102 protein-coding genes, 1 pseudogene and 1 riboswitch (1 of these 104 running past the window's edge) are annotated in these 115343 nt (G+C 67.9%); of the genes and pseudogenes, 53 read left to right on the plus strand and 50 right to left on the minus strand.

Annotated elements, in window-relative coordinates; all coding sequences use genetic code 11:
* Positions 1-186 precede the first annotated feature (186 nt).
* Positions 187-585, minus strand: a complete 399-nt coding sequence (locus WT24_RS04860) for a RidA family protein (protein WP_059505294.1) — start codon at positions 583-585, stop codon at positions 187-189.
* A 110-nt stretch (positions 586-695) separates the two neighbouring features.
* Here WT24_RS04860 and WT24_RS04865 point away from each other — a divergent pair, with 110 nt between their 5' ends.
* The 5 genes from WT24_RS04865 (at position 696) to WT24_RS34805 (ending at position 5124) form a co-directional block, all read left to right on the plus strand.
* Positions 696-1655 (plus strand): LysR substrate-binding domain-containing protein, encoded by a 960-nt coding sequence (locus WT24_RS04865; protein WP_059789501.1) that lies wholly within the window; start codon positions 696-698, stop codon positions 1653-1655.
* A 287-nt stretch (positions 1656-1942) separates the two neighbouring features.
* The gene (locus WT24_RS04870) at positions 1943-2389 is read left to right on the plus strand and encodes a VOC family protein (RefSeq protein WP_059789502.1); all 447 of its coding nucleotides are present in this window, start codon (positions 1943-1945) and stop codon (positions 2387-2389) included.
* A gap of 316 nt (positions 2390-2705) precedes the next feature.
* Positions 2706-3917: a porin gene (locus tag WT24_RS04875; RefSeq protein ID WP_060031552.1), complete on the plus strand. Its 1212-nt coding sequence runs from the start codon at positions 2706-2708 to the stop codon at positions 3915-3917.
* Positions 3918-4337: 420 nt separating this feature from the next.
* Positions 4338-4829, plus strand: coding sequence for a peptidoglycan-associated lipoprotein Pal (gene pal, locus WT24_RS04880; protein ID WP_034206187.1), 492 nt, complete (start codon positions 4338-4340; stop codon positions 4827-4829).
* Positions 4830-4962: 133 nt separating this feature from the next.
* Positions 4963-5124, plus strand: a complete 162-nt coding sequence (locus WT24_RS34805) for a hypothetical protein (protein ID WP_179949308.1) — start codon at positions 4963-4965, stop codon at positions 5122-5124.
* Between the two features lie 91 nt (positions 5125-5215).
* Here the strand turns inward: WT24_RS34805 and WT24_RS04885 are convergent, their stop codons facing one another.
* The 3 genes from WT24_RS04885 to WT24_RS04895 are packed head-to-tail and all read right to left on the minus strand — an operon-like array spanning position 5216 to position 10043.
* Positions 5216-6475, minus strand: a complete 1260-nt coding sequence (locus WT24_RS04885; RefSeq protein ID WP_060031555.1) for a cytochrome c — start codon at positions 6473-6475, stop codon at positions 5216-5218.
* Entirely contained in the window at positions 6472-7167 is a 696-nt protein-coding gene (locus WT24_RS04890) for a (2Fe-2S)-binding protein (RefSeq protein WP_060031560.1), read from the minus strand. Before WT24_RS04890 ends, WT24_RS04885 begins: the two co-directional genes overlap by 4 nt.
* The gene (locus WT24_RS04895; RefSeq protein WP_059789506.1) at positions 7164-10043 is read right to left on the minus strand and encodes a xanthine dehydrogenase family protein molybdopterin-binding subunit; all 2880 of its coding nucleotides are present in this window, start codon (positions 10041-10043) and stop codon (positions 7164-7166) included. Before WT24_RS04895 ends, WT24_RS04890 begins: the two co-directional genes overlap by 4 nt.
* A 453-nt stretch (positions 10044-10496) precedes the next feature.
* Here WT24_RS04895 and WT24_RS04900 point away from each other — a divergent pair, with 453 nt between their 5' ends.
* The 10 genes from WT24_RS04900 (at position 10497) to WT24_RS04950 (ending at position 22202) form a co-directional block, all read left to right on the plus strand.
* Entirely contained in the window at positions 10497-12047 is a 1551-nt protein-coding gene (locus tag WT24_RS04900) for a sensor domain-containing diguanylate cyclase (RefSeq protein WP_059505306.1), read from the plus strand.
* A 249-nt stretch (positions 12048-12296) separates the two neighbouring features.
* Positions 12297-12572, plus strand: a complete 276-nt coding sequence (locus WT24_RS04905; protein WP_059505308.1) for a hypothetical protein — start codon at positions 12297-12299, stop codon at positions 12570-12572.
* Positions 12573-12825: 253 nt separating this feature from the next.
* Positions 12826-13860: a succinylglutamate desuccinylase/aspartoacylase family protein gene (locus tag WT24_RS04910; protein WP_059505310.1), complete on the plus strand. Its 1035-nt coding sequence runs from the start codon at positions 12826-12828 to the stop codon at positions 13858-13860.
* Between the two features lie 57 nt (positions 13861-13917).
* A complete protein-coding gene (locus WT24_RS04915) occupies positions 13918-14838 on the plus strand; it encodes a recombination-associated protein RdgC (RefSeq protein ID WP_060031561.1) in 921 nt (306 codons plus the stop codon).
* Between the two features lie 490 nt (positions 14839-15328).
* Positions 15329-15889, plus strand: coding sequence for a GNAT family N-acetyltransferase (locus WT24_RS04920; protein WP_059505503.1), 561 nt, complete (start codon positions 15329-15331; stop codon positions 15887-15889).
* A 66-nt stretch (positions 15890-15955) separates the two neighbouring features.
* Positions 15956-16909 carry an ABC transporter substrate-binding protein gene (locus tag WT24_RS04925; RefSeq protein ID WP_059789509.1) on the plus strand — a complete coding sequence of 318 codons (954 nt, stop codon included), beginning with the start codon at positions 15956-15958 and terminating at the stop codon, positions 16907-16909.
* Positions 16910-16962: 53 nt separating this feature from the next.
* Positions 16963-18012 (plus strand): LLM class flavin-dependent oxidoreductase, encoded by a 1050-nt coding sequence (locus tag WT24_RS04930; RefSeq protein WP_060031564.1) that lies wholly within the window; start codon positions 16963-16965, stop codon positions 18010-18012.
* Positions 18013-18022: 10 nt separating this feature from the next.
* Positions 18023-19375: an LLM class flavin-dependent oxidoreductase gene (locus WT24_RS04935; protein WP_060031567.1), complete on the plus strand. Its 1353-nt coding sequence runs from the start codon at positions 18023-18025 to the stop codon at positions 19373-19375.
* Positions 19376-19435: 60 nt separating this feature from the next.
* Positions 19436-21235 (plus strand): amino acid ABC transporter permease/ATP-binding protein, encoded by a 1800-nt coding sequence (locus WT24_RS32160; protein WP_082742097.1) that lies wholly within the window; start codon positions 19436-19438, stop codon positions 21233-21235.
* Positions 21236-21269: 34 nt separating this feature from the next.
* Positions 21270-22202, plus strand: a complete 933-nt coding sequence (locus WT24_RS04950; protein ID WP_060031572.1) for an ABC transporter substrate-binding protein — start codon at positions 21270-21272, stop codon at positions 22200-22202.
* A 70-nt stretch (positions 22203-22272) separates the two neighbouring features.
* Here WT24_RS04950 and WT24_RS04955 read toward each other — a convergent pair whose 3' ends face one another.
* Entirely contained in the window at positions 22273-23367 is a 1095-nt protein-coding gene (locus WT24_RS04955; RefSeq protein ID WP_059789513.1) for an LLM class flavin-dependent oxidoreductase, read from the minus strand.
* 52 nt (positions 23368-23419) lie between these two features.
* A complete protein-coding gene (locus WT24_RS04960; protein WP_059505324.1) occupies positions 23420-24388 on the minus strand; it encodes an ABC transporter substrate-binding protein in 969 nt (322 codons plus the stop codon).
* 294 nt (positions 24389-24682) lie between these two features.
* Between WT24_RS04960 and WT24_RS04965 the strand changes: the two genes are divergently transcribed.
* From WT24_RS04965 to WT24_RS04975, 3 genes are all read left to right on the plus strand, one after another.
* Positions 24683-25600 (plus strand): serine aminopeptidase domain-containing protein, encoded by a 918-nt coding sequence (locus WT24_RS04965; RefSeq protein ID WP_060031574.1) that lies wholly within the window; start codon positions 24683-24685, stop codon positions 25598-25600.
* Entirely contained in the window at positions 25597-26028 is a 432-nt protein-coding gene (locus WT24_RS04970) for a MarR family winged helix-turn-helix transcriptional regulator (RefSeq protein ID WP_059505328.1), read from the plus strand. Before WT24_RS04965 ends, WT24_RS04970 begins: the two co-directional genes overlap by 4 nt.
* A gap of 456 nt (positions 26029-26484) precedes the next feature.
* Entirely contained in the window at positions 26485-27930 is a 1446-nt protein-coding gene (locus tag WT24_RS04975; protein ID WP_059789516.1) for a sialidase family protein, read from the plus strand.
* Positions 27931-28020: 90 nt separating this feature from the next.
* Here WT24_RS04975 and WT24_RS35215 read toward each other — a convergent pair.
* Positions 28021-28260, minus strand: a pseudogene (locus WT24_RS35215) (zinc-dependent alcohol dehydrogenase); the annotation flags it as partial.
* A gap of 309 nt (positions 28261-28569) precedes the next feature.
* On the opposite strand from WT24_RS35215, the gene WT24_RS04985 reads away from it, so the two are divergent.
* From WT24_RS04985 to otsA, 3 genes are all read left to right on the plus strand, one after another.
* Positions 28570-30654 carry a TonB-dependent receptor gene (locus WT24_RS04985; protein WP_082742098.1) on the plus strand — a complete coding sequence of 695 codons (2085 nt, stop codon included), beginning with the start codon at positions 28570-28572 and terminating at the stop codon, positions 30652-30654.
* Positions 30655-31100: 446 nt separating this feature from the next.
* Complete coding sequence (locus WT24_RS04990) at positions 31101-32735, plus strand: methyl-accepting chemotaxis protein (RefSeq protein WP_060031580.1); 1635 nt, start codon at positions 31101-31103, stop codon at positions 32733-32735.
* 351 nt (positions 32736-33086) lie between these two features.
* On the plus strand, positions 33087-34493 hold the full coding sequence (otsA, locus tag WT24_RS04995; protein ID WP_034204779.1) for an alpha,alpha-trehalose-phosphate synthase (UDP-forming): 1407 nt from the start codon (positions 33087-33089) through the stop codon (positions 34491-34493).
* 142 nt (positions 34494-34635) lie between these two features.
* Here otsA and ftsH read toward each other — a convergent pair whose 3' ends face one another.
* Positions 34636-36612, minus strand: coding sequence for an ATP-dependent zinc metalloprotease FtsH (gene ftsH / locus WT24_RS05000; RefSeq protein WP_060031583.1), 1977 nt, complete (start codon positions 36610-36612; stop codon positions 34636-34638).
* A 461-nt stretch (positions 36613-37073) separates the two neighbouring features.
* On the opposite strand from ftsH, the gene WT24_RS05005 reads away from it, so the two are divergent.
* Positions 37074-38738: an acid phosphatase gene (locus WT24_RS05005; RefSeq protein WP_060031586.1), complete on the plus strand. Its 1665-nt coding sequence runs from the start codon at positions 37074-37076 to the stop codon at positions 38736-38738.
* A 140-nt stretch (positions 38739-38878) separates the two neighbouring features.
* Here the strand turns inward: WT24_RS05005 and WT24_RS05010 are convergent, their stop codons facing one another.
* Complete coding sequence (locus tag WT24_RS05010; RefSeq protein WP_059505338.1) at positions 38879-40744, minus strand: phosphoenolpyruvate carboxykinase (GTP); 1866 nt, start codon at positions 40742-40744, stop codon at positions 38879-38881.
* Between the two features lie 624 nt (positions 40745-41368).
* Between WT24_RS05010 and WT24_RS34190 the strand changes: the two genes are divergently transcribed.
* Complete coding sequence (locus WT24_RS34190; protein ID WP_156441752.1) at positions 41369-41509, plus strand: hypothetical protein; 141 nt, start codon at positions 41369-41371, stop codon at positions 41507-41509.
* Positions 41510-41582: 73 nt separating this feature from the next.
* Here WT24_RS34190 and WT24_RS05015 read toward each other — a convergent pair whose 3' ends face one another.
* Positions 41583-43166, minus strand: coding sequence for an isocitrate lyase (locus WT24_RS05015; protein WP_059505343.1), 1584 nt, complete (start codon positions 43164-43166; stop codon positions 41583-41585).
* A gap of 404 nt (positions 43167-43570) precedes the next feature.
* On the opposite strand from WT24_RS05015, the gene WT24_RS05020 reads away from it, so the two are divergent.
* From WT24_RS05020 to WT24_RS05050, 7 genes are all read left to right on the plus strand, one after another.
* Positions 43571-44092 (plus strand): YbaK/prolyl-tRNA synthetase associated domain-containing protein, encoded by a 522-nt coding sequence (locus WT24_RS05020; RefSeq protein ID WP_060031589.1) that lies wholly within the window; start codon positions 43571-43573, stop codon positions 44090-44092.
* Positions 44089-44727, plus strand: coding sequence for a transcriptional regulator (locus tag WT24_RS05025; protein ID WP_060031592.1), 639 nt, complete (start codon positions 44089-44091; stop codon positions 44725-44727). Before WT24_RS05020 ends, WT24_RS05025 begins: the two co-directional genes overlap by 4 nt.
* A 69-nt stretch (positions 44728-44796) precedes the next feature.
* Positions 44797-45771: a threo-3-hydroxy-L-aspartate ammonia-lyase gene (locus WT24_RS05030; protein ID WP_060031595.1), complete on the plus strand. Its 975-nt coding sequence runs from the start codon at positions 44797-44799 to the stop codon at positions 45769-45771.
* Between the two features lie 117 nt (positions 45772-45888).
* On the plus strand, positions 45889-46137 hold the full coding sequence (locus WT24_RS05035) for a hypothetical protein (RefSeq protein WP_060031598.1): 249 nt from the start codon (positions 45889-45891) through the stop codon (positions 46135-46137).
* Positions 46138-46338: 201 nt separating this feature from the next.
* Positions 46339-46532, plus strand: a riboswitch (cobalamin riboswitch).
* Positions 46533-46746: 214 nt separating this feature from the next.
* Positions 46747-48675 carry a TonB-dependent receptor domain-containing protein gene (locus WT24_RS05040; protein WP_060031601.1) on the plus strand — a complete coding sequence of 643 codons (1929 nt, stop codon included), beginning with the start codon at positions 46747-46749 and terminating at the stop codon, positions 48673-48675.
* Positions 48676-48770: 95 nt separating this feature from the next.
* The gene (locus tag WT24_RS05045; RefSeq protein WP_257127429.1) at positions 48771-49355 is read left to right on the plus strand and encodes a TetR/AcrR family transcriptional regulator; all 585 of its coding nucleotides are present in this window, start codon (positions 48771-48773) and stop codon (positions 49353-49355) included.
* A 22-nt stretch (positions 49356-49377) separates the two neighbouring features.
* Positions 49378-50379 (plus strand): alpha/beta hydrolase, encoded by a 1002-nt coding sequence (locus WT24_RS05050; protein ID WP_059505353.1) that lies wholly within the window; start codon positions 49378-49380, stop codon positions 50377-50379.
* Positions 50380-50513: 134 nt separating this feature from the next.
* Here the strand turns inward: WT24_RS05050 and WT24_RS05055 are convergent, their stop codons facing one another.
* Complete coding sequence (locus WT24_RS05055) at positions 50514-51146, minus strand: LysE family translocator (RefSeq protein ID WP_060031603.1); 633 nt, start codon at positions 51144-51146, stop codon at positions 50514-50516.
* 116 nt (positions 51147-51262) lie between these two features.
* Here WT24_RS05055 and WT24_RS05060 point away from each other — a divergent pair, with 116 nt between their 5' ends.
* Positions 51263-51724, plus strand: a complete 462-nt coding sequence (locus WT24_RS05060; RefSeq protein ID WP_060031606.1) for an Lrp/AsnC family transcriptional regulator — start codon at positions 51263-51265, stop codon at positions 51722-51724.
* Positions 51725-51836: 112 nt separating this feature from the next.
* Here WT24_RS05060 and WT24_RS34815 read toward each other — a convergent pair whose 3' ends face one another.
* The 6 genes from WT24_RS34815 to WT24_RS35220 form a co-directional block, all read right to left on the minus strand.
* Positions 51837-53165, minus strand: a complete 1329-nt coding sequence (locus tag WT24_RS34815) for a collagen-like triple helix repeat-containing protein (RefSeq protein ID WP_179949309.1) — start codon at positions 53163-53165, stop codon at positions 51837-51839.
* Between the two features lie 260 nt (positions 53166-53425).
* Positions 53426-53773: a copper-binding protein gene (locus WT24_RS05075; RefSeq protein WP_060031612.1), complete on the minus strand. Its 348-nt coding sequence runs from the start codon at positions 53771-53773 to the stop codon at positions 53426-53428.
* Between the two features lie 53 nt (positions 53774-53826).
* Positions 53827-54618, minus strand: coding sequence for a DUF2182 domain-containing protein (locus WT24_RS05080; RefSeq protein WP_059789531.1), 792 nt, complete (start codon positions 54616-54618; stop codon positions 53827-53829).
* Positions 54615-55259, minus strand: coding sequence for a DUF1326 domain-containing protein (locus WT24_RS05085; RefSeq protein WP_059505365.1), 645 nt, complete (start codon positions 55257-55259; stop codon positions 54615-54617). The genes WT24_RS05080 and WT24_RS05085 overlap by 4 nt, the downstream gene beginning before the upstream one ends.
* Before the next feature lie 166 nt (positions 55260-55425).
* Positions 55426-55725 (minus strand): hypothetical protein, encoded by a 300-nt coding sequence (locus WT24_RS05090; protein WP_059505367.1) that lies wholly within the window; start codon positions 55723-55725, stop codon positions 55426-55428.
* Positions 55726-55944: 219 nt separating this feature from the next.
* Positions 55945-56193 carry a hypothetical protein gene (locus WT24_RS35220; protein WP_034204763.1) on the minus strand — a complete coding sequence of 83 codons (249 nt, stop codon included), beginning with the start codon at positions 56191-56193 and terminating at the stop codon, positions 55945-55947.
* A gap of 100 nt (positions 56194-56293) precedes the next feature.
* On the opposite strand from WT24_RS35220, the gene WT24_RS05100 reads away from it, so the two are divergent.
* Positions 56294-56737, plus strand: a complete 444-nt coding sequence (locus tag WT24_RS05100; RefSeq protein WP_060031616.1) for a hypothetical protein — start codon at positions 56294-56296, stop codon at positions 56735-56737.
* Between the two features lie 12 nt (positions 56738-56749).
* Here WT24_RS05100 and WT24_RS05105 read toward each other — a convergent pair whose 3' ends face one another.
* Positions 56750-57079, minus strand: a complete 330-nt coding sequence (locus WT24_RS05105) for a hypothetical protein (protein ID WP_257127430.1) — start codon at positions 57077-57079, stop codon at positions 56750-56752.
* A 40-nt stretch (positions 57080-57119) separates the two neighbouring features.
* On the opposite strand from WT24_RS05105, the gene WT24_RS05110 reads away from it, so the two are divergent.
* A complete protein-coding gene (locus tag WT24_RS05110) occupies positions 57120-58508 on the plus strand; it encodes an MFS transporter (RefSeq protein ID WP_060031621.1) in 1389 nt (462 codons plus the stop codon).
* The gene (locus WT24_RS35225) at positions 58505-58786 is read left to right on the plus strand and encodes a hypothetical protein (RefSeq protein WP_257127431.1); all 282 of its coding nucleotides are present in this window, start codon (positions 58505-58507) and stop codon (positions 58784-58786) included. The genes WT24_RS05110 and WT24_RS35225 overlap by 4 nt, the downstream gene beginning before the upstream one ends.
* Before the next feature lie 209 nt (positions 58787-58995).
* Here the strand turns inward: WT24_RS35225 and infA are convergent, their stop codons facing one another.
* The 4 genes from infA to WT24_RS05135 all read right to left on the minus strand — a co-directional run bounded on the left by infA (position 58996) and on the right by WT24_RS05135 (position 60992).
* Complete coding sequence (gene infA / locus WT24_RS05120) at positions 58996-59259, minus strand: translation initiation factor IF-1 (RefSeq protein WP_027780754.1); 264 nt, start codon at positions 59257-59259, stop codon at positions 58996-58998.
* Positions 59260-59727: 468 nt separating this feature from the next.
* A complete protein-coding gene (locus WT24_RS05125; RefSeq protein ID WP_006483056.1) occupies positions 59728-59931 on the minus strand; it encodes a cold-shock protein in 204 nt (67 codons plus the stop codon).
* 421 nt (positions 59932-60352) lie between these two features.
* Positions 60353-60769, minus strand: a complete 417-nt coding sequence (locus tag WT24_RS05130) for a type II toxin-antitoxin system VapC family toxin (RefSeq protein WP_179949311.1) — start codon at positions 60767-60769, stop codon at positions 60353-60355.
* Positions 60756-60992, minus strand: a complete 237-nt coding sequence (locus WT24_RS05135) for a hypothetical protein (protein WP_059789726.1) — start codon at positions 60990-60992, stop codon at positions 60756-60758. The genes WT24_RS05130 and WT24_RS05135 overlap by 14 nt, the downstream gene beginning before the upstream one ends.
* A 492-nt stretch (positions 60993-61484) precedes the next feature.
* Between WT24_RS05135 and WT24_RS05140 the strand changes: the two genes are divergently transcribed.
* Positions 61485-62711: an acyltransferase gene (locus tag WT24_RS05140; RefSeq protein WP_060031624.1), complete on the plus strand. Its 1227-nt coding sequence runs from the start codon at positions 61485-61487 to the stop codon at positions 62709-62711.
* Positions 62712-62722: 11 nt separating this feature from the next.
* Here WT24_RS05140 and WT24_RS05145 read toward each other — a convergent pair whose 3' ends face one another.
* Positions 62723-63400 (minus strand): hypothetical protein, encoded by a 678-nt coding sequence (locus WT24_RS05145; RefSeq protein ID WP_082741793.1) that lies wholly within the window; start codon positions 63398-63400, stop codon positions 62723-62725.
* Between the two features lie 830 nt (positions 63401-64230).
* On the opposite strand from WT24_RS05145, the gene WT24_RS05150 reads away from it, so the two are divergent.
* Positions 64231-65616 carry a DHA2 family efflux MFS transporter permease subunit gene (locus tag WT24_RS05150; protein WP_059789537.1) on the plus strand — a complete coding sequence of 462 codons (1386 nt, stop codon included), beginning with the start codon at positions 64231-64233 and terminating at the stop codon, positions 65614-65616.
* Positions 65617-65625: 9 nt separating this feature from the next.
* Here WT24_RS05150 and WT24_RS05155 read toward each other — a convergent pair whose 3' ends face one another.
* Positions 65626-66006, minus strand: a complete 381-nt coding sequence (locus WT24_RS05155) for a DUF4377 domain-containing protein (protein WP_059505384.1) — start codon at positions 66004-66006, stop codon at positions 65626-65628.
* A 296-nt stretch (positions 66007-66302) separates the two neighbouring features.
* Between WT24_RS05155 and WT24_RS05160 the strand changes: the two genes are divergently transcribed.
* A complete protein-coding gene (locus WT24_RS05160; protein WP_060031627.1) occupies positions 66303-67499 on the plus strand; it encodes a tyrosine-type recombinase/integrase in 1197 nt (398 codons plus the stop codon).
* Positions 67500-67625: 126 nt separating this feature from the next.
* On the opposite strand, the gene WT24_RS05165 is transcribed toward WT24_RS05160, so the two are convergent.
* The 7 genes from WT24_RS05165 to WT24_RS05195 form a co-directional block, all read right to left on the minus strand.
* Positions 67626-67844: a YXWGXW repeat-containing protein gene (locus WT24_RS05165; RefSeq protein ID WP_059505388.1), complete on the minus strand. Its 219-nt coding sequence runs from the start codon at positions 67842-67844 to the stop codon at positions 67626-67628.
* Between the two features lie 58 nt (positions 67845-67902).
* Positions 67903-69060, minus strand: coding sequence for a DUF1501 domain-containing protein (locus WT24_RS05170; protein WP_060031630.1), 1158 nt, complete (start codon positions 69058-69060; stop codon positions 67903-67905).
* 2 nt (positions 69061-69062) lie between these two features.
* Complete coding sequence (locus tag WT24_RS05175) at positions 69063-70457, minus strand: DUF1800 family protein (protein ID WP_060031634.1); 1395 nt, start codon at positions 70455-70457, stop codon at positions 69063-69065.
* A 229-nt stretch (positions 70458-70686) separates the two neighbouring features.
* Entirely contained in the window at positions 70687-71190 is a 504-nt protein-coding gene (locus WT24_RS05180; RefSeq protein WP_059505394.1) for a periplasmic heavy metal sensor, read from the minus strand.
* Positions 71187-71606 carry a hypothetical protein gene (locus WT24_RS05185; protein WP_059789542.1) on the minus strand — a complete coding sequence of 140 codons (420 nt, stop codon included), beginning with the start codon at positions 71604-71606 and terminating at the stop codon, positions 71187-71189. Before WT24_RS05185 ends, WT24_RS05180 begins: the two co-directional genes overlap by 4 nt.
* The gene (locus WT24_RS05190) at positions 71603-72388 is read right to left on the minus strand and encodes an RNA polymerase sigma factor (protein WP_082742101.1); all 786 of its coding nucleotides are present in this window, start codon (positions 72386-72388) and stop codon (positions 71603-71605) included. Before WT24_RS05190 ends, WT24_RS05185 begins: the two co-directional genes overlap by 4 nt.
* A 226-nt stretch (positions 72389-72614) precedes the next feature.
* Positions 72615-72914: a YXWGXW repeat-containing protein gene (locus WT24_RS05195; protein ID WP_059505398.1), complete on the minus strand. Its 300-nt coding sequence runs from the start codon at positions 72912-72914 to the stop codon at positions 72615-72617.
* A 321-nt stretch (positions 72915-73235) separates the two neighbouring features.
* Between WT24_RS05195 and WT24_RS05200 the strand changes: the two genes are divergently transcribed.
* Together WT24_RS05200 and yddG are read left to right on the plus strand one after the other, a co-directional pair.
* Positions 73236-74921 carry a metallophosphoesterase family protein gene (locus tag WT24_RS05200; protein ID WP_060031637.1) on the plus strand — a complete coding sequence of 562 codons (1686 nt, stop codon included), beginning with the start codon at positions 73236-73238 and terminating at the stop codon, positions 74919-74921.
* Between the two features lie 579 nt (positions 74922-75500).
* Entirely contained in the window at positions 75501-76442 is a 942-nt protein-coding gene (yddG, locus tag WT24_RS05205; RefSeq protein WP_156441753.1) for an aromatic amino acid DMT transporter YddG, read from the plus strand.
* 70 nt (positions 76443-76512) lie between these two features.
* Here yddG and WT24_RS05210 read toward each other — a convergent pair whose 3' ends face one another.
* On the minus strand, positions 76513-77145 hold the full coding sequence (locus WT24_RS05210) for a LysE family translocator (RefSeq protein WP_179949313.1): 633 nt from the start codon (positions 77143-77145) through the stop codon (positions 76513-76515).
* A gap of 118 nt (positions 77146-77263) precedes the next feature.
* Positions 77264-78160, minus strand: a complete 897-nt coding sequence (locus WT24_RS05215) for a LysR family transcriptional regulator (RefSeq protein ID WP_059789545.1) — start codon at positions 78158-78160, stop codon at positions 77264-77266.
* A gap of 610 nt (positions 78161-78770) precedes the next feature.
* On the opposite strand from WT24_RS05215, the gene WT24_RS05220 reads away from it, so the two are divergent.
* Positions 78771-79028, plus strand: coding sequence for a hypothetical protein (locus WT24_RS05220; RefSeq protein WP_006478949.1), 258 nt, complete (start codon positions 78771-78773; stop codon positions 79026-79028).
* Positions 79029-79314: 286 nt separating this feature from the next.
* Positions 79315-79614 (plus strand): DUF4148 domain-containing protein, encoded by a 300-nt coding sequence (locus WT24_RS05225; RefSeq protein ID WP_059505405.1) that lies wholly within the window; start codon positions 79315-79317, stop codon positions 79612-79614.
* An 84-nt stretch (positions 79615-79698) separates the two neighbouring features.
* Here the strand turns inward: WT24_RS05225 and WT24_RS05230 are convergent, their stop codons facing one another.
* From WT24_RS05230 to WT24_RS05240, 3 genes are all read right to left on the minus strand, one after another.
* Positions 79699-81471 (minus strand): diguanylate cyclase domain-containing protein, encoded by a 1773-nt coding sequence (locus tag WT24_RS05230; RefSeq protein WP_060031643.1) that lies wholly within the window; start codon positions 81469-81471, stop codon positions 79699-79701.
* Positions 81468-82598 (minus strand): extracellular solute-binding protein, encoded by a 1131-nt coding sequence (locus tag WT24_RS05235; RefSeq protein WP_059789547.1) that lies wholly within the window; start codon positions 82596-82598, stop codon positions 81468-81470. Before WT24_RS05235 ends, WT24_RS05230 begins: the two co-directional genes overlap by 4 nt.
* Positions 82599-82773: 175 nt before the next feature.
* The gene (locus WT24_RS05240; RefSeq protein ID WP_060032047.1) at positions 82774-83496 is read right to left on the minus strand and encodes a FadR/GntR family transcriptional regulator; all 723 of its coding nucleotides are present in this window, start codon (positions 83494-83496) and stop codon (positions 82774-82776) included.
* 267 nt (positions 83497-83763) lie between these two features.
* On the opposite strand from WT24_RS05240, the gene uxuA reads away from it, so the two are divergent.
* The 4 genes from uxuA to WT24_RS32195 all read left to right on the plus strand — a co-directional run bounded on the left by uxuA (position 83764) and on the right by WT24_RS32195 (position 87066).
* Positions 83764-84825 carry a mannonate dehydratase gene (uxuA, locus tag WT24_RS05245; protein WP_179949314.1) on the plus strand — a complete coding sequence of 354 codons (1062 nt, stop codon included), beginning with the start codon at positions 83764-83766 and terminating at the stop codon, positions 84823-84825.
* Between the two features lie 72 nt (positions 84826-84897).
* Positions 84898-86208 carry an MFS transporter gene (locus WT24_RS05250; protein ID WP_060031646.1) on the plus strand — a complete coding sequence of 437 codons (1311 nt, stop codon included), beginning with the start codon at positions 84898-84900 and terminating at the stop codon, positions 86206-86208.
* 307 nt (positions 86209-86515) lie between these two features.
* Positions 86516-86905, plus strand: coding sequence for a hypothetical protein (locus WT24_RS05255; protein ID WP_034204738.1), 390 nt, complete (start codon positions 86516-86518; stop codon positions 86903-86905).
* Between the two features lie 35 nt (positions 86906-86940).
* Positions 86941-87066, plus strand: coding sequence for a hypothetical protein (locus tag WT24_RS32195; RefSeq protein ID WP_373557138.1), 126 nt, complete (start codon positions 86941-86943; stop codon positions 87064-87066).
* An 82-nt stretch (positions 87067-87148) separates the two neighbouring features.
* Here WT24_RS32195 and WT24_RS05260 read toward each other — a convergent pair whose 3' ends face one another.
* From WT24_RS05260 to WT24_RS05275, 4 genes are all read right to left on the minus strand, one after another.
* Positions 87149-88429 carry a virulence factor family protein gene (locus WT24_RS05260; RefSeq protein WP_060031651.1) on the minus strand — a complete coding sequence of 427 codons (1281 nt, stop codon included), beginning with the start codon at positions 88427-88429 and terminating at the stop codon, positions 87149-87151.
* Complete coding sequence (gene mprF / locus WT24_RS05265) at positions 88426-91020, minus strand: bifunctional lysylphosphatidylglycerol flippase/synthetase MprF (RefSeq protein WP_060031654.1); 2595 nt, start codon at positions 91018-91020, stop codon at positions 88426-88428. Before mprF ends, WT24_RS05260 begins: the two co-directional genes overlap by 4 nt.
* A 438-nt stretch (positions 91021-91458) precedes the next feature.
* Positions 91459-91893 carry a hypothetical protein gene (locus tag WT24_RS05270; protein ID WP_059505521.1) on the minus strand — a complete coding sequence of 145 codons (435 nt, stop codon included), beginning with the start codon at positions 91891-91893 and terminating at the stop codon, positions 91459-91461.
* A 79-nt stretch (positions 91894-91972) separates the two neighbouring features.
* Positions 91973-92887, minus strand: coding sequence for a LysR family transcriptional regulator (locus WT24_RS05275; RefSeq protein ID WP_059505416.1), 915 nt, complete (start codon positions 92885-92887; stop codon positions 91973-91975).
* 107 nt (positions 92888-92994) lie between these two features.
* Between WT24_RS05275 and WT24_RS05280 the strand changes: the two genes are divergently transcribed.
* Positions 92995-93435 carry a heme-binding protein gene (locus tag WT24_RS05280; RefSeq protein ID WP_059505418.1) on the plus strand — a complete coding sequence of 147 codons (441 nt, stop codon included), beginning with the start codon at positions 92995-92997 and terminating at the stop codon, positions 93433-93435.
* A gap of 4 nt (positions 93436-93439) precedes the next feature.
* Positions 93440-94216 carry an SDR family oxidoreductase gene (locus tag WT24_RS05285; RefSeq protein ID WP_060031658.1) on the plus strand — a complete coding sequence of 259 codons (777 nt, stop codon included), beginning with the start codon at positions 93440-93442 and terminating at the stop codon, positions 94214-94216.
* A 182-nt stretch (positions 94217-94398) separates the two neighbouring features.
* On the opposite strand, the gene WT24_RS05290 is transcribed toward WT24_RS05285, so the two are convergent.
* From WT24_RS05290 to WT24_RS05305, 4 genes are read right to left on the minus strand one after another with little or no spacing between them, the layout of a single operon-like run.
* The gene (locus WT24_RS05290) at positions 94399-98586 is read right to left on the minus strand and encodes a bifunctional nitrate reductase/sulfite reductase flavoprotein subunit alpha (protein ID WP_060031661.1); all 4188 of its coding nucleotides are present in this window, start codon (positions 98584-98586) and stop codon (positions 94399-94401) included.
* Between the two features lie 16 nt (positions 98587-98602).
* Entirely contained in the window at positions 98603-98947 is a 345-nt protein-coding gene (nirD, locus tag WT24_RS05295; RefSeq protein ID WP_059505423.1) for a nitrite reductase small subunit NirD, read from the minus strand.
* A gap of 38 nt (positions 98948-98985) precedes the next feature.
* Positions 98986-101556: a nitrite reductase large subunit NirB gene (gene nirB, locus WT24_RS05300; RefSeq protein WP_060031664.1), complete on the minus strand. Its 2571-nt coding sequence runs from the start codon at positions 101554-101556 to the stop codon at positions 98986-98988.
* Positions 101557-101577: 21 nt separating this feature from the next.
* A complete protein-coding gene (locus tag WT24_RS05305; RefSeq protein ID WP_060031667.1) occupies positions 101578-102903 on the minus strand; it encodes an MFS transporter in 1326 nt (441 codons plus the stop codon).
* Positions 102904-103564: 661 nt separating this feature from the next.
* Between WT24_RS05305 and cobA the strand changes: the two genes are divergently transcribed.
* From cobA to WT24_RS05335, 6 genes are all read left to right on the plus strand, one after another.
* Complete coding sequence (cobA, locus tag WT24_RS05310) at positions 103565-104326, plus strand: uroporphyrinogen-III C-methyltransferase (RefSeq protein WP_060031670.1); 762 nt, start codon at positions 103565-103567, stop codon at positions 104324-104326.
* A 120-nt stretch (positions 104327-104446) separates the two neighbouring features.
* Positions 104447-105043, plus strand: a complete 597-nt coding sequence (locus tag WT24_RS05315) for an ANTAR domain-containing response regulator (RefSeq protein WP_059789558.1) — start codon at positions 104447-104449, stop codon at positions 105041-105043.
* A 5-nt stretch (positions 105044-105048) separates the two neighbouring features.
* Positions 105049-106101 (plus strand): CmpA/NrtA family ABC transporter substrate-binding protein, encoded by a 1053-nt coding sequence (locus WT24_RS05320; protein WP_060031673.1) that lies wholly within the window; start codon positions 105049-105051, stop codon positions 106099-106101.
* A gap of 123 nt (positions 106102-106224) precedes the next feature.
* Positions 106225-106824, plus strand: a complete 600-nt coding sequence (locus WT24_RS05325; RefSeq protein WP_059789560.1) for a uracil-DNA glycosylase family protein — start codon at positions 106225-106227, stop codon at positions 106822-106824.
* 80 nt (positions 106825-106904) lie between these two features.
* The gene (locus WT24_RS05330; RefSeq protein WP_059789561.1) at positions 106905-107846 is read left to right on the plus strand and encodes a helix-turn-helix transcriptional regulator; all 942 of its coding nucleotides are present in this window, start codon (positions 106905-106907) and stop codon (positions 107844-107846) included.
* 118 nt (positions 107847-107964) lie between these two features.
* The gene (locus WT24_RS05335; protein ID WP_034204722.1) at positions 107965-108663 is read left to right on the plus strand and encodes a fumarylacetoacetate hydrolase family protein; all 699 of its coding nucleotides are present in this window, start codon (positions 107965-107967) and stop codon (positions 108661-108663) included.
* 54 nt (positions 108664-108717) lie between these two features.
* Here the strand turns inward: WT24_RS05335 and WT24_RS05340 are convergent, their stop codons facing one another.
* The 6 genes from WT24_RS05340 to WT24_RS05365 form a co-directional block, all read right to left on the minus strand.
* Complete coding sequence (locus WT24_RS05340) at positions 108718-109257, minus strand: DUF4303 domain-containing protein (protein ID WP_060032052.1); 540 nt, start codon at positions 109255-109257, stop codon at positions 108718-108720.
* Between the two features lie 126 nt (positions 109258-109383).
* A complete protein-coding gene (locus tag WT24_RS05345) occupies positions 109384-110595 on the minus strand; it encodes an MFS transporter (protein ID WP_060032054.1) in 1212 nt (403 codons plus the stop codon).
* Positions 110596-110823: 228 nt separating this feature from the next.
* Positions 110824-112410, minus strand: a complete 1587-nt coding sequence (locus WT24_RS05350; protein ID WP_179949315.1) for a trypsin-like peptidase domain-containing protein — start codon at positions 112408-112410, stop codon at positions 110824-110826.
* Positions 112411-112765: 355 nt separating this feature from the next.
* On the minus strand, positions 112766-113671 hold the full coding sequence (locus WT24_RS05355; RefSeq protein ID WP_060031679.1) for a hypothetical protein: 906 nt from the start codon (positions 113669-113671) through the stop codon (positions 112766-112768).
* Positions 113672-113721: 50 nt separating this feature from the next.
* On the minus strand, positions 113722-114561 hold the full coding sequence (locus tag WT24_RS05360; RefSeq protein WP_059505444.1) for a CPBP family intramembrane glutamic endopeptidase: 840 nt from the start codon (positions 114559-114561) through the stop codon (positions 113722-113724).
* A 490-nt stretch (positions 114562-115051) separates the two neighbouring features.
* Positions 115052-115343: the end of a PLP-dependent aminotransferase family protein gene (locus WT24_RS05365; protein ID WP_060031682.1), read on the minus strand. 1187 nt of this gene lie beyond the right edge of the window; the window shows 292 of its 1479 coding nt (coding positions 1188-1479); its start codon lies off the right edge, out of view; its stop codon occupies positions 115052-115054.

Raw genomic sequence — 115343 nt, forward strand, 5'->3', positions numbered from 1 at the left:
AAACGCTGCAAAACCAACCTTGAAACCGGACATTTTTAAATGGCTCGAAGGTGGACATCTGAATCCGGGTATGACATTGGTTGTGGCAGCTAAGTTCAAATGTCCGCTTTGGGGTTGCGCAAGCTGTCCGGCCGGCGGATACGCAGCGCCCGACGCGACAATAGCCGCAGCGCACGGCCAACGTTTCTACGACGCCGCATCCGGGACGACCGCGATCGCTTCCACCTCGATCAGCGCGTCCGGCGAATACAGGGCGGAGACTTCGACGAGACTTTCCGCCGGATACGGCGCGGAAAACCATTCGCGACGGACGTCGACCATTCTGTCGAGGTACGACATCGACTTCAGGAAGATCGTCGTCTTGACGACCTGGTTCATGCCCGAACCGGCCGCTTTCAATGCACGCTCCAGATTGCCGAATGCGCGTCTGGCCTGGCGATCGAAGTCTCCGGGCCCTTCGATTTCGCCGTCGTCGCCAATGGCAGGCTGCCCCGAAACGAAGACGAAACCGCCTACCCGAATTGCTTGAGATAATGCAAACGGCGCATAGGGATCGGGATTCGTGTGCACCTGTTCGATTTTCATGGAAGGCTCTCCGTCGAGTTCCGGGTGATTGTCAGGGATCGGAGTATCGATGGAGCTTTCGAGCGCAACAAATGGTCAATTCTCACCTTACAGATGAGCTTTTCTAACCCATGCGCAAACTGCCTCCGTTGAGCGCGCTACGTGCATTCGAAGCCGCGGCCCGGCGCGCCGGCTTTAAAGCGGCGGCTGAAGAACTCAACGTCACCCCTACCGCCATCAGCCACCAGATACGTCAACTCGAAGAATGGCTCGACGTCAAACTGTTCGAGCGCCAGACGCGCGGCGTCCGGCTGACGGAAAACGGCAAGGCGCTGTTCCCGGTTCTTCGTGACGGCTTCGACAGCTTCGAGCGCGCAATCGAGGCAGCGCGAAACATCGACGAAACCAAGGTTGCAACGCTCACGTCCACGGTGGCATTCACCGCGAAATGCCTCGCGGCTCGAGCAGGCGGATTTCGTGCCGCGTATCCCGATTGGACCCTTCGGCTCGACGCCACCAATGCCATCGTGGACCTCGACCAGTCCGCGCATGCGTCGATCCGTTACGGTTCGGGCTACTATCCCGGGCTCATGTCGGAACCGCTTTTCAGGGACCGGTTTACCCCGGTGTGTCGTCCGCATTTGTCGATTGCACACGAAAAAGACCTGCAGCGCGCGACGCTGATTCACTTCGATTGGGGTCCCTCCGTCCGCGACGATCCCCGCGCAATTACATGGGCACGCTGGCTGGAGGCAGCCAAAATACGCGGCACCGATCCGAACGATGGCCTCCGATTCAACGACGAAGTCCATGCAATGCAGGCGACCCTTGCCGGACAGGGAATCGGCCTGATAAGCCTGACCCTGGTGTCCGACGAATTGGCCAACGGCACCTTGGTGCGGCCGTTCGACCTGGCGCTGGATAGCTTCCAGTACGATCTCGTTTACAGCCCTCGCTCCGCGACGAGACAGGCAACCGAAATATTGCGAGACTGGGTGCTTCGGGAATTTGCCGGGCATCGGTGTGCGGAAGCCGCCGAAACAAACGCAGGCGTGCTGCCCACTCCGGCGCCAGCCTTCGATACGACGTAATCGTTATCGAGAAATAGCCCTCCGTTGAGCGCCCTGCTTCAACACGGAACCCGACCGCCCACACCGTTGCCCATCATCGTGCACCAGCGCCGCGTGTCTTGTTGCTGCGACGGATACGGCAACCTGGTCCTCGGATCGATCGAGTTCAGCGGATTCGGCCTCGGGAGGTGGTTTGCCGCGTGCATCGCGGCGTTCTCCGCCATCTGGCGGCGATCAATTTCGTTCAAGACCGGGCACCGAATGCGCGATAGGATCGAGCCACACCCACACCCCCACCGGAGGGCACCATGGCGATTCACGAAGTCTTTCCGTATCTGCGCGCCAAACGCGCGGAGGACGCCATCGCGTTCTATGCGAAGGCATTCGGCGCGCAAGAGAAATTTCGGCTCGTCGAGCCGTCGGGGCGCATCGGTCACGCGGAATTGCAACTCGGGCCGTGCACGCTGATGATCTCGGACGAGTTCCCGGAATACGATCTCTTCGCCCTCGATCCGGACGGCAACGCGCCGATGGCGCTCCATCTTCATGTCGACGATGCCGATGCGACGATCGCCGCCGCCGTCGCTGCCGGCGCGCGCGTGACGCGTGCGCTCCAGGACCAGTTCTACGGCGAGCGTTCGGGCAGGATCCGCGATCCGTTCGGTTACGATTGGCTGATCGGGCATACGATCGAAGCGGTCGAACCCGACGAAATGCAGCGGCGTTACACGGCGCTGATGTCCGGCGATCAGTAAGCAATCCGGACGGCATACCCGGAGCGATCCCCCCGACCTGACACGCGGCATGCAGTATGGCTGGCGCGGCGCACACCGGGCCGCGCTGCCAATCGCCCGCCGCGAGCGCTCGGCACACCCTCGCGCGATGGCGCGCCGACTCGCACGCACCGCCACGCCCCCTCCCCGACCGCCTCCCCGCAGCCGACGCATCGCGATTCCGAGCGATTCCGCAGAGGACCTTTCCTGTGCGACGCCTTAATCGGCCGCCGAAAGATTCCAATAATGGCCGCCCGATCCATCGGCCGCCAGGCCGGTCCAACAACAACAAACGCCTATGCCCTTTTCCCAAACGAACCAGCACGCCGGCGCACGCGTCGCGGGGACCGTCATTGCCGCCTGCCTGACCGGCTTCGTGCCGGATCTCGCGCTTGCCCAGAGCAGCGTGACGCTGTACGGCCTGATCGACACGTCGATCATCTACTCGACCAACCAGCGCACGCGCGGTGCCGGTTCGCCCGGCGGCGGCGGCGTCGCGATGACGAGCGGCGCACTGAACGCGTCGCGCTGGGGGCTGCGCGGCCGCGAGGATCTCGGCGGCGGAATAGCGGCGGTCTTCGCGCTCGAAAACGGCTTCTCGGGCACCACCGGCAAGCTGTCGCAGAAAGGCGTCGCCCTGTTCGGCCGCCAGGCATGGATCGGGCTGAGTTCGCAGACGGCCGGCACGCTGTCGTTCGGCCGCCAGTACGACCTGATCCTCGATTTCGTGACGCCGCTCGGTGCGTCCGGCCCCGGCTGGGGCGGCAACCTCGCGGTCCACCCGTACGACAACGACGATTCGAACCGCAACCTGCGCATCAACCACGCGGTGAAGTACACGAGCCCGACGGTTCGCGGGCTGAGGTTCGGCGCGATGGTCGGGTTCTCGAACATGGCCGGCCAGTTCTCCAACAACGCGGTGTGGAGCACGGGGGTGTCGTATGCGAACGGGCCGCTGAAGCTCGGCGCCGGCTACCTGAAGATCAGCCGGGACCGCAATGCGCCGAACCCGGACGGCGCGCTCAGCACGGTCGACGGCTCGGCGACGATCGCGGGCGGCAATCAGCAGATCTGGGCGATGGCCGGGCGTTATGCGTTCGGGCCGCACTCGGTCGGCGCCGCGTGGTCGCATTCGACCACCGACGGCGTGACGGGCGTGCTCCAGGGCGGCAACATCGTGCCGCTGAAGGGCGAATCGCTGGTGTTCGACAACGTCACGATCGACGGACGCTACTTCGTCACGCATGCGCTGAGCGTCGCCGCCGCGTACACATATACGATGGGCCGCTTCGACACCCGCACGGGCCAGACGCGCCCGAAATGGAACCAGGTCGTCGCGCAGGCCGACTATGCGCTGTCGAAGCGCACGGATGCGTATCTCGAAGGCACGTACCAGAGCGTGAGCGGCGGCAACGGCCATCCGGCGTTCAACGCGACCGTCTGGACCTTGACCCCTTCCGCGAACGGCAATCAGGCCGTCGTCGCGCTGGGGCTGCGGCACAAGTTCTGACGAGGCCGCGTGCGCTGCGGCGTCACGCGGACGACCGACGGCATCCGGCAAGTGCTCCCCGCATCACCCGCTCCCCGTCGCCGCCACCGACAAGGCCGCGCCCCCGTGCGCGGCTTTTTTCGCTGTGGCATGCGACGCATGCCGCACACCGCTCGCGGCAGCAAGAATGCCGCCCGGCTGTCGCATTTGCGCAAAAAATGCGGAGAAACTGGGCACGTTGTGACATTTTTCCTAATCTATTTGCAGCGACGCCGCGATCCGGCGTTCCGGTCGCAACATTCTTTCATCTGGCGCACCATCGGCTTACGAGCCCGCATCACGGCAACGGAGCCGGACCTTTCGCGCCACGGCGGCCGGACGGCTGCGTGCGGATGACACGCGCCCCGCTTTCAACGCAGTCAACCGCTGGAGAAACGAACGATGAGCAAAATGAACCGAATTGCGGTCCTGGCAACTTTCGTACTGCTGGCCGGTTGTCACAACGCGGCGAAAACGCCCGAGAATGCCGGCGCGGCGCCGACGCCATCGAGCGAAGCCGTCGCGACGGTGACGGCCGACGATCTGAACAATCCGAACAGCCCGCTCGCCAAACGCAGCATCTACTTCGATTTCGACCAGTACTCGGTGAAGCCCGAATTCCAGTCGTTGCTGCAGGCGCACGCCGACTACCTGCGCAGCCACCCGGCGCGGCGCGTGCTGATCCAGGGCAACACCGACGAGCGCGGCACGTCCGAATACAACCTGGCGCTCGGCCAGCGCCGCTCGCAGGCCGTGATGAGCGCGCTCGAAACGCTCGGCGTGCCGGCCACGCAACTCGAGGCGGTCAGCCTCGGCAAGGAAAAGCCGGTCGCGCTCGGCCACGACGAGGAAGCGTGGGCGCAGAACCGCCGCGCCGATCTCGTCTATCGTTGATCCGCGCGTCGCCGCCGCGGCGATACGCAAAAAGCATGGAATAACGGCTCCGCCGAAACGTCTTCTCATCGCGCAGACGCGCGGTTCACGCGAGCCGCCTTTCCTGGCGCCTGCGCGCTGCAAGGGGATTGCAATGAAATCGGCAACGTTGGTTGTGGCGCTGATCGCGGCGCTGGTGCTCGTGCTGTCGGCGGGCTGTACGTCGTCGGGCAGCGGCATGTCGCAAGGACCGGGCATGAGCCGGTATGGCGGCTCGGGCGGAAGCGGAGGCGGAGGCGGAGGCGGCGGTTACTGACGCGCCGCGGCAAGGAAAACGGGGCGGCGCATCGCGCGCGATCGCCGGAAACCGGCTGCCTCGCTCGCGACGCCCCACCCCGGGGCACGGCTCAACGCATCGCCTTTACGTCGGCCGGCGTGACGCTCGCGGGCTGGCCGCCCCACGTCGCGCGCAGGTAGTTCGCGAGCTGCGCGAGTTCGTCGTCGCTCAGCGTGTGCGCGAAGCCCGGCATCGGCTGCAGGTTTTCGACGCCGGCGAACTTCTGCTCGTCGATGCCGTCGAGCATCGCGACCAGCAGGTTGCGCGGATCGCCCTGCCGCACCGTCGAGTTGCCGTTCATCGCCACCGCTACGTGCGGCTTGCCTTCGCCGTTGAAGCCGTGACAGCCGGCACAGACCGCGAGATACACCGAGCGGCCGGCGGCCAGTTGCGCGGCATCGGTCGACACCGGCTTCGCCGGTTGCGGCGCGGGCGGCGTATCGCCGAGCAGGTACGTCGACAGCGCGCGCAGGTCGTCCTTCGTCAGGTACTGCGTGCTCAGGTGCACGACCGGATACATCTCGCCGAACGCCGAGCCTTGCGGCGCGATACCGACGCCGAAGAACGTCTGCAGGTCGGTGCCCGTCCAGCCGCGCGCGGCGAGGCCGGCCGGCGTGATGTCGGGTGCGGCCACGCGGCCGAGCGCGGCCCCCGCGAACGGCTTCGCACCGTCGAGTTGCCCCGTGAACGCGCGCGGCGTGTGACATTCCGCGCAGTGGCCGAGCGCACCCGCGAGATAGCGGCCGCGCTGCCAGTCGGCGGATTGCCCGGCCGACGCATCCGGCAGGCTGTCCTTCAGGAACACCATGTCCCAGAACACCATGCCGAAGCGCAGGTTGTACGGGAACTTGAGTTCATGCGCGCGGTTTTCCTGCGCGACCGGCTTGACCGTCTTCAGGTACGCGTACATCGCGTCGGCGTCGGCGCGCGTGAGCTGCCGGTAGGACGTGTACGGCATCGACGGATACAGGCGCTTGCCCGGCGCCTTGCCGTCGTGCAGCGCGGCGTAGAAGTCGTCCGCGCTCCAGTTGCCGATCCCGTGATCCTTGTCGGGCGTGATGTTCGAGCCGTAGAACGTGCCGAACGGCGATTCGAGCGCCGCGCCGCCGGCGAACGGCGCACCGTCCTTCGCGGTATGGCACGCCGCGCAGTCGGCGGCCCTGACGAGATAGCGGCCGCGCGCGATCTGGTCGGCGCCGGGGGCGCCGGACGCCGCGCTCGACGCCGGCGCGTCGCGACCGCCGCAGGCGGCGAGCAGCAGCGCGCAGGCCGCTGCGAGCGCGGGCAGGCCCGCGGCCCGCGCGGCACGATGAGCGAATGTGCGTTTCATGCGCTGTCCTTCACGAGTCCCGGCGTCGTCAGCACCACGTCCTTGACGGCTTCGTAGTAGCGGACATAGCCCGTGCAGCGACAAAGATGCGCGTCGAGCGCGTCGGTGATCGTGCGCTCCACGTCCGTCTTCGCGATCGGCTCGCGCTTCAGGCGTTCGATCAGCACGGTCGCCGCGTTGACGAAGCCCGGCGTGCAGTAGCCGCACTGGAAGCTGAAGTGCTCGAGGAATTTCTGCTGGATCGGCGACAGCTCGACCACTTCGCCGGCTTCGTTGCGCTTCGCGTGGCCTTCGATCGTGCGGATCGAACGGCCGTGGAAGAAGTGCGCGCCGGTAATGCAGGTACGCATCTCCTCGCTCGTGCCGTCCGGCTTGTCGACGATCACGACGCACGCGTGGCAGATCCCCTGCCCGCAGCCGAGCCGCGAGCCGGTAAGGCCCACGTACTCGTGCAGGAACTCGATCATCATCAGCCCTTCCGGCACCTGCATCGGGCCGACTGACTTGCCGTTGATGTTCACCGACAGCGGTTTCTGCTGAAACCGGACGAGCGGACGCTCGACGGCTGCCGGCGCCGATGCCGGCGCGGCAGACGCAAACGCCGGTGCGACGGAAGCCGCATTCGGCGCGGCAGCGCCGGTCGCAGCCGCGCCGGCGCTCGCGGCCGAAGCCGCGGTTTGGGCGGTCGTCATGCGAGCACCTCCTGAATCTTTTGCGGGGTCACCGGCAGGTCGGTGAAACGATGGCCGATCGCGTGCGCGATGCCGTTCACGATCGCGCCGACGACGGGGATCATCACCACTTCGGCGACACCCTTGGGCGGATCGGTTTCCGACAGCGGCGGCAGCACGTCGCCCGTCTGCGTCCAGACGGCGACGTCGGACGCGCGCGGCAACCGATAACGGTTGAAGTTCCACGTGCCGTTGCCGGGGCCGTCCTCGTAGAGCGGCAGGTACTCGTGCAGCGCATGGCCGATGCCCATCGCGAGACCGCCCTGCAACTGCCCCGACACGAGCTGCGGCGAAATCTGGTTGCCGCACTCCATGATCGAGTGGTGCGTGAGCAGTTCGACCTTGCCGGTCGCTTCGTGCACGGCCAGCTCGACGAGCGTGCCGACCGCCGTGTAGTACGTGACGGCCGCGTTGTTGCGGCTCGTCGGCGGGATGAACACGCGCTTGCGATCGAGCACGCGATAGCCGTTCGCGGTCGGCGGCAGCGTGCCGTGCAGCGCGGTCGCGCCGGCCGGTGCGGCGGTGCCGGGCAACGGGCCGTCGTCGGCGCCCGTCTTCGGCGCGCCGATACGCAGCGACAGCCCGTCGATCGGCAGACGCTCGAGCGCGCCGCCGATCTCGAATTCGGCATCGGTCCACTGCCAGCGGTTGAACACGTGCACGACGGCGCCGGTCGGCAACCCGAGCGCATGCGCCTGCTTCGCGAGCTGCTCGAACGTCAGCGGCTCGAGGCCGTCGGCGGTCAGCTTGCCGTCGACCCAGCGCGCATCTTCGATACGAATCGTGTACGGCGCGGCCTGGCCGCCGCCCAGGCCGCGCGTCCAGATCGACATCGCGGCCGGCCACAGCCCGTAGCGGAATACGGCGCGCGCAGCCTCGCGCGTGCTGTGCGTGAAGTAGTACGCGGAGTTCGTCGCGCTCGACGGCGACGCATAGCCGGGCGACCAGCGCGGGTTCGTGCTCAGGCGGTCCTGGTCGGCCTGCGACATCAGGTACGGATCGCCGCTCGTCTCGACCGGCAGGTCCGGCCATTCGGTCACGGCCACGCGGACGTCGGTCGCCGGGCGGCCGAGCCATTTCGCGACCGCGACGGCCTGCGACGTCGACATCCCGGTGCCGATCTCCGCGGCCGTGTGTTGCAGCGACACCTTGCCGTGCGCGTCGAATTCGACCTTGGCGAACGACGCTTCCGCGCCCGTGCCGAAATCCTTCTGCACGCACGCGAAACCGACGCCGTAGCGCTTGCCCGGATGTGCAGCCTCGAATTCGGCCTTGCGCGCGGCGCGGTGCGTCCACAGCGGATGCTGCTTCGCTCGCTCCAGCACTTCGTCGACGCGTAGCGCGCCGGCGGGGATCGCGCCCTGCGTGTTCTTCATCCCCGAACGCAGCGCGTTGCGCAGGCGGAAGTCGATCGGGTCGATGTTCAGTTGCGCGGCGATCTCGTCGACCGCCATCTCGGTCGCGGCCATGCTTTGCAGCGTGCCGTAGCCGCGTGCGGAGCCGGCGTCGATCGCGCGCGATGCGATCGCGACCGCCGCGAGGTCGCTCTTCGGGAAGTAGTAGATCGATTGCGCGGCGGTGGCGCCGACCATCGCGACCGACGGCGAGAAGTTCGAGCGGCCGCCGCCGTTCGCCTCGAAGTCGCCCTTGAACGATTGCAGCAGGCCCGTGTTGCGGTCGACCGCGATTCGGTAACGCATCTTGAACGCGTGACGCTTCAGCGAGGTCTGGAACTGCTCGTAGCGGTCGTTCGCGAAACGCACCGGGCGGCCGTCCGCGTACAGCGCGCAGACGAGGCCGTAGAACGGCACGTTGAAGTGATCCTTCGAGCCGTAGCCGACCGTGTAGCACGGATGCACGAACAGCTTCTTCACCGGGAAGCGGCATTTCGCGACCATCGCGGCCGCGTTCTCCGACACTTCGCGCGGCGACTGGGTCGGCACGACGAGATGCAGCGCTTGCGTCGCGGCGTCGTACCAGCAGTTCGCGTTGTCGGGTTCGAGCGCGGCCGTATCGACCGACTGCGTGTTGTATTCGCGATCGAACACGAGCCAGTCGGCCGGCGGATGGTCGAGCTCGCCGGCGATCTGCCCGGCGAGGAACATGCCCTGCTCGTCGAGCTTGCCGTGCTCCTTGCCGTCCGGCCAGACCGGCAGGTGCTTGCGCATCATGCTCGGGAAGATCGGTGCGTCCTTCAGGCTCGAATAGACGTCGTCGTCATAGGCGGTCTTTCCGCCCACGCGCACGTAACGGAAGGTGCCCCACGGATCGCGCTCGAGCGGGCCGGTGACCGCGCCGTAGCGGATCACGTCGTCGCGGAACTTCAGCGCGTTCTTCGCGAAGCGGAAGCGCGCGAAGTCGTGATAGATCAGGATCGCGACCGCATGGCCGAGATACGCGGGCGTCTTGCCGGCCGGCAACAGCATGTCGTCGCCGTAGAACGCCGGGAATGCGACGCCGTCGCGCGCGAGATCGTCGGCCGTGACCACGCGGTCCGGCTTCAGCTCGTCGCCGAGCAGCGACAAGTCGAAGCCTTCGTACGTGCGGTCGGCCTGCGTGACGCGCAGGATCAGCGCATGCGACTGCTGCTGCGGCCAGTGCGGCATGTCCGCGGCGCGCACGTCGCGGGCGAACACTTTCGCGCCCGTGACCTTCGCGATGCCGTCGATGCGGAATTGGGGGATGCCGGTGACGCTATCCCATTTGACGGGCGTGAGGAGTTTTTCTTCGAAGAGCGCCGCGAACGCGCGGCTGCCGATGGGCGCGACATACACCGCGACGCCCGCCAGCACGCTGGCTTTCAGAAAACCCCGCCGTGACAGGCCGTGGTTTTTCATTGGGGGGAACCTCCTGAGGCGGCTCGGACGGCGATCGGGTGTCGCGGCGTTCGGAGCGGCGCGCATTCTGGCATTGTTTTCGATATATCGCCTATAGTATTTCCCGCATGAAATACTTATTGAATTTCTTATAACGGGACTCGGCCAGGCTGCGGCCGGCGGTCCCGTTGGCCGTTTGCGTGCGGCTGGATGCCGTCGCGCCGGCTTCGCGGTCGCCGGTCGGCCGCCCGCATCGTTCCGTTCGCAACGACGCCGCCTTCGCACCGACGAATCCGCAAGCCGCCCGCGGCCGCGGTCGACGACCCTCGCGCGAGACAGTGCGCGGCGCCCGCCGGCCGGCCCGCGCCGCGGGTTTTTCATGGTAATGTCGTGCGCATCCGGCTCGGCCGGGCTTCCGCCACGTGCCGTGCGGGCGCCGCGAGCCATCGCGATATCGTGTCGAGGTCAATAACCATGGCAGTCAGGGCATCTCTCCTGAACTCCGTTCTCGCCACTCCCCCCTCCGGCAACCACCGCGTGACGGCCGCGCTGCGTCCGTCGATGCTCGTGACGCTGTTCGAGGACGTGCGTCCGATGGCGCTGTCCGGGCTCGCGAGCGGTTTCGTCGCCGCCGTCGCGCTGCTCCGGCTGCAGCAGCTGTGGTGCCTCGCGTGGCTCGTTGCCGACGTCGGCCTGCTCGTTGCGCGCCTGTCGATCGCACGGGCGTACACGGTGCGGCGCAACGCCGGCGACGATCGCGCCGAATACTGGGCGATGCGCTATGCGCCGGTGTCGCTCGTCGCGTGCCTGGTGCTCGGCCTCGGCGCGATGGGCTGCGTGCAGGCCGCCGACGTCGAGCTCGGCACGCTGTCCGTGATGGTCGCGGGCGGCGTGTTCGGCGGGATCGCATCGCGCAATTCGGCGCTGCCGCGGCTCGCGATGACGCAGATCGCGCTCGGCGTGTTGCCGATCGGCGTCGGTGCGCTGCTGGCCCCTCGGCCGGGCGCGTGGCTGCTCGTGCCGCCGCTCGCGATCTATCTCGCGGCGATGCGCACGGTCGTGCAGCGCCACTATCGCGTGCTCGTCGCGCTGATCGCCGCGCGCCAGCGCAACGCCGAACTCGTCGCCCGCTTCGACGCCGCGCTCACCTACATGCCGCACGGCCTGTGCATGATCGACGGCGACAGCCGCGTGATCGTCGCGAACCGACGCACCGCGCAACTGTTCGGCTCGCCGCGCGAGATCATGCTCGATACGCCGCTTCCGGCCGTCGTCGCCGCGCTCGGTGCCCATGCCGCGATCGATCCCGGCGGCGCCGGCCTCGCCGCGCAGTGCGACGACTGGCTGAGCCGCCACGAGCCCGGGCCGCTCGACATCGCGCTCGCCGACGGCCGCCAGCTCGAACTGACGCGTCACCGCGTGCCGGACGGCAACGCGGTGATCATCGTCGAGGACGTCACCGCGCGCCGACAGACCGAACAGCACATCCGGCACCTCGCGCGACACGACGCGCTGACGGGTTTGCCGAATCGCCACGAACTGCATGCGGAGCTCGAGCGGATGCTCGCGCGCCGGCCGCGGTTGCCGAGCCCGGCGTTCGCGGTCATGTATCTCGACCTCGACGGTTTCAAATCGATCAACGATCGCTTCGGCCACCAGGCCGGCGACGAAGTGCTCACGCAGGTCGCCGAGCGGCTGGGCAAGACGCTGCCGCCGGGCGAGCTCGCGGCACGTATCGGCGGCGACGAATTCATCGTCGCGATCGACGACACGACGATGCAAGCATGCTCGATCCTCGCCGCGCGGATCATCCGGCAGATTTCGGCGCCGTATGCGCTGTCGATCGGCGAAACCGTCTGCATCGGCATCAGCATCGGCATCGCGCTCGACGACGGGCACGGCTCGCCCGACGAATTGATCCGGCAGGCCGACAGCGCGCTGTACGACGCGAAATCGGCCGGCAAGGGCATCTACTGCTTCTATTCGAGCGGCAGCCGCCGCATGGCGCCGGCCACCGCAAGCTGAGCCGGCGACGCGCCGCGCATTGCCCTTTGCGCACCCGCGCGGCCTCCCGACGATTCAATGCCGAAACGTTTTGCCGGTTCGCACGCGGCGCCGCGCGTTCGCGTGTCACGTGACGTGTTCCGTAACATCGCCGCCCGGCACGCCGAAAGATGACTGCAGAAGCCTGCACGATCGAGGCCGAGTGCGGCATTTCGCGGCTGGCACCCTTATTGCTCCTCAATGGGGAAAGCACGTTTCAGGGAGCCCCACATGAATACCGTCGACGTCCTCGCACGAACCGAAATCATCGACGAACAGGCAGTGATCGACGGCGCATCGCTGATTCGCCGGCTCGTGTCCGACAGCCGGCCGCCGGCCGCGTACGAAGCCGCATGCGTCGACAATCCGCCGCTCACGCTGTACGGCGCGTTTCGCCAGGGCGTCGCCGATCACGCTGCGGGGCGCGCGAATCCGTATCGCGCCGGCAGCCGTTTCTGGGCCCTGTGGGAAGAAGGACGTCTCGAAGCTGAAACATCCGGCCGGTAACCCGGTTGCGCGCGCCGACCCTGTCGCGGCAAGGGATCGGCGCGAGATCCGACGTATGCATGCGGCCGGCCGGCACGCCGGCATGCGTTCATCGCTGCAACATCCGCATCGATCTGGCGGGGCATCGTCGTCGATACGGGAACTGTGTTTCGATCGACGCGTGCAGGCGTTCGGCACCGAACGCGCCCGGTGCGGCGCGCAGCGCTCGTTTCCTCTATAAGATGGCAGATTCCATGCATCGAACGACGCTGCCATGACCGCTTCCTCCTCACACCGAAATCCCATTCACTGCGAAATCGATCTCGACGCGCCGGGCAAGCACGCGGGCTACCTGCGGCTGCCGCACTCCGTGCACCGCTCCGCATACGGCTGGCTGCCGATCCCGATCGCGTCGATCCGCAACGGCGACGGTCCGGTCGCGCTCGTGATGGCCGGCAACCACGGCGACGAGTACGAAGGCCAGATCATCGTGTCGCAACTGATGCGCGAGATCGAACCCGAGATGGTCAGCGGGCAATTGATCCTGCTGCCGATGGCGAATTTTCCGGCGGCGGATGCGGGCCTGCGCGTGTCGCCGCTCGACGAAGGCAACCTGAACCGCAGCTTTCCCGGCGACCCGACCGGCACGCCGACGCAGATGATCGCCCACTACATCGAGCACGCACTGCTGTCGCGCGCGCAGTACCTGGTCGATCTGCACTCGGGCGGCAGTTCGCTGCTCTACCAGGGCGGCAACATGCTCGCGATCGATCCGCTCGACGCGGACGAAGCCGCGAAGCTCAACGGGCTGCTGAACGCGTTCGGGCTGCAGAATGCGCTGCTGCACGCGCCGAATCCCGTGCATTCGGCGTCGGCCGCGCGCCGGCAAGGCGCGATCTCGATCGTCACCGAACTCGGCGGCGCCGGGATGGCCGATCCGTCGCTGATCCGGCTCGGCCGCCACGGGTTGCTGCATTACCTCGGCTATATCGGGCTGCTGCACGGCGCGCTCGTGCCCGACGCGCCGCCGACCGTCACGCGCTTCATGCGCGTCGACGGCGATCGCCATTTCGTCTATGCGTACGAGCGCGGGCTGTACGAGCCGCTCGTCGAGCTCGGCGACCAGGTGAAGGCCGGGCAGCCGGCCGCGTGGGTGCATTTTCCCGATACGCCGTTGCGCGAACCGGTGTTGCACCGGTTCAACGGCGACGGCGAGGTGGTGTGCAAGCGTGTGCCCGCGCAGGTGCGGCGAGGAGATTGCCTGTTTCAGTTGGCGGAGTTGTCGACGCCGCCGCGTGTCATCGCGTGACGCAACCGACTGGCAATCGCGCCGTCAGATAGAATGACGCGCTTTGCCCGTACGCCTATGTGGTTCAAGAACCTTCAGCTTCACCGTCTTCCGGCACCCTGGGCCGTTACCCCCGACCAGATGGAAAAATGGCTGGCGCCTCACGCGTTCCAGCCGGGCAGCAGCGTCGAAATGCAGCGCGTCGGCTGGGCATCGCCGCGTGACGACGGCGCGCTCGTGTATTCGATCAACCGGCAGATGCTGCTGCTGTTCCGCTCCGAAAAGAAGCTGCTCCCGGCGTCGGTCGTCAATCAGGTGACCAAGGCGCGTGCGCTCGAAGTCGAAGAGCAGCAGGGCTTCAAGGTTGGCCGCAAACAACTGCGCGAACTCAAGGAACAGGTTACCGACGAACTGCTGCCGCGCGCGTTCAGCATTCGCCGCGATACCCGCGTGTGGATCGACACGGCGAACGGCTGGCTCGTCATCGATGCGGCTGCCCAGGCGCTCGCCGACGACGTTCGCAGCCTGCTCGTCAAATCGATCGACGCGTTGCCGCTCGCGGGCGTGCAGGTGGCGCGTTCGCCGGTCGCCGCGATGACGGACTGGCTGTTGTCCGGCGACGCGCCGGGCGGATTCACCGTGGACCAGGACGCCGAGTTGCGCTCGAGCGGCGAAGGCGGCGCCACGGTGCGATACGTCGGCCACGCGCTGGAAGCGAACGACATGCGCCGGCACATCGAAGCCGGCAAGCAATGCATGCGCCTCGCGATGACCTGGGATGACCGGATCTCGTTCGTGCTGACCCCGTCGCTGACGATCAAGCGCGTCACGCCGCTCGACGTGATCAAGGAGGCGGCGGATCCGACCGCGCAGAACGACGACGAACGCTTCGACTCGGATGTCGCGCTGATGACGGGTGAGCTGGCGCGGATGCTGGCGAGTCTCGTCGATAGCCTGGGCGGCGAGCGGCAGGACGCGACTCGTCAGGAAGCAGCCTGAACGCCGTCGTCGTCGAGGATCGTCGCCCCGCGACGGTGGGGCTTCGCGCCGACGCGACGATTGGAGGAGAACCGTCGCCACCCTGGCGGCGGCGAATCGCGGTCGGGCGCTCGCGATCCTGAACAACCCGCCCCGAATCGGCGCGACCGACAGGCCATCGAAACGACGACACGCCGCCGATCCGCGGCGCTCGTCTGCGTCGCCCACACTTCGAACGGGCACGGCGCCGGCCCCCCCGTTCGCCCCACCCCACTCCCGCTGCAAGCCTTCTTCCGCCTCCCGCGAAATCCTTATCGAAATTGCTTCGTTCGCCTTTGCCGGCCGCGCCGCTAACGTGTTCGAAACACGGCGGCGCGCCGGGATGCCTCGCACGAAGCACGACAGCCGCCGCCATCACGACAACTGCGTCGCGATAACGGAACAGACCGCACGGGTCGCGTGCCCGCACCCGGGCCAGGAACGTCCGCATCGCGCGCCATTCGCGATGCCCATGGCCACGAACGACCGCATCATCGACACGACGCCGCTCGACGTCCGCGCGCAACCGCTGATCGACGCGCTGATCGACGAGTATTCGACCCGTTACGACGCGTACCGTCCCGACAGCCGCGCGTCGGCCCGCGACGAGCTCGCGCGCTACCCGGCCGAACTGTTCGCGCCGCCCGACGGCGCGTTCGTGCTGCTGCTACGCGACGGCGAAACGATCGGCGGCGGCGCGTTCAAGCGCTACGACGCGCAGACCGCCGAACTGAAACGCATCTGGACGCGCACCGATCTGCGCCGCCAGGGCCTCGCGCGGCTCGTCGTCGAAGCGCTCGAACTGCGCGCCGTCCAGCAGGGCTACCGCCGCCTCTACCTGACGACCGGCTTTCGCCAGCCCGAAGCGTGGGCGCTGTACGACCGCACCGGCTATACGCGGCTATTCGACTCGTCGATCGATCCCGAAGCGTATTTCCATCTGCGCTTCGGCAAGGACCTCGTCGATCCGTCGCGTACGTCGACGCTGGCCGACCTCTGGGCGCCCGTGCCCGAACCGGTGCTGCCGCGCTGAGCGCACGGCGTCCCGCCTTTCACGTTGCCCGTTCCGCTTTCCACGCTTTCACGACAGGACGTTTTCATGCATCGAGCCGTACCGCTTTCATTCCGTGCCGTGCGTACGCTGGCCACCGCGCTGATCGGCCTGAGCGCCTTCGTCGCCGTCGCGGCCGCGTCCGCCGCGACGTTCGACCTGAGCCCCGAGCAGCGCGGCCGCCCGCGCGGCGCAGCCGATGCGGCGGTCGAGCGCGCGGTGCCTGCGTCGTTCAGGTTCGCCGAACCCGGCACGCTGACGATCGGCATCGCGCCGAGCCTGCCGCCGATCAGCTCGTATGCGACCGACGCACGCACGGTGGTCGGCTTCGACGCCGACATCGGCCAGCTCGTCGCCGACAGCCTCGGCCGCAAGCTGAAGATCGTCGCGCTCGCCTGGGCCGACTGGCCGCTGGCGCTCGAATCGGGGAAAGTCGACGCGGTGATCTCGAACGTGACCGTCACCGAGGAACGCAAGCAGAAGTTCGATTTTTCAACCTATCGCAAGGATCAGGTCGGCTTCTACGTGCGCAACGACAGCAAGATCCAGGCGATCCGCGAGCCTAAGGACGTCGCCGGGCTGCGCATCGTGACCGATGCCGGCACCAACCAGGAAAAGATCCTGCTCGCGTGGGACCGCGAGAACATCGCGCACGGGCTCAAACCCGTGCAGATCCAGTACTACGACGACCAGGCGATGCGCATCGTCGCCGTGCAGTCGGGCCGGGCGGACGCGGTGTTCAGCGTGAACTCGGTGCTCGCATATCAAAGCGCGCAGCAAGGCAAGACGCGGCTCGTCGGCGCGATCAGCGGCGGCTGGCCGCGCACGGCCGACATCGCGATCGCCACGCGCCGCGGCAGCGGTCTCGCCGAGCCGCTGACCGTCGCGCTGAACGGGCTGATCAAGAGCGGCCGCTACCGGCAGGTGCTCGACCGGTGGAACCTCGCGTCCGAAGCGATCGACCAGTCACGCACGAATCCGCCCGGGCTGCCGAAGAGCTGAGTGCCGTACGCCCGCAACCGTCCATCCACGCTCACGCAGGAACGCCGCTCACCATGTCTTATTCGCTTTCGTTGCTGGACAAGAGTCCGATCGCCGACGGCGCGAACGCCGCCGACGCGCTGCGCTTCACCACGGCGCTCGCGCAACGCGTCGAACAGCTCGGCTACGCGCGCTTCTGGGTCGCCGAACATCACGGCACGCCGGGCTTCGCGAGCTCGGCGCCGGAGATCGTCGTCGCGCATCTGCTCGCGCGCACGTCGCGCATCCGCGTCGGCTCGGGTGGCGTGATGCTGCAGCACTACAGCCCGTTCAAGGTGGCCGAGACGTTCAAGCTGCTGGCCGCGCTCGCGCCGGGTCGCGTCGATCTCGGCATCGGCAAGGCGCCCGGCGGGCTGCCGCTGACCACGCGCGCGCTGCAGTGGTTCCACGACAAGGCGCGCAAGCCCGACTTCGCGGGGCAGCTCGCGGAGCTCGACGCGTTTCTCGGCTGGGGCGTGGCCGAAGATCATCCGCTCGCCGGCGCGGTCGCGATGCCGGTGCCGCCGCAGTTGCCCGAACGGATCCTGCTCGGCGGCTCGCCGGACAGCGGCGCGCTCGCCGCGCGCAACGGCTGGCGCTTCTGCTACGCGGGCCATTTCAACGGCGACGACGCGAACCTCGAACGCTCGCTCGACGCATACCGCAGCGCGGGCGGCCAGAAGCCGCTCGTCGCGCTGTACGCCGTCGCCGCCCCGACGCGCGACGAGGCCGAGCGACTGATCGGGCCGCTGAAGATCTTCAAGCTGCAGTTCGCGGGCGGCCAGAGCTTCAACCTCGCCAGCGCGCAGGCGGCCGCCGAATTCGCGCGGCAAAGCGGCGCGTCCGACTACCGGATCGACGAGCTGCGACCGACGGTGCTGGCCGATACGCCCGACCGCGTGCACCGCGCGCTCGACGCGCTGAGCCGGCGCCTCGACGTCGATGCGTTCGTGATCGATTCGCCGGTGTCCGACTACGCGGCACGGCTCGCGTCGGCCGAATGGCTCGGCGGCGCGCTGTCGACCACGCCGTTGCAGGCGGCCCTCGCGGCCGACCGTTCCCTTTCCCCCGACCAGAACGCGTGACGCTCCCATCATGACGACCCGACGATCGATCCCCTTCGGCCTGATGCTGCAAGGCGCAGGCAGCCACATGAACGCGTGGCGGCATCCGAGCAACCCGCCCGACGCGAGCATCAACCTCGACTTCGCGATCGGCGTCGCGCGCAAGGCGGAGGCCGCCGGCATCGCGTTCGCGTTCGTCGCGGACGGCCTCTACATCAACGAGAAGTCGATCCCGCACTTCCTGAACCGCTTCGAGCCGCTGACCGTGCTGTCTGCGCTCGCGGTCGCGACGAAGAAGATCGGGCTCGCCGGCACGATCTCGACGTCGTACAGCGAGCCGTTCACGGTCGCGCGCCAACTCGCGTCGCTCGACGCGATCAGCGGCGGGCGCGCGGGCTGGAACGTCGTGACGACGCCGCTCGAAGGCACCGCGAAGAATTTCGGCAAGGCGCACCCGGATCACGAGCTGCGCTACGAGATCGCCGACGAATACCTCGAGGTCGTGCAGGGCCTGTGGGACAGTTGGGACGACGATGCATTCGTGCGCGACCGCGCGACCGGCCGCTTCTTCGATCGCGACAAGCTCCATACGCTCGATCACCGCGGCCGCTTCTTCCAGGTCGCGGGCCCGCTGAACATCCAGCGCTCGCCGCAGGGGCAGCCCGTGATCTTCCAGGCCGGCTCGTCCGACACCGGGATCGGCCTCGCGGGCAAATACGCGGATGCAGTATTCACGCATTCGCCGTCGATCGAGGAGACGGCCGCGTTCACGCAGCGCGTGAAACGGAGCGCGATCGAGCATGGGCGGCAAGCCGGCGACGTGAAGATCTTCCCCGGCGTCGGGCCGATCGTCGGCCGCACGGCCGCCGAAGCGGAGGACAAATACCAGGCGATCCGCGACCTGCTGACGATCGACGAGGCGCTCGCGTACCTCGGCCGCTATTTCGATCACCACGATTTCACGCAGTACGCGCTCGACGCGCCGTTCCCGGAACTCGGCGAGCTCGGTCGCAACAGCTTCCGCTCGACCACCGACCGGATCAAGGCCGATGCGAAACAAAAAGGCCTGTCGCTGCGCGAAACCGCGCTTGCGGTCGCGACGCCGCGCCCGAACTTCATCGGCACGGCCGAGCACGTCGCCGACGAGTTGATCCGCTGGCATGACGCCGGCGCCGGCGACGGTTTCATCCTCGGTTTTCCGGTACAGGCGCAGGGCATCGACGATTTCGTCGAACTCGTGATTCCGGTGCTCGAGGCGCGCGGCCGCTACAGCCGCGACCTGCCCGGCGTCACGCTGCGCGATCACCTCGGCCTGCCGCGCAAGGCGAGCCGCTACGCGACGCCCGGCGCCGCACGGGAAACGGCCGCCGAAGCGCACGCCTGACGCCGTACGCCGCCCGTGCGCGGGGCACCCGCCGATCATCCATTCGAGGATTCAAACGACATGAGCGACACGACCCATCTCGGCGGCGCGCTGCCGCCGCTCTCTTCCCCCGTTGCCCGAGCGCCCGGCGCGGGTTTGCGGATCGTACCCGCGCGCCACCGGTCGCGCACGGCCGGCACCGTGCTCGCGCTCGTGCTGATCGCGATCACGCTGCATTCGATCCTCGGCAACCCGCAATGGGGCTGGCCGGTGTTCGCCGAATGGTTCCTGTCGCCGCCGGTACTGTCGGGGCTCGCGCGCACGCTGATGCTGACGCTGCTCGGCGCGGTGTTCGGCTTCGTGCTCGGCGCGTTCGTCGCGTTGGCCCGGCTGTCGCGTTCGCGCCTGCTGTCCGCCAGCGCGTGGACCTTCGTGTGGCTGTTCCGCTCGATTCCGCTGATCGTGCTGCTGCTGATCCTGAACAACCTCGGCTACCTGTACGAACATGTGCGGCTCGGCGTCCCGTTCACCGACATCGTTTGGTTCGACGCGCCGACCACCGATCTCATCAGCCCGTTCCTCGCGGCCGTGCTCGGCCTCACGCTGAACCATGCGGCGTTTTCCGCGGAAGTGATCCGCGGCGGCATTCTCGCGGTCGACCAGGGGCAACTCGAAGCCGCCGCCGCGCTCGGGCTGCCGCGCGGCCGGCAAACGTCGCGAATCGTGCTGCCGCAGGCGATGCGCGCGATCCTGCCGACCGCGTTCAACGACCTGATCACGCTCGCGAAAGGCACGTCGATGGTGTACGTGCTCGCGATGCCGGAGTTGTTCTATACGGTGCAGGTGATCTATCGCCGCAACCTCGAAGTGATTCCGCTGTTGATGGTCGCGACCGTCTGGTATCTGATCATCCTGACCGTGCTGTCCGCGATCCAGGTGCAGGTCGAGCGGCACTATGCGCGCGGCGCGTTGCGCAATCCGCCGCCGTCCGTGGTCACGTTCGCGCTTGCGCGCATCGGCGGGCTGTGGCGGCGCGTCGCGTCGCGCCGCGCGGCATCGAGCGCCAGTGCACGAAGCGATGCCGGCACGCATGCCGATGTCGCGGCCGCCGTGTCGCGCACCGGCGGCGAAGTGGCCGTGCATGGCGTGTCGAAACAGTTCGGCATGCAACGCGTGCTCGACAACGTGTCGTTCGTCGCGCCGCGCGGCAGCGTGACCGTGATCGTCGGGCCGTCCGGCTCCGGCAAGTCGACGCTGCTGCGTACGATCAACCATCTCGAACGCGTCGACGACGGGTTCATCGACATCGACGGTGAATTGATCGGCTATCGCCGCGACGGCGACGTGCTGCACGAATTGAACGAACGCGACGTGCTGAAGCGGCGCACGGCCGTCGGCATGGTGTTCCAGAACTTCAACCTGTTCCCGCACCTGACGGTGCTCGAGAACCTGGTCGAAGCGCCGGTCGCCGTCGCCGGCATGGCGCGCGATGCGGCCGAGCGCGCCGCGCGCACGCTGCTCGCGCGGGTCGGCCTCGCGGATAAGGCCGATGCATACCCGCGCCAGTTGTCCGGCGGGCAGCAGCAACGCGTCGCGATCGCGCGGGCGCTCGCATTACGGCCGAAGGTGCTGCTGTTCGACGAACCGACGTCGGCGCTCGATCCGGAACTCGTCAACGAAGTGCTCGACGTAATCAAGGAACTCGCGCGCTCGGGTACGACGCTTGTGATCGTCACGCACGAGATCGGCTTCGCACGCGAAGTGGCGGACAACGTGCTGTTCATGGAACGCGGGCGCATCGTCGAGGCCGGCCCGCCTGCTGTCGTGCTCGATGCGCCGGCACATGCGCGCACGCGCGCGTTCCTGTCGCGGGTGCTGTGATGCGCGCCGCTTCCGACTCGCGAGGTGCCGCACGATGACCGATCGACGCCAGTTCGTCACGGCCGCGCTGGTCGCGGCATCGGGCCTGCCGTGGCGTGCGGCTCGCGCAGCCGCCGCGACGGCCGACCTCGACCCGCGCCAGGCCGGCCGCGTGCGCGCCGGCCCCGACGACGCGGCCATTCGCGCGGCAAGCGGCTACCGCTGGGTGCGCGACGGCGCGTTCACCGTCGCGATTTCGCCGCATGCGCCGCCCGTATCGACCTATGCGACCGACGCGCGCACCGTGGTCGGCGCCGATCCCGACTATGCGCAGCTCGTTGCCGACGCGCTCGGCCGTACGCTCGTGCTGGTGCCGATCGCATGGGCCGACTGGCCGCTCGGCCTGACGTCCGGCAAGTACGACGCGGTGATCTCGAACGTCGGCGTGACCGAGAAGCGCAAGGAGAAATACGATTTCACGACCTATCGGCTCGGGCTGCACGGCTTCTACGTGCGCACCGCCAGCCCGATCGCGAAGATCGCGGAACCGAAGGACGTCGCCGGCCTGCGTATCATCACCGGCGCCGGCACGAGCCAGGAGCGCATTCTGCTCGAATGGAGCAAGCGCAACGTCGCGCAGGGGCTCAAGCCGGCCGAGCTGCTCTATTTCGACGACGACGCGACGGCGCGCGTCGCGCTGCTGTCGGGCCGTGCGGACGCGGAGCTGAACCCGAACGCGTCACTCGCATACGAGGCCGCGCGCAGCGGCAAGATCCGCCGCGTCGGCGTCGTCAATGCCGGCTGGCCGGCGAATGCGGACGTTGCGATCGCGACGCGTCGCGGCAGCGGGCTTGCGCCCGCGCTGACGCTCGCGACCAATGCGCTGATCGGAAACGGCCGCTACGGACAGGCGCTCGCGCGCTGGGGTTTGCAGAGCGAGGCGATCGCGCGGGCGGAGACCAATCCGCCGGGGCTGCCGTCGTTCTGAACGCGCCATGCAAGCGCCCCGGCATGCCGTGACGGCGATGCCGGGGCACGCGACTCGCGGGCAGGCTCGTCTACGCCGGCACCGCGGCCCGATATCGATCGAGTTCCGCGATATGCGCATGAATCGCCGGGATCAGGTCGCGCCCGTAGGCCAGCGCATCGTCGAGCGGATCGAAACCGCGAATCAGGAACGTCGATACGCCGAGCCGGTAATACGCCCCGAGCGCCCGCGCGACCTGCTCGGGCGTGCCGACCAGCGCGGTCGAGTTCCAGCGCGCGCCGGTCAGGTTCGCGACGCCCATCCACAGGCGCTCGTCGAGCACGTCGCCCTGCGCGGCGGCCGCCATCAGCCGCTGCGAGCCGGCATTCTGCGGCGCATGGCCGGCGATCGGCTGGCCGTTCGCGAGCCGCGCCGCGCGCACGCGCTCGCGAATCGCCTCGGCCTTCTCCCACGCGGCCGCCTCGGTATCGGCGACGATCGGCCGGAACGACACGCTGATGCGCGGCGCCCGCCCGAACGGCGCGGCCGCGGCCCGCACGCGGGCGATCTGCTCGCGCACCGCGTCGAGCGGTTCGCCCCACGTCATGTAAACATCCGCGTGTTCGCCCGCGACCGCAAGCGCGGCCGGCGACGAGCCGCCGAAATAGATCGGCACATGCGGCCGCTGCGCGCCCTTCACGACCGGCGACGCGCCGCGCAGCCGATAAAACGCGCCGTCGTGGTCTACCGGCGCATCGGCCAGCCAGATCCGTTTCAGCACGTCGAGATATTCGCGGGTGCGGCGATAGCGAGCATCGTGCGGCACGAAGTCGCCGTCGCGCTGCAGGTCCGCATCGTCGCCGCCGGACACCACGTTCAGCGCCAGCCTTCCGCCGCTGAACACGTCGAGCGTCGCTATCTGCCGCGCGGCGGCCGACGGCACGATCACGCCCGGCCGGTGCGCGAGCAGCAGGCGGATGCGTTCGGTCGCGGCGGCCGCGAACGACGCGACGATGAAGCCGTCCGCCGCGTTGCTGAAATGGCCGACCAGAATCTGGTCGAAGCCGGCGGCCTCGTGCGCCTGCGCGAAGCGGCGCACGTAGTCGGGCTGCACAGCCGCGCCGCCCGGTACGTCGACCTCCGCGCCGGGTGTCGCGGTGATCATGCCGATGATGTCGACTGGCATGTCGGGATGTCCTTGGATATATCGATCGGAAATCGTGAAGCGTGCCGCACGGTCATTGCGCGGCGGCCGTCTTTTGCGCAGGCACGGCGAACGCGCCCGCATACGAGCGGTCGAGCAGCTTCGACGTGTCGTACGCGGCGGGAATCACGCCGGCCTTGTGCAGGAAGTCGGCCGTGTTCTGCGCATCTTTGGCGGCCGCTTCGTCTACCGGCCCGACGCGTTGTTTGGCGTTGCCGAGCCAGCGATACGCGACGTCGGGCTCGAGCTTCGCGCGCTTCGCCCACAGGTCCGCGTACTCGCGCGGATGGCTGTCGACCCACTGGCGCGCGGCCACCACGCGCCGCAGGAAATCGGTGATCTCGGCACGCTTGCCCGAGGCGGCCTGCTCGTTCGCGGCGACGAAGCTCAGCGCCGGCATCAGCCCCTGTGCGGTCGTCACGGGCCGCGCGCCCTGCCGCAACGCGAGCGTGCTGACGAACGGCTCCCACAGCGATACCGCATCGACCGAACCGTTCGCGAGCGCATTGGTGGCGTCGATCGGCATCAGGTACGCGTACTTCACCGAATCGGCGCGCAGGCCCGCGTGTTCGAGCGCGCGCAGCACGAGCTGCTGGCTCCAGGCGCCGCGCCATACCGCGATGGTCTTGCCCTGCAGATCGGCGACGGTGCGCACCGGCGAATGCTTCGGCACGAGGATCGCGACGCCGTCGAGGCTCTGCCGCGACACCGCGACGACCTTGACCGGCGCGCCGCGCGCGGCCAGCGTGAGCAGCGCGGAATCGCCGAGGAAGCCGATGTCGATCGCGTTGCCGTTCAGGCTTTCGGCGACCGGCGCGGCGGCCTGGAAATGTTTCCATTCGATCGCGTAAGGCAGGTCCTTCAGCACGCCGGACGCTTCCATCGATGCCTGGATGTTGAAGTAGTTCTGTTCACCGACGCGCAGCGTGACGGTGTCCTTGGCGATGCCCGGCTGCGCGGCAAGCGCCAGCATGAGCGCCGTGACGATTCGGCTCAGCAACATGATCTCCCGGAAGGTTGGCGGACGGCCGCGCGACGGCGCGCCCTCTTTCCGCCTGCGCGACGGCCGGCGGAACGGATGGAACCGGTGAAGATACGTCGATCCACTTCATGACACAAACGCAATATTCTTCTATGCAAAGATGCAAATATTTTATGAAGCGCGCGCACTTGCGCGGCGCTCGCCGCCGGCCGCCGGACTACGGAGTTCGAACGATTCCTCGATAAATATTTCGCGCACGAAATAAATCGCGGACTATAGTTCGCATACGAAATAACTGCCCGAGCGAGGACGGCCATGACCTCCCACCCCATCGAATTTTCCGCCGCCGACGGCTATGTCCTGCACGGCACGCTGTGGTCGCCGGCCGCGACGCCGCGTGCGCTGGTCCTGATCCATCCGGCCACGGCCGTGCCCGAGCGGCTGTATGCGGGCTTCGCGCGCTTTCTGACCGAACGCGGTTTCGCGGCGCTGACCTACGACTATCGCGGCATCGGCGCCTCGCGGCCTGCGCGTCTGGGCGCGCTGCAGGCCCGCATGCGCGACTGGATGGAGCTCGACGTGGGCGCCGCGACCGCGTGGGCCCGGCACACGCATGAAGGGCTGCCGCTGCTCGCGGTCGGCCATAGCGTCGGCGGCCACGCGATCGGGCTGTCCGGCGCGACGCCCCATCTGCGCGCCGCCGTGCTGGTCGCCGCGCATGCGGGCAGCACGCGGCTGATCGCGCAGGCGGCCGAACGCCTGAAGGTGCGGCTGATCCTGCGCGTGCTCGGGCCGCTGACGTCCGCGCTGCTCGGCTACGTGCCCGGCAAGCGGCTCGGGCTCGGCGAGGATCTGCCGGCCGGCGTATTTCGCGAATGGAGCCGCTGGACGACGCTGCCGCACTACTTCTTCGACGATCCGACACTCGGCGCGGCCGAGCGCTTCTCGAAGCAGCAGTTGCCGATCCTCGCGCTCGGCTTCGACGACGATCCGTGGGCGAACCCTGCCGCGATCGGCCTGCTGGTAAGCTATCTGACCCGCGCGAAGGTCGAACGCCGCCAGATCGATCCGCGCGCGGCAGGCAGCGGCCCGGTCGGGCACATGGGCTTCTTTCGCAGCCGGCCCGGCGCCGTGCTGTGGCCCGACGTCGCCGACTGGCTCGCGCAGGCGCTCGACACGCCTCGCGCCGCGGGCCGCCCCTCCCTTTCCATCGCAGCCGGGAACCCAGCTTGAGCGAAGACCGACGCCTGTTTTTCATGTTGAACATCGGCCAGCGGCGCGTGCAGCGCTGGATCGATCGCAAGGCCGAAACCGAGACGCGCGCGAGCGCCGCGCAGGCCGGCGTGCTGTTCTGCCTCGCGAAGCAGGACGGCGCGCTGATCGGCGAAGTCGGCGCCGCATTGCAGCTCGCGCCGTCCGCGATGACGGGGCTCGCCGACCGGATGGCGAAAGCCGGCCTCATTACGCGTCATGCCGATTCGGACGACGGCCGCGCGACGCGGCTGTACCTGACCGACGAAGGCCACGCGGCACTCAAGCGCGCGCGCGTGCTGCTGCGCGAACTCAACGGCAAGCTGTGCGACGGGTTTTCCGACGACGAACTCGATGTCGTCGCGCGCTGGTTGCACGCGTTGCAGGAGCGTTTTCCGGCCGAGCGCTGAGCAGCGCATCGCGCGCTCGCAACCGGCTCGCGCCAGCCGCAATCGCAAGCGATTGCGATTCGCGTTTTCGATTCGACTTTCATGCCGGCGCAGCGGCAAATCTTGCGTGCCCGCGCCGGCTTCCGGCAACGCTTTCCGGCTACGCTCTGTTACAAAAAACCGCCTGTCGCGCCGCATTCGAATCGCCTACATTGCAATCCACTTCGACACATTCGTCGCATGCTCTGACCGGCTTTCCCGTCGGGTCGACATCGCAGGCACACCCGACAAGCAATGAAAATGAAGAGGAGTCTTAACCGAAGCGCTGGCGGCATCCAGCGCACGCGGATGGCGATGACCGAAGCGGCATGCTGAACGACCCGTAACGACGTGCGCGGCATGATCGGCCGCGCGCCCCGGATCGGGTCGCCTCGTCGTGCCCCGCCAGCGCATCCGCACCTCATCGAGGAGTCGTCCATGCGACGCATGATCGTGTCCCATCCGCTTGTCACCCGCCTGTCCGCCGCGATGGCGCTGGCCGCCGCTGCCGCGGCGCACGCCGAGCCCACCGTCGTGTCCGGCCCGAGCCCGTTCGCCGCGTGCACCATCGGCGGCCCGGGCGTCAACTACGTGAATGCTGAAGTCGAACCGTGGCTCGCGGTCAACCCCGCGAACCCGAACAACATGATCGGCGTGTGGCAGCAGGACCGCTGGTCGAACGGCGGCGCCCACGGGCTCGTCGCCGGCTACTCGTTCGATGCCGGCGCAACCTGGGCGCGCACGCCGCAGCCGTTCAGCGCATGCGCGCCGGGCGGACTGAAGTACGAGCGCGCATCCGATCCATGGGTATCGTTCGGGCCGGACGGCACCGCGTATTCGGTGTCGATCTCGTTCAATCAGTCGAACAACAGCAATGCGGTCGGCGCATCGGTCTCGACCGACGGCGGACAGACGTGGAGCAGCCCTGCCGTACTGATCGCGAACGATGAACCGACGACGCAATTCTTCAACGACAAGGAATCGGTGACCGCCAACCCGGTGAAGGCCGGCACCGCGTACGCGGTATGGGACCGCCTCGAACTGCCGAACGGCAACCCGTACGCGAACCTGCACACGCAGGCGTTCCGCGGGCCGACGCTGTTCTCGAAGACGACCGACGGCGGCAAGACGTGGAGCGCCGCGAAGGTCATCGTCGACGTTCCTTCGCGTCAGCAGACGATCGGCAACCAGATCGTCGTCGATCCGAAGAGCGGCACGCTCTACGATTTCTTCGACCTGATCCAGCCGCCGTTCAGCAAGGCGGCCGGCAAGGTCGCGTTCATCAAGTCGACCGACGACGGCGCGACGTGGACCAAGCCGCAGGTGATCGCGGGACTGCAGACGGTCGGCGTCACGGATCCGAACACCGGCGAACCCGTGCGCACCGGCGACATCATTCCGGAGCCGGCGATCGACCCGGCATCGGGGCAACTCTACGTCGTGTGGCAGGACAGCCGCTTCAACGGCGGCACGTACGACGAGATCGCGATATCGACGTCGAAGAATGGCGGCGCGACATGGAGTGCGCCGCTACAGGTGAACACGCCGACCGGGCGCCCCGCGTTCAATCCGTCGGTGCGCGTCGACAACACGGGCGCGGTGATGGTCACGTACTACGACTTCCGCGACCTGCAGGCCGGCAACACGACGACGCTGCCGACCGGCTTCTGGCGCAAGATCTCGCACGACGGCGGCGCCACGTTCGCCGACGAGCGGCGCGTCGGCGGCCCGTTCGACATGAAGCTCGCGCCCAACGCCGAAGGGTTCTTCATCGGCGACTACCAGGGGCTCGACGTCCTCCCGTCGTCGTCGTTCCATCCGTTCTTCGTCCAGACCAACGCGGGCAACCTGACGAACCGCACCGACGTGTTCTTCGCACCGTGATGCGAGGATGACCGCTCCGGCGCCGCACGACGCCATGCGTCGCGCGGCGCCGTGCGCTTGTTCAGGGCATCGATGCAGGGCGATCGGCGCGATGCGTCCGTCGACCGTCCCTTCCCTCGGCTTCGCGAATACGTCGTCGATGCTGGCGAGCCGGTCGCGGCGGATACGCGCGCACCAGGCGTGCGCCGCGAAATCGAGCGACTCCTGCAGATTGCGCCGCGTGCCGACGATCGACCTGCGTACGGTGATGCCATTCAGCACGGTCGAGAAGATCGGCAACGGGAAATCGCCCGGAGGCAGGCCGTTGAGCGCCACCGTGCCGCCGCGCCGGTCGATGCGGCTTCGCGCCGGTCGACGCGAAAGCCCGCGCCGGCGGTTGCACGCCGCCCCGCTGCTGCCGCGACCCTAGCCGATCCGACAGAAACCCGACAGGATCCTGCCGTTCGGCTTGGAATTTGACATGATATAACATATCATTTCGCGTGCTCGTCCGCCTGACGCCGTTCCAACCCAGGTGGCTGCGCCTCGCCGAGCCATGTTCCAACGGGTCATTGCGCGTCAGTGACGCAACAATATATCGTATCCAGCGATGATCCGCATGGCTCGTTATCCGATCCGATTCCAACCGATTCACCGACCATGCGCGACCTCCCTCGCTTACCGCTTCGCCCGCTCTCGTCCTTGTCGCTGATACTGTTCGCCGCCGTCGCCCACGCGCAGACCGATGCGCCCGCCGCGTCCGGCACGCCTGCCGCCGCACCCGCGCCGCTCGCGCCGATCTTCGTGACCGCGAACCCGCTCGGCGACACCGAACTGATCGCACCGACCGTCCAGCTTTCCGGCGATGCGCTGACGCGCCGCCAGGCCGATTCGCTCGGCGAAACGCTCAACGGGCTGCCCGGCGTGTCGACCACCACCTACGGGCCGATGGTCGGCCGTCCGATCATCCGCGGGATGGACGGCGACCGGATCCGGCTGCTGCAGAACGGCGTCGCGGCGTATGACGCGTCGTCGCTGTCGTACGACCATGCGGTGCCGCAGGATCCGCTGTCGATCGAGCGCGTCGAAATCGTGCGCGGGCCGGCCGCGCTGCTGTACGGCGGCAACGCGGTGGGCGGCGTGGTCAACACGATCGACAACCGGATTCCGCGCGAAGCGATCGAGGGTGTGACCGGCGCGCTCGACGCGCGCTACGGCGGCGCGAATTCCGTGCGCGCGGGCGCCGCGCAGGTCGAAGGCGGCAACGGCCGCTTCGCGTTCCACGTCGATGCATTCGATCGCGAAACGAGCAAGCTGCGGATTCCCGGCTACGCGCGCAGCAGCCAGCAACGCGCGCTCGACGGCCCCGACACGCCGCAACCGGAAGGCAACGTGCCGAACAGCGACGGCCGCGTGCACGGCGGTGCGGTCGGCGCGTCGTACACGGGGGCGGACGGTTTCGCTGGCCTGTCGTACAGCGGCTACGAATCGAACTACGGCTCCGTCGCGGAAAGCGACGTGCGGCTGCGGATGCGCCAGGAACGCCTTGCGCTCGCGTCCGAGGTGCGCAACCTGAGCGGGCCTTTCACGACGCTGAAATTCGACTTCGCGTACACCGACTACCGCCACAAGGAAGTCGACAACGGCGAGACGGCGACCACCTTCCGCAACCGCGGCTACGAGGCGCGCATCGAGGCGCGCCATCGCAAGATCGGCCCGTTCGAAGGTGCGATCGGCGTGCAGTTCGGCCAGAACACTTTTTCCGCGCTCGGCGACGAATTGCTCGTGCCGTCCACGCGCACCAACAGCGTCGCGCTGTTCGGCCTGGAGGAATGGCAGGTCGTCCCGGCGCTGAAGCTGAGCCTCGGCGGCCGCTTCGAGCACGTGAAGGTCGACCCCGATCCGGCCGGCATCGAGAAATTCGCGCTCGCGCAGCCGCGCGATTTCAACGCCGGCAGCCTGTCGGCCGGCGCGCTGTTCTCGCTGACGCCGGCATGGTCGGTCGCCGCGAACGTCGCCTACACCGAACGCGCGCCGACCTTCTACGAGTTGTATTCGAACGGCCCGCACGATGCGACCGGCCAGTTCCTGATCGGCAACCCGAACGCGTCGAAGGAAAAAGCCGTGTCGACCGACCTGTCGCTGCGCTATGCGAGCGGGCCGAACCGCGGCAGCGTCGGCGTGTTCTACAACCGCTTCTCGAACTACCTGACCGAGTACAACACCGGCCGCGTGGTGGACGACGACGGCGAGCCCGTCGCGCCCGGCACCGACGGCTCGCTCAACGAGGCGATCTATCGCGGCGTGCGCGCCGAGTTCTACGGCATCGAGCTGGACGGCAAGTGGCGTGCATTCGCGCGGCGCGGCCATACGGTCGATCTCGAACTGACGGCCGACTACACGCATGCGCGTAACGTCGACACGGGCCAGCCGCTGCCGCGCATCGCGCCGCTGCGTGCGACGCTTGCGGCCGACTACGGTTACGGCCCGTTCGGTGCGCGTGCGCAGGTCACGCACGCTTGGTCGCAGCATCGCGTACCCGACAACGACTTCTCGACGGACGGCTACACGTCGCTCGGCGTGATGCTGACCTACAAGTTCCGCGTCGGCGCGACGCACTGGCTCGCGTACCTGCGCGGCGACAACCTGACGAACCAGGAGATCCGCTACTCGACTTCGGTGGTACGCGGTTTCGCACCGGAAGGCGGCCGCAGCGTGATGGCCGGATTGCGCACCACGTTCTGACCCTCGTACGGCTCGCGGCGCCCGCCGCGGGCCTTTTACCGGCGCGAACCGAACCGGCCGCGCCGCTCCGTTTATTCGTCAATCCATCGCGCCGATTACTTCGATTACGTCGCTCACGTCGAACGCGCGCACCGCAACGAAATTCCCTTATTCGTCGGCAAATCAGAACGAAATCATCAGACAAATATTATAAAAAAGATGTTTTTTGTTTCACCAGTAAAAACACATTCAAATTCCGCGCATAACACATCGAATAAAAGCGCCCCACGAGCCTTTTGATCAAGATCAAGAACGACCGCCCAATAAGGCCGTCAGCGCCAAGAAAAATGAATGTAAGGGTTTTCGAAGGGTAAAGAATCATCCCGAATACCCGTTAAAACCGGCACGAACCCGTATCTGGTCGAACGATAAATTCCATTTACAACCACACGCACAGGGGCCGAAACGTGAAAATCGTCAGAATCAGCATCAAAACGAAACTCCTCGGCGGCTTCGGCCTGCTGGCCGCGGTCGTCGTGACCGTATCGGGCATGGCGCTCAAGGCACTGTCCGATACGAACGCCGAGTTTTCACGCTACATGAACGGCATCAACGCGCGGGCCAGCCTGGCCGCACAAATCCGCACCGCGGTCGACCGGCGCGCGATCGCCGCGCGCAATCTCGTGCTCGCCACGCGGCCGTCCGACATCGAGGCCGAACTGGCCGAGGTGAACCACGCGCACAAGGACGTGCAGGACCATCTCGCGAAGCTCAACGGCCTCATGGCGAACGCGACCGACACGTCCGATCGCGCACGCGAGCTGGTAGCCGAGATCGTGCGCATCGAAACCCGCTACGGGCCCGTTGCGCTGCGCATCGTCGGGCTCGCGCAGGCCGGCAGGAAGGACGACGCGATCGCCGACATCGACGACAATTGCCGCCCGCTGCTCGCGCAACTGGTGCGTGCGACCGACGCCTACGCGACCTATACGCATGAACGCGAAATCGCGATTGCGCAGGCATTCGCGGATCGCTACACGGTGGAGCGCAACCTGCTGGCCGGCATCTGCCTGATCGCCGTCGCGATCGCGGCCGGCGGCGGCCTGTGGCTCACGCGCAAGATCACGGCGCCGATCGGCTCGGCCGTCGACGTCGCGCGCACGGTGGCGAACGGCGATCTCGGTAGCCGCATCGAGGTGCGCGGCAACGACGAAACGCGCGACCTGCTCGATGCGCTGCGGACGATGAACGAGCGGCTGACCGGCATCGTCGGCCGCGTGCGCGACTCGTCGAACAGCATCGCGCACGCGGTGAGCGAGATCGCATCGGGCAACCTCGACTTGAGCCAGCGCACCGAGGAACAGGCTGCTTCGCTGCAGGAAACCGCGGCGACGATGGAGCAATTCACGTCCACGGTGCGCCTGAACGCGGAAAACGCGCAGCAGGCGAGCACGCTCGCCGCGAATGCGTCGGACGTCGCGCAACGCGGCAGCTCGGTGGTCGGCCGCGTGGTCGACACGATGACGGAGATCGGCCACAGCTCGTCGAAGATCGCCGACATCACCGGCATCATCGAAGGCATCGCGTTCCAGACCAACATCCTCGCGCTCAACGCGGCGGTCGAAGCCGCCCGTGCGGGCGAACAGGGTCGCGGCTTCGCGGTCGTCGCGAGCGAGGTGCGCAGTCTCGCGCAGCGCTCGTCGACGGCAGCGAAGGAAATCAAGGCGCTGATCTCCGCGTCGGTGCAGACGATCCGCGACGGCTCCGCGCTCGCGGGCGAAGCCGGCAAGACGATGTCCGACGTCACGCAGGCCGTGGCGCGCGTGACGGACATCATGGGCGAGATCGCGGCCGCGTCGGCCGAGCAGAGCCGCGGCATCGACCAGGTGAACCTGACGATCACGCAGATGGACCAGACGACGCAACAGAACGCGGCGCTCGTCGAGCAGGCGGCCGCCGCATCGAAGTCGCTCGAGGCGCAGGGCCGCGAGTTGTCCGAAACGGTTGCCGCGTTCCGGATGCCGGCTGGCGCGCATGCGGTATCGCCCGGCACGCATGCACTGGAAGCCGACACGCGCCACTGGCAACCGGCCGCCGCGTAACGGCATGCGCGTCGTCCGCACCATTGCGCCCGACGCGCCGCATGCCCCGGCACACACTGCGTCGCAGCGCGGCGCAAGTTTCGGTCCCGCCCGGGCAGCGCCGGTTGCAGGACCGGCGCCATCGATACGTGCGACCTGTTCGTCCGAGTCGTTCGTCGACACGGACTTTTAAAACGCACGAATGACGAGTATCCTAAAAAAGTACTTTTCGACCGGACGGCGAATCGCGTGCCCTGACTCCCGTCCGATCGCCATGCGGCCCCGTCGTATCGCGCACCGCGCGCCGATGGCGGCGTCTGCCTCTTGCGCCCTGGCCGCACGAACCTTCCCCAACAATCGTCAGGAGAGCTGGTGAGCCGACTCGTCGTCGTATCCAATCGCATCGCAGATCCCCGTAAAGCCGCGGCCGGCGGCCTCGCCGTAGCCGTGAAGGACAGCCTGCAGGAAACCGGCGGCGTCTGGTTCGGCTGGAGCGGGAGGCTACGCGGCGGCGACGAGCAAAGCGCGCATGGCGACGACGTGCAGGTCCAGAACGTCGGCGGCATCCAGCTCGCGACGGTCGATCTCGATCCGCAGGATTACGACGCTTACTATCTCGGTTACTCGAACAACGTGCTGTGGCCGGTGTTTCACTACCGGCTCGATCTCGCGCAGTTCGACCGGCGCTTCGCCGACGGCTACCGACGCGTGAACCAGCTGTTCGCGCGCAAGCTGCGCACGCTGCTGCGGCCCGACGACACCATCTGGGTCCACGACTATCAGCTGATTCCGCTCGCGGCCGAGCTGCGCGCGATGGGCTGCACGAATCCGATCGGCTTCTTCCTGCACATCCCGATGCCGCCGCCGCCGATCATGGCCGCGATTCCCGAGCACGAGTGGCTGATGCGCGCGCTGTTCGCGTACGACCTCGTCGGCTTCCAGACCGAATCGGATCTGCTCCACTTCGAGCACTACGTCGAAGCGGAAGCCGGGGCGGCACGGCTGCCGGACGGCCGACTGCGCGCGTTCGGCCGCACGCTGTCGGCCGGCGCGTTTCCGATCGGCATCAACGTCGACGAATTCGAGTCGCTCGCGCGCGACCGCGACGGCCTCGCGATGTTCGAACGCATGCGCGACGAATATTCGCGCCGCCAGTTGCTGGTCGGGGTCGACCGGCTCGATTACACGAAAGGGCTGCCGCAGCGCGTGCACGCGTTCCGCGAGTTGCTCGAGCAGTATCCGGAGAACCGCGACCGTGCGACGCTGATCCAGATCGCCGCACCGAGCCGCGAGGATCTCGGCGCCTACGACGACCTGCGGCGCGAGATGGACAGCCTGTGCGGCGCGATCAACGGCGACTACGGCGAGCTCGAATGGATGCCGATGCGCTACATTCACCGCACCGTCGCGCGCAAGCGCCTGCCGGGCCTCTACCGCGCGAGCCGGGTCGCCCTCGTCACGCCGCTGCGCGACGGGATGAATCTCGTCGCGAAAGAGTTCCTCGCCGCGCAGGACGCGGCCGACCCCGGCGTGCTCGTGCTGTCGCGTTTCGCGGGCGCGGCCGAGCAACTGAAATCGGCGCTGCTCGTCAATCCGTACGACACGCAAGGCACCGCGCAGGCGATCCAGCGCGCGCTCACGATGCCGCTCGAAGAGCGCCGCCAGCGCCACGCCGCGCTGATGGCGATCGTGCGCAAGACCGACGTGCACTGGTGGCGCACGCGCTTTCTCGACGCGCTCGCCGAAGCGGCCGAAGTTGCGGCCGCGACCGAATCCTGACGCACTGACGCGCGCTCGCGCCCCCTTCGTCGTGCATGCCAGCACGACACCGTTCGATCGATGCGTGCTCGCCGCTCATCGCGACTCCATGGCCAAATAGAAGGAATATCGACGCGCGCCGTCGCCGGCCCGCGCAACGACTTCAGCGATCGGATTCGTGCGGCCGTCCGTACGCGACGAAATCGCGCTCGACGGTGGAGGCCCCCTCCGTTCCAATCTCGCCGCTGCGCGCGTTCGTTTCGTCGCCGGGTAACACCGGCGTCGCCGACGACGGTTCGATGCGTCCGTCGATCAGCGCCTGCAGCGCGTCGCGTTCGAGCACCTCGCATCGCAACAGCCGTCGCGCGATGCGCTCGAGCGCGTCGCGCCGTTCGCCGAGCGTCGCCGCGACGCGCGCATGCGCATCGGTCAGCAGCGTGCGCACTTCTTCGTCGATCATGCGCGCGGTGTGCTCGCTGCAGCGGCCGCCGTCCGCATGCCACGTGCCGGGCGTGCCCGTGCGCGCGTCGCCGTCGTCGAACGTCGCGAGCCCGATCTTCTCGCTCATCCCGTACTGCATGACCATGTGGCGCGCCATCGCGGTCGCGCGTTCGAGGTCGTTCTGCGCACCGGTCGAGACATCGCCAAACACGAGCTCTTCCGCCACGCGCCCGCCGAGCAGCGCATCGATCCGGTCGAGCAGCTCGCTGCGGCGCAGGACGTAGCGATCCTCGGTCGGCACCTGCTGCGTGTAGCCGAGTGCGGCAACGCCGCGCGGAATGATCGACACCTTCTTCACCGGGTCGCAATGCGCGCGGCTTTCCGCGACGAGCGCATGGCCGGCTTCGTGATACGCGATCGTCAGCTTCTCCTGCTCGTTCATCACGCGGCTCTTGCGCTCGAGGCCCGTCAGCGCGCGGTCGATCGCCTCGTCGAAGTCGGCCATGCCGATCGCCGGCTTGCCGAGTTCGGCCGCATGCAGCGCGGCCTCGTTGACGACGTTCGCGAGATCGGCGCCGACGAAGCCCGGCGTGCGCGACGCAAGCTCGCCGAGATCGACGTCGGCCGCGAGCTTCACGTGCTTCACGTGCACGCCGAGAATCTGGCGGCGGCCGTTCACGTCGGGCCGGTCGATCGCGATGTGCCGGTCGAAACGGCCCGGCCGCAGCAGCGCGGGATCGAGGATCTCGGGCCGGTTCGTCGCGGCCATGATGATCACGCCGGAGCCGGCCTGGAAGCCGTCCATCTCGACCAGCAACTGGTTGAGCGTCTGTTCGCGCTCGTCGTTGCCCGACATCGGGCCGACGCCGCGCACCTTGCCGAGTGCATCGAGCTCGTCGACGAACACGATGCACGGCGCCTTCTGCTGCGCCTGCTCGAACAGGTCGCGCACGCGCGCGGCGCCCACGCCGACGAACATCTCGACGAACGCCGAGCCGCTGATCGAGAAGAACGGCACGGCCGCCTCGCCGGCCACCGCGCGTGCGAGCAGCGTCTTGCCCGTGCCCGGCGCGCCGACGACGAGCACGCCTTTCGGAATCTTGCCGCCGAGCCGCTGGTAGCGATCGGGATTGCGCAGAAACGCGACGAGCTGCTGCAATTCGGCCTTCGCTTCGTCGATGCCCGCGATGTCGTCGAACGTGATGCCGGTTTCCTGCTGCACGTACACGCGCGCGCGGCTCTTGCCCATCCCGGTAAAGTCCTGCAGCCCGCCGCGCTTGCGCAGCATCATGTTCCACACGAACACGAACAGCATGAGCGGCAGCAGCCACGACGCGAGCGACGCGATCCAGCCGGTATCGGGCGTGCCGTGATAGCGGATGCCGGCGGCGGTCAGCGTGTCGATCAGGTGTTCGTCGGTCACGCGGCTCGTCGTGAAGCGCCACGGCGCGCCGGCCTGCCGCACGACCGCCGCGTCGGACGCCGGCAGCATCGTGCCGGCCTGCGGCATCTTCAGCGCGCCCGAGATCGACGCGGGGCCGACCTCGAGATCGTCGACGAGCCGCGCAGCGACGAGCCGGTGGAAATCGCTGTACGCGATCGGCGTCGACGTCGGGTGCAGCATCAGCAACTGCGCGGCGAACAGCACGAAGAAGCCCGCCGCGATCAGCAATCCCGGGTAGTCGAATTTCTTGTCCATGGCATCGGGCCGGCCGTCTCTGCTGCGCGGCGTGCGCTCACGCCCGCACGCGCGCGGAACCGGTACTTGGCCGCCATGCGAAAACGGCAAGCATCCACGCCATCGTCGCCTCGCTGTCTCGCATCGTTCGCTGCATCGATGCCGCCTCGGCAACACCGTCGGCCGGCGTCGCGGGGCGATCCTCGCCCGGGCGGCACGCCGCGACACGCCGCCCCTGATTCCAGTCTAGTTCGCGCGCGGGCGTCGCGCACCGCTCGCCGCGCGAGCGTCGAATCGTCCGACGAACGGCTTTCATCTGCCCCCTTGGCGCGCTATAGTCGCGTTCATGACATTTATGTGACAGCCGCGTCGCGCCACCGCGCGATGCCAGCCGTTGCATTCCGTCCTGTGTCGCGGCAACCCGCGCGACGCTGGCGCGCATCGAACGACAACGCCCACCGCCCATCCGAGGAGCCCACGACGTGAACGACACCCCCGATCGCCCCGACGACCTGCCCGCCGATCCCGACCGCCGCCGTGTGCTCGGCGGCCTCGCCGCGTTCGGTGCCGGCGTTGCGCTCGCCGGTTGCGAAACCACCGCGGGCAACGCGCCGCGTTCGGCCGCCGACCTGCGCATCGACGAAGCGTTGCGCCAGCGCGTGCGCCACATCGTCGTGATCTATGCGGAAAATCGCAGCTTCGCGAACCTGTACGGCGATTTCCCGGGCGTGCGCTATCCGCTCGGCGAAGTGCGGCCCGAAGAGGCACGACAGCTCGATCGCGACGGCAAGACGCCATTGCCGGTGCTGCCGAAGATCTGGGGCGGGCTCGTACCGCAGGCGCAGGAAGTGGACGGCAAGCGCTACGCGATCGCCGAGCGCGACATCGACAAGCTGCCGAACGCGCCGTTCCCGATTACCGACGCGCAGGGCAAGCCGCTGCCGAACGGTGTGATCACGCGCGATCTATGGCATCGCTTCTACCAGAACCAGATGCAGATCGCGGGCGGCCGCAACGACCAGTTCGCCGCATGGGCCGATTCGGGCGGCCTCGTGATGGGCCACTACCGCAATTCGGCCGACACGCTGCGCCTGTGGAATCTCGCCCGGCAATACACGCTGTGCGACAACTTCTTCATGGCGGCCTTCGGCGGTTCGTGGCTGAACCACATGTTCCTGATCTCCGCGCAGCCGCCGCGGTATCCGGACGCGCACAAGCATCCGCATGCGGCGAAACTGCTGTCGCAGGTCGAAGGCGACGACCCGGCCGGCACGCGCCTGAAGCTCGCCGACGATTCGCCCGCGTCCGCGCTCGACGGCCCGCCGAAGTTCGCGGCCGACGGCCCGCTGACGCCGGACGGCTACGGCGTGAACACGATGGCGCCGCCGTACCAGCCGAGCTACGTGCCGCCGCCCGATCCGGGCAACGCTGCGTATGCGGATCCGGCCGACCATCGCGTGATGCCGCCGCAGGGCTACGCGACGATCGGCGACCGCCTGTCGGAAAAGAACATCGACTGGGCGTGGTACAGCGGCGCGTGGCAGTACGCGCTCGAGCATCGCGACACCGGCGCCGTGCCCGACTTTCAGTACCACCACCAGCCGTTCAACTACTTCGCGAACTACGCGCCCGGCACCGAAGCCCGCCGCAAGCACCTGCGCGATGCAGGGCTCGGCGACGCGCCGTCGACCAACCGCTTCATCGCCGACATCGACGCGGGCCGCCTGCCGGCCGTCACGTTCTACAAGCCGCAGGGCAACCTGAACATGCATGCGGGCTATGCGGACATCGAATCGGGCGACCGTCACATCGCAACCGTGATCGACCATATCCGGCGCGGGCCGCAATGGGAAAACACCGTGATCGTGATGACGCACGACGAGAACGGCGGCTGGTGGGATCACGTCGCGCCGCCGGTCGGCGATCGCTGGGGCCCCGGCTCGCGGATCCCGGCGCTCGTGATCTCGCCGTTCGCGAAAAAGGGCTTCGTCGATCACACGCTGTACGACACGAACTCGATCCTGCGCTTCATCAGCCGCGTGCACGGCCTCGCGCCGCTCGACGGCGTGGTCCTGCGCAACAACGCGTTCGCCGCACGCGGCGCGACGCCGCCGGGCGATTTGACGAACGCGCTCGATCTCGGCTGATCGCCCGTCGATCACCGGAAACAACGACGCCCCGGGCCACGCGATGGATGGCCCGGGGCGTCGTTCGTTTCCGGCCCGGCGATGCCATGCGGCGCCGGGCCATGCGCCGCGCGCAACGTGCGCGACGCCGATTCCGCGCGTCAGCCGCCGATACGCTGCTCGATCTTCTTCATCGTGTCGGTCATTTCAGCCGGCAAGCGCAGCTTCAACGTCTCGAACAGCGCCGCATGCAGCTTCAGCTCCTCACGCCATTCGTCCGCGTTCATCGACGTCACCGCATCGAACTGATCGCGCGTGAAATCGAGACCGTCCCAGTGCAGGTCTTCATACGAAGGCGACACGCCGAACGCATGCTCGCCGCCACCGCCGGTGCCTTCCAGACGATCGAGCATCCACTTCAGCACGCGCATGTTCTCGCCGAAGCCGGGCCACACGAACTTGCCGTTCGCATCCTTGCGGAACCAGTTCACGCAATAGATCTTCGGCGGCTTCGCACCGGCGGCTTCGAGCTGCTTGCCGAGTTCGAGCCAGTGCGCGAAATAATCGCTGACGTTGTAACCGCAGAACGGCAGCATCGCGAACGGATCGCGGCGCACGATGCCCTGCTTGCCGACGGCTGCCGCGGTCGTCTCGGAACCCATCGTCGCGGCCATGTACACGCCTTCCACCCAGTCGCGCGCCTCGGTCACGAGCGGCACCGTCGTCGAGCGGCGGCCACCGAAGATGAACGCGTCGATCGGCACGCCGGCCGGGTTTTCCCAGTCGTCGTCGATCGACGGGCACTGCGCAGCCGGCGCGGTGAAGCGCGAGTTCGGATGCGCGGCCTTGCGCCCGGTTTCCTTGGCCGTTTCGGGCGTCCACGGATTGCCCTGCCAGTCGGTCAGCTTCGCGGGCGGCGTGTCGGTCAGCCCTTCCCACCACACGTCGCCGTCTTCCGTCAGCGCGACGTTCGTGAAGATCACGTTTTCCTTCAGCGTGGCGATCGCGTTCGGATTGGTCTTCACGCCCGTGCCCGGCGCCACGCCGAAGAAGCCGGCTTCCGGATTGATCGCATACAGGCGGCCGTCGCGGCCGGGCTTCAACCACGCGATGTCGTCGCCGATCGTCGTGACCTTCCAGCCGTCGAAGCCCTGCGGCGGGATCAGCATCGCGAAGTTGGTCTTGCCGCACGCGGACGGAAACGCGGCCGCGACGTGATACTTCTTGCCGGCCGGCGACGTCACGCCGAGGATCAGCATGTGTTCGGCGAGCCAGCCCTGATCGCGGCCCATCGTCGACGCGATGCGCAGTGCGAAACACTTCTTGCCGAGCAGCGCGTTGCCGCCGTAGCCTGAGCCGAAGCTCCAGATCTCCCGCGTTTCCGGGAAGTGCACGATGTACTTGACCGGATTGCACGGCCACGGCACGTCCTGCTGGCCGGCCTCGAGCGGATGGCCGACGCTGTGCACGCAAGGCACGAAATCGCCGTCCTCGCCGAGCACGTCGTACACGTCGCGCCCCATGCGCGTCATGATCCGCATGTTCACCGCGACGTACGGGCTGTCGGACAGCTCGACGCCGACGTGCGCGATCGGCGAGCCGAGCGGCCCCATCGAGAACGGCACGACGTACAACGTGCGACCGCGCATCGAACCGCGGAACAGCCCGTTGAGCGTCTCGCGCATTTCGGCCGGATCGATCCAGTTGTTGGTCGGGCCGACGTCGTCGCGCGACGCCGCGCAGATGAACGTGCGATCCTCGACGCGCGCGACGTCCGACGGATCGGATTGCGCGAGATACGAGTTCGGGCGCTTCGCCGGATTCAGGCGTGTGAGCGTGCCCTGGTCGACCATCGCCTGGCACAGCGCGTCGTATTCTTCCTGCGAACCGTCACACCATACGATGCGCTCGGGCTCCGTGAGCGCCGCAATGCGCGCTACCCAGTCGATCAGCTTGCGATGTTTGACGAAAGCCGGCGGAGCGATCAGCGGGCCGTGCGTCGCTTCGGCCAAAGTGTTTTGCGACATGGGGATGTCTCCAGATTATTGGGCGGGGATGGGGGATGCGGGCGAGCCCGCGAGATGGGGAATGCGTGCGGAGCGCAGGAAGATGCGGCACGTGGAACGGGACGCGCGAGCGGAACGCGCGTCGATGCCGCGATGCGTGCGAGAGAAGGTGAAGTCTCGTTAGAGGGTGCGAACGCGAGTTTCGCCATGCAAGCAACCTGCCATACAACTCCATGCCGGCCAGCATACCATCGCCGTTATTGGGCGGGCGTTGCGTTGCAACAAGAAACAACTGTGACGGCGCTCCGGCACGCGCGTTGCAGACAGGTGCTTTTTTACGGTGTCATCGCAGGCGACTGGGGGACAAAACGGCCGCGACAGCCGCCCGGCAAGGGTTTCGCGCGAGCGGTAATTTCAACCTGCGTATCGACCATGCGGGCAATGCGAACACGCACAGCGCCCATTCGCGTTTTCGCTACTCAGGCAAACCCTGAATTAGGTTGCGCACACAAACATCCTGATCGAATGCCCCGATGCAGCCACCGCTCATGACGGTACGCGTGGCAATCCGGGATAATACGCGCCCGGCTACGACGCGAATCGTCGAGGAGTACTGCCGGTCGCCGCGATGACGATCCGCCGGCATTGTTCGACGCGGTTGGCGACGACGCACGATTCCGGCACGACGTGGGCGAGATGATCGACAGTCGCGGATGCTTCGTCGATCTCGACGAGATCGACGGCGTGCCGACGAACCGGCACGTCGCGAAGGGCGTGCGCGGGTAACGCACCTGCTCGGGCAGGCAAAAAAAAACGCCAACCCCAAGGGGCTGGCGTCGTGCTTCGGGTCGGACGACGATCAGAACTGGTTCATCGTGTTGTCCTTGCCTGCTGCCTTCAGCGCCGCTTCGCCGCTGAAGTATTCCTTGTGATCGTCACCGATGTCCGAACCGGACATGTTCTGGTGCTTCACGCAGGCGATGCCCTGACGGATTTCCTTGCGCTGCACGCCCGCCACGTAGCCGAGCATGCCCTGGTCGCCGAAGTATTCCTTGGCCAGATTGTCGGTCGACAGCGCGGCCGTGTGGTACGTCGGCAGCGTGATCAGGTGGTGGAAGATGCCTGCTTCACGCGATGCATCGGCCTGGAACGTACGGATCTTCTCGTCGGCCAGCTTGGCCAGTTCGGATTCGTCGTATTCGACGCTCATCAGCTGCGCACGGTCGTAAGCCGACACGTCCTTGCCTTCGGCCTTCATCGCGTCGTAGGCCTGCTGGCGGAAATTCAGCGTCCAGTTGAACGACGGGCTGTTGTTGTACACCAGCTTCGCGTTCGGGATCACCTTGCGGATCTCGCGGACCATGCCGCCGATCTGCGCGATGTGCGGCTTTTCGGTTTCGATCCACAGCAGGTCGGCGCCGTTCTGCAGCGACGTGATGCAGTCGAGCACGCAACGCGCTTCGCCCGTGCCGGCGCGGAACTGGAACAGGTTGCTCGGCAGGCGCTTCGGACGCAGCAGCTTGCCGTCGCGCTTGATGACGACGTCACCGTTGCCCAGTTGGTCGGCCGACAGCTCTTCGCAATCGAGGAACGAGTTGTACTGGTCGCCCAGGTCGCCCGGCGCGTTGGTCACGGCGATCTGCTTGGTCAGGCCGGCGCCCAGCGAATCGGTACGCGCGACGATGATGCCGTCGTCCACGCCCAGCTCCAGGAACGCATAGCGGATCGCGCGGATCTTCGCGAGGAAGTCCTCGTGCGGCACCGTGACCTTGCCGTCCTGGTGGCCGCACTGCTTCTCGTCCGACACCTGGTTTTCGATCTGGATGCAGCATGCGCCCGCTTCGATGAACTGCTTGGCCAGCAGGTAGGTCGCTTCCGCATTGCCGAAGCCGGCGTCGATGTCGGCGATGATCGGCACGACGTGCGTGACGTGGTTGTCGATCTTTTGCTGGATCGCAGCCTTGGCGGCCGCGTCCTTCGCGGCATCCAGCTCGCGGAACAGGCCGCCCAGCTCGCGGGCGTCGGCCTGGCGCAGGAACGTGTACAGCTCGCGGATCAGCGCGCTGACCGAGGTCTTTTCGTGCATCGACTGGTCCGGCAGCGGGCCGAACTCCGAGCGCAGCGCGGCGACCATCCAGCCCGACAGGTACAGGTAGCGGCGTTCGGTGCTGTTGAAGTGCTTCTTGATGGAGATCATCTTCTGCTGGCCGATGAAGCCGTGCCAGCAGCCCAGCGACTGCGTGTACTTGGACGGATCGGCATCGTACGCGGCCATGTCGGCGCGCATGATCTTCGCGGTGTACTTCGCGATGTCCAGGCCGGTCTTGAACTTGTTCTGGGCACGCATGCGGGCGGCGTATTCCGGGTTGATGGCATTCCACGCGCTGCCGTGGTTTTCCTTCAAACCTGCCACTGCCTTGATGTCGTCTTGATATTGGGACATGTTTATCTCCTGGGAACGAAGCGCATTTGAGTAAAGGGTTCAGCGTGCCCGCCGCGTGTGACGAAGCGAACTGCATGGACTCAATAGTAATCCTGCCCGGCGCGATTTCGGCCAAGTCTTATATAAGACATAAGATATAAATTTCTATTGTTTTTCAATGAGATAGCCAAGCGTTTTTGCGATGCAAAACACGGTTTCAAGCGGCGGTAAAACGCGGCGGCAGGAATCCGGCACGCCTTTCGCGATATGAAATGTCCTTTCGGGTGCTGAAGGACGGGCACGCTTCGATCAGGCCGGGAGCAACGACGACCGTCAGGCTTTGTCATCGCCATGACAAAACGTCTATACTTGGACGATTATTTGATACACGCGTGTCAGCGCATCGGCCTGCGTCCCGGATCGACATGAACGACTCTCCCGTTTTCGACACCCTTTGCGAACTGCTGAATACGTCCGGCGCGCGTTTCCGCGTGCTCGAGCATCCGGCGGAAGGCAAATCCGATGCGATCGCCGCGCTGCGCGGCACACGCCCCGAACAGGGCGCGAAGGCGATGCTCTGCACGTTCAAGGATGGCGGCGACACCGCCGCACTCGCGGTGATTCCCGGCCACCTGAAGATCGACTTCCGCAAGGTCGCCGATGCGGTGGGCCGACGCAAGGCGACGCTCGCGTCGCCCGACGTCGCGGCCGCCGTCACGCGCTGCGTGATGGGCGCCGTGCCGCCATTCGTATTCGATCCGACCGTGACGCTCGTCGTCGATCCGGCGCTGGTCGAGCGCAACGCCGAGATCGCGTTCAACGCGGGCCGCCTCGACCGCTCGGTCGTGCTCGACGCGGCCGACTATGTCCGGATCGCGCGCCCGCTGCTGGCCGACATCACGCGGCCGGAAACGACGGACACGCCCGCCTCCCGGGACCACGCATGAGCACGAACCGCAAACCGCCGCCGTCGGAGCAGGCATCGCTGATCGAGCAGGTGCAGCGCATCGCCGAAGGGCTCGGCGAGATGTTCGCGCCGTTCACCGAGGTCGTCGTGCACGACCTGCGCACGCCGGAGCATGCGATCCTCGCGATCCACAACAACCTGTCCGGACGCGCGGTTGGCGATCCCGCGACCGAACTCGGCCTCGCCCGCATCGCCGACGACGATTTCCCGCAGGTGCTCGCGAATTACCCGAACCGCTTCGCCGACGGCCGCACCGCGAAAAGCACGTCGATCGGCATCAAGGATTCGACCGGGCGCTACGTGGCCGCGCTGTGCCTGAATGCCGACGTCACGCTGTTCCGCGGCTTCCAGGGCATGCTCAACCAGTTCTGCCGCACGGACGGCGAAGCCGTCGTCGAAACGCTCGACCCGGCCGGTGCCGACGCGATCCGGCAGCGCATCGACGCATTCGCGACGCGCCTCGCGACGACGCCGCGCGAGCTGAAGACCGACCAGCGCCGCGAGCTGATGCAGACGCTGAAGGCCGACGGCTTCCTCGAGGTGCGCCGCGCGATGGAGATCGTGTCGCAGCATCTCGGCGTCTCGCGCGCCACCGTCTACAACGACGCGAAGTGACGCGCCGCGCGTCCGGCTTCCCCATTTCGAGTTTTCCCGTTGACTGATTTTTTCGACTCTCGAGCGACCATGAACTCTCCGATGCTTCCCACGTACGACGACGTCGCCGCCGCCGCGGCCCGGCTCGAAGGCCACGCACACCGCACGCCGGTCATGACGTCGCGCACGGTCGACGACGCACTCGGCGCGCAGGTGTTCTTCAAGTGCGAAAACCTGCAGCGCATGGGCGCCTTTAAGTTCCGCGGCGCATTCAACGCGCTGTCGCGCTTCAACGCGGAACAGCGGCGCCACGGCGTCGTCGCGTTCTCGTCGGGCAACCATGCGCAGGCGATCGCGCTGTCGGCACGCATCCTCGGCATTCCCGCGACGATCGTGATGCCGCAGGACGCGCCGGCCGCGAAAATGGCCGCGACGCGCGGCTACGGCGGCAATGTCGTGACTTACGACCGCTACACCGAGGATCGCGAGCAGATCGGGCGCGCGCTCGCGGAGAAGCACGGGCTCACGCTGGTTCCGCCCTACGATCACCCGGACGTGATCGCCGGCCAGGGCACCGCGGCCAAGGAACTGTTCGACGAAGTCGGCCCGCTCGACGCGGTGTTCACGCCGCTCGGCGGCGGCGGGCTGCTGTCGGGCACAGCGCTCGCCACGCGTGCGCTGTCGCCGCATGCGAAGCTGTACGGCGTCGAGCCCGAAGCCGGCAACGACGCCCAGCAATCGTTCCGGTCCGGCACGATCGTGCACATCGACACGCCGCGTACGATCGCCGACGGCGCGCAGACGCAGCATCTCGGCAACCTGACGTTCCCGATCCTGCGCCGCGACGTCGACGACATCCTGACCGCGACGGACGCGGAACTCGTCGACTGCATGCGCTTCTTCGCCACGCGGATGAAGATCGTCGTCGAGCCGACCGGCTGCCTGTCGTTCGCCGCCGTGCGGCGGATGAAGGATGCGCTGCAGGGCAAGCGCGTCGGCGTGGTGATCAGCGGCGGCAACGTCGATCTCGAGAACTTCTGCGCGCTGGTGTCGGCGCCGGCCTGACCGTCTGCGCGCGCATGAAGATCCTGTCATGCGCGCGCCGCCCGGCCTTCACGCCGCGTTAAGTTTCGCTCCCTAGACTGATTACGTCGCCCCGAAATCGGTCATGCAGGAGTGTTCATGAATACGCACGCGATCGTAGCCGCCGCCTTGGCGGCCGCTTCCCTGGCGGCGTTCGCTCAACCGGGCGTGACGTCATCCGGTGTTTCCGCCGCCTCGCCTCACCCCGCAGTCGGGCACGCGATGCACCGTTCGCCCGCCGCGTGGCCGCCCGCCGGCTTCGTGCTCGCGAAGATCGATCAGAACAATACGCCGCCCGATCGCGGCGGCGAACCGGGCGGCCGCACGCACGCCGGCACGCATATGTAACGACACGCGCCGGCCGTCGGGATTCGGAATGACGGCAGCCGGTTCCGGCACGGCGGCATGCGGTCGAACCCGGCCGTTTCTTCAGACCTGAAACGCCGTCCGCGCACATCGAACGAAAGGATCTGGAAAGCCGGCGCCGATCGATGACGTTTTTTCGCATCCGCGCGCAGACGAACGATTGACGTGCCCGCGCGCACGCCATTACCCTTGCGCGCTGATGGTTCCCAGGGATGGGATCAAAAGGGAACGCAGGCGAGGCGACGCCTCGAATCTGCGGCTGCCCCCGCAACTGTGAGCGGCGAATCCGTGCCACCGCGTGCCACTGGGAAACCGGGAAGGCCTGCACGGATGGCGACCCGCGAGCCAGGAGACCTGCCATCGACCCGAGGTCCAGCAGCCGCACCGGGCGGGGTGTCCCGATGTGCAAGCACCGCCGTTGGCGGCCGCCCGTTGCATGGACGACCCGACCTCAGGATCCGCCAGATGTCCATCGTTCCCGAATCCGCTTCCCGGCCGGAAGCGTCGCACCGACACACCGTCGGCATGCGCCCCCTGTCCGCCTTGCGCTCACGATCGCCGTACCCGCCCTACGCTTTGTCCCGCCGCCTCATGAACATTCGTCACCTGCTCGCCACGTCCGTCGCCACCGCGCTGTTTTCCCCGCTCGCCCATGCGGCCGGCGACACTGCGCCTGCACGGCCCGCCGCGCCCGCCGACGGCACGGACCTGCCGACGATCAGCGTGACCGACACGCGGCACCTGCCCGAATCGTTCGACCGGCGCTATGCGTCGACGCAGGTGCTCACGCGCGAGGATCTCGACCGGCTGTCGCCGACCGACCCGAGCATCACGCAGGCGCTCGCGACGCTGCCGGGCGTGACCGTCGTGCAGAACGGCGGGCCCGGTTCGTCCGCGACGGTCAGCATTCGCGGCGCGTCGGCGAGCCAGGTCGCCGTATTCATCGACGGCATCCGGATCGGCTCGCCGACCACCGGCATCGCGCCGTGGGCCAACCTGCCGACCGAAGCGTTCGAGCGCGTCGAAGTGATCTCCGGCCCGGCCGCCGCATCGTTCGGCAACAACGCGATGGGCGGCGTCGTGCAGTTGTTCACGCGTCGCGCCGCCAACCAGCCGAACCAGACCACCGTGTCGTTCGGCGGCGGCTCGAACAAGACGTTCGACACGCAGTTCCGCACGTCGGGCACGGTGCCGTCGACGGGGCCCCTCGCCGCACTCGGCGGGCTCACCTATTCGCTCGGGCTGCACGACTACAACACGGCCGGCATCGATGCGACGCGGCCGTTCTTCTACGGCCACGAAGACGGCCGCAATCCGTATCACGCGCAGGATCTCGATGCGCGGCTCGGCTATGCGCGCGACAACTGGTCGATCTCGACGTTCGCGCTGTATCACCGCTCCGATCTGTCCTACGACAACAGCGGCTACGCCAATCGCGAGCTGGATCACCAACTGACGACCGGCGTTGCGTTCCATCTCGACATCACGCCCGATACGCAGTTCGACCAGTCGTTCGGTTATGCGAACGATCGCCAGTTCATCCATGCGGACAACCCAGCCCTCGCGACGGATCGGATCGACTCGCAGCGGATCAGCACGTCGACGTCGCTGACCCATCAGGAGCGCGGGTTTCACCTGTTCGGCCTGCCGCTGTCGGGCGAATCCAAGCTCGCCTACGACTTCACGCGCGAACAGGCGTTCCTGCCGGTCGACATTCCCGGCGGCGTGCCGACACGCAACGACTCCGCGTTCTCGCTGCACCAGTCGGCGACGCTCGGCAGCGTGACGATGTTCGTCGCCGGCCGTCACGAGATCATCGCCGGGCAAGCCGTGAACACCGGCAACGCCGCGCTGTCGTGGGCGATCACGCCGGTCTACGCGGCGCGCGTATCGTACGGCAATGCGTTCCACCTGCCGACGTTCAACGACCTGTACTACCCCGGCTACGGCAATCCGACCCTCAGCCCGGAGCGCAGCACGTCGGTCGAGGCCGCGCTCGACGCGAACACGCCATACGGCACGTTCACCGCGGCGATCTACGACACGCGCGTCAACAACCTGATCGCGTACAACCCGGCGACGTTCTCGCCGATGAACATCGGCCGTTCGCACATTCGCGGCATCGACCTGTCGTACAAGGGGACGATCGGCCGCTCGACGCCGGTGAGCGTTGCCGTCGGCATCCTGAATCCACAGGACGAGACCAACCAGACCTGGCTCAGCCGCCGGCCGCGCCAGACGGTCAGCGTAAACGTCGACCACACGTGGGACGAACTGAAGCTGCACGCGTTGAGCACGGGTGCGTCGCTGCTGTACGGCGGCTCGACGTTCGACGATCCGGCCAACCGGCAGTATCTGGCGTCGTACCTGACGGTGAGCCTGCGCGCGTCGTACAGGATCAATTCGCACCTGACGGTGTCGGCGTCGCTGTCGAACCTGTTCGATCGGCAGTACATGACCGCGTACGGCTACAACACGCTCGGGCGCACCGCGTTCGGCAAGGTCAGCTACACGTTCTGACGGCCCGGCGCATCGACGCAACGCGCCACACCGGCACGCGCGGGAAATTGACATCGCGGCAAAAACTAATAGAATTAGTTTTTTGACTCACCCGCATGGTATTCGTCATGGCGCGTGCCGGTATCACCGTGGACAAGCTCGTCGAAGCCGGCGCGCAGCTGGCCGATGAAACCGGCTTCGAGCAACTGACCGGCGCGGCGCTCGCGCGGCATTTCGACGTCAAGCTCGCGAGCCTGTATTCCCATATCCCGAGCTTCGACGATCTCAAGAGCCGCATCGCGCTGTTCGCGCTGCAGGAGCTGGCCGATCGCGCCACCGACGCGCTGGCCGGCCGCACCGGCAAGGACGCGCTGGCCGCGCTCGCGAACGTCTATCGCGACTACGCGCGTGCGCATCCGGGCCGCTTCGCGGCCGCTCGCCATCCGGTGAGCGCCGAGCGCGCCGCCGCGAGCGCGGGCGGGCAGCTCGTCAGGATGACGTCGGCGGTGCTGCGCGGCTACGGCCTGCCCGATACCGAACACGCGCATGCGATCCGCCTGCTTGGCGGCTTCTTCATGGGCTACGTGACGCTCGAAAACGCCGGCGGCTTCTCGCACAGCGCGCCGGATGCCGACGCGTCGTGGTCGCGCTGCCTCGATGCGCTCGACGTGATGTTGCGCCACTGGCCTTCGGCCGCATGACGCCCTGAACGCAACCCAGGTGATGAAAGACAAACCAGACGGCGTCGTGCTGCCGAGCCGAGTCGTCCCCTTCCCGACCTCGATCAGCGACGAAGCGCGCGCGGCGCTGCAACGCCTGACCGGCGACGACGGCGTGCCGCTGAACGCAGCGCACGTAATGCCGGCCCCGGACGACATCGACGCGTGGATGCGCGTGAAGGCCAGCGCCGACGCGCATTACGCGGCCGCGGTCGAGCAGCTCGCCGGCTATTTGCGTTCGCACGTCGAAACGGTCCGCGTCGGCGATGCGGACGTACATGTCGCGACCCCCGAAGCGGCGGCTTCCGACGCCTGCGCGATCATCGATCTGCATGGCGGCGCGCTGGTCGTCGGCGGCGGCGCCGCGTGCCGCGCCGGCGCGCAGATGCAGGCCGATCGGCTCGGCATTCGCTGCTACGGCGTCGACTACCGGATGCCGCCGGAACACCCGTATCCGGCCGCGCTCGACGACTGCATCGCGGCCTATGCCTACGTGCTGGAGCGTTACGCCCCGGAAAACGTCGTCATCGGCGGCCGGTCGGCCGGCGGCAATCTCGCTGCCGCGATGGTGCTGCGCGCCCGCGACGAGGGCCTGCCGCTGCCGGCCGCGCTCGTGCTGCTGTCGCCGGAAGCCGACCTGACCGAATCCGGCGACAGTTTCGAGACCAACCGGCTCGTCGACGTCGTATTGCCGGGGCCACTGATGGCGAACAACCTGCTCTACGCGAACGGCGCCGATCTCGCGCATCCGTACCTGTCGCCGCTGTTCGGCGATTTTGCCGCCGGCTTCCCGCCGACCTTCATCCAGAGCGGCACACGCGACCTGTTTCTGTCGAACGCCGTTCGCCTGCATCGCGCACTGCGGCGCGCGCAGGTGCCGACCGAATTGCACGTGTTCGAGGCGATGCCGCATGGCGGGTTCATGGGTGCGCCGGAGGATATCGAGCTGAGCCGGGAAATCGCACGCTTCGTGCATGCGCACTTGCATTTGCACGCATCGAATTGAGCCGGCGATGAACGGAAAAGCACACGAGGACGACATCGGCATCGGCCCGGATCGCTGGATCGAATGCGGCGGTCTCGCGGGCGCCACGGGCATGCGGTCGACGCGATCCGGTCGGCCCGCGCAGCCCCGCACGACTAGATCAGCCCGCGCACGCCGGCGACCACCTGGATCGCGCCGAATATCGCGACGACGGCCGCCGACGCGCGCGACAACCCGTGCATGAACGCGACCGACAGCTTCGCGCGCAGCGCGGCGGTCGCGCTGCTCAGGCACAGCCACCACGTGGCCGAGCCGACGAACACGCCGGCGACCATCCGCGCGACGGTCGCCCACATCGCGCCTTCCCGCGCACCCGGCAGCGGGCCGAGCGCCGCGAAGATCCCGACGAACGACACGATCGTCATCGGGTTCGACAGCGTGAGACCGAACGTCGTCAGGAAATCGCGCAGGACGGTCGTACGCGGCAGCTCGCGTTGCCCCGCCGGCGCGGCCGGCGCCTGGCGCGCGATGGTCCACGCGAGCCACACGAGAAACGCGCCGCCGCCGATTTTCAGGCCGACGGTCAGCATCGGGAACGCAGTGACGATGCCCGCGACGCCCAGCGCGCCGAGCAGGCCGTAAATCGCATCGGCGCATGCGGCGCCGATGCCCGTCACGAATCCCGCCCGGAAGCCACGGCTCAGGCTGCGCTGAATGCACAGCATGCCGATCGGGCCGACCGGCACCGCGATCGACAACCCCATCACGACGGATTTGACGAACAGCATCGCCTGCCCCTTCCAACATCCCATGGATCGAACAGGCATCGTAGGGAAAGTCCGCTCCCCGTTGAATGCGGTTTTTAAGGAAAAATGGCGGCTCCACCTTAAAAATTCCCGCTGCGATGGACGATCTGGACTGGAAGATACTGGCGCTGTTGCAGGACAACGGACGCATCAGCTATACGGAGCTCGCGCGCCAGGTTCACCTGTCGGTGCCGGCGGTAACGGAACGCGTGAAGCGTCTTGAAGCAGCCGGTGTGGTCGAAGGCTACACCGCGCGGGTCAATCCGTCCGCGGCCGGCTATCCGGTGAGCGCGCTGATCGGCATCACGGTGCCGCAACCGGCGAAAGCGAAGTTCCTCAAGCTGCTGGAGACGATTCCCGAAGTCGTCGAATGCCATCACGTGACAGGCGCGGATTCGTATGTGATGCGGTTCGTCGCCGTCAACATGGCCCATCTCGAACGACTGATCGAACGCATCAACCTGTACGGCGAAACGCGCACGTCGATCGTGATGTCGACGCCGCTGCCGGCGCGCGGGATGGCGCGCCCGGCTGCGAAGCCCGGCGACGGCCGCAGGTAGCGAGTCGCGGTTTCGCGATCGTCGGCCGGTTCCGTGCGGGGACCGGCGACGATCGACGGCGACCGTCCGCACTCATGCGACCGGTTCCCGCATGACGATCGGTACGCGCCGGCTATTTGCCGACCGCGCCGCCGAGCAGGCCGCCCACCAGCGACGTCACCGGCGCGAGCGGATTGGCGAGGCCGCCCAGCGGCGAGCTGCCCCCCGTACCGGTCGCGGCGCCGTCGTGCACGGTGGCCGGAATGCCGCCGACCACGCTCGTCACCAGCCCGGAAATCGGCACCGCGCCGTTCGCACCGGCCGGGTTCACGAGGCCGCCCACATTGGTTACCGTGTTGCCGACCGCACGGACGAGGTCGCCGACGCCACCGACGATCGGCTGCGGCGACGCGGCGGTCACCTTCCATCCGGCCGACGTGATCGCCCCGCCGACTTGTCCGAGCAGGCCAGCGACCGGCTGCCCGAGGCCGGTTGCGGTGCCGACCTGCTGCGTGAGGTGGCCCGCCGTCGTCACGAGCGGCGTGATCGCGGTGCTGACCGCCTGCGTCGCCTGCTGGACCGGGGCCGACGACAGCGACGCGCCGAGTGTCGCGCCGCCCGTGCGCAAACCGCTCGCCACCGTGTCGAGCAGCCCGCTGACCGGCGTCGTGATCGGCGCCAGCGGCGACAGCGGGCCGGAGCCGAGCGCCTTGACGGTTTCGCTGATGCCGCTGACCGGATTGACGGTCGCGGCAACGACCGTGCCGAGGCTGCCGACCGTCGTGCCGACCGGGTTCGGTACGATGCCGATCTGGCCGAGACCGCCGCTCACGGCGTTCGACGTATCGCGGATGATCGTGCCGACGCCGGTTACCGTGTCGGCCGGCCCGACGGTGACGCCCTTGCTGACGCCGGGCACGCTCACGCTGCCGAGCGTGGCGCCCGCGTCCATCACGATTCCGCCGATGGAACTGACGATACCGTTCGTACCCGGCGCGCCGCTCGTGCCCCAGCCGCTGGTGTTGCCGCTGCTTGTGCCACTACTGCTCGTGCCACTGCTGCTTGTGCCACTGCTGCTTGTGCCACTGCTGCTTGTGCCGCTGCTGCTTGTGCCACTACTGCTCGTGCCACTACTGCTCGTGCCACTACTGCTCGTGCCACTGCTGCTTGTGCCACTGCTGCTTGTGCCGCTGCTGCTTGTGCCGCTGCTGCTTGTGCCACTGCTGCTGGTGCCGCTGCTGCTTGTGCCACTGCTGCTTGTGCCACTGCTGCTTGTGCCACTACTGCTGGTGCCGCTACTGCCGCTTGAGCCACTACTACCGCTCGTCCCGCTCGTGCTCGTCCCAATGTTGTTACCAGCAAGCGTCGGCGCCGTAATGTCACTTCCGCCGCACGCCGCGAGCGTACACGCCGCGGCCATAGCGGCGAGCGCAACGTTCGCCGTGATGAAATGATTTCGCATGGAAGCCCCCGTCCATTATTCAGCGCGAGCATTTCATCAAGCATCTACCGTGCCATTTCCATCGGCCTCCTTCACAGTTTCACAATTGCCTTGCACTGGCCGTCCGGGCCGCGCTGCAGGGTAGCGCGCATCGGATCCGGATCGTGCCGCCCGGCTCGGCCCGTGCAGGCCGTCCGATAACGCTGACGTAACACCGCCCCTGCGTTACGTAGCACGAGAAGAGAAAATCGACGGCGCACCGTACACGCGCCGCATCGTCGTCACGGCCGCTTCACCAGCTTCACGATCGTCAGTGTGCCGTTGACGTTTTCTACCCGAACCCGGACCTTGTCGCCCACATGCAGCGACGGGATCATCGCCGCGTCGCCGGCCTTGAATGCCATCGTCATCGGCGGCATCCCGATGTTGTCGAGTGCGCCGTGCTTCAGCATCACGAGTCTGCGCCCCGCATCGATTTCCCTGACTTCGGCATCGGTCAGCTTCGCACCCTGCGTCGACATGCTCGCGTCGCCTGAATTCATGCCCGACATGTCGCCGCCTGCGAGTGCCGGCATTGCAACGACCGCCATCGCACACGACATCGCGACAGCGTGAAAGCGGATCTTCATCGAGCGTCTCCCTTCGCGTCCGGCGTGTTTCTGCTGCCAGCCGGTGCCGCGCCTTACACGATCAACGTCACGCCGGCCCAGGCAATCAGCACGACGCCCAGCACCCGGCCGATACGATCGCCGCCGGGCAGGACCTTTTCCACGAACACGAACAGCGACAACGCGACGATCCACACGACATTCATCACGCCGCCGACGAACAGCAGCGCCATCAACAACCAGCAGCAGCCCACGCAAACCATGCCGTGCCGCGCGCCCAGCAGAAAGCTGCCTGCGACGCCGGGACGCCAGTGCGCGATCAGGAACGCCGCCGGCGCGCGGCATTGCCGCAGACACGCGCGTTTCAGCGGCGAGAATTGATAGAGTCCGGCCAGCGCCAGCACGATGGCGGAAAGGCGCGCGCTCTTCGACCACAACATCATCGCCGAGATCAGCCCGGCCGGCTGCAGCAGCGCCTGAAGCAACGCCGCACCGATCGAGAACGCGAGCCATGTCGTCAGATAGCCGGCCAGCAGCGCCACCGACGTGAACGCCGATCCCGCCGCCCCGTTGCCGTGCTGCAGCAGCACGCGCCGGTACAGCATCACGACCGGCGCCGCGCCGGGTGTCATCATCGCGATCATCATCACCCACCACATCGCGATCACGATCGGCAGAGACGGATCCATGCTGCCCATGCCGTCCGCCAGCCGATGCGGAAACAGCGCGACGGCCGTCATCTCCCGCGCCGACATGCCGGTTCCCGCGCCCGTCCACAGGTAGAACCAGCACAGGCCGACGAGCGCGGCCATGCCGATCAGCATGACGGCGCGCTCGCGCGCGAGCCAGGTGTCGAACGGCGTCATGCCGCGGCGCGATGCCGGATCAGCCCGTGGTTGTTCAGATGCAGTCGCGCGAATTGCGCATACGTTCCGTCGAGATTCAGCGCGATGTTGCCCTGCGAGCGCCCCGTGCCCGAACCGACCTCGGCAAGCTCGTATTCGAACCCGTTCGGCAGGTCGATCCGCACGCGATGCTCGGCACCCGTCACCGGATTGTGGATGGGTTCGCCGGCGACGTCGAACACGCCGTCCACGTGAATCCGGCCGCGCCGTGCATCGACATCGACGTCGAAATCGATCTTCGTGAAGATCGGATCGAACGCGTGCTCGAGCGTCGACGCATACACCGAGAACATCGTCGCGAATGGATCGGTATCCTGACCGGTCATGATCTTCAGCACGGCATCGCGTTGCGCCGGACTCGCGCGCTCGTCGACGATCGGCTGGCACTTGCCCTTGCCTTCGTGAACGGCGCCCGGCCACTGGAACACCACCGCGATCCTGACGCCGTCGAGCACCACGTCGCCGTAGTGGCCGCTGTCGATCGAAATCGCCCCCATCGCTTCGCAGTTGCCGTTGGTCGGCAGCGCATTGAACTGGCAAGGGCAACCGTATGAGCAATTGCAACTGATCATTTCGGTGCCCTGAATCTCCCACGGCGTCATGGCTCCACCTCGCGCTCTGAAACGGACGAACGCTTCGAATCTAGCGCACGCCATCGGGGAAAGCAAAGCGGTAATGGCAGCGTGAAAAACGTGGGTGCCGGCCTCACGTAAGACATTTCCGAATGCGTTCGCCGCGCGGTTCCGGAAACCGTCTCGTCATCCGTTCTCACACGAATAACGACGCGACGATCGCCCACCACACCGCGCCCGCGCCGCACAGAAACACGCGCCGCGCGACGAACATTCGCGATTCGTCGTCCGGTGTTTTCATCGGCGACGTCGCGAGAAACGGCACGCTGGCGAGGCATGCGAAACCGGCTAGCGCGAGCACGATCACGACGTAGTCGCCGAACCGCCAGGGCGATGCTTCGTGCAATCCCCAGTAGCCGAGAAACAGCATGCCGATCGAGAACATCGTCGCCGCGGCCGAGCTGAGCGCGACCACCGATCCTGTTGGAAATTGCACGGGAACCTCCCCTCGCGCAGCGCGCGATGCAACGCCTGTCTCCGGAGATCGGCATAATCTTGTCCGCCGGCAGCGGAATCAGGCGTTCGTTTCGGACTCGCATGCAAGAGCACACCGTCCCCGCTCTTCGGCAAATGCGCGTTGTCACGGATTGACGGGTTCGGTCCGGACGAGCGGTATTTCGTGCCCGTTCAATCGGGCAGCACGACCATGACGTTGCTAGCCCGGTTTCTTCGTGCCCTGCGCAACGGAAATCCACCCGACTACCGCCGCGGCGACCCAGCAACAGGTGATCATCAGGTCCAGATCCATCAGGCCCTGGAAATTCGTACTGTTTTCGAAACTGCAGCGCTGATGGCCCCTGACCCACATGCAACCGCTAATCAACTGCTGGATATGCATGTAGATGCTGTACACGGCAACGGCCGACGCGATGACGGCGACCCGCAGGCGTATGCTCTTTTTCATTGGCGCTGAAGGCTTGGGATGATCTCCCGACCGATCTTAAGTCAATGGCGATGCGCGACGCAATCGACCCGGTATCGACCCGATTGACCGGCATGCAGAAATGCCCATCGAACTCGCGCCGGCAATGCGGACCACCATGACCACACGGAACACGATTGCACTGATCGTCGATCCCGACAGCGGCGAGCGAATTCGCGACATCGCCGCGCACGCGCGGCATACGTGGATCGTGACGAGCGACACGAACGATCCCGTGATCAGGCAGATCTGGAATACGCGCCGGGCGGAGTCGGACCGAGCCGCCGAAGGCGGCGTGACCCTGTTCCTGCGTCATGGCGACGACCGCGAAAGCTGGTGCGCCGGAATACTGGATGCGGTGGACGACCATCACGGCGACGCGATGCATCTCGACGGCCACGCGATTCTGGCGGTTTACGGCACGCCGCTTTCCGCGCGCCTGCGACACGCGTTGTCTGCGTTCGGATTTTCTGGCTTCGTGTCGACGGTGGAAGGATTTCGAGCGATCAAGCGCGGCGCCGCATGAATCGCGGGCGGCTCAAAGCGCCCCCGCCCAACCGGCGATCGAGCTGATGGTCTTCAGGTAGTGCGCCGCCGGTTGCCAATGAATCCGCGTGCCGTTCGCCTTCGCGTCGCTCTGTTGCATCACGACACGTGCGGGCATGCCCGCAAGCGGCACGTCGTAGCCGGCCTCACGAATGCCCCGGGTCGCGACGATCGTCGTTGCGCCGATCGTTGCGCCGTCCATCACGACCCTACTGACGCCGACGGAAACCGGGGCGCAAACCACGTCGTCATGTGACGCGCGGGCATGCCGCTTGCACGCCGGATGTTTCTCGGCTGCTGACACCACGCTGTCAGCAGGCAACGTCCAGACTCGATCGACCGACACCCGAGGAGCACCGCCCTTGGCCCATACCGAAGGACTGGCCGCACTGGCCGAACGCACCGTCAAACGCCGCGGCGTGACCCTGTTCACGCTGTGCGTCGCCGTACTCGTGGCTCAGGTCGACACGGCCGTCGTCAATCTCGCCACGCGCGCGATCGGCGCCTATTTCCATGCCGGTGTCGGCGCATTGCAATGGGTCGTCGACAGCTACAACCTCACGTACGCTGTGCTGCTGCTGACCGGTGGGCTGCTCGCCGACCTGTACGGCCGCCGTCGCGTCTTCGTGACCGGCGCGGCCGTCTTCACCATCGCGTCGCTGCTGTGCGCGCTTGCGCCGTCGGTGTCGGTGCTGATCGCCGCCCGCGCGCTGGCCGGCGTCGGCGCGGCGTTGTTGCTGCCGGCGTCGCTGGCGATCGTGCGGGTCGTGTGGCGCGACCCGGTCGAACGCGGCCGCGCGCTCGGCATCTGGGCCGCGTGCAACGGCGTGGCGATGGCGATCGGGCCGACGCTCGGCGGCGTACTGATCCGGCACTTCGGCTGGCGCAGCATCTTTTTCGTCGTCGTGCCGCTGAGCATCGCCGCGATGCTGCTCGCGATCCCGGCCGTGCCCGAGTCGTCCGATCCGCACGGCCGGCATTTCGACGGCGCGGCGCAAGTCATGGGCGCACTCGCACTCGGCGCGCTCGCGTATGCGGCGATCGTGTTCCGCGAGACGCCGATCGCATGCGCGATCGCCGGCTGCATCGCGGTCGCGTCGTTCGTCGCGTTCGTGGCGATCGAGCGCCGCCACGGCGAATCCGCACTGGTGCCGCTCGACATTTTCCGGATCGGCGCGTTTCGCGGCGCGATCGCCGCGACCACCGGCATGACGTTCGGGATGTACGGCGTGCTGTTCCTGCTGCCGCTGACGTGGCAGAGCACCGGCCGCCTCGATTCGACCGGCGCCGGCCTCGCATTGCTGCCGATGGCGCTCGTGTTCGTCGCCGTATCGCCGTGCTCGGGGCGGTTGTCGGAGCACATCGGCACGCGGGTGACGACGGCCGGTGGGGTCGCGGTGATCGCGAGCGGCCTCGCCGCGATCGGTGCATCGGCCGGTTCGTCGAGCCTGCTCGGTGCCGAGATCGGGCTCGCCATGACGGGGCTCGGGATGGGGATCGCGACTGGCCCGCTGATGACCGTCGCGGTCGGCGCCGTCGATGCCGCGCGCTCGGGCACCGCGAGCGCGCTCGTCAACGTCGCGCGGATGACCGGCGCGACGCTCGGGATCGCGGTGCTCGGCACGCTGTTCGCGGTCGCACATGGCGGCACCGCGGGGTTGCGCGCGGCGATGTTCGCCGGTGTCGCGGTGCAGTTGGCGGGCGCTGCCGGATCGGCGGTCAGTGTGCGACGCGCGCGGCAATCGGCGTGACGCTGCGCGGCCGGCCGCACGAAGGCCGGCGCGCATCGCATGCGACCGTCGCAAATGACGGCCATAGCCTATACCCGCCGCCCGAATCAACGATGCTCCCGGCCATGCTTGCGCGCCCGTTCTTCGGCGCGCTTCTGCAACAGCGCCGGCATCAGTTCCTCGATGTATTGCCGCACCTGCCCTGCGTAAAGCCGCAGGCGAACGGCGTCGCAACGCGTTCGTTCAGTCGTCGGCCGGTGCGAACGACGATGCGTTTCGCCGACGCGTGCGGATCGTGATGATGGAGTTTCCTGCGGGACGCGGCCGCCTGAGCGTGGAACACGCGCGGCGCCGGTAAAGGCGGGAGAGGCGGAAAAAGCCGCCGCGGCGCGACGGCGCCGCCGGCGATCGACGAACGGCGCACCGTGCGCCGTTCATCCGGTTCATCCGGCCATGCGGCCGAACAGGTGTCAACCGGTGCGCGCGGATGCGCACCGGTCGTGGCCGCTCAGCGGCGCGGCTGGCCGCTTCGCGGCGGACGCGGCGAGTTCGCGTCCTTGTGCCGGAAGTTGATGCGGCCCTTGGTGAGGTCGTACATCGACAGTTCCAGCGTCACGCGATCGCCCGCGAGAATGCGGATGTGGTTCTTGCGCATGCGGCCCGACGCGTACGCGCCAACCACGACGCCGTTTTCCAGCGTGACACGGTATTTGCTGTCCGGCAGCACTTCGTCGACGATTCCGTCCAGTTCCAGCAGTTCTTCTTTTGCCAAACCAATTCCTCCAGACAAGGTGATTGACCGCGGCCGCGGCGACTGCCCGGCGCCGGCTCCCCCAAACGGGACGGCGGCCGGCAGGCGGCCGGGATCGGTTCGTTCAGACGGGCCACTGGCCTGTCTTGCGATCGGAGCCCGGCGCGTTGCGGCGTTCGGGCGGTCGGTGGCGGCGGCGCAATGAGCGCCGCGCAAGTCGGGACCGCGCCGGCTACGGGGCATGGCGGCGGCCTGCTCGGGTTGATGCGTTGAAGCGGTGATGCGCAGGCGAAGCGCCAGGCGCTTCGCGAGGGCGTTGCGTCGCACGCGGGTCACGCATGCGATGAGGGAGGCGTCACGACCGATGCATCGTGAATGTCGCGATGCATCGGTCGTGCGCATCGGAACGCACAGGCCGCCGTCATGCGGCGCCCCGCGCGATACTCCATCCGGCAGCGGCCGCCGCTCGGCGACCGCTGCCGATGCGGCTTACTGCGGCGTGATGTTCGACGCTTGCAGACCCTTCGGGCCGCGCTTCACTTCGAAGCTGACCTTCTGGCCTTCGGCCAGGGTCTTGAAGCCCGTGCCGCGAATTTCCGAGAAATGGGCGAACAGATCGTCGCCGCCGTTGTCCGGGGAAATGAAACCAAAGCCCTTGGTTTCGTTGAACCACTTGACGGTACCGGTATCCACAAATACTTCCTTAATACAAATAATTGAACATGCGCCCGCGACGGGCACAGAAAGAATCAAAGAGGGAGAGACCAACGACTGCCGCACGGTGTGCGGCCAATGATGAGCAATCGGACTTCTTGACGACTTCGGTCTCGGACACTACGCGGTAACGACCGCCTCGTCAAGTTATTTTGATGCAGCGCACAAGCGCGGACCTTCAGGCGCCGTCAAGGTGGCCGATCGGTCGAGCGCGTTACATCGTCTGTCGGGACGGGAGCATGGACGGTAAAAGGCGGAGTTGCGCCGCGAAAGCGCGCCGGCAGACGATTCGGTGCCCGGAGCGCGAAATGTGGCGGCCGTGTCGAGCCGGCCACGGGAGCCAGACGTCGTGCGCTAGCCTGGCCGCCCGACTTCACACGACGTCGGGCGGCCGCCGCGACTAGTCGAACGGATTCAGCAACCGGACGCCGGTGCGGGCGAAATCGTCGACGTTGCGCGTGACGACCGTCAGATCGTTGATCAGCGCGGTGGCTGCGATCAGCTTGTCGAGTTCGTGCGTCGGATCGGGCACACGCAAATGCCCCCACATCTGGCTGATCTCGATATCGACCGGCAGGATGTTCGGCGCATAGCCGGACAGGATCATCGCGATCCAGGCCTCGAGCGCCGACGCCTGGCTGTGATCGCCGCGATGACGGATCAGATCGACACCGCGCCGCAACTCGGCCACCGTCACGACCGACAGGTAAAGCGGGCTCGCGTCCGCTTCGGCCTGCCTGAAGAACGCCCGCACGCCGCGGTTGGTTCGCTTGCCCTTCCTGATTTCGCTGATGACGTTCGTATCAATCAAAAACACGCCGGACCTCGCCTGAATCCTGAATACGTTGGAAATCCGCGTCTTCGCCAACCTCCGGCATGCTCATCAGCACTTGCGCGAAAGTCCGCCGCTTCGGCCGGCCGAGCGCGTCGGCCAGAATGGCCCGATGTTCGGCCTCGGCGCTCCTGCCATTGGCCGCTGCCTGCTCGCGCAGGCTTTGAACGATAGTGTCATCCACGTTACGCACCAGAAGATTTGCCATGAGTACCTCCATCCAGATTTGCTATCAATGATAGCACCATGAAGGTAAATTGCAAGCATTGCTATCACCTTCATGGCCGGACGGACCACTGAGTCGGCGCGGACCTGCGGCAATCGACGACAAGAATTTCGTCCATCTTCCGCCACCGGTCCGACGCATCGAACTGCTGTCGCTCAAGGTAAGCCGGAGCGGGACGGCGTGGAAGCCGGCCGGATGGCCAGTCGAGCGCCGTCGATCACGACGCATGCCCGGCCAGCGAGGAACGGGATTTGCGCCGCGAGCGCCGTCGGCGGCAAGCGTCACGAATCCGGCCGTCGCCTCGATTCGCGCTGAAACATCGTGTTGCACAACCGGCCGCGGCCGTCGCCATCGTTTGATACCATCGGATCACAAGACCGGCGATCGAACGCCGTGCGAAGCGCGCAGAAGACCTTGCATCGACGCGGACCCTCCGTGCCTGAAATCCCGATCCAAGACACGAGACGCTCTTCAGTGGACTTCGTTACGCCCTCTCTGGAAACCCTGTTCTCCCCGACACCCGACAAACTCTACTTCCCGGCATGCGTTGCGGCCGTGGCGATCATCGCGTGGCTGGTTGCCCGGCACGTGCCGTTCTACCGAGCGGCCGTCGACAAGTCGCTGTCGATGCGCTATCGCAATCTCGACGGGTTTCGCGGCCTCCTGGCCACCTCCGTGGTGTTCCATCATTTCGCGTGCAACCAGGCATTGCTGTCGACCGGCGTCTGGGGCGCCGGCACCGACTTCCTGCGCAATCTCGGGACGATTCCCGTCGCGATGTTCTTCATGGTCACCGGCCTGCTGTTCTGGGAACGCGCATGCAGAGGCACGCTCGACGTGCGGACCTTTTTCGTCGGACGCGTACGACGCCTCGCGCCGCTCTATCTGTTTTACGCGGCCGTCATCGTCGTCTGCACGCTTTACTGGTTTCCCCGCCATGCCGTCGACGCACCGACGCAGTTGCTGGCCGACCTGCTCAAGACCGTTTCGCTCGGCTGGTTCGGCGCGTTCCCGATCAACGGGGCGCAGCGCACCCCGTATCTGAGCGGCGTCTGGTGGACCCTCGCCTACGAATGGCGGTTCTACGTCGCCGTTCCGTTTCTCGCGTGGTTCGTCGCCACGCGTGCGTGGCGCAAGCTGCTTGCGCTCGCGATCGTCACGGCCTGCGCGGCGCTGTTCGGGCCGCCCGGCGGCATGGCGCTGCTGTTCGCGTTCGGCGCGGTGGCCTACGAGGTGTCGCGGCACCCCGCGGTCCGTGCGCGGCTCGCCACGAAACCGGCGGCGACGGTCGCGCTGCTGATTCTCGCGATGTCTCCGTCTCCCGCCGAACGGTATTCGATCGCGGGCGCACTGCCGCTGCTACCGGCGTTTCTCTGCATCGCCAGCGGGAACACGTTCTACGGCGTGCTCAAGACCCGGCCGCTCGCGCTGCTCGGCACCGCCAGTTTCAGCATCTACATGATCCACATGGTGATCGTGTACATGATCGTTCACGCGTTCAACAATTTCGTCTTCCCGATCAATTCGGTCGACGATTCGGGCATCTGGGCGCTCGCGCTGGCGTGCGCGCTGGTTGCCGTCTTCTGTGCGCTGCTGACTTACCGCTACGTCGAGCATCCGTTCATCGCCAAGCGCCACGACGCCCGCCCGGCACGCCGCGCGGCGGAGCCCGCTCGCGAGCGCCAAACGGTCACGCCGTGACCCGTGCGCGCTCAGAAACGGTACGAGATGCCGATCTGCAGGACCGGATACCACCGATAGCGCGACATCGTCTGCCGCAGCGAGTCGAGCCCGCTCGCGATCAGCACCTGGCTCTTCGCCGGTCCGGCCGCCGCGGCCAGTGCCGGCGACAGCGTGTACGAACATTTCGGTATCCCGTACGCGACGCCGATATCGGCGACGAACCCGAGCCCTTTCGACGCCGGCCGATGCCCGTAGCCGATTCCGACATACGGCATCACGGTCGGATAACGCGCTTGCGCGACCGCATACATGCCCGGAAGCGCCGGATAACGCTTGCCGCCGAATACGTAGGTTCCGTTGGTCGGTACGGACACGCCGTGAAGCTCGTCGTCGTTGAAGCGCAACCCGAGCGTCGCGCGAAAGCCGCTGCCTCGCCACGGAAAGACATCGGCATACAGGCCGCCCTGGCGCAGCTTCAGGTCGTCCTGATAGCGATTGCCGGCTACCGTGAAGTCATGTGTCAGATCGATCGCGTTGAAATCCGCGTGCGCGCCCAGCATCGAATTGAAGCTCACGGCCGCCCCGATGCCGACGCCCTGCGTGCCGCCCTGCAGGTAGATTTCCTGCGCATGCGCGCTCGCGACGAACATCGCCGCGACCGCTGCCCATTGATTCACCGTCGTTTTCACGGGCGCCTCCCCCGACATGTGCCGGGCGCGACGCGCCCTACACGCGACCTTCGTCGCGATGCGCGATGCGAACCCCGGCACGACACCTTGCAAGCACGCTTGCTGTTCGACGGATCGGAGCGCGTTGCGCGGTGCGCGTGGCCGATACGACACGCGCTGCGCATGCGCCGTGGCACACGGCGCGCGCGACCCGATCCGGTTCCCCGTTTGTTTCGATGTCGTTACATGCCGCCGATGCGCGGATCGTTCTGGCGAAATTCGTCGGCGCGGGCGGCATCGGGTGAACCGCAAAGGGCGTGCCATGCGGCGCTGACCGAAGCGGAAAAAGCGCCATCAGTCGGCACAGGTGGTGGCGCGAGTCGCAATCGAGCGGAAATGTTTCATGAACGTATCCGTATTCGGCGAGCGACACCCAAACACGCGATGTACCGTGTTGCGTGTCGACCGCGCATTGATGGCGCAATGCCCGCGGAGCGAAGCCGGACGGCCGTCAGCGCACGCGCATTGCCGTTGCGATCGGTCGCGTACGGAACGGCGCATTGAAAATGCGTTGCAAAAATGCAGCTTCGTGCCGGGCCCGGGCGTCGCCGATGCACGATCCGGCGCGACGAAGCAGGATGAATACCGATGCATGCGCATGCATCTTGTCCGGCCACGCACGACATGCTGCACGAGCCCGGTCGGCTCAGGTCGTGCGACGTCGTCGAACGGATGCAGAAGCGGAAAGCCGGATCATGTCCCCGATGCGGTTGGCGAGACCGCTTCCCGACGACCGGCGGAATCGGTACCATCGAGCGGGCGCCGCACGACCCTGCACCGGCACCGACCTTCGTACCACCGATTTCGCCATGTCCCGGGAACCCACACATTCCGCGTTGCTCTGGATCGTCGCCGCTGCCTTCTTCATGCAGTCGCTCGATACGACGATCGTCAACACCGCGTTGCCCTCGATCGCACAAAGCCTGCATGCGTCGCCGCTCGCGATGCAGCCCGTCGTGGTCGTCTACACGCTCACGATGGCGATGCTCACGCCGGCCTCCGGCTGGCTCGCCGACCGGTTCGGCACGCGCCGCGTGTTCTCGGTCGCGATCCTCGTGTTCGTGCTCGCGTCGATCGGCTGCGCGGCATCGCACACGCTCGGCCAGCTCGTCGTCGCGCGCGCCGTGCAGGGCATCGGCGGCTCGATGCTGCTGCCGATCGGGCGGCTCGCCGTACTGCGCCGCGTGCCGGGCGAACAGTACGTCGCGGCGATCGCGTTCGTGTCGATCGCCGGCCAACTCGGCCCGATCGTCGGGCCGACGCTCGGCGGCTGGCTCACGCAGGCGATTTCGTGGCACTGGGTGTTCATCGTCAACGTGCCGGTCGGCGTGATCGGCTTCATCGCGGTTCAGCGCTATCTGCCGCACGACCAGGCGACGCAGCCGCCGCCGTTCGACTTCGTCGGCTGTGCGCTGCTGTCGGCCGCGATGATCGCGCTGTCGCTCGCGATCGACCCGCCGATGTCCACGCACCGCGCCGCGTGGTCTGCCGCGCTCGCCGGGCTCGGCCTCGTGAGCGCGCTGGCGTACCTGCCCCACGCGCGGCGACGCACGCAGCCGCTGTTCCGGCTCGGGTTGTTCCGCGAGCCGAACTTCGGGTCGGGGCTGCTCGGCAACCTGCTGTGCCGGATCGGCACGAGTTCGGTACCGTTCATGCTGCCGCTGCTGATGCAGGTGCAGCTCGGCTATACGCCGCTGCGATCGGGGCTGATGATGCTGCCGGCCGCAATCGCGGGCGTCATCGCGAAGCGGTGGATCGCGCCGCTCGTGAAGCGCTTCGGCTATGCGGCGTTTCTGGTCGTGAATACGGGGATCGTCGGCTGCGCGATCGCGGGGTTCGCGCTGGTGTCGGCGCGGCCCGCGCCGGTGCTGGAAGGCGTGCTGCTGATCGTGTTCGGCGCGGCGAATTCGATGCAGTTCGCGGCGATGAACGGCGTGACGCTCAAGGGGCTGTCGCACGCCGACGCGGGCAGCGGCAACAGCCTGTTCACGATGATGCAAATGCTCGCGATGGGGCTGGGCGTGTCGATCGGCGGCGGGCTCGTCAATCTGTTCGCCGCCTATCGGGGCTCGACGGCGCACGGGTTCATGCTGTCGTTCGCGTGCATGGGCGCGGTGACCCTGCTGTCGTCCGTCGTGTTCCGGCGGATCGATACGGCCGCGCCGGCCGGTGCGGCGGCGCGCCCTTCCGCGTGATCGCGGCCGTCAGTTCACCTGGCGGCGCTCGACGACGCGCTTGAGCACCCAGCGGATCGACGAGCCGTCGGCCGGCGGCCGCGCGACGCGGTATTCGTCGACTTCGAGCGTGTACAGGTAGCCGGGCTGGTACGCAAACCCTTCGATCCCCGCGTACCACAGGCTCCACGGCTCGCTCGGGCTGCTACGCACCTGTAGGCACTCCATCGGCGCGACGCCCGTGCAACGCGCGGACTGCGGCGCGACGTAGACGGTCTTGGCCACGGGCTCGCCGTCGGCCGGGCGGGCGGCGTTCGACGCGGTGGCCGCCGCATCGGTCTGGCATCCGGCGAGGAGCGTGCTGCCGGCCAGGATGGCCGCGCCAAGCAGCGTTCGGATCTTGCGAATCATCTGATATGCCTCCGGAAGCGTTGAAGGGCCAATTAGACGAGCCGCCCGGAGAGAAGGTTCACGAACACCTTACGGAGCGCGTTCGAGCACGCTCATTCATCGGATGTCGCGCGCGAGCCGATACGTTACGCTGTTCCGGCGCAGCCGCGCGCATCATCGCCGGCCACGCGATCGCCGTCGACAGCGGCTTCACCGTACGGCGATCGTGTACCATCGACGCTTTCCGATACGCCTTGGCGCGCCGCGTTCGTCCACCAGGCCAAGCCCGCGCGGTTCGCACGGCGCGTTCCCTTCGCATGACCTCATCCGTTCCGTCCGACACCGCGCTGCGCCCGCTGCCGATCGATACGCTGGCCGTGCCGGCCGCGCTCGACGGACGCACGGGCACCAACCGCTCGGGCAGCGCGCATCCGCAGATCGCCGCGACCAACGACCTCGACGCCGTGCGCGCGTGGCTCGCCCGCTTCGTCGATACGCCGACCACGTTCCAGAACTACCGCAAGGAAGCCGAACGCCTGCTGTTGTGGGCCGTGATCGCGTGCGGCAAGCCGCTGTCGTCGCTCACGCACGAGGATCTCGCGGTCTACCGGCAGTTCCTGCTTGCGCCCGCGCCGGCCGATCTGTGGTGCGCGAACGGCGGCCGCAAGCATCCGCGCGACGATCCGCGCTGGCGGCCGTTTTACGGGCCGCTGTCGGCAGCCAGCCAGCGGCAGGCGCTGGTGATCCTGAACGTGATGTTCTCGTGGCTCGTGCAGGCCGGCTATCTGGCCGGCAATCCGCTCGCGTTGTCGCGACAGCGGCAGCGCCGGCCCTCGCCGCGCGTCACGCGCCATCTCGGGCAGCCGCTGTGGCAATCGGTGAAGGACGCGATCGCCGCGATGCCGCGCGACGATGCCCGCGCATGCTTCCATGCGGATCGCGCACGCTGGCTGTTCACGCTGCTGTATCTCGGCGGGCTGCGCATCACCGAAGCGGCCGATACGACGATGGGGCAATTCTTCTGCCGGCGCGATGCGAACGGGCACGAGCGCTGGTGGCTCGACGTGACGGGCAAAGGTGGCCGGCAGCGGCTCGTGCCGGCCACCGACGAGATGATGGCCGAGCTGGCGCGCTACCGACGCGCGCACGGCCTGCCCGCGCTGCCGCTCGACGACGAATCGACGCCGCTCGTGCTGCCGCTCGGCCAGACGCGCAAGCCGCTCACGCGCGCGGCGCTGCACCGGATCGTGAAGCAGGTGTTCCGGCTCGCGGCCGACCGGCTGCGTGCTCGAGGGGATGCCGGCGAGCAGCCGGCGCGCGTGCTGGAACAGGCGTCCGCGCACTGGCTGCGTCACAGCGCGGGCTCGCACATGGCCGACGGCCGCGTCGACCTGCGGCTCGTGCGCGACAACCTCGGCCATGTGTCGCTCACGACGACGAGCCAGTATCTTCACGCGGACGACGACTGGCGCCATCGCGAGACGGAAGAGAAGCACCGGATCGGGTGGGACTAGACTGCGTTCCGCCGCTCGACGGACGAGGTCGATCCCGCCGGATCCACCGTTGCTGCGGCACTTCGCACGGTCGCGCGTCTCCGGCACGTTGATCTCGCCGCACGACACGTCGACACGCTTGCCGTGTCAGTACACCGCCACCCAATGCCCGGGCACCCACGCCCAGTGATTGCCGGCCCACCGGTAATGCCCCTTGGCCCAGCGATAGCCGGGCGCGGGCGGCGGCGGCGCCACCTCGACGACGGGCGCCGGCTGCGGCGGCCGCACGGGTTCGACCACGCACGCGGACATCAGCACGGCACTCGCGCTCGCCAGCACGGCGAGCGAAACGGATCGGATCTTCATTGTCGATTCTCCCTGTTGTGTAATCGATCGGCGGGGCCAATCGCCGATACGTGCCGCGTCACGCGGCCCCGCGAATCAGGCCGCTCATCGGCCGCGTAGCGCCGCTTTCCGCGAACAGCGCTGCCGCGGTGCGGCGGGGATCGAGCCGCAGGCTTTCGGCAGCCGCGCCCGCGATCAGCGCGTCGAGCGACGCAGTCGGCTTCAGGTCGCGCCCCTCGTACAGATCGCCGGGCCGCAGCCCCGGCCAGTCGGCGATCACGCGGCCGCCTGCCACCGCGCCGCCCGCGAGCATCGCGACCGACGCCTGCCCGTGATCGGTGCCGCCCGTGCCGTTCGCCGCGGCCGTCCGGCCGAACTCGGTCGCGACCAGCACCGTGGTCTGCCGCCACGCAGGCCCGAGGCCGTCGCGCAGCGCGGCGAGCATCGTATCGAGCGCCTTCAACTGATTCGCGAGCCGCGCGTTCTGCCCGCTGTGCGTATCCCAGCCGCCCGTCTCGATCATCGCGATCCGCGGGCCGTCGTCGCGCGCGAGAAACGTCGCGGCGAGCTTGCCGACGCCGGCCGGATCCTGCCGTGCATGCGCATCGCCGGCGAGACCGCGCGCCTCCATCGCCGCTTGCCACAACGGGCCGAGCTGCGCGTCGGCTTCGTAGAGCGCCGACACGCGCGTGAGCAGATCGTCCGGCGCGGCCGGTAAGCCGGACGGCGCATACGACGCGGCCTGCACCGCGCCGCGCAGCGCGAGCGGCACGGTCGGCGCGAATGCGATCGCGCTGTCGCGCGTCGCCGGCAGCAGCGCGGCGAGCCGGTTCAGCCAGCCGTCCTTCACCTGGTACGGCGCACGGCCGCCCGTTTCGAGCACGTTCTGGCCGTCGAAATGCGAGCGGTCGCGATACGGCGATGCAATCGCATGGACGAACAGCGCCTGACCGTCGCGATACAACTGCGCGGTCTGCGCGAGCGACGGATGCAGCGCGAACGTACCGTCGAGCTTCGTCGCGGCCGCCGTGTCGATCGCGAGAGGGCCGCGCAGCGACGCATACGCGGGCTCCGCGTACGGGACGACGATGTTCAGGCCGTCGGCCGCGCCGCGCTGGATCACGAACACGAAGCGCCGGTCGGTATCGACATTCGCGAACACGATCCGCGGCGCAACGAGGATCGCTCCCGTGCCGGCGGCGGCAACGCTGAGAAATTGTCGGCGGGACAGTGCCATGGTCATCTCCGTTGGAAATCGGGCGACACGAGCAGCAGCGCAAGCGACGTCGTCGCGCTTTCGGCGCGCGCGAGCGCGGTCGCGGTCGGCGCGCTCATCGAACCGGCGAGCAGCGTGTTGCCGAGCGTGCGCGGGTCGAGCCGGTCGCCCGTGCGCGCGGCCAGGCGCTGCGCGATCTCGACGCGGCGCACGAGCGCGTCGGGCGCGGCCCAGCTCGCGGCGACGTCGTCGTAGCCGGCCGGCGAGCCCGGCCGCCACACCGGCTGGCCGAGTTGAGCCAGCAGCGGCGCGGCCTTCAGATCGCCGGTGTCGCGCCAGCCGAGCCCGCGCAGCGACGATACGGCCCACTCCCACGGCGTCTTGAACTTGCGGTCGACCGGCGACCACGCGTCGGGCGCGTCGACGAGCGCGCGATAGACGGCCGGCAGGTCGCCACCGCTCGCATCGAACGCACGCGCGAGCCGTTCGGTCAGCGCGGGCGGCGGCGTATCGGCGACGAAATGACGGGCGAGCTTGAATGCGATGTGCCGGCCGGTCGCCTCCGATCGCGCGAGATCGTGCAGGATCGCGCGCGCCTGCGCTTCGCCCGGCCGATCGTAGGTGCGGCCCATCACCGTGCGCGTGCCCGGTTCGTGCAGATTCGGGCGGAACACGAATGCGCCGGGCGCCGCATCGCCCGGTTGCGGCCCGCGGCCGCCGGCGATGCTCCAGCCGGTCAACGCGCGGGCGAATTCCGTCACGTCGGCCTGCGTGTAACCGGTGCGCACGCCGAGCGTATGCAGTTCCATGATTTCGCGTGCGAGGTTCTCGTTGAGCCCTCGCTTCGCGGAAGGATTGCGTGCTTGCGCACGCAGCGCGGCCGGACTGTCGGGGCCGACCGAGCGCGCCTGATCGAGGAACGTCTGCATCGCCGGATGCTGCTCGACGGCGACGAGCATGTCCTCGAAACGGCCGAGCACGTACGGGCGGATCGCGTCGCGTTCGAATGCCCCCGCGTATGCGGCCACCTGCCCCTTGTCGATCGATACCGCGAAATGGTTCGCCCAGAAATGCACGAGACGCTCGACGAACGGCGCGGGCGTGCTCAGCGCGCTGTTCATGCGCGCGGCGACTGCGCTGCGATACGCGTCGTAGCCGTCGCGGCGGATCGACTGCGCGGTTGCGCGCTTGGCGGCCGCGTCGTCGCTCGTCATCGCGTTGCGGGTGTTCGCGAAGCGCGTCGCGAGCGTAACCGCGTCCGGCTCGCCGGCCCATGCGGCCGGCCGTGCGTCGTATCGGTCGAACTGGGCAAGCAAGGCGGCCTTCGGGTCGGTGGGCGGTGCTTCGTCGGCTCGCGCGCCGAGGCCGAAACGGTTCAGCGCGATCGCGGCCGGCGTGGAGTCGTTCGGGTGGTCCATGACGGGCTCTCTTGCGGTGCGTACTCACGTTCAACGTAAGGGCACCGGGAAATCCGTCGCGGGAGGGGAAATATTTTTTGCGATCGGGGAAACGGCAGGCGGAAGTTTCGCAGCACGGCGGCATGCATCGTCAACGGACGACGACCGCGCGACTCGCCGGAACCGGCATACGCATGACGCGCGAGCAACACGCAGATCGAATCGCGGGCCGCCCGCGCACGGTTTCCTTTTACTCGCTCGCCGATGCGTCGGGCTTCTTCTGCAGCTTCGGCGGCAAACGCCAGTTGCCGCTACGCTGCAACCCGTCGACGAACTTCGCGCGCTCGTCGGGCGTCAGCGTCGCCGCGAAATCGACGACGCTGCGCTCGACCTGCGCCCGCAGCGCGGTGTCGGCCGCGCGCGTACGGTCGAGCGCGGCGTCGATCGCCGCGCGATCGAGTTGCGGCGCGGCAAGCAGGTCCAGCACGGTGATCCGGCCGTCGCGCCCTTCCCGCGCGAAATCGCGGCCGCTCTTGCGCGCCGCCTTCAGCACGGCGGCGAACTCGCGCTGGCGCGCATCGGGCAATTCATCCGCCGCGAAACGCAACGCGGTACGCGATGCGGGCGTGCCGGGCACATGCTGGTCGCGGTAGGTCGAGAACCATTGATATGCGCCGCCGCCGATCGCGCCGAGCATGAACACGTTCAGCACGACCGAGCCGACGAGGGTGAATTTCCAGCCGCGCTCGGTCATTCGTCGCCCCCGTCCACGCTCGGACCGCCGAACGTCGTCGTCAGATAGCCCGGCTCGTGCTGTACCGACGGCGCGCTGCCGAGCATCAGCATCGACACGGCCACCGCCCCCGCGAGCGCGCCGGCCAGGCCGACGCCGGCGAACGCCGCGCCCGACCACCATACGGCGCCGCGCCGGCGTGCGCGCTGCGGCGCGGGCGCCGTTGCGACGATGCGCTCGACGAGCGCCGGCGCGGGCGGCGCGACCGTGTCGCATGCGAGCCATGCGTCGAGGTCGGCCGCCTCGTCGAGCGCCAGCAGCGCTTCGCGCGGGTTCGCATGCGCCCATGCCTCGGCGGCAGCGCGCTCGCCGGCCGGCCAGCGCCGCGCGTCCGAGCCGTACGCGGCGACGATGGTACGAAATCGTTCGGGTGTCATCGCTTGTCCTCGCTAGGTGGGTCGCCGGCCAGTTGCGCGCGCAGGTTGCGCCGCGCACGGGCAAGCAGGCTTTCCAGCGCATCGACGGTGATGCCCATCAGGTTGGCCGCTTCCACATTCGACATTTCCTGATAGTACTGGAGCACCAGCGCTTCCCGCTGCCTCGGCGGCAACGCGGCCAGCGCCCGCCGCACGCGCGCGTCGCGCGAACGCAGCTCCGCATGCGCGGCCGGCTCCGGTTGCGTGTCGGGCACGTCGGGCAGCGTGTCGACGGGCTCCTCGCGGCGGCCTCGCAACCGGTCGTAGCACAGGTTCAGCACGACGCGATGCAGCCACGTGTCGAAGCGGGCTTCGCCTTCCCGCCAGCGCGGCGCCTGCTTCCAGATTCGCAGGAACGTCTCCTGCGCGACATCCTCGGCTTCGTTCCGGTCGCCAAGCATGCGCGTCGCCAGGGCGAGCAGCCGCGGCAGCTTGCGCGCGACGAGCACGCGTACCGCCGACGCATCGCGCGCACCGACGCGCGCGACGAGTTCCGCGTCCGGATCGCGGTCGCCGCGATCGTTCAACGTCGCCTGCTCCGTCGCGCGGCGCGCGGGCACCGCACTGTCACGGCAGGGATCCCCGCCGCCCGGCTGAAGCTCATCGTCGTGCTCTCCTTGCATGCGTCGGGCCATCGCTGGACGGCGCCATGCCGCCCCTTCGTCGACGCCGCGCGCGTCGCGCCCGGCATCGCACACGGCGTCGGCCGTGCCGGTTTCATCGACATCCGGTTCGCGCCGCATGTCGATCCTGTCGGCCGGCCGCGCGACCGTCGGCCGGCGCGCTCAATATACGACGACCGGCGCGGGCCGGTAATACACCGGACGGGCCGGCACCACGACGCAGCCGGCCAGCACGATGGCTGCGACCGCCAGTATCACGATGGTTCGAAAAGGCATCGCCACGACTCATGATGTTGCGTGAAAAATCCGCTGCGCCGGCACCGCGTGCCGCGCGCCGGCGTGCACGTCAGGCCCAGTGGCCCGGCACCCAGCGCCAGGCCGGGCCGCGCGCGGCCCAGTGTCCGGGCACCCAGCGGTAACCGACGCGCACGACCTGCCAGTGGCCCGGAATCCATACGTAGCGGCCCTGCCGCCAATGCCAGTGCCCCTGATCCCAGACGTAACCCGCACGGGGGGCCGGCATCACTTCGACGCGCGGCGGCGGCGGCGCGTAAGGCGCGACGATGACGGCCTGCGCGAATGCGGCCGACGTCGCGAGCGCAGCCAGGCAACCGGCGGCCAATCGCAATGGAACAGAAAGTTTCATGAAAGACTCCGAAATAACGGGCATCGACCGGAAGCGGTCGTTCATGCGTTAAACGGAGCAAGCGGGAGAAATCCGTCGCGGTATCGGCAAATTAATTTCGGGGAATCGAACGTGCGCGGAAGCGGATCGCAGGCCGCGACGCGCGCCCCTGCACATCGGCCGCCGCAGGCGCAGGGTTGCGGCACTGTCACAACGCGGCAAAACTGCCCTTCGACAATGCATGCGACCGGGATCCCGCTCGTTTCCGGCCCACGCCCCGGCCGTGTTCGCGCATGGCCGCGCGGTTCCACGTCTCGCGTCCCTTCAACGAAAACACCGACCATGTCGAACCAGGACACTCTCCCTGACCAGCCGAACGAGCCGGCCGCCTCCGTGTCGCGTCGCGGCTTCCTGAAACTTGCCGGCGTCTCCGGCCTCGCCACCGCCGCCGGCGGGCTCGCGGCAGCCCGTGCCGCCGCGTCGAATCCGGACGGTACGCCCGAGCAGGTTCACCTGACGTGGGGCAACGACCCGACGTCCGAAGTCGTGATCTCGTGGGCGTCGCTCGCCGCGGCCGTCAATCCGCGCGCGCGCATCGTCGCCGACGGCGAGCCGGCGCGCACCGTGCACGGCGTCCAGCGCCTGTACACCGACGGCCTGAACGGCGAGACCGTGTTCGCGTACCATGCGCGCGTGCACGGGCTGAAGCCGGATACGCGCTACCGCTACGAGATCACCGCCGACAACGACAGCAATGCCGCGCAGCCGTTTTCCGCGAATTTCTCGACCGCGCCGCGCGGCCGGGCGCCGTTTCGTTTCACGAGCTACGGCGATCTCGCGACGCCGAACGGCACGTGGGTGCTGTCGTCGCCGCAGAGCCGCTTCGCGGTGCAGGCCGTCGAGCAGTTCCAGCCGCTGTTCCACCTGCTGAACGGCGACCTCTGCTACGCGAACCTGAACCCCGCGCACCAGCCGGACGTGTGGCGCGATTTCGGCAACAACAACCAGACGTCGGCCGCGAATCGTCCGTGGATGCCATGCCCCGGCAATCACGAGATCGAATTCAACAACGGTCCGCAGGGGCTCGACTCGTACCTTGCACGCTATACGCTGCCGGAGAACGGCACGCATTTTCCGGGCCGCTGGTACAGCTTCCGCGTGAGCTCCGTGCTGTTCGTGTCGCTCGACGCCGACGACGTCGTGTACCAGGATGCCGCCGCGTTCGTCGGCGGCCCTGCGCCGCTCGTGCCGGCCGCGAGCACCGGCCGCCCGCCGATCGAGCCCGGCACGTCGTTCTACGTGCGCGGCTACAGCAACGGCGAGCAGACGCGCTGGCTCGAGCGCACGCTGCGTCATGCCGCGCATGACGACGACATCGACTGGATCGTCGTGCAGATGCATCAGGACGCGCTCAGTTCGTCGAAGACGGGCAACGGGTCCGACAAGGGCATTCGCGAAGCATGGTTGCCGCTGTTCGACCGTTACGGCGTCGATCTCGTGCTGTGCGGCCACGATCACGACTACGAGCGCAGCTACCCGGTGCGCGGCTGCAATCACCGCGCGGGCGTCGATGCGAAAACCGGCGAAGTGGTCGAGACGCTGCAGCCGCGGCCGGTCGGCTCGAACGATCCGAACCGTACGACGTTCGACACGAGCCACGGCACGATCCACCTGATCCTCGGCGGCGGCGGCACCAGCGCGCCGCTCGACGTGTACGGCGAAAACCCGTCGACCGGCTTCGCGCAGGCGAAGGTGTTCACGAAGCCGAACCGGCCGGTGCCGGGCACCGCGCCGAACACGTTCGTGCGCCAGCCGGCCGATGCGCTCGAGGACGCGATCTGGTCCGCGCGCCGCGATACGGGCACCGGCTACGGAATCGCGGTGTTCGACCACGATCCGGGCAAACCGGGCGGCCACACGACGATCACGATGCGCTACTACCATGCGCCGGGCGCCGATCAGCACCCGACCGCGCAGTACGAACTGTTCGAGACGATCGAGCTGAGCAAGAAGCGGCGCGAGCGGTGATCGACGCATCGGGTGCTCGCCGCGGCGGGCGCCCGATGCGTTACCGTCGGCGGACGGCAGGTGCGGCGCAAGTTGCACTGCCGCCGCGCACACCGGTCCATGCGGATGCGTTTCGAATACCGCATTCGCACGCGTCCACCTCCTCCTTCGGCCGGCGTATTCCATGCCATCGCAACGATGCTGCGGCAAGCACATCGCGACATCGGCGTCGGTCCATACGAACGACGGCTCGAAATTCGCGATGCGACCGGCGGCCGACCGCCGATCGAACTGTCGACCGAGGAACCCGGCTTCCTCCTTGTCACCACGCTCGGTCCGACGGGAATGCGATGCTCGACGCGATCGGACCCGCGCGATCGGGAATCGGCGCCGCGTGGCGTATCGACTACGTGCGATCGGCTCGCGCGACCCAATCGATCGTACGCGCCGATCCACCTGCGTCGCTGCAACCGCCGCCCCACCGTAAAATGCGCGTTTCCCGCGAAATCTTCCCGTTGTCTCGCCGTTCGTGATGGCGGCACGCGCAGGCGGACTCACATCAGCCGAAATCGAATGGGCATGTTGAAACAGGCAGCACGCATGAAACGCAAGAACAAGGCAACGCTCATCGGGCTCGGCGCGGTGCTGTTATGGGCCTCGGTGGTCGCGCTCGTTCGCGGGGTCAGCGAAAGCCTCGGCGCAACCGGCGGCGCGGCGATGATCTACACGGTGGCATCCGTGCTTCTGGTGTTCTCGATCGGCTTCCCCGACCTGAGCCGATTTCCGAAAAACTATCTGCTGTGGGGCGGGCTGCTGTTCGTGTCGTACGAGCTGTGCCTGGCGTTGTCGATCGGCTACGCGAGCAACGGTCGGCAAGCGATCGAGGTCGCGATGGTCAACTATCTGTGGCCGAGCCTCACGCTCGTCGCCGCCATCGTGTTCAACAAGCAGCGCGCGAACCTGCTGGTCGTGCCCGGCGTCCTGCTGTCGATGCTCGGCATCTGCCGGGTGCTCGGCGGCGACCAGGGGCTCGATCCGGCCGGCATGCTGCGCAACGTCGCGGACAATCCGCTCAGCTACGGCCTGGCGTTCTTCGGCGCGCTGATCTGGGCCGGCTATTGCACGGTGACCGCGCGCATCGCCGACGGCAAGAACGGCGTCACGCCGTTCTTCATGCTGGTCGCCACGGTGCTCTGGATCAAGTTCGCGATCGAAGGCGGCGGCGGCATGACGTTCAGTTTTCATGCGATCGTGTACCTCGTGCTCGCGGCGTCGGCGCTCGGGTTCGGCTATGCGGCCTGGAACACCGGCATCATGCACGGCAACGTGACGATCATCGTCGGCGCATCGTACTTCACGCCGGTGCTCGCCGCCGCCTTCGCCGCCGCGCTGCTGGATGCGCCGCTGTCGGCCGAATTCTGGCAAGGCGCGGCGATGGTGTGCGGCGGCTCGATCCTGTGCTGGCTCGCGACGCGCAGGCGGCGCGACGAGGCCGAGCCCGCGCGGATCGCCAAGGAGGCCGAAGGCAATTGCCACGGGTGACGATGGCGGGTGCCGTCGACTGAAGGCCGGATCGCGGCCGGCCATGCGCCGACGCGTCGACCGCCGCGCCCTAACGCTGCGATTCCAGCGCAATCCGCACAGCCAGCCCCGCCAGCACCGTCCCCATCAACCAGCGCTGAACCGCGGCCCAGAGCGGCCGCCCTGCAAGAAAACCCGCGATCGACCCGGCCGCGCAGGCAATCAGCGCATTGACGCTGACGCTCACCGCGATCTGCACGCAGCCGAGCGCCAGCGATTGCGCGAGCACGCTGCCGTGCCCCGGCACGACGAATTGCGGCAGCAAAGACAGATACATCACCGCAATCTTCGGGTTCGCGAGATTCGTGACGAGGCCCATCGCGAACAGCCTGACGCGGCTGTCGTGCGGCAACTGCCGGACCTGGAATGCGGAGCGCCCACCCGGTTTCAGCGCCTGCCACGCCAGGTACGCCAGATACAGCGCGCCGGCCACGCGCAGCGCATCGTACGCATACGGCACGGTCATCACCAGCGCGGTGATGCCCACTGCCGCGCACACCATGTAGAACACGAATCCCAGCGCGACGCCGCCGAGCGACACCAGCCCGGCGCGGCGGCCCTGGCAGATCGAGCGCGACACCAGATAGATCATGTTCGGTCCCGGCGTCAGCACCATACCGAGCGACACGAGTCCGAACGCAACGAGGGTGGGCAAGGCCGGCACGGCACGCTCCTTCATGGCAACGACAACGAGGTTCGAACAATGTATTGCATCTCGGCCATCGGTGGCATGAATAAACTGCAAGCCCCTCATGAGCGCCGTTCATCGTGCGCGCCAGTCGCTATCGGCCCTTTTTCGCGCGCGTCCGAATCGCCTTTTCCGCCTTCGCACGTTGCGCGTCGACGAGCCGCACGAACGCGTCGGTAACTGCGTTGCCGGCGGTATTCCACGCCAATCGCACGGAGCGATGCAGCCGCGGAGACAGTGCCAGCACGCGGCCGCCGAACGGCGTGTACGTGAGCGTGATGCGCGGCACGATCGATACGCCCATGCCGGCCTCCGCCATCGACAGGATCGTGCGCATCTCGACCACGTTGAACGCGGCCCGAAGCGGTACGCCGCCGCGCGCGAAGTAATCCGCGATCACCGGCCCGCATCCCGCCTTCGAGAAAATGAACGGCGCCCCGGCCAACTGTCTGGCCGACACGCTCTTGCGGCCAACGAACCTGTCGTCGGCCGCCACCGCGACGAAATCCTCGTCGAGCAACGGCAGGTTGTGCGCGAACGTCTTCGCGCCGGCGACCACGCCGACGTCGGCCGTCCCGTCGTCGATCCACCCTTCGACTTCGCTGTCCGTCCCTTCGAGCAGCACCGCCGATACGCCGGGGTGCATCTCCTTCAACGCCTCGAGCGCGGGAACGACGAACGCCAGCGACACGCTCGGCAGCGACGCGACCACCAGCTTCCCTTCGAGTTTGCCGCGCGACAGGCTGAACTGCTGGCGCAGCATCTGTGCTTCCCGCACCACGCTCTGGACATACGGCCACAGGCGTTCGCCGGCCGCCGTCAGGACGACCGGTTGCCGGTCGCGCCAGAGCAGCTTGACCTGCGTGATGTCCTCCAGCTCCGTCAGCGCGTGGCTGATCGCGGATTGACTGCGGCTGAGCCGGTCCGCCGCGGCCGTCAGCGAGCCGAGTTCGACCACGGCGGCCAGTGCCTGCAACTGGGCGAGCGTCATCGGGTTTCCTTGTTCGGGGGTTGTATGTCGTACATGAAGCGACTGATCGACTTGAATTATATTGAACCGATGCGACGGTCACGCAGCCGACAGGCGCACCTCGCCACGCGCGCGCCGAATGCCTCGCGCGACGCTCGGGTACGACGCACGATCGAACCGCCGGCACGCTGCATGCAACCGATCGCACATGCGTTCTGAAAGCTGCAACGCGCAGTATTCGCAGACCGGGCGTATCGCCGCCACGGACGGCCCGATACGGGACCGGTTTTGCTGCACGTATGCCGATGTCGGCGTTGCCATGTTTTCAAAGGCACGAAATGGAAACCTATGTGTTGCTGGGCTGCGGACTGGGCCTTGGCCTGCTGATCGCAATCTGGGGTATCTGGTCGCTCCGATGACGCGCGCCGGCCCCGTCCACGCGCAAGGATTCCGTATGGAGAAGGATGGAAAAACGAAGTTGTAGGCGAACCGTTCCGGCTCACTTGATTCGTAGTCCGGTTCAGTCTGCCCAGCACCTGCATTCGGAGCCGCCGGCGCCTCTGCCGCCTGACGCATGGTACGTCCGGCGCCAAGCCCTGCTTCAATTCCGAAGACGCGTTAGACTAGATGAATGGAACAATGCCGTTATTGTCAGAGAATCCGCGATGAATGGGATTGCCATGGCGACGAATGCCGCCGCGCGATCGCCAAGGCGCTGCGCCGGCAGCGCGCGGGCCTGCCGATGGTCCCCGATCGCATCCGCAACGAGCTGCCCTCCGGCGCGCCGACCCAGCAGGTGATCGCAGTCCTGTCGCGCCAGCGCCTGCGCGCGCGCCGCGGCAACGAGGAACGCCGCGAGCGCAAGGAAATCGACGACGACGGGGTCTGAGCAGCCCTGACGCGATCCCGCCGCGAGACATTCGCCGGTCCTGCGCAGCCGGGTGCGCGCCTGTGCGCCCGTGCACGACATCCCGCCCTTCACTTTCCCAGTATTGTCTGCAATCCCCGCAATACAGCATGGGGACAGTACATGTCTGCCTCGAAATTATTACTCCGAGCGCAACGATCTTTCACTCAAACTCACGTTTACCCTAGGTAAGCCGGCGCCTACGATGTAATCAACCGCTGACGACATGGTGTCGAACGCGGAAAGCCAATAAACATCGGAGGTCATCATGAAATCGCTCGTTTCCGCAGTCGCCGCCGCCGTCGCGCTGTCCGCCTCGTTCGGCGCATTCGCACAAAGCACCGTGACCCGCGCCCAGGTGCGCAACGAACTGGTCCAGCTCGAGAACGCCGGCTACAAGCCCAGCCAGTCGAGCCCGTACTACCCGGCCGACATCCAGGCCGCGCAAGCCCGCGTGCATGGCATCGACAACAGCGGCTTCGGTTCGCAACCGGCCGCAGCCGTCGAGAGTGGCGCACCGGCCGGCCGCGCACGGAACCCGCGCGACTCGGTCTACTTCGGCCACTAAGCGTGCCGCTGCGCGCCACGCGCGTGCGGCCCGCACCGGAGACGAGCCCGTCCAGCGACGGGCTCGTTGCGTTCCGGCGCGCCGTCAGCGGTTGCCGCCCGACGCAACACGGCCAGTCTCGTCAGGCACGCCGCCGCGCACCAGATCCTGATAGCGCACGCACACGCACTGCGCGGACGCCTTCGCCGCGTACATCGCCGCGTCGGCCTTGACGAGCAACTCCTCGGCCGACGCGCCATCCGCCGGAAACTCGCTGACGCCGATGCTCGCGCCGACGGCCATGCGTCCTTCGTCGAACTCCAGTTCCTCGGCCATCACGATCTGGATGCGCGTCGCGACATCGCCGATCACCGCCGGCGAACGCACGTCCGAAATCAGCACGATGAATTCGTCGCCACCGAGCCGCGCCACCATGTCGCCGCTGCGCAGCACCTGGCTCAACCGCTTGGCGACGGTGACGAGCGTGCGGTCGCCGGCCGAGTGCCCGTGCTGGTCGTTGATCTGCTTGAAGCGGTCGAGATCGACGAACATCACCGCCAGCCCCTCGCCCACCGCGGCCGCATGCCGGATCGCGGCATCGAGATGCTCCATGAACAGCAGGCGATTCGGCAGGCCGGTCAGCGGGTCGTGACCGGCGAGGTGCGTCAGTTCCAGTTGCTTTGCGCGCAACATCGCCATCTGCGTGCGAATCTCGACGCGCATGCTGTCGAAACAGCGCGCGAGCACGCCGATCTCGTCGGCCCGCGCAACGGGCAGCCGTTCGGCTGCCGGATCGTCGAACACGTGCGTCGCGGCACGCGCGAGCGTCTGCAGCGGCCGCGTGATCGCCCGCGCGAACAGGATCGCGAGAATCACCGCCAGCACGCTCGATACGAGCACCATCCTGACGATCCGTTCGCCCAGCATGCCGGCCGGCGCGAGCACGTCCGCGAGCGGGCGGGCCATCCCGAGCACGACGAAGCGGTTGCGCTCGTCGTGCCCGAACGGCGTGCGCACGAACGCGAACATCTGTCCCGGCGCCTCGTCGGGCTGGGTAAGCCCATTGAGCGTCACGTTCGTGCGCTCGCCGTCGAACAGTGCGCGCGTACCGGCGAAGCGGTCCTGCATCAGCACGCGCCGGCCGCGATCGAAGCCGAACGTCTGCTGCGGATCGGGATGCACGAGAAAATCGCCCCACTCGTTCGCGAGATAGATCCCATAGTCGTCCGGCAGATCGCGTTCGAGCCGGGCGAACACCCGAGAGAGTTCAACATCGACGACGAGTGCCCCGACCGTCCGGCCCGATGCGTCGGTCACCGGCGTCCCCACGCGCAGGATCGGCAGGCCTTCGGCCGCATGCGATCCCGTCTCGTGATTGATCGCGATCGGCGACAGGTAGATATGGCCGGGCGCCGTCGCGAGCGTATCGAATACGTAGGAGAACTGCCCTTTCTCCTGAAACACGCTTTCTGGCAGCACGACGATGCCGTGCGCATCGCGATCGAGCCGAATGCGTTCGATCCCGAAATGCCCGCTCGCGATCAGGCGGATCTGCAGGTATTCCGCGTGATTGCTCATGAAGCTGTAATACACCTGCTCGAGCCGCATGCGTCGCGCGGCGTCCGGATGGTCGCCGCCCGCGACGAACGCGGAAGACGGCAACTGCGCGAGCACGAGCGCATCGTCGGCAACGTCGGCGAGCGCGGTCGTGAAGCGCTGCCCGAGCAGTTGCGTCGACATCAGCAGACTGTGCTGCGCCTCCTGCACGAGCATCGCGCGGTTGGCGCGATACGCGTAGTAGCCGGTCGTGCCGGACGCGATCACGCCGATGCACGCGAACAGCACCGACAGCTTCGACGTGAGCCCGAGCCGAATCATTTTCCGAACCGCTCCGGCCGATCGCCCGACACGATGCGGCTCCACAGCGACTCGCGGCGCGCGATGTCCTCCACGGGCTGAAGCCACACGAGATGCTGATGCCCGGTATCCAGGCCGCGCGGCGGCTCGAGCGTGTTTGCGAGCCCCTGACGCTCGGTCAGCAGCGCGCCGATCGCCGGTTCGAGCATGTAGTTGATCCATGCGAATGCAAGCTCGGGACGAAGCGCGCCGCGCGTGACGGCCCAGCAATCGAGCCACGCGAGCGCGCCTTCGTCCGGGATCACGTAGCCGACGTCCGCGCCGGCGCGACGCAACTGCTCGACCTGCTGCGTGCCGTAGTTGCCGAACATCAGCGCCGCGCGATGCTGGACGAACAGCGCGGTCGCTTCTTCAGGAAGCGTGTAATACGTCAGCAGGTTGCGGCGCAGGTCGATCAGCTTGCGGGCCACGACGAGCGTCTGGGCGGGCGACAGGCGGAACGGATCGGGATAGCCGAGCGCCAGCGCCGTGAACGAAAAATTGTGCTGCGCACTGTTGAAGTCGAGCACCTTGCCGCGATAGCGCGGATTCCACAGCTCGCGCATCGAGTGCGGCGCGGCCGGCACCTGCTTGCGGTCGTAGATCAGCCCCATCGACGAATACGTGAACGGGATCGCGTACGATGCGCCGTCCTGCACGAGCCCGCCAATCGTCGCGAGCTGCTGGAAATTCGGTAATTGCCGCCGCCGGTTCGGGATGCGCGACAGGTCGATCGGCGCGAGCAGGTGTTCGCGCGCATAGCGCTGGATCTCGGCCGTGTTCGCGGCGAGCACGTCGTACGGCGGCGGCGAAGCGCCGTGCATCCGCGTCCACAGCGCTTCGTCGGAATCGACCAGCGTCACCTCGACGCGCACGTGAAACTGCGCCTCGAATGCGCTGACGATATCGCTGTCCGCGTAACCGGGCCAAGCCAGCACGCGCAGCACGTTGTCGTTGACGGTTTCGGGAGAGACGGCGAAGGCTGGCAGAGCGAGCGCAAGTAAGCCCAGCGTCGATACGATGCGCAGCGTGCGCACGGCGCCGCGGGCGCGTGTGCGTACGCCGATTCCCCTGATCAATCGCACCCCGCGTGAATCGCCCGGCTGCATTCGACTGTCCTTTTTCGAGTCGATGCGATATCCCGCAACGAGACCATAAAACGCAGGGTCACGCAATCGGAACAAGCCGCACATCGCGCATTTTCATCGGGCCTCACGGTGGAATGCGACCCAATTACCTCGGCCCGCGTCGGGCCGCGATTACACGAATACGCGAATACGACCGTCAGCGCCAGGCCTGCGTGAATTCGGCGATCACGCGCGACAGGTGGGCGCGCATCGCGTCGCGCGCTCCGTCCGCATTGCGCGCCATGATCGCCGCGAAGATTCGCTGGTGATCCTCCTGCGACGCCTCGCGCAATGCGGTCGAGTGAAAGTGCTCCTCGATCTTGTCCCACAGCGGATCGCTGCGCGCGCAGTCCCACATCGCCGTGACCATGTGCAGCAGCACCGTATTGCCGGTGGATTCCGCGATTCGCAGGTGAAACTGGCGATCGGCCGCGTCGTAGGCGGCCTTGTCGTTCATCTGCTCGCGCATCGTCGTCAGCGAGAAAAACAGGCGATCGAGATCGGCATCCTTGCGTTCGGTCGCCGCGAGCGCCGCGACTTCCGCCTCGATCAGCCCGCGCGCGCGCAGCGTCTCGATCGGCCCCGGCCCGCGCGGCACGTCGAACGTCACCGGCCGCGCGGCATCGGCCGCCGACACGTAGATGCCCGAGCCGATCCGCACCTCGACGATCCCCTGCACCTCGAGCGCGATGATCGCCTCGCGCACCTGCGTGCGGCTCACGCCGAACTGGTCGGCCAGGCTGCGCTCCGACGGCAGCCGTGCGCCGGCCTCGAACGCGCCGGCGGCCACCATCGCGTGAATCTGTCGCGCAAGGCCGATATAGGAGCGGTCCGCGGCATCGGTGTCGCGGCTGGCGGACAGGGTGGAAAGATCGGTCATCGAAAGGCTCGCAACGGGCTGGCCGGCACCGCTGCGGCACCGGATCGCCAAAATGGTACACCAATTTGGTTCGAAGCCGGTTCGCCCTGCCGGCCGGCCCTGCCAGCCGTTTCCTGGACTGTCACGCCGACCGTCGCCCACGCGGACAACTGGTAAACCACTATCCCGCACAACTGGTATACCAATCATAATTCGCACACCGACGCCGGGCCGGCACACCGCCGCCCGGTCGTCCGCCGCATGAACCGCCAGCCAGGAGCCGCTCCAGTGAAGATGTCTTTCCGTTGGTACGGCGAGTCCGATCCGGTCTCGCTGCAATACATCCGCCAGATCCCCGGCGTCACGCATATCGTGTCCGCGATCTATGACGAACCGGTGGGCGAGGTCTGGCCCGTGCACAAGATCGACGCGCTGAAGGCGACGATCGAACGCGCGGGCCTGCTGTTCGACGTCGTCGAATCGGTGCCCGTGCACGAGGACATCAAGCTCGGCAAGCCGACCCGCGACCGCCTGATCGACCACTACCGGCAGACCATTCGCCATCTCGGCGCGGCCGGCATCCGCGTCGTCTGCTACAACTTCATGCCCGTGTTCGACTGGACGCGCACCGAGCTGTCGAAGACGCTCGACGACGGATCGACCTGCCTAGCGTTCAGCACCGACGCGGTCGACCGGATCGATCCGAACGACGGCATCGCGCTGCCCGGCTGGGATTCGAGCTACCGGCCCGAACAGTTGCAGGCGCTGCTCGCCGACTACCGCGACGTCGACGAGAACGCGCTGTGGGCCAACCTCGAATACTTCCTGAAGGCAATCATCCCGGTGGCCGAGGAAGCCGGCGTGAAGATGGCGATCCATCCCGACGATCCGCCGCGCCCGATCTTCGGGCTGCCGCGCATCGTGAAGAACCGCGACGATCTCGCGCGGATCGTGCGCATCGTCGACTCGCCCGCGAACGGGCTGACGCTGTGCTCGGGCTCGCTCGGCGCAGGCCCCGAGAACGATGTCGAAGCGCTCGTGCGCGAATTCGGCGCGATGGGCCGGATTCATTTCGCGCACATCCGCAACGTGAAGGTCGACGCGAACGGCGATTTCGAGGAAACCGCGCACCTGTCGAGCTGCGGCTCGCTCGACATCGCCGCGATCGTGAAGGCGTATCACGACACCGGCTTCACCGGCTACGTGCGCCCCGACCACGGCCGCATGATCTGGGGCGAGACCGGCAAGCCCGGCTATGGCCTCTACGACCGCGCGCTCGGCGCGGTCTACCTGAACGGCCTGTGGGAAGCGCTGACGAAGTTCGACCGCGCGCCGCAAGCGTCGCGGTAATTCGCCCTTCGAGGCGGCCGGCGCCGCGGATCGCCGGTCGCCCGCCACGATATTCCGCGCGGAGACACCTGCATGCCACGCATCCGATGGGCCATGATCCTGATGTGCTTCCTGGCCAACGTCATCAACTTCATCGACCGCGCGAACCTCGCGATCGCGGCGCCCAGCATCCGTGCCGACCTCGGCCTCGACGCGGTCGGCATGGGGCTCGTGCTGAGCGCGTTCTTCTGGACCTATGCGTTCCTGCAATTGCCGGCCGGCTGGTTCATCGACAAGGTCGGCGTGCGCGTGAGCCTCGCGCTGGCCGTCGGCTGGTGGTCGGCGTTCACCGTCGCGACGGGCGCCGCGCGCGGCCTCGCGCAACTCGTCGGCGTGCGGTTGATGCTCGGCGTCGGCGAGGCGGCCGCGATCCCTTCGTTCGCGAAGGTCGCGTTCAACTGGTTTCCGCGCAGCGAGCGCGGCCTGGCCAGCAGCATCTTCGACAGCGGCTCGCGCGTCGGCTCCGCGCTGTCGCTGCCGCTCGTCGCGTGGCTGATCTCGATCGTCGGCTGGCGCGGGTCGTTCGTGATCACGGGCGGCATCGGCATCGTGTGGGCGCTGGCATGGTGGTTCGTCTATCGCGACCCGGAACGCTATCGCGCGATCGCGCCGGACGCCGTCGATGCGCTGCTCGCGCAACGCGGCGCACCGTCGGTTGCGGCCGCAACCGACGGCCCGAAGGTGTCGTGGCTCGACCTGTTCCGCTACCGCACCGTGTGGGGCATGATGATCGGCCTGTTCTGCCTGAACTTCGCGATCTACTTCTTCATCACGTGGTTCCCGAGCTACCTGTTGCAGTCGCGCGGCTTCTCGCTCGCATCGCTCGGCACGTGGGGCATGCTGCCCGCGCTGCTCGCGATTCCCGGCGGCTGGCTCGGCGGCTACGTGTCGGACAGCCTGTTCCGCCGCGGCTGGAGCGCCACCGCCGCGCGCAAGACCTGCCTCGTGGTCGGCATGCTGCTGTCGTCGTCGATCGCGCTGTCCGCGTTCGTCGAAAACGTCTGGGCCTGCCTCGGCCTGTTCGCGCTCGCGTATGCCAGCCTGTCGTTCGCCGGCGCCAACGTGTGGACGCTCGTCGGCGAAGTCGCGCCGACGCCGGCGCACGTCGCATCGCTAGGCGGCATCCAGAACTTCGCGGGCAATCTCGCGGGGATCTTCATCACGACCTTCACCGGCGTGATGCTGTCGATCACGAAAGGCTCGTTCGTCGTGCCGCTCGCAGTGGCCGGTGCGCTGTGCGTGGTCGGCGCACTGTCGTACCTGTTCGTCGTCGGCAAGGTCGAGCCGTTGCCGCCGCTGCGACGCGGCGGCAGCGAGAGGAATGTGGAGCCGAACGCGGCCTGACCCAGCGGGACGGCGCGGCCGACACACCCGCGCTTTCCCTTTCGGGCCGCGCATCGGACCATGGGCCGCGCCCGCCGTTTCGGGCGCGCTCGGCCTCGAACGCTGCGTGCGCGTGAACCTCGGCCATCCGTGGAGCCGCGACATCGAACGTGCGATCCGCGTGCTCGACGAACCGGTCGTGCAGCCGTCGGTCCGCAAGGCCAGCCGAATCGCGCGACGAGTATGCTGCGCTGGCTGCATCACGGCCATGCAGCCGATCGGCGCGCGGGTTACATTGCAACTCCCGCCGCCCTTTTCCCGATTGCCCATGAGCCCGCTGCCTTACCTCGATCACGACGCGCTGCTGACACTGGCGGCCGAAGCCGCGCACGTCACGCAGCCGTGCACGTGCACGAAAACCTCGCTCGCCGGCTGGACGACCCTGCCGCTGTCGCTGCCGGACACGCAATTGATCGAAGTGGCCACGCTCGCGCCGCCGGACGACGCGGAGCCGACCTACGCGGAACATCATCCGGCCGGCACGCGCTATGCGTCGGACGACGCGCCGATCGCGCCGCGCCATTTCCCGTACAACCGCTGCACCGTCAGCCGCTGCCGCGCGTGCGGCCGCCTGTTCCTGCGCTACCAGGAAGGCGGCGGCTACTTCGTCGACCAGCGCATCCGCGCGCTCGATCCGGCGCTCGTCGTCGACGCATGACCGCGTAACGTACGGGGTTTTCGGGCTCGGTGCCCATGCTCGGCGACGACACCGACCTCGCGGCCGCACGGCGGCTGCTCGACCGCTTTCCGGGCTTCCTGCAGCACGATGCGAGAACGCTCATGCCGCCGCAGGACGCGACAGCGCAGGCCGGAAAATGAAACGGGCGGCTCGCTGGCCGCCCGTACGATGAACCGGAAGCAAACCGGCCGACGCCCGCCGTCACGCTAGCGCCGCCGGCGTTCAGTGCGCCGCTGCCGGCTTGCCGAACGCGCCGAGGATCTTCTTCTCGAGCGCGATGTAATCGCGGCCGAAGTGGTGATCGCCCTGCGTCTTGATCACGTCGGCGCCCGTGTTCGCGAGCGCCGGACACATCGTATCCGTCTCTTCCGCGCCATAGAAGCACTGCACGAGTTGCGGCGGCACCTTCGCGATTTCCGGCGCGACCTTCAGCGCCTTGTCGCTCGCGGGCATGCCGAGCCAGCCCGTCACGCGGATCTGGAAATCGGCCGACGGCGCGAAGCCGAGCAGCGACATCACCGCGACCTTGTCGCGCAGGTCCGCCGGCAGCCGGTTGTACGCGAACGGCATCACGTCGGCGCCGAACGAGTAGCCGACCAGCGCCACGCGGCTCGCATGCCAGCGCGCCATGTAGGTGCGCATCACGCGGGCAAGATCGCGACTCACCTGTGCGGGCGGCTTCTCGCTCCAGAAATAACGCAGGCTGTCGATGCCGACCACCGACACGCCGTCGCGCTGCAGCGCCTCGGCGATCGTCTTGTCGAGATCGCGCCAGCCGCCGTCGCCCGAGATCACGATCGCGAGCCGGTCGCTGCCGCCCTTGGCCGGCAGTTCGACGAGCGGCAGATCCGACACGTCGAGCTCGTCGCTGCTGCTGGTGTCGCGCAAGTGCGACGTGACGAGCGACACGAGCTTGGCCGAGTCCCCCGCGGCAGCCGTTTCGACGAAGCCCGGCATCGCGCGGCGCACGATCGTCGGATCGGGCGGACACGGCTTGAAGCGCGGATCGAGCTTCGCGGCCGGCCCGACCGCGACGACGCCGGCGATCGTATTCTCCGGCGCCATCGACAGAATCTGCTTGGCGATCGCGCCGCCCTGGCCCACGCCCGCGACGATCGGCGTGAAATAGCGCGACGATTGCGCGAGACGTTCGAGCTGATGGCTGACCGCCTCGGCGTCGCCGTCGAGGTGATGGCAGGCTTCCTGCTTCGCGGCGAGATTCGCCGCGTAGCGCCCCGAATCGACGCCGACCGTCATCGCACCGGCTTTCGCGAGCGCGTCGGCCGCCTGCTGATCGGCGGCCTGCCAGCCTGCCCCACGCGAGAACAGCACGACGAACCCGCGCAGCGGCCCGCTCGGCCTGGTCACGGTCACGGGCCCGTAGCGGCCGCCGGACACGGTCTCGGCTTTCGCGGCGGCCGGCTGCGCGGCGCACGCGGCGCCGGCCAGCATCATTCCCGCGCAGGCGGCTGCCGCCCGCGCGATTACCTTCTTCAACATCATGAACGCCGACCTCCAGCCAGCAATGACAGATCCGCAAGCGTGACGAACACGCCGACCGAGCCCGAGGCCGCGAGATAACGCGGCTCCCAGTGCGGTTCGAACTTGCTCTTGAAAGCGCGCAAGCCGCGGAAGTTGTAGAAGCGGCCGCCGAAGCGCCAGACCATCAGGCCGAGCCGGTGGAACGGCGACGGCATCTTCGCCGCCCCCATCCCCGAGAACGGCGCGATGCCCAGGCTCAGCTTGCGGAACCCCGCTTCCTTCAGATGCAGCGCGAGCTGCGTAAACAGATACTCCATCGCGTACGGCGACGCGTCCGGCAGATGGCGCATCACGCCGACCGTCGCCTCGGTGTGGAGATCGGTCGTCATGAACGTGACGAACGCGATCGGCTTGTCGGCCTGCCGCACCAGCATCACCGACTGAGTCGCGAGATAGCCGTCGTGGAACGCCGCCACCGAGAAACTCTTCTCGCGCGCATCGCGACTGTCGAGCCAGCCGTCGGAGATGTCGCGCAGCGCCGGCAGCGCGGCCGGCACGTCGCCCGGCGCGATCACCTCGACCGTCAGCGCATCCTTGTCGCCACGGCGCAGCGCGTAGCGCAGGTGCGATCGGTTCGATCCTTTCAGATCGAACCGATCGAGCGCGATGTGCGCTTCCTCGCCCAGCTTCATCAGCGTGAGCCCCGCGTCGAGATACAGCGGCAACGCGTTGGCGCGCACCTGGTAGAACGCCGCGCGGCCGCTGTGCGCGTGCGCGAGCGCGATGAACTTGCTGATCAGCGCCGGCCATTCTTCACGCGGCCCGACCGGGTCGTGCAGCGCGGCCCACGTGCGGCCGTTCTTCGCGTACATCAGGAACGCGCGGCGCGACTCGGAGAACAGGAACGACTTGTCGCCCATCAGCGCGAGGCCCGCATCGCTGCACTCCTGCGCGCGGATGATCTGCTCCGCGTCGACCAGGTCCTGCTCCGCGGGCTTCACGAAACGTCCGGGCGCCGGGCGCAGCAATTGCCACAGCGCGAACAGCGCGACGAACACGCCGGATGCGAGCGTCGCGCGCAGCGCCCGCGGCGCGCGCGCATCGAACGAGAAATGCGACCACAACTCGCGCGTGTAAGGCACGTCGCGGAACGCGAAGAACAGCACCCACACGGCCAGCATCAGCACCATCGCCACCGACACGAACCAGCTGACGGTGAAGCGCTCGGCGAGCAGCGAAGAATGACGGTTGAACCGGCGACGGCTGACGAGCAGCAGCACGAGCAGCGTGCCGAGCACGCCGGCCTCGACGAACGCGAGGCCCTTGGCCAGCGACAGCGCGAGGCTCGCGAGCGTCAACGCGAAGGTCATCCACCAGGCGCCGTCGAGCCGGCGCAGCAGCCCGCGCGCGACGAACAGCAGCGCGACGCCGAGCACGCTGCAGATTACCTGCGAGCCTTCGAGCACCCACAGCGGCACGATGTGGCGCAGGATCGCGATCCGATGCCAGAACGCGGGCGTCGCGCTCGAGATCACCAGCATTCCGCCGACCGCGAACGTCACGAGGCTCAGGAACACCGGCGCCAGTTGCGACACGCGCACGGCCTGCCGCGTCACGAGCCGGCGCCGCAGCGCGCGGCCCTCGAAACCGGCGAGCAGGCCGGCCGATAGCACGAGCGGCACGCCGAAATAGACCGCGCGATACGCGATCAGCGCGGCGACCATCGCGTGCGCGGGCACTTCGCGACCGAGCGTGAAGACCATCGCCGCTTCGAACACGCCGATCCCGCCCGGCGTATGGCCGATCATCCCGAGCAGCAACGCGGCCGCGTAAACGGTGATGAAGGTCGGGAAGCCGACTGGTGCAGCCGGCAGCAACACCCACAGCGTCAGGCCCGCGGCAACGACGTCGAGCACCGCATAGACGACCTGCGCGACGAGATCGCGTCGCGCCGGCACGTCGAACGACAGCCATTTGAAGCGCGTGACGACCGGGCGCGCGGTGTTGCCGCACAGCACGACCAGCGCGGCGAGCACGACGAGCAGTGCAACACCCGTCCACGTGAGCACGCCGGGCGCGACGTGCAGCATCGCGGCGAGCGCCTCCGGCACGCAGACCATGCCGACCGCCGTCATCAGCACCATCGCGAGCGCCAGCGTGCCGCTCGTGAATACCGTCATCCGGCCGATCTGGGCAGGCGTGACGCCCGACACGCCGTACACGCGCGCGCGCACCGCGCCGCCCGTCAGCGCACCGAAGCCGGTCGCGTTGCCGAGCGCGGAACCGGCAATCGCGCCGATCCACAGCGCGACGCGCGGCACCCTGGCCGCGACATACCGCAAGCCGACCGCATCGCGGGCGACGAGCGCGAGATAGCTGAGGGCCGTCGCGGCCAGCGACGCGCCCCACTCGCGGACGGACATGTGACGCAACTGGCGGATCACCGACCGGTAGTCGACGGATTCCGACAGATGCTGGAAAACCACGATCAGCAGCAGGCCGATGCCGAGCGCGAGCAGCGGCGACAGCACGCGCTCGTTGCGGATCAGCGCCCGGGCACGGGCGATCACCGCCGCGGCGCGACCGGGCGAACCAGAGTGGCGGGAAGACATAACGTGTTCAGTGGTGGTGCATAGCGTGTCGCGGCGCGGGTTGGCCGGGCGGCGACGTATCTGTTGTTCTGCGTGGGCGGCCGGCCGAATACGGCCTCGTGGCGCCTGGATCAGAACTTACGAGTATACGGAATTAATATTACAGAATCTTTCACGTCGACTTTGTGCGGATTTGTGGTTTCTCGCACATCGTTTCTCGCACATCGAGACGCACCGGGAAACAGGGCGTCCTGCGAACGCAAGGTGCGCATCATACCGGGAACCGGGGCGATTTTTTCATCGGATGAATGACTTGCGATGCATTTGGGAGGAATCTGCCGCGCCGAGCCCGGCGGATGAGGATGAAAACGCGACGGCACGGCGCGTTTCGGGATGGGAACGGGTGGATTCGGTGCGCCCGTCCGGCGCACCCCCGGCGCGGAAACATGCCGCCGCGCGTCATTTCGCCCGCTCATGCTCCCCGAGCCCGATCGCCTTGTAGTCGTATGTCGGGTAGAACTCCGTGCGGTACGCGCCCCAGGCCGTATCCTCGAGTACACGATTGACCTCGCGCAGCCGCGACGCCGGCAGCCGCAGCACGACGATCTGCCCGATCCCCATCGTCACCGTCCAGCTCACCACCTCGACGCCCGGCGGCGGAAACGCCTTGTAGAACCCCTGCTTCGCGAGTTGCGCATTCAGTTCGGCGAGCGGGCGCGACTGGTCGTGCTTCAGGAACACGGTCAGCAGCACCGCGTTGTCGGGCGTCGCGGCGGCCGAACCTGCCGGCACCGTCGACGTCTGGCCGATGGCCGGTGCGCTGGAAACCGCGGCGGCCGCCAGCGCGGCGGCAATCACGAACGTTCGAATCGGAAAATGCGGAAAGACGGTCATCACGCGACTCCATGGCTTCGTGGGAGGAGCCGCCATCATGCGCCGCCGGATCCATTGCTGCAGCGAGCGGCCGAGGCGATTACGCCGCGCCCGCCCCTTCGCGCTCGCGGAGCACGTCGATGAACGCGCGCAGCTTGGCCGGCACGTGCTTGCGATTCACGTAATACAGCCACATCGGCGGCAGCGTGCGGCACGCGCCCGGCAGCACCTCGACGAGCGACCCGTCGCGCAGGTCCTGTTCGATCCGCTCGCGCACGAACGCGAACGCAATGCCGACACCGGCGCGCGCCGCGTCGATCACCGCATCGTCGTCGTTCGTCACGAACACGCCGTCCGGATCGAGATCGACGTCGCGTTGCCCGTCGCGCAGCAGCCATTTATGCAAACGGCCGCTTTCCGAGAAACGGAAACGAACGCACGCATGACGTTCGAGCTGCGCAATCGATGCAGGCGCACCGTACCGCGCCAGATAAGCGGGCGACGCGACCAGCGCACACGTCAACGCAGGCGCAATCCGCACGCCGATCATGCCCGGCTGCAGCCGGTCGGCGAGGCGAATCCCCGCATCGAAGCCGTCCTTTGCGATGTCGACGAGTTCGTTCTCGTAGCGAATTTCGAGCCGGACTTTCGGGTAGCGCTCGCGGAACGTGGCGAGCACGGGCGCGATCACGAGCAAGCGCGCGAGCGGCAGCGCGGTCACGCGCAACAGCCCGTTCGGCTCGCTGCGCGCATCCTTCAGTTCGTCGCGTGCCTGCACGACCTGACGGTACGCAGGCTCGGTCTGCCGCAGGTAGCGCTGGCCGGCTTCGGTGAGGCTGACGCCGCGCGTGCTGCGGTTGAACAGCTTCACGTTCAGCTCGCCCTCGAGCTGCCCGATCGCGAGGCTGACGGCAGCCGGCGTCAGGCCAAGCGCGGCGGCGGCGCGCGTGAAGTTGCCGGCCGTCGCGACGGTCATGAACACGTGCAGCCCGGCCATTGGATCGCGTCGGCTCATCGTCTGTCCATCATTAGAAAAACTTGAAACTACTTCGAGCGGAATACGAATTCTCCCATATACCGTCGCTGCCTACACTGGCGCTGTCGTCCCCATCGGAGCCGCGCATGAACCCGCTCACCGCCGCACTGCCCCTCGCCGCCGCCCGCCGCACGATCGACGCGGCGCTCGCCCATGCCGCGTCGCTGCAGGTGGCCGGCGTCGCGATCGCCGTCGTCGACGCCGGCGCCAACCTGCTCGCATTCGCGCGCACCGACGACTGCTTTCTCGGCGCGATCGACCTCGCGCAGCGCAAGGCGCTCACGGCGATCCGTTTTCGCGCGTCGACCGCGTCGCTCGGCGCGCTGTCCGGCGCGGACGGGCCGTTGCGCGGCATCGAGCACAGTCACGGCGGGCTCGTCACGTTCGGCGGCGGCGAGCCGCTCATCGACGGCGACTGGCGCTGCGTCGGCGCAGTCGGCGTGTCGGGCGGCAGCGTCGAACAAGACGAAGCGATCGCGCGAGCCTGCAGCGATCATTTCCTGGCAACACTCAACCGCAAGGAGTAAGCACATGGCACGGAAACACATCCTCATCACCGGCGCGGGGTCGGGCTTCGGCCTCGAAGTCGCGCTACGGCTCGCCGAGCGCGGCCACGACGTGACGGCCGGCGTCCGCGCCGCCGCCGAGATCGACGTCGTGACGAGCGCCGCAGCGCAACGCGGCGCCACGCTGCGTGTCGTCAAGCTCGACGTCACGTCCGCATACGACCGCGCCCGCGCGGCCGATCTCGACGTCGACGTGCTCGTCAACAACGCGGGCGTCGGCGAAGCCGGCGCGCTCGTCGATCTGCCGATCGAGATCGTGCGCGAACTGTTCGACGTAAACGTGTTCGGACCGCTCGAGCTCACGCAACAGATCGCGCGCGGGATGCTCGCGCGCCGGCACGGCAAGATCGTGTTCGTGTCGTCGATTGCCGGGTTGATCACCGGGCCGTTCACGGGTGCGTACTGTGCGTCGAAACATGCGGTCGAATCGATCGCCGAGGCGATGCATGCCGAACTGGCGCCGCACGGCATCCGCGTCGCGGTCGTGAACCCGGGCCCGTACCGCACGGGTTTCAACGACCGGATGATGGAAACGACACGGCGCTGGCACGATCCGGCCGTGCATACCGTGACGCCGGAAAAGCTGACCTTCCCGCTCGAACAGCACGACCCGGAGGAAATGATCGCGAAGATGGTCGACGTGATCGACAGCGACGGCGGCGCGTTCCGCAACCTGCTGCCGCGGTCGGCGGAGGAATTCGTCCGCGCCGAGCAAGCGCATGCGTGGAATCGCCAGCAGTAATGCAAACCGGCGGCGGCAGGCGGTTCACGCAGAGGCGCCACGCCAGCCACGCCACGCCACGCCACGCCACGCGCAGCGTTCGCCATCGACGGCCGTCTCGACGGTCCGGACGCCGGCGACCGGCCAGTCGCCGCGCGGAGCCCGCGTGCAGGCGCGGCGGCATCAAGCCGCCGCGCCTGCGTTCAATACACGTCCCGCATATAGCGCCGCGCCTTCGAAAGCCGCGCGACGTAGTCGTTCGCGGCTTCGTCGGACATGCCGCCGTGCTCGGCGACGACCGCCTTGAGCGCCGTATCGACGTCCTTGGCCATCCGCGCGGCGTCGCCGCACACGTAGAAGTGCGCGCCTTCCTCCAGCCAGGCGAACAGCTCGGCGCCGTGCTCGCGCATCCGGTCCTGCACGTAGATCTTGTCGGCCTGGTCGCGCGAGAACGCGAGATCGAGCCGCGTGAGGAATCCGCTGTCGTGCATCGCGCCCAGCTCGTCGCCGTAGTAGAAGTCGGTCTGCGCGTGCTGCTCGCCGAAGAACAGCCAATTGCGCCCGCGCGCGCCGCGCGCCCGCCGCTCGTGCAGGAAGCCGCGGAACGGCGCGACGCCGGTGCCCGGGCCGACCATCACGATCGGCACGTCGCCGTTCACCGGCGGCCGGAAATGCGCGGACTTCTGCACGAACACGGGCACGCGGCCGTCGTCCGCGCGATCGGCAAGGAACGTCGACGCGACGCCTTTGCGCGCGCGCCGGCCGTTGTGATAGCGCACGGCCGACACGGTCAGGTGAATCTCGCCTTCGTGCGCGCTCGGGCTCGACGCGATCGAATAGAGGCGCGGCTGCATGCGCTTGAGCATGCCGACCAGCTCCGCAGCCGACAGCTCGACCGGAAACTCGTGCAGTACGTCCGCAAGCTGTTGCCCCCACAACCACTGCTTGAGGTCGGCCTTGCGATCGTCGCCGAGCAGCGACTTCAGCGCGCCGTTCGCGCTGCGCGACGCGATGAAGGCCAGCGTGTCCGGATGCGGGCGCGTGATGTCGAAGTGGCGCGCGAGCGCATCGCCGAGCCGGATATCGCCGATGCCCGCCACCGACACGGGCGCATCGGCCTTCAGCGCGGTGACGGACAGCAATTCGTCGACCAGTTCCGGACAGTTGGTGGGCCATACGCCCAGCGCGTCGCCGGTTTCGTATTCGAGGTTCGCGCCCTGGGTCGACAGCGACACGTAGCGCGTGTCTTTCGCGGCGCCCGGCCGGTTCAGCCGCAGGTTCGCGACGAGCTTCGACGGCGCCGGATGCGCCTTCGTCGGCAGCAACCCCGACGGGCTCATCGCGCCGGACGGCACCGCGTGCAACGCGGCATCGGCCTCCTTGATCCGCGCGACGACGCGCTCGAGCCACCGGTCGGCGTCGTGCTGGAATTCGACGTCGCAATCGACGCGCGCGCAGAGGCGCACCGCGCCGAGTTCCGCGAGCCGCGCGTCGAGCCGGCGGCCATGGCCGCAGAACTGATCGTAGTTGCGGTCGCCGAATGCGAGCACCGCGAAATGCACGCCGTCGAGGCGCGCGGCGCTGCCGGCCTGCAGCGCGTCCCAGAACTCGCTGCCGTTGTCGGGCGCATCGCCGTCGCCGAACGTACTGGTCATCAGCAGCACGTATTGCGCACCGGCCAGCGACGTGACCGGGTAATCGGACATGCACGCGGTGCGGATCTCGAAGCCCGCGTTCATCAGCTTCGTCGCGTAATCCTCGGTCAACGATTCGATGTTGCCCGTCTGCGATGCCCACAGCAGCACGACCTTCGGGCGCGGGCGCACGATGCGCACGCCGCCGGACGCGGCGGCGTCGGGCGGCAGCGCGGGCGCCGCGGCGCTCTGCGCACCGGCAGGCAGCGAGCGGCTGAACAGGCCCGCGAGCATGCCGTCGAGCCAGAACCGCACGGGCGGCGTCAACGGCGCGCCGGCCGGCAGCACCGGCACGCCGCCTTCGCGCCGGCCGGCGCTCGCCTTCAGCCCGCTGACGAGGCCGGCCACGTACAGGCGCTCCGTATCGGTCAGCGGCGGCGGCGCGAGATCGGCGACGCCGAGCGCGGCCGCGAAAGTGTCGATGTCTGCCATGTCGGATTCCTGTGAAGCCGCGGCCTGCGCCATCGCCGGTGCGGGCCGCGCGTCGTCGGCGCATGTATCGGGTTGCGCGGTGTCGTCGGCGGCGGACGCGAACGCATCGACCTCGACGCGCCGCAGCGCGACCGCGCAGTATTTCAGTTCGGGTTGCTGCGATTCCGGGTCGATCGCGTCGTTCGTCACCGCGTTGATGCACAGGTCGTCGCCGTATACGTCGTTCCAGTGCATCGGCGCGAAGCAGTTGCCGCGCCGCACGCGCTCGGTCACGACGGCCGGCAGCACCGCGCGGCCGCGCGCCGAACGGATCTCGACGCTGTCCTTCGCGGCGATGCCGAGCGCGCCGGCATCGTCCGGGTGCAGTTCGACGAACGGGCGCGGGTTGAGCTTGTTCAGCATCGCGACCTTGCCCGTCTTCGTCATCGTGTGCCACTGATGCTGCAGCCGCCCGGTGTTCAGCACGATCGGGAACGTGTCGTCGGGCAGCTCGGCCGGATCGACGTGCGGCCGAGCGAAAAAGCGCGCCCTGCCCGACGGCGTCGGGAACGCGATGCGCGGGGCGTCGCTGCCGTCGGCCGCCGTGCGCAGCGGCTGGCTCACGCCGTCGTTCAGGTAGCGGATCGGATGCCGCTCGCGCGCGGCGCCCGGTGCGACGGGCCACTGCACGGGCCCGTCGCGCAGCGCCGCATGGCTCGCGCCGCGCAGGTCGTAGCCGGTCGCCGGATTCGAGAAACGGACGATCTCGTCGAACACGTCGGCCGCCGACGCATAGTCGAACGCGTCGCCGAAGCCCATCGCGCGTGCGACTTCCGCGACGATGCGCCAGTCGGGCAGCGCGTCGCCGGGCGGCGCGACCGCCGCGCGCATCAGCGTCATGTTGCGCTCGGAGTTGATCATCACGCCATCGCCTTCGGCCCACAGCGCGCCGGGCAGCAGGATGTCCGCGTAGCGGTTGGTCTCGGTGTCGAGGAACGCGTCCTGCGCGATCACGAGCTCCGCCGCCTGCAGCCCGGCGATCACGTTGCGCCGGTTCGGCACGGTCGCGACCGGGTTCGTGCAGACGATCCAGCATGCCTTGATGTCGCCGGCCGCCATGCGCGCGAACAGGTCGACCGTGCCCTTGCCCGTGTCCTTGCGCAGCGTGCCGGCCGGCACGCGCCACAGATTCTCGACGAAGCGGCGATCGTCGTCGGATGCCACCGAGCGCTGGCCGGGCAATCCCGGCCCCATGTAGCCCATCTCGCGCCCGCCCATCGCGTTCGGCTGGCCGGTCAGCGAGAACGGCCCGCTGCCCGGGCGGCAGATCTTGCCGGTCGCGAGATGCAGGTTGCAGATCGCGTTGGTGTTCCATACGCCGTGCGTGCTCTGGTTGAGCCCCATCGTCCAGCAGCTCGTCCATTCCTGCGCGTCGCCGATCCATTGCGCGGCCGTGCGAATGTCGGCTTCGGCCAGCCCCGTGATCTCGGCAACGCGCTCGGGCGTGTAGTCGGCGAGGAACGCGGGCATCGCGTCCCAGCCCTCGGTGTATGCAGCGATGAACGCGGCGTCGGTGCGGCCGTTCGCATGCAGCAGATGCAGGAGCCCGTTGGTCAGCGCGAGATCGGTGCCCGGCCGGATCTGCAGGAACAGGTCGGCCTTGTCGGCGGTCGCGGTGCGGCGCGGGTCGACCACGATCAGCTTCGCGCCGGCCTTCACGCGATCCATCATCCGCAGGAACAGGATCGGGTGACAGTCGGCCATGTTCGCGCCGATCACGAAGAACAGGTTCGCGCGGTCGAAATCCTGGTACGACCCGGGCGGGCCGTCCGCGCCGAGCGACTGCTTGTAGCCGGTGCTCGCGCTCGCCATGCACAGGCGCGAGTTCGACTCGATGTTGTTGGTGCCGACGAAGCCCTTCGCGAGCTTGTTCACGAGGTATTGCGCCTCGATCGACATCTGCCCCGACACGTAGAACGACAGCGCGTCGGGCCCGTGCGTGTCGAGCACCGCGCGCAGCCGCCGTGCAGTCTCGGCGATCGCGTCGCGCACCGGCAGCGGCACGAGGTCGTCCTCGCGCGCGCGCCGCACGAACGCGCGGTCGAGCCGCCCCGAGCGACGCAGCGCGACGTGCGCCGACGAACCCTTCGTGCACAGCCGCCCGAAGTTGGTGGGATGGTCGGCGTCGCCGGACACCTTGACGACTTCGCCCTCCTCGACGTGCAGCACCATCCCGCAGCCGACGCCGCAGTACGGGCACACGCTCTTGACGGGGGTGGCGGTCATGCGTGCTCCCGGGCGCTCAGGCCGCGATCCACACGAAGCCGTCCTCGACTCGCGACGGATACGCGTTCACCGACTGCTCGGGCGCTTCCAGGCATTCGCCGGTACGCAGGTCGAAGTGCTGCTTGTACAGCGGCGATGCGACCACGATGCGCTCGCCGAGGCTGCCGATCAGCCCGCGCGACATCACGGCGGCCTGCGACACCGGGTCGACGTTGTCGATCGCGAACACGCCGCCGTCGGGATGGGCGACGTGAAACACCGCGACCTGCTCGCCGTTGACGAGCGCGCACACGCCGGTGTTCGGCACGATGTCGTCGAGCGGGCACACGCGGGTCCAGGACAGCGGAAGACGATCGTTCATGATGGGCTCCTTGAAAAAGACGCTGGTGTCGGCGAGGGTCAAACGGTTGCGGGTTCGGCGACGACGGGAATCGACACGGGCTTGCCGCCCGCGCGTTCGCCGGGCGTCGCGGGCCGGATCTGGCCGCGCGTCTCGACGAATTCGATGGTCGTGTCCGGCGCGTCGCTGTTCACGAAGTGGCGGAAGCGCTTGCGCGTTTCCGGATCGGTGACGGCTCTCTTCCACTCGCACTCGTAGGTGTCGATCACGTGCTGCATGTCGGCTTCGAGTTCGGCCGCGATCGCGAGCGTGTCGTGCACGACGACGTCGATCAGGTAGTCGAGGCCGCCTTCGAGGTTGTCGCGCCACACGCTGGTGCGTTGCAGGCGGTCGGCCGTGCGCACGTAGAACATCAGGAAGCGGTCGATGTAGCGGATCAGCGTCGCGCGATCGAGATCGGACGCGAGCAGTTCCGCGTGGCGCGGCTTCATCCCGCCGTTGCCGCACACGTACAGGTTCCAGCCCTTCTCGGTCGCGATGACGCCGACGTCCTTGCCCTGCGCTTCCGCGCACTCGCGCGTGCAGCCGGACACGCCGAACTTGATCTTGTGCGGCGCGCGCAGCCCCTTGTAGCGATTCTCCAGATCGATCGCGAGGCCGACCGAATCGTCGACGCCGTAGCGGCACCACGTCGACCCGACGCACGATTTCACGGTGCGCAGCGCCTTGCCGTACGCGTGCCCCGACTCGAAGCCGGCCGCGATCAGTTCCTCCCAGATCGACGGCAACTGCTCGACGCGCGCGCCGAACAGGTCGACGCGCTGGCCGCCCGTGATCTTCGTGTACAGGCCGTATTTTTTCGCGACCTGGCCGACCGCGATCAGCCCTTCCGGCGTGACTTCGCCGCCCGGCATGCGCGGCACCACCGAATACGTGCCGTCGCGCTGGATGTTCGCGAGGTAGTAGTCGTTCGAATCCTGCAGCCCCGCGTGCTCCTTCTTCAGCACGAACTCGTTGAAACACGACGCGAGGATGCCCGCGACGGCCGGCTTGCAGACGTCGCAGCCGAGCCCGCGGCCGTGCTTGCGCAGCAGTTCGTCGAACGTCGTGATGCGCTCGACGCGGATCAGGTGGAACAGCTCCTGGCGCGAATGCGCGAAGTGCTCGCACAGATGGTTGTTGACCGCGAGGCCCTGCTTCTTCATCTCGGCCTTCATGATCTGCGTGACGAGCGGCACGCAGCCGCCGCACGACGTGCCGGCGCCGGTGCACGTCTTCAGCGCGCCGAGGCTCGTCGCGCCGTCGGCCACGGCCGCGCAGATCTGCGACTTCGACACGTTGTTGCACGAGCAGATCTGCGCGGCCGCGGGCAGCGCGTCGACGCCGATCGCCGGCTTCGCCGCGCCGTCCGACGACGGCAGGATCAGGAATTCCGGCGACTCGGGCAGCTCGATGCGGTTCAGCATCATCTGCAGCAGCGTGCCGTACTCGGCTGCATCGCCAACCATCACCGCGCCGTGCAGGAACTTGCCGCAGTCGGACACCACGAGCTTCTTGTAGACCTGTCGGCGCTCGTCCGCATACTGGTAGGTGCGGCTGCCGGCCGTCGTGCCGTGCGCATCGCCGATGCTCGCGACGTCGACGCCCATCAGTTTCAGCTTCGTGCTCATGTCGGCGCCTGCGAACGCAGCGGCGGCGGCGTCGGCCGCGCCGCCGAGCTGTTTCGCCACCACGCGCGCCATGTCGTAGCCGGGCGCGACGAGGCCGTACACCGCCCCGTTCCAGGCCGCGCATTCGCCGATCGCGTAGATATCGGCATCGCTCGTGCGGCATGCGTCGTCGATCGCGACGCCGCCGCGCGGGCCGATGTCGAGCCCGCACGCGCGGGCCAGTTCGTCGCGCGCGCGGATGCCGGCCGAGAACACGATCATGTCGGTGTCGAGATGCGTGCCGTCGGCGAACGCCATCCGGTGCGCGCCTTCGTCCCCGTCGACGATTTCGAGCGTGTTCTTGCCGGTATGCACGGTCACGCCGAGCGCCTCGATCTTCGCACGCAGCATCCGGCCGCCGCCGTCGTCGACCTGCACGGCCATCAGGCGCGGCGCGAATTCGACCACGTGTGTGTCGAGCCCCATGTCGCGCAGCGCCTTCGCGCATTCGAGGCCGAGCAGCCCGCCGCCGATCACGACGCCGCGCTTCGCGTGCGCGCCGCACGCCTGCATCGCTTCGAGATCCTCGATCGTCCGGTACACGAAGCAGCCCGCGCGATCGCGGCCCGGCACCGGCGGCACGAACGGACGCGAGCCCGTGGCGAGCACCAGCTTGTCGTACGCGAGCGTTTCGCCCGACACGAGCGTGACCGTATGCGCGGCGCGGTCGATCGACGCGACTTGCGCGTTCACGCGCAGGTCGAACTGCGGATGGCGCTCGAAGAAGCCGGGCTCGACGAGCGACAGGTCGTCCGCCGACTTGCCCGCGAAGAATTCCGACAGGTGCACGCGATCGTAGGCCGGGCGCGGTTCCTCGCCGAGCACGGTGACCTGCAGCGCGCCGGCCGTGCCGGCTTCCGCCGCGATGCATTCGAGGAGCTTGTGGCCGACCATGCCGTGGCCGATGACGATGAGTTTCATGATGACGGTTCCTTCGGTCGATCAGTTCGCGGCGCTCGCGGCGGCCAGCGCGCGATCGCGCAGCTCGGCTTCGCGCGCCTTGTGTTCTTCGCTGAAGCGCACGGCCATCGCGCACAATGCGGTCGCGGTGACCGCGAGGCCGAGCAGGCTCAGCGTGTGCTGCACGTCGCCGACGCCCTTCAGCAGGAAGGCCGCGGCGACCGCGCCGACGTTGCCGCCCGCGCCGACGATCCCCGCGACGCCGCCGAGCGCCTTGCGGTCGATGAACGGCACGAGCGCGTAGGTCGCACCGCACGCCATGTGCGTGAAGAGGCCGAAGGTCAGCATCGCGACGAGGGCGATGCCGATGCCTTGCGCATGCGAGAACCAGATCAGCCCGAGCCCTTCGCCGACGATCAACGCGCACAGCAGCATCGCGCGCACGTCGAGGCTGCGGCGGGCGGCGATCTTGTCGGACAGCCAGCCGCCGAGCGCGCGGGCAAACAGTGCGAGCAGACCGAACAGGCCGACCGCGAAGCCGGCGTCCTTCAGCGACAGCTTGAAGTGATCGACGTAGTACAGCGCGGCGATGTTGTGGATGAACACCTCGACGCCGAAGCAGGCGCCGTACGTGACGAACAGCATCCACACGCGGTAGTTGCCGCAAGCGGCGAAGAAGCTCGCCCAGCCGCCCTTCTTGCCGCTGTCGACCGTCACGCCCTGCTTGCGCAGCGCGACGAAATCGCCTTGCGGGCAGTCCTGCGTGAAGCGCCAGTACGCCCACGCCATCGCGAGCATCGCCACGCCCGGCACGATCAGCGCGATGCGCCACGACGAACCCTCGCCGAAGCCGAGCATCAGGCCGGCGGCGACGAGCAGCGGCATCAGCGCCTGCGTCGCGCCCGCGCCGGCATTGCCCCAGCCGGCCGTCGTCGCGTTCGCGGTGCCGACCACGTTCGGCGCGAACATCACCGACGTGTGGTACTGCGTGATCACGAAGCCCGCGCCGATCGCGCCGATGCCGAGCCGGCAGATCAGGAACCACAGGTAATCGTGCGTGAACGACACGGCGAACACGGGGACCGCGCCGAGCAGCAGCAGCCCGGCATACACGCGGCGCGGGCCGAAGCGGTCGCACATCGGGCCGACCAGCAGCCGCACCGCGATCGTCGCGGCCACCGCGGCGATGTTGATGTTCGCGACTTGCGCCGCCGTGAGATGGAATTCGCGCGCGATCAGCGGCATCAGCGGCGCGCACGCGAACCATGCGAAGAAGCATACGAAGAACGCCATCCACGTCAGATGGAACGCGCGCATCGGCGCGGTGCGGAGGCTGAAGAGATCGATACGGGTAGCTTTGTCGGTCATGTCATCCGCCAAACGAAAAACGGCGTCCTGCGCACCCGGTCTCGTCGAGAGACCCGATGCGTAGGACGCCGTTGCCCATGAAGCCCGTTGCCGGGCGCTTCTGTTGATCGGTACTGCAGGCGAATCGCCGTTGATCCGCTCGCACCAGCTTATGCAAACGCCATGCCATATCGGCCCGAATCGCGCCGGCAGCCCCGCCGCGCAAGGCTCGCCGGCCAACATGCGCCGCGCTCCGGCACGCGGCGCGCGATGCGTCGCGATGCAGCGAGGCACAGATGTGGTGCGCTGCAGCACTGTCACCGTGCGACATTGCGGTGCGCGCCGACGGGGCGCGATGCACGCCGATGCGGCATCGCGACGGCCGGCGCGCGGCAAGGGCATGCATGCGCGCGGCCATCGCGCGGTGCGTCGCGGCACGCGATGCCCACGCATGGGGCCGGTTGGCCCGGATATTGCTGAACCCCGTGCATCACACCGGCAACGGCGCCGGTGGGCAGTCCCCGCAAAACCCTGCTCGCGCTTCACGCGAGCCTCCAGGACAACGGCGTCCCTCCGCGCTCGGCCACGGCCGGATGCCGGTGCGTTTCGACCGCCCGCCGCCGCCGCGCAACAACGCGTTATCAGACCGCCGCAGGGATGCGATGCGGCACAGGAACACGACATGACAACAGGCAAAGTCACGCTGCTGGGCGCCGGCCCCGGCGATCCCGATCTCCTCACGCTGAAGGCGGTGAAGGCGCTGGCCGCCGCCGACGTGCTGCTGCTCGACGATCTCGTCGCGCCCGGCATCGTCGAACTCGCGCCGCAGGCGCGCGTGATCCGCGTCGGCAAGCGCGGCGGCTGCCGCTCCACGCCGCAGGCGTTCATCGAGAAGCTGATGCGCCGCCACGCGTTGCGCGGCGCGCACGTGGTGCGCGTGAAAGGCGGCGACGCGCTACTGTTCGGGCGCGCCGGCGAAGAACTCGCGACGCTGCGTGCGGCCGCGATTCCCGTGGAAATCGTCAACGGCATCTCGTCGGGATTCGCCGCCGCCGCGAGCCTCGGCATCTCGCTCACGCACCGCGAGCACTGCCAGGGCGTCACGTTCGTCACCGCGCACCGCCAGGACCACGGCGAACCCGACTGGGCACGGCTCGCGGCGACCGGCACCACGCTCGCGATCTACATGGGGATGAGCCGCGTCGACCGCATCGCGGCGGGCCTGCTCGCCGTGCTGCCGGCGTCGACGCCGGCGGCGGCGGTGCAATGGGCCGGCACGCCCGACGAGCGCCGCTGGACCGGCACGCTCGGCACGCTCGCGGGCGGCATCGAAGCCGCGCGGCTCGGCAGCCCGGCCGTGATCCTCGTCGGCGGCGCGATCGGCGCAGCGGCCGCACGGGACGCGGACGCGGCAACCGGCGCGGCGCTTGCGCGGGCCGCCTGACGTGCGCGGCATCGCGCGGCTTCGGCCGCTCCCCGTTTCCTTCGCCGCCGGCCGCGCGTGCGGCCCGACTACATCGTTCGCCCCTTGCACCGACGCGTCACTGCCCCTGTTGCCCGCCACATGAGTTCGCCTGCCCTGCCCGCCCGCCTGCGCGTGCTGCTCGTCACCGATACCGACAAGCCGATCGGCGAACTCGGCGACGCGCTTTCGCGCCTCGGCTACGAGATGCTGAACGACGTCGCGACGCCCGCGCGCCTGCCGGTGGCCGTCGAGGAGCAACGCCCCGACGTCGTGATCATCGATACCGATTCGCCGTCGCGCGACACGCTCGAGCAACTCGCGGTCATGCATGCGACCGCGCCGCGCCCCGTGCTGATGTTCAGTCACGACGCCGACCAGGAACTGATCCGCGCGGCGGTCGGCGCGGGCGTCAGTGCGTATCTCGTCGAAGGGTTGTCGGCCGAGCGCCTCGCGCCGATTCTCGAAGTCGCGCTCGCGCGCTTCTCGCACGACGACGCGCTGCGCCGCCGGCTGGCCGACGTCGAGCGCGAACTCGCGGAGCGCAAGCTGATCGATCGCGCGAAACGCGTGCTGATGGACCAGCGCAAGCTGTCCGAACACGACGCGTATGCGGCGCTGCGCAAGCGCGCGATGGATCAGGGCCTGCGCATCGTCGACGTCGCGCGACAACTGCTCGACGCGTCACCCCAGTCATGAGTGCAATGAATACATCTCCTCCCGCCGCGCCGGAACGCGCACATCTTCGCCTCGGGTTCGTCGCGCTCAGCGATGCGGCCCCGCTGATCGTCGCGCAGCGCCTGAACCTCGGCGCGCGCCACGGCCTCACGCTCGAACCGAGCCGCCAGCCGTCGTGGGCGGCCGTGCGCGACAAGCTGCTCAGCGGCGAGCTCGACGCCGCGCATGCGCTGTACGGGCTCGTCTGCGGGCTGCAGCTCGGCATCGGCGGCCCGCAGGCCGACATGGCCGCGCTGATGGTGCTGAACCGCAACGGCCAGGCGATCACGTTGTCGCGCGGCCTCGCCGACGCGTACCGCCAAACCGCGAGCGTGCGCACCGCCTTCGCGACGCTCGGCCGCAAGCCGCTGCTCGCGCAGACCTTCCCGACCGGCACGCACGCGATGTGGCTGAACGCGTGGCTCGCGTCGCACGACGTCGATCCGCTGCGCGACGTGCGCAGCGTCGTGATTCCGCCGCCCGAGATGGTCGCCGCGCTCGCGGGCGGCGAGCTCGACGGCTTCTGCGCGGGCGAACCGTGGCATGCGGTCGCCGAAGCATGCGGCGCGGGCCGGACCGTTGCCGTCACGAGCGAGATCTGGCCCGATCATCCGGAGAAGGTGCTGGCGACCCGGCGCGACTTCGTCGCGCTGTATCCGGCCACCGCCCGCGCGCTGATCCGCACGCTCGTCGATGCATGCGCGTGGCTCGACAGCGCCGCGCACCGCCGCGAGGCGGCCGACTGGCTTGCGTCGCCCGACGCGCTCGGCGTGCCGGCCCGGCTGATCGCGCCGCGCCTGCTCGGCGACTACGGCGCGGGGCCGTTCGCCACGCCGCCGCTGCCGATCCGCTTCCACGACGGCGGCGCGGTGAACCGGCCCGATCCGCGCGAGGGCCTGTGGTTCCTGTCGCAATACCGGCGCTGGGGCATGCTCGACGGCGCGCACGACGACGCAGGCATCGCCGCGGCGATCGCGCAGACCGCGTTGTATGATGCTGCGGTCGCCGAAGGCGGCGCAGCGGGCCCGTCGCGGGCGTGACGCGCGCCGCGCGGTGCAGCCGACGTGTGCAGCCGAGGTGTGCTGCCGGGCCGGGGTGCCCGCTCGTGCCGCTCGTGTCGGTCGCGCGACACCGCCTCGCCACTCCGTCCCCACTCCGAATCGATGCCGAAACGAACGCGCGCGCCGCTCGACGTGCTGCTCACCGAAATCCGCGCGTGCCGTGCGTGCGAAAACGACCTGCCGCTCGGCCCGCGCCCGGTCGTGCGCGCGCATCGCGACGCGCGCATCCTGATCGTCGGCCAGGCGCCGGGCGCACGCGTCCATGCGAGCGGCATCCCGTGGGACGACGCGAGCGGCAAGCGGCTGCGCGACTGGCTCGGCGTCGAGCCCGACACGTTCTACGACGAGACGCGCTTCGCGATCGTGCCGATGGGCTTCTGCTACCCGGGCCGCGGCGCGAGCGGCGACAACCCGCCGCGCCCCGAATGCGCGCAACTGTGGATCGACCGGCTGGTGGCCGAACTGCCGTCGATCCGGCTCACGCTGCTGATCGGCCAGTACGCGCAGCGGCATTTCCTGCACGGCACGCGCAAGGCGACGCTGACCGACACCGTCCACGCGTGGCGCGACTACGGGCCCGCGATCCTGCCGCTGCCGCATCCGTCGCCGCGCAACCAGGCATGGTTCAAGCACCATCCGTGGTTCGACGCCGAGGTCGTGCCCGAGCTGCGGCGCCGGGTCGCGCCGCTCGTGGCGGGCTGACCGCGCAAGCGCCCGTCCCCGTCGCGCCCGGTTCGCTGTACCATCGCGGCTCAACCGCGTCACGAACAGCAGAATCCTTCATGCCCTCCACCGCCCCGCCGCGCCTGTACGGGATGCCCGAACGCAGCGACCGGCTCGATTTCTACATCCGCGACCAGGCGTCGCGCCAGGCGATCACCGAGCCGCACCGGCACGCGTATTTCCAGATCCAGTTCAACCTCGGCGGCGACACCGAGCAGCGCATCGGCGGCGTCACGCGGCCGTTTCCGCGCGGCGCGCTCGCGTTCGTGCTGCCGCACCGCGAGCACCTGATACCGCATCCGGAAGGCGCGCACTTCATCGTGATCAACTTCAGCCAGGCGTTCCTGCGCGCCGATCTCGACGTCGATCCGCTCGATCTCGAGGACGTGCCTGCGCACCGCTTCCCCGAACTGACGCCGTTCCGCTTCCAGGAGCACCTCGATTTCATCCTGACCGGCGACACGTACGACGAAGCGCGCCGCCTCGCGCTGTGCATGCTCGACGCCGACCGCGTGCGCACCTTCGGCTCGACCACGTTGCTGCGCGGCTACCTGCTGCAACTGATCGGGCTCGTCTGCACGCAGTACGCGGGCGCGCTCGACAAGCTCGCGCAGCGCGGCGCCCAGCGCGCCGGCCGGCGCGACGCGCTGGCCCGCGTGCTGCGCCACGTGCGTGCAAACCTGACCCGCGAGGACCTGACGCTCGCCGCGACCGCCGAAGCCGCGTTCCTCTCCCCGAACTACCTCGCGCACCTGGTCCGCAAGGAAACCGGCAGCACCTTCACCGATCTCGTGACCGAGCGCCGGATCGCGCTGGCGCAGTCGCTGCTGGCCCATACCAGCCGGCGCATCGCGGACATCGCACGCTCGGTCGGATTCCGCGACGAAGGGTATTTCGCGCGGCGCTTCCGCGCGCGGGTCGGCGTATCGCCGAAGGCCTATCGCGACGCGAACGCCGCGTTGCCCGACGGCGACGATGCGCCGGGCGCCGCCGACGCGTAGTTTTGTCCCGGTAAAACGTAGTTGCGTCGCATCCGGGCGCACGCGCGTCGGGTATCGTTGCACGCATGCCGGCGCGGTGCGCCGGCCATCCGTCTTCCTGCCGAACGAGGGCCATCCGATGTCCGCCTATGTCATCGACGCCGCCGAGCGTCCTTCCGTCGAAGTCGACCAGTCGTCCGCGCGCTTTCCGGTGCGCCGCGTATTCTGCGTCGGCCGCAACTACGCCGATCACGCCCGCGAAATGGGCGCCGACCCCGACCGCGAGCCGCCGTTCTTCTTCACGAAACCGGCCGACGCGATCGTCCCGGCCAGCGGCACGGTCGCCTATCCGCCGCTGACGAACGATCTCCATCACGAAATCGAACTGGTCGTCGCGATCGGCAAGGACGGCCGCTCGATCGATCCGGCCGACGCGCTGTCGCACGTGTGGGGCTACGGCGTCGGCGTCGATCTCACGCGCCGCGACCTGCAGGCCGAAGCGAAGAAACTGAGCCGCCCGTGGGACTGGGCGAAGGGTTTCGACGCATCGGGCCCCGTGACCGCGCTGCGCGCGGCGACGGCCACCGGCCATCCGGCCGCCGGCCGCATCTGGCTCGCGGTCAACGGCGACACGCGCCAACAAGGCGACCTCGCCGACATGATCTGGGCCGTGCCCGACGTCATCGCGTACGTGTCGCGCTCGGTCGAACTGAAGGCCGGCGACCTGATCTTCACCGGCACGCCGGCAGGCGTGGGCGCGCTGCAGCCGGGCGACCGCGTGACGGGCGGCGTCGACGGCATCGCGACGTTCGAATTCGTGGTCGGCGCGAAGCCGTAACGGCGCTTGCGGGGCGGCCGCCTGCCCGGGCCGCCCACGATACCCCGATGCCGGTCAAGCGTACCGGCGCAGGAAGGCGTCGGCGACGGCCGGCGGATTCAGCGCTTTCGCCGATGCGTTTTCCAGCGCCTCGGCTGCGTCGTCGTCGCCGATCGACACGAACAGCGTGATGGCCGCCCGGTCGTCGCCCGTGCCGAATACGCCGTCGCGATCGAGCAGGCGCAATGCCTCGATCATGTCGGCGTGCAGTTGCCGCGAAAATTCGGTGAATCGCGACCGGACGAACTGCGGGCTCAGCACTTCGTCGGCCAGCCTGCCGCAGATCGCGTTGAACGGCGACGCCTCGGCCGCCGCGTACGCCCATTCGGAAACACCCCACACGAACCGCGGATCGTCGTCCGCCACCGCCTGCTGCGCGCAGATCCGGCGCAGCCCTTCGACCGAATTGGCTGCCGGCGCCACCGTCATCGCGCCGTTGTCGGTGTACAACGCAAACGCGTAGAAATGCTCGTCCGGGTGCAACGCCCGCAGCGCCCTGAAGGTCGCCCTCGCGGCATCGGCAATGTCCCGCTGGAAATCAGAAAAGTCGCTCATCGCATCCTCGTCCAGTCGCCCTTCGTGCTCGTCGGGACACGCGGCGCGCGGATCGTGCATCGTCTCCCGGCATACGGCGGATTGTCCGTCATTCGGCCGCCCGCCGGTACCGGGGCGCACCCGCGCTCACCGCCCGGCGTCCTGCGCGTCGAACGCCCGCACGCACACGGCGGCCGCCAGCGCGACCGCCGCCGACAGCAGCATCGTCGCGAGCGGCAGGTAGCCCGCGTTGGCGGAGGTCAGCAGCGCGCCCGTCAGCGACGACAGCGCGGCGCCGCCGCCGATCGTCATCGCGCCGGCGAGCCCCGACGCGCTGCCCGCCAGCTCCGGCCGCACCGACACCGCGCCCGCATGGGCGCCGGGATTGCTCAGTCCATTGCCGATGCCGACCAGCACGCACGGCCCGAACCACGCGAGCGCGTGCGTCGCGCCGCCGAACACGAGCACGAGGCCGATCAGCGGGCCCGCACACGCCACGACCCGCCCGCACAGGATCGTCGTGGCCGGCGCAAGGCGGTGCGCGACCCGCGCGGCCACGAAGCTTCCGCACACGAACCCGGCCGTGATCGTCCCCATGTAGAAGCCGATCTCCGCCGGCGCGATGCCGAACAGCGTTTTCGCGGCGAGCGGCGCACCGGCCAGAAACGCATGGAACGCACCCGTCGAAAACGCCATGCACAGCGCATAGGCCCAGAAACGGCGCGCACGCAGCAGCGCCGGATACGCGCGAAACTGCTGCCCGAAGCTCGACGGCCGGCGCGTATGGGTTTCGACGAGATCGAGCGCACACCAGGCGAACAGCGCGATGCCGACTGCGGCCAGCAGCCAGAAGCTCGCGCGCCAGCCGGCCGTCTGGTCGAGCGCGCCGCCGAGCGTCGGGCCGAGCATCGGCGCGAACGCGGCGGCCATCGCCGCATAGCCGATCCGGCTCGCCGCGCGCGCGCCGCCGCCGGCGTCGCGGATCGCCGCCATCGACACCGGATAAACCGACGTGATCGCCGCCTGCATCAGCCGGCAACCGAGAAACACGCGGATATCGGTCGCCATCGCGCAACCGAGCGAACCGAGCGCGAATATCGCGACGCTCGTCAGCACGACCGGGCGCCGCCCGAACCGGTCGGACAGCGGCCCCGTCACGCATTCGAGCGACGCGGCCACCGCCGCATACCCGCCGAGCGACAGCGCGACGAGCGCATAGTCGGTGTGCAGGTCGCGCACGATCGCCGGCAGCGACGGCAGGAACAGGCTCAGCGGCAGCACTGACAACGCGCACAGCAGGATCAACGTCGCATGTCGCGGCGACGCCGGGTCGGAAGCGGTCGACAGGTTCGATGCCAAGCGGATGCCCTCCCGCGCACCGGCCACATGGCCGCGCGCAACACAAAAAAAAGCCCCCGAACGAGTCGGGGGCGCATGGGTGCCGGCGCGGTGCCGCTACCGGACCTTGCGCCTGTGGACTACTACGATGAAGCAAGCCGTTTTCATGCCGAATGGCTCCTGAATGCGTGGCGGACCGCCAGCGATACCGGACGATGTTAGGTGGATGAGCGCCCCCGCGTCAACGTCCTAACGCGTGCGCACCGAGACGAACTTCCGCGCGTTGTTGCGCTGGATCAGCACGGCGATCACGCTGCCGCCGGTCGCTTCGAGCGTCTGCACGTCGTCCGGCGTCTCGATCAGCGTGTCGTTGAGCTCGAGCACGACGTCGCCCGGCTGGATGCCTGCGCGCGCGGCCGGGCCGTGCGCCGCGTCCACCATCATCCCGACCGCGAGCCCCGTCGAACGGCGCTCGTCGTCGCTCAACGCGTGCATCGTCAGTCCGAGACGGTCGCCGTGGTCGCCGCTGTCGCCTGCGCCGCCGGTACCCGGCCGCGGCCGCGCGGCGGCCTTCGGTGCGACCATGCCGATCGTCGCCGCCGCGGTCCCGCCCGCCTCGTCGGCGCCTGTGATCGTCAGCGTCATCGGCGCACGGTTGCGAATCACGCGCAGCGGCGCCTTCCCGCCGGGCGGCAGCGCGGCGGCCAGGTCGTTCAGTTCGGCCGAGCGACCGATGGCCGTGTCGCCCATCTTCACGATCACGTCGCCGGGCTTCAGGCCGGCCGCGGCGCCCGGCGAGCCGGGCTCGACGCCGTTGACGAGCGCGCCGGCCGGGCGCGGCAGCCCGAACGCCGCGGCCAGACCGACGCCGACGTCCTGCACGTCGACGCCGAACGCATTGGCGGACGGCGCGCCCGGCGCGGGCGCCTGAGGCTGCTGCGCCTGCATCTGCGCCTGTTGTTGCGCGCGCAACTGGGCACGCGCCTTTGCCGCGAAAGCGATCGGGATGGCGAAGGTCGTGCTCGCGTAGCGGTCGGCGCCGGTATAGACCTGCACCGCGATGCCGATCACGTCGCCCGCGCGATTGAACACGGGGCCGCCCGAGTTGTCCGGGTTCGGTGCGATGTCGGTCTCGAAGAACGGGAATGCGCTGCCGTCCGGCAGCCGGCGCGACGTCGCGCTGACGATGCCGGCCGTGACCGTGTTGCCCGACCCGTCCAGCGCGCCGATCGTCATCACCGGTTCGCCCGCGCGAACTTTCGACGAATCGCCGATGTGCACGAACGGCAGCTTCGTCGCGTCGACGCGCAGCACGGCCACATCGCTTTGCGGATCGACGGCGAGCACCGTCGCCTTGAATTCGCGGCGGTCGACGAGCCGCACCGTCACGTCGGTCGCCTCGTCGACCACATGGGCGGACGTGAGGATCAGTCCATCGGCGCTCACGATGAAGCCCGAGCCGCTGCCGGACACCGCGCGCGGCGCGATATCGGGTGCCGGCGCCTGCGGCCCCTGTGCGGGCGGCGGTGCGCCATGGCGGAAGAACGCGGCGAGCGGATCGTCGGGATCGAGGATGGCAAAGGCCGGCCCGCCGGTTTGCGGATCGGGTGTGGCGGCCAGGATGGTCACGACCGCTGGGCCGTAGCGCTCGACGATCGCCGGGAAATCGACCGGCATCGCGTAAGGCGCGGCGGGTGGCCGCGCCTTCGTCGCCGGCGGTGCGGCGTGCGGTGCGAGGGTGCCGGCAACGGCGGCGGGCGGCGGCAAACATCCGGCAAACACGCCCCCGATCAACGCGGTGCGAAGCACGGCGCGAGCAAGCGTCTGGCAAACCACGGTGCACCTCCCCCGGGCAGTCGCGACGCCACCGTGCGCGAGACGCGCAGGCGCCCGACAAGCACCGGTACACCCAACCATTTATAGCCTACGCGCCGGGGGGAACATACGAATCGAAACCCGTATGCCGGGAGGTGCCGTGGCGGCGGAACCGCGACGGCGTTCGTTTCGAACAAAGCGCGCGGTTCGTCAATCCGAACATCCACCACGCATCGGTGCGGACGTCAGTGCCAGTGCCATCGTCGCAGTCTGCGGCCGGACATGCCACCTGTCGCGCATCGCAGACAGGTGACCCGCACACCGCAAACGGTCCGTCATCGGCCCCCGTCCATCGACGAGCCGGCACCGGCTCCGGTCAGTGGCACGACAACACCGCCACCCCGCCGACGCCTTGCGTGTTCGGCAACGCCGCCGTGTAACCGACGGCCACCAGCGGCTGAGCCGCGTCATGTCCGACGACGATCGACTGAATCGTCGCAGGCCCGGTGGTCTTCAGCACGCCGTTCAACGGCACCTGCGTGTACGTCAGCCCGTATTGCGCGCTGTCCAGCTCGATCGACAGGTTCAGCGTGGTGAGCATGCGCGTGACCGGATCCAGCGTGGCCGAACTCGACACGAGCGCACCGCTCGTGTTGCCGTTGTTGCTCGCCACCGTATCGGCCATCACCTGGGTACACGAAAGCGGGCCGCCCGTGGCGGGCAACGACAGCGGCGTGCCGACCGCGTAGTGCACGCCCTGCGTATCGGTATACGTATTGCCGTCGGTGTCCATCGCGCGATTCCACCGGCCGATCGCCACATCGGTGCCGACGCCCTGGATGTCGGTCACGGCCCCATGGTCGAGCCCGAGGCAGTCGGTTGCCGCCGCCGACGACGCAAGCGTCGTAAACGCACCGCTTCCCTGCTGAACCAGGCTCGTCGCCGGTACATTGGCCGCCGTCATGTTGCGGTTCTTCGCGTAATCGCTCGGCAAATTCGGCACCACGAGCACCGCCAGTTGGCCGTTGCTCGTCGCGACCGGCGACGCAGCACCCGAATAGCTGAAGTTGCCGTTCGGTCGGCAAGCCGTCTGGACGGCAGGCTGGGGCGACGCGCCCGGCGCCGGCGCGGTGGGCGACGTGACCGTCGGCGTTCCCGTTGTATCGTTGTTCGACGCGCTGCTTCCGGTATTGGCGGCGCCGCCGTCATCGCCGCCGCCACATGCCGTCAACATCAGTACCGTACTCGCCAGACCCACCAGACAGATTTGCTTGCCCCGCATGCTTCACCTCGTTTTCTCGTTGTAGAAACCCATCACCGTGTGCGCTCGTTTCACACGTTGTCGTTTGCCGGACGCGCCGGCACCATTCGCTGCGCATCCACCGCCTTGACCAGCCACCATGCGCCGACGCCACCCGCCACGAGCGCGCCGAACCACCAGGAAGTCGGCCAGATCTCGAGCAGGCTCTCGCGGGTGAGGACGAACGGCGATTTCAGCGCGACGAGCACCACGGCCGTGTTGTAGCAGGCATGAATCAACATCCCCGGCAACAGCGATCGGGTGACCGCATACAGCTTTCCGATCAGCAAACCGAGTCCGAATGCGAGCGCGAACTGATACACGTTCAAATGCGCAAGACCGAATACCGCTGCCGAATGGGCGATGGCCGTTCCCTCCGGATACTGTCGCAAGAAGCTGCGCAGCATCACGCCGCGAAACAGCATCTCCTCGAGTAGCGGCGCAATCGCGCAGGTCAATACGATCAGGCCGAGCCCGCCATTCACATAAACCTCGCGGGCTTCGTCCCGGGTTCCGGTCCACGGGAAAAATTGCCCGACGCCGACTTCGAGCACGCTCATCGCCACGAGCAATGCCGGTGTAATCAGCACGATGGGCGCGAAAAATCGCCCGATCGTCGTTCGCCAGGAATCGACGCTGTCGTGCAGCAAGCTGCGGTAGGTCAATTTGCCGTGATGGAGCAGCACCGTAAATACGAGACCATTCGCGAGCACCCGCCCGATGCTGGCGATTGCCATCGTCTGCAGCCCGGCGCTGCGGCCGGCCGACCAGATGATCGAGTTCATCAAATACTCGACCATGTTCAGCACGACGACGATAAAAAACGCTTCGAGCAGATTCGGGAAGCAATAAGAGCTTGAATCGGATTTCATCTGGATTTATACGATTTAGCAGGCGGCATACGCGGTAATCGCGCCCGGATGCCTGCAGCCGATCTCGTCCGATCGGCATTGTTATTTATCGGAGCACACGACGAACGTGACTCATTGCGGCCTGCCCGGCCTTTGCCCTCCCCCATCCAGCCATCGCGGGAAAGTAACCGTTTGTTACGGAGGGGGATCGTCGCTCATGGCACGAATCGTGGCAAGCGCCATTGACCATTCTTTACGATCGAAAAGACAAAACGCGCGAATCGGACTGCGCAATCAGCCGTCGTTAATATCGAGATATCGGCCGATCTTTTAAAATATTTAGCGATTTTCGGCCTGCCCGGCGTTTCAATATTTTTAAAGCACCGATTACCTGACGCACCGGTAACGCGCGGCGAATTCCTTGTCGATTGTCACGGAGACCATCCCGTAAGCGCCGCGCGGCGGTAATCACGATCGAGTGGCGGAAAGTCGGAATCGCGCAACCATACCGTCACGCGCCACCCGCGGCCACCTGCTCCGCGATCGTCGACACCATCCGTAACATCGGCTCGAACGCATCGGCCGGCGTATTGCCGAAACCGAGCACGAGCCCGTTGCGGGCCCGCTCCGCATCGATCGCGAAACCCGACAGCGGAAACGGGCCGATGCCATGCGCGCGCGCCGCTTCGACGATCGCGCGATCGCGATAACGCGCCGGCAGCCGCAGCGCGAGATGCAGCCCGCACGGGCCGCCCTCGACCTGGTGCGGCACGCTCAGGCTGCTGTCGAGCGCGGCGAGCAGC

This window comes from Burkholderia sp. MSMB1078WGS (genome assembly GCF_001528895.1).
Lineage (GTDB): Bacteria > Pseudomonadota > Gammaproteobacteria > Burkholderiales > Burkholderiaceae > Burkholderia.

Excerpts from the sequence above, each read along its gene's own strand:
- WT24_RS05030 (WP_060031595.1), top strand. The coding sequence starts at position 44,797 with ATGAACTCTCCGATGCTTCCCACGTACGACGACGTCGCCGCCGCCGCG.
- WT24_RS04950 (WP_060031572.1), top strand. The coding sequence starts at position 21,270 with ATGACCGATCGACGCCAGTTCGTCACGGCCGCGCTGGTCGCGGCATCG.
- WT24_RS05055 (WP_060031603.1), bottom strand. The coding sequence starts at position 51,146 with ATGCTGTTCGTCAAATCCGTCGTGATGGGGTTGTCGATCGCGGTGCCG.
- WT24_RS04935 (WP_060031567.1), top strand. The coding sequence starts at position 18,023 with ATGACGACCCGACGATCGATCCCCTTCGGCCTGATGCTGCAAGGCGCA.
- WT24_RS05235 (WP_059789547.1), bottom strand. The coding sequence starts at position 82,598 with ATGCAGCCGGGCGATTCACGCGGGGTGCGATTGATCAGGGGAATCGGC.
- WT24_RS04930 (WP_060031564.1), top strand. The coding sequence starts at position 16,963 with ATGTCTTATTCGCTTTCGTTGCTGGACAAGAGTCCGATCGCCGACGGC.
- WT24_RS05355 (WP_060031679.1), bottom strand. The coding sequence starts at position 113,671 with ATGCGGGGCAAGCAAATCTGTCTGGTGGGTCTGGCGAGTACGGTACTG.
- WT24_RS05360 (WP_059505444.1), bottom strand. The coding sequence starts at position 114,561 with ATGAAATCCGATTCAAGCTCTTATTGCTTCCCGAATCTGCTCGAAGCG.
- WT24_RS05180 (WP_059505394.1), bottom strand. The coding sequence starts at position 71,190 with ATGACCGAGCGCGGCTGGAAATTCACCCTCGTCGGCTCGGTCGTGCTG.
- WT24_RS05170 (WP_060031630.1), bottom strand. The coding sequence starts at position 69,060 with ATGGCACTGTCCCGCCGACAATTTCTCAGCGTTGCCGCCGCCGGCACG.
- WT24_RS05100 (WP_060031616.1), top strand. The coding sequence starts at position 56,294 with ATGCCCATCGAACTCGCGCCGGCAATGCGGACCACCATGACCACACGG.
- WT24_RS04895 (WP_059789506.1), bottom strand. The coding sequence starts at position 10,043 with ATGAAAAACCACGGCCTGTCACGGCGGGGTTTTCTGAAAGCCAGCGTG.
- WT24_RS05185 (WP_059789542.1), bottom strand. The coding sequence starts at position 71,606 with ATGACACCCGAACGATTTCGTACCATCGTCGCCGCGTACGGCTCGGAC.
- WT24_RS05020 (WP_060031589.1), top strand. The coding sequence starts at position 43,571 with ATGAACGACTCTCCCGTTTTCGACACCCTTTGCGAACTGCTGAATACG.
- WT24_RS05260 (WP_060031651.1), bottom strand. The coding sequence starts at position 88,429 with ATGATGTTGAAGAAGGTAATCGCGCGGGCGGCAGCCGCCTGCGCGGGA.
- WT24_RS05135 (WP_059789726.1), bottom strand. The coding sequence starts at position 60,992 with ATGGCAAATCTTCTGGTGCGTAACGTGGATGACACTATCGTTCAAAGC.
- WT24_RS04885 (WP_060031555.1), bottom strand. The coding sequence starts at position 6,475 with ATGAAACGCACATTCGCTCATCGTGCCGCGCGGGCCGCGGGCCTGCCC.
- pal (WP_034206187.1), top strand. The coding sequence starts at position 4,338 with ATGAGCAAAATGAACCGAATTGCGGTCCTGGCAACTTTCGTACTGCTG.
- WT24_RS32195 (WP_373557138.1), top strand. The coding sequence starts at position 86,941 with ATGCTCGGCGACGACACCGACCTCGCGGCCGCACGGCGGCTGCTCGAC.
- WT24_RS05190 (WP_082742101.1), bottom strand. The coding sequence starts at position 72,388 with ATGCGGCGCGAACCGGATGTCGATGAAACCGGCACGGCCGACGCCGTG.
- WT24_RS05290 (WP_060031661.1), bottom strand. The coding sequence starts at position 98,586 with ATGACCGCCACCCCCGTCAAGAGCGTGTGCCCGTACTGCGGCGTCGGC.
- WT24_RS05280 (WP_059505418.1), top strand. The coding sequence starts at position 92,995 with ATGAACCCGCTCACCGCCGCACTGCCCCTCGCCGCCGCCCGCCGCACG.
- WT24_RS05220 (WP_006478949.1), top strand. The coding sequence starts at position 78,771 with ATGGAACAATGCCGTTATTGTCAGAGAATCCGCGATGAATGGGATTGC.
- WT24_RS05015 (WP_059505343.1), bottom strand. The coding sequence starts at position 43,166 with ATGTCCCAATATCAAGACGACATCAAGGCAGTGGCAGGTTTGAAGGAA.
- ftsH (WP_060031583.1), bottom strand. The coding sequence starts at position 36,612 with ATGGACAAGAAATTCGACTACCCGGGATTGCTGATCGCGGCGGGCTTC.
- WT24_RS05230 (WP_060031643.1), bottom strand. The coding sequence starts at position 81,471 with ATGATTCGGCTCGGGCTCACGTCGAAGCTGTCGGTGCTGTTCGCGTGC.
- mprF (WP_060031654.1), bottom strand. The coding sequence starts at position 91,020 with ATGTCTTCCCGCCACTCTGGTTCGCCCGGTCGCGCCGCGGCGGTGATC.
- nirB (WP_060031664.1), bottom strand. The coding sequence starts at position 101,556 with ATGAAACTCATCGTCATCGGCCACGGCATGGTCGGCCACAAGCTCCTC.
- WT24_RS05010 (WP_059505338.1), bottom strand. The coding sequence starts at position 40,744 with ATGTCGCAAAACACTTTGGCCGAAGCGACGCACGGCCCGCTGATCGCT.
- WT24_RS05320 (WP_060031673.1), top strand. The coding sequence starts at position 105,049 with ATGAATACATCTCCTCCCGCCGCGCCGGAACGCGCACATCTTCGCCTC.
- yddG (WP_156441753.1), top strand. The coding sequence starts at position 75,501 with ATGAAACGCAAGAACAAGGCAACGCTCATCGGGCTCGGCGCGGTGCTG.
- WT24_RS04920 (WP_059505503.1), top strand. The coding sequence starts at position 15,329 with ATGGCCACGAACGACCGCATCATCGACACGACGCCGCTCGACGTCCGC.
- WT24_RS04960 (WP_059505324.1), bottom strand. The coding sequence starts at position 24,388 with ATGTTGCTGAGCCGAATCGTCACGGCGCTCATGCTGGCGCTTGCCGCG.
- WT24_RS04965 (WP_060031574.1), top strand. The coding sequence starts at position 24,683 with ATGACCTCCCACCCCATCGAATTTTCCGCCGCCGACGGCTATGTCCTG.
- WT24_RS34815 (WP_179949309.1), bottom strand. The coding sequence starts at position 53,165 with ATGCGAAATCATTTCATCACGGCGAACGTTGCGCTCGCCGCTATGGCC.
- WT24_RS05275 (WP_059505416.1), bottom strand. The coding sequence starts at position 92,887 with ATGAGCCGACGCGATCCAATGGCCGGGCTGCACGTGTTCATGACCGTC.
- WT24_RS05315 (WP_059789558.1), top strand. The coding sequence starts at position 104,447 with ATGAGTTCGCCTGCCCTGCCCGCCCGCCTGCGCGTGCTGCTCGTCACC.
- WT24_RS04925 (WP_059789509.1), top strand. The coding sequence starts at position 15,956 with ATGCATCGAGCCGTACCGCTTTCATTCCGTGCCGTGCGTACGCTGGCC.
- WT24_RS05215 (WP_059789545.1), bottom strand. The coding sequence starts at position 78,160 with ATGACGCTCGCCCAGTTGCAGGCACTGGCCGCCGTGGTCGAACTCGGC.
- WT24_RS34805 (WP_179949308.1), top strand. The coding sequence starts at position 4,963 with ATGAAATCGGCAACGTTGGTTGTGGCGCTGATCGCGGCGCTGGTGCTC.
- nirD (WP_059505423.1), bottom strand. The coding sequence starts at position 98,947 with ATGAACGATCGTCTTCCGCTGTCCTGGACCCGCGTGTGCCCGCTCGAC.
- WT24_RS05285 (WP_060031658.1), top strand. The coding sequence starts at position 93,440 with ATGGCACGGAAACACATCCTCATCACCGGCGCGGGGTCGGGCTTCGGC.
- WT24_RS05270 (WP_059505521.1), bottom strand. The coding sequence starts at position 91,893 with ATGACCGTCTTTCCGCATTTTCCGATTCGAACGTTCGTGATTGCCGCC.
- WT24_RS05240 (WP_060032047.1), bottom strand. The coding sequence starts at position 83,496 with ATGACCGATCTTTCCACCCTGTCCGCCAGCCGCGACACCGATGCCGCG.
- WT24_RS04955 (WP_059789513.1), bottom strand. The coding sequence starts at position 23,367 with ATGCCAGTCGACATCATCGGCATGATCACCGCGACACCCGGCGCGGAG.
- WT24_RS05150 (WP_059789537.1), top strand. The coding sequence starts at position 64,231 with ATGTCCCGGGAACCCACACATTCCGCGTTGCTCTGGATCGTCGCCGCT.
- WT24_RS05200 (WP_060031637.1), top strand. The coding sequence starts at position 73,236 with ATGTCGAACCAGGACACTCTCCCTGACCAGCCGAACGAGCCGGCCGCC.
- WT24_RS04860 (WP_059505294.1), bottom strand. The coding sequence starts at position 585 with ATGAAAATCGAACAGGTGCACACGAATCCCGATCCCTATGCGCCGTTT.
- WT24_RS05250 (WP_060031646.1), top strand. The coding sequence starts at position 84,898 with ATGCCACGCATCCGATGGGCCATGATCCTGATGTGCTTCCTGGCCAAC.
- WT24_RS05305 (WP_060031667.1), bottom strand. The coding sequence starts at position 102,903 with ATGACCGACAAAGCTACCCGTATCGATCTCTTCAGCCTCCGCACCGCG.
- WT24_RS04905 (WP_059505308.1), top strand. The coding sequence starts at position 12,297 with ATGAATACCGTCGACGTCCTCGCACGAACCGAAATCATCGACGAACAG.
- WT24_RS04875 (WP_060031552.1), top strand. The coding sequence starts at position 2,706 with ATGCCCTTTTCCCAAACGAACCAGCACGCCGGCGCACGCGTCGCGGGG.
- WT24_RS05225 (WP_059505405.1), top strand. The coding sequence starts at position 79,315 with ATGAAATCGCTCGTTTCCGCAGTCGCCGCCGCCGTCGCGCTGTCCGCC.
- WT24_RS04900 (WP_059505306.1), top strand. The coding sequence starts at position 10,497 with ATGGCAGTCAGGGCATCTCTCCTGAACTCCGTTCTCGCCACTCCCCCC.
- WT24_RS05040 (WP_060031601.1), top strand. The coding sequence starts at position 46,747 with ATGAACATTCGTCACCTGCTCGCCACGTCCGTCGCCACCGCGCTGTTT.
- WT24_RS05080 (WP_059789531.1), bottom strand. The coding sequence starts at position 54,618 with ATGACGCCGTTCGACACCTGGCTCGCGCGCGAGCGCGCCGTCATGCTG.
- WT24_RS05165 (WP_059505388.1), bottom strand. The coding sequence starts at position 67,844 with ATGAAGATCCGATCCGTTTCGCTCGCCGTGCTGGCGAGCGCGAGTGCC.
- WT24_RS04910 (WP_059505310.1), top strand. The coding sequence starts at position 12,826 with ATGACCGCTTCCTCCTCACACCGAAATCCCATTCACTGCGAAATCGAT.
- WT24_RS05340 (WP_060032052.1), bottom strand. The coding sequence starts at position 109,257 with ATGAGCGACTTTTCTGATTTCCAGCGGGACATTGCCGATGCCGCGAGG.
- WT24_RS05050 (WP_059505353.1), top strand. The coding sequence starts at position 49,378 with ATGAAAGACAAACCAGACGGCGTCGTGCTGCCGAGCCGAGTCGTCCCC.
- WT24_RS04975 (WP_059789516.1), top strand. The coding sequence starts at position 26,485 with ATGCGACGCATGATCGTGTCCCATCCGCTTGTCACCCGCCTGTCCGCC.
- WT24_RS04915 (WP_060031561.1), top strand. The coding sequence starts at position 13,918 with ATGTGGTTCAAGAACCTTCAGCTTCACCGTCTTCCGGCACCCTGGGCC.
- WT24_RS05160 (WP_060031627.1), top strand. The coding sequence starts at position 66,303 with ATGACCTCATCCGTTCCGTCCGACACCGCGCTGCGCCCGCTGCCGATC.
- WT24_RS05195 (WP_059505398.1), bottom strand. The coding sequence starts at position 72,914 with ATGAAACTTTCTGTTCCATTGCGATTGGCCGCCGGTTGCCTGGCTGCG.
- WT24_RS05060 (WP_060031606.1), top strand. The coding sequence starts at position 51,263 with ATGGACGATCTGGACTGGAAGATACTGGCGCTGTTGCAGGACAACGGA.
- WT24_RS35220 (WP_034204763.1), bottom strand. The coding sequence starts at position 56,193 with ATGAAAAAGAGCATACGCCTGCGGGTCGCCGTCATCGCGTCGGCCGTT.
- WT24_RS32160 (WP_082742097.1), top strand. The coding sequence starts at position 19,436 with ATGAGCGACACGACCCATCTCGGCGGCGCGCTGCCGCCGCTCTCTTCC.
- WT24_RS04865 (WP_059789501.1), top strand. The coding sequence starts at position 696 with ATGCGCAAACTGCCTCCGTTGAGCGCGCTACGTGCATTCGAAGCCGCG.
- WT24_RS05325 (WP_059789560.1), top strand. The coding sequence starts at position 106,225 with ATGCCGAAACGAACGCGCGCGCCGCTCGACGTGCTGCTCACCGAAATC.
- WT24_RS05155 (WP_059505384.1), bottom strand. The coding sequence starts at position 66,006 with ATGATTCGCAAGATCCGAACGCTGCTTGGCGCGGCCATCCTGGCCGGC.
- cobA (WP_060031670.1), top strand. The coding sequence starts at position 103,565 with ATGACAACAGGCAAAGTCACGCTGCTGGGCGCCGGCCCCGGCGATCCC.
- WT24_RS05045 (WP_257127429.1), top strand. The coding sequence starts at position 48,771 with ATGGTATTCGTCATGGCGCGTGCCGGTATCACCGTGGACAAGCTCGTC.
- WT24_RS05025 (WP_060031592.1), top strand. The coding sequence starts at position 44,089 with ATGAGCACGAACCGCAAACCGCCGCCGTCGGAGCAGGCATCGCTGATC.
- WT24_RS05175 (WP_060031634.1), bottom strand. The coding sequence starts at position 70,457 with ATGGACCACCCGAACGACTCCACGCCGGCCGCGATCGCGCTGAACCGT.
- WT24_RS05330 (WP_059789561.1), top strand. The coding sequence starts at position 106,905 with ATGCCCTCCACCGCCCCGCCGCGCCTGTACGGGATGCCCGAACGCAGC.
- WT24_RS05145 (WP_082741793.1), bottom strand. The coding sequence starts at position 63,400 with ATGTCGGGGGAGGCGCCCGTGAAAACGACGGTGAATCAATGGGCAGCG.
- WT24_RS05085 (WP_059505365.1), bottom strand. The coding sequence starts at position 55,259 with ATGACGCCGTGGGAGATTCAGGGCACCGAAATGATCAGTTGCAATTGC.
- WT24_RS05255 (WP_034204738.1), top strand. The coding sequence starts at position 86,516 with ATGAGCCCGCTGCCTTACCTCGATCACGACGCGCTGCTGACACTGGCG.
- WT24_RS04890 (WP_060031560.1), bottom strand. The coding sequence starts at position 7,167 with ATGACGACCGCCCAAACCGCGGCTTCGGCCGCGAGCGCCGGCGCGGCT.
- WT24_RS05075 (WP_060031612.1), bottom strand. The coding sequence starts at position 53,773 with ATGAAGATCCGCTTTCACGCTGTCGCGATGTCGTGTGCGATGGCGGTC.
- WT24_RS05335 (WP_034204722.1), top strand. The coding sequence starts at position 107,965 with ATGTCCGCCTATGTCATCGACGCCGCCGAGCGTCCTTCCGTCGAAGTC.
- WT24_RS04985 (WP_082742098.1), top strand. The coding sequence starts at position 28,570 with ATGCGCGACCTCCCTCGCTTACCGCTTCGCCCGCTCTCGTCCTTGTCG.
- WT24_RS04870 (WP_059789502.1), top strand. The coding sequence starts at position 1,943 with ATGGCGATTCACGAAGTCTTTCCGTATCTGCGCGCCAAACGCGCGGAG.
- WT24_RS05035 (WP_060031598.1), top strand. The coding sequence starts at position 45,889 with ATGAATACGCACGCGATCGTAGCCGCCGCCTTGGCGGCCGCTTCCCTG.